The sequence below is a fragment of the Plantibacter sp. Leaf314 genome, from assembly GCF_001423185.1.
Taxonomy (GTDB): domain Bacteria; phylum Actinomycetota; class Actinomycetes; order Actinomycetales; family Microbacteriaceae; genus Plantibacter.
Map to the genome: position 1 here is coordinate 169,985 of NZ_LMOB01000001.1, position 115,343 is coordinate 285,327.

The window sequence follows — 115,343 nt, forward strand, 5'->3', positions numbered from 1 at the left end:
CACCCGGGCGACGGCACCCGTGCGCGTCTGGATCTGCTGCCGGAGTTGGTCGGTCTGCTTCTTGAGCTTGAACCACCGCTCCGCCCAGCGCGCGTGATCCTCCCGATGCGGGCACACGTGGCAGGCGTGGGCGCGCATCCGCTTGCGGAGCTCGGCGAGCTTGCGCTGTCGTCGATCCTTTGCCGCCCGCGAACCGTTCGGTTCGCCCTTGCGTTCGAGATCGGTGAGTTCGCGTCTGATGCCGGCGTATTCGATGAAGTCACCGAGGTGACAGGACATCGACCGCTCGTATCCCGCGAGGGAGGACTCCTGCTCGCGCACCTTCCGGGCGATCCCCACGACGGCGCGGTCTGCCTGGAATTGTGCGAACGACGACTCGAGGATCTGGCGCGTCCGCTGCCGACCGAACTGGTCGATGAGGTTCACGGCCATGTTGTACGTGGGGCGGAAGCTGGAGTTGAGCGGGTAGGTGCGTCGTGAGGCGAGGGAGGCGACCGACTGCGGGTGCAGCCCCTCGGCCCATTGGATCACCGCATGGCCTTCGACGTCGATACCACGACGACCGGCTCGTCCGGTGATCTGCGTGTACTCCCCCGGCGTGATCGGCACTCTGGCCTCGCCGTTGAACTTCTCGAGCTTCTCGAGGACGACCGTCCGGGCCGGCATGTTGATGCCGAGTGCGAGGGTCTCCGTGGCGAAGACGACCTTCACGAGCTTGCGACGGAACAGTTCCTCGACGACCTCCTTGAACGCCGGCAGGAGGCCGGCGTGGTGGGCGGCGACGCCGCGCTCGAGGCCGTCGAGCCACTCCCAGTAGCCCAGGACGGCGAGGTCCTCATCGAGCAGGGTCCGGCATCGTTCGTCGACGATCTGACGGATCTCGTCGCGTTCGTGCGCCTCGGTCAAGCGGATGCCCGAGCGGAGGACCTGCTTCACCGCCTGGTCGCAACCGACACGGCTGAAGACGAAGAAGATGGCCGGGAGCAGATGGTGGTCGTCGAGCATCTGGACGAAGTGCCCGCGGTCGAGCTTCTCGGCACGGTGCGGGGCGCGACGCTGGTTGTACCGACTGATGTCCTTGTACTGGCGGCTGTTGGGTGCCCGTCCACCGAACTGGGCCATGCGCACGAGCTCCGGGTTCACCTGGTGGGTGTCGGCGAGGCTCGGCGCGGCGAACAGGTCGACGAGCTTGTTCCGCATCAGCACGTGCTGGGTCAGCGGCACCGGGCGCTCCTCGGACACGATCACCGCGGTGTCGCCACGGACCGCCTGGAGCCAGTCGCCGAACTCCTCCGCGTTCGAGACGGTGGCGCTCAACGACACCATGCGGACCGACTGCGGGAGGTGGATGATGACCTCTTCCCAGACCGCCCCGCGGAAGCGGTCCGCGAGGTAGTGGACCTCGTCCATGACGACGAAGGCGAGGTCGGTCAGGGCGTCGGAATCCGCGTACAGCATGTTGCGCAGGACCTCGGTGGTCATCACGACGATGCGGGCGTTCCCGTTGACGTTCGTGTCGCCCGTGAGGAGTCCGACGTGCTCCGAGCCGTACTCGGCGGTGAGCTCCTGGAACTTCTGATTGCTGAGTGCCTTCATCGGCGTGGTGTAGAAGACCTTGCCGCGCGCGCCGTGCATGGCGAGGGCGATGGCGAACTCGGCGACGATGGTCTTGCCTGCCCCCGTCGGCGCGGCGACGAGCACACTGCTCCCCTGCTCGATCCGTTCGCAGGCCTCGAGTTGGAACGCATCGAGGTCGAACCGCTGCCGTGCCCGGAACTCCTGGAGCCGTGGGGTCGCGTTCCGGACCGCCGCCGCCCGATACCGTTCGGCGGGGGAAGCGGCGTCAGTCATACGAGGCCCTTGCTGCCGAGTTCGGCGTCGATGCGCAGCTGCCGCTTGGCCGCGCGTCGGTCGTGCAGCCAGGCGACACCGTAGGCGGCGAAGTACAGGACGACCATCGGGATCGCGAGCACGAACATCGAGACGATGTCGGCCGCAGGGGTCGCGATCGCGGTGAAGAGCACGATGACGAGGATCGCCACGCGCCACGCCTTGATGATCGCGGCCGCCGAGAGGACGCCGACGAAGTTGAGGAGCACCAGGAACACCGGGAGGACGAACGCGACACCGACGGCGAGCACGAGCTTCAGGACAAAGTCGTAGTACGTCGTGGCGTCGAGGAAGTTGGCGGCGGCCGCGGGCGTGAACCCGAGCATGAGCTCGACGATGTGCGGGAGCACGAACCAGCCGGCGTAGCAGCCGGCGAGGAAGAGCGGCACGGCCGTGGCGAAGAAGCCGACGGCGTACTTGAGTTCCTTCCTCGTGAGACCGGGTACCAGGAAGGCCCAGATCTGGTACAGCCACACGGGGCTCGAAAGGACGACGCCCGTGGTCAGCGCGATCTTCATCCGGAGGTCGAACGCACTGGTGACGTTCGTGAAGTTCAAGAAGGCCTGACCGCGGTCGTCGGCGATGACGAGGATCGGTGCGCTCATCGCGTCGATGATCCACTCCGAGGCGATGAAGCCGGCGACCATGCCGACGATGATGCCGATGGCGGAGTAGAAGAGGCGCTTCCGCAGCTCGACGAGGTGCTCGCCCAGGGACATGCGCCCCTCGCGGTTCTGCTTCTTCGGGCGCCGTTCGGTCACCGCCATGGCTGGATCGTCCGTCGCTCGACAGCGGATTCGAGGCGCACTCGTCGGGTGCCAGGTACTGGCGTCATCGGGCTCGCTTGGTCCTCAGGGTTACGGCTTGACGGGCGGGTCGGTCGGCTTCTGCGGGGCCGTGGCGGCCGGAGTCGGCTCGACGGGCGTCGTGCCCGCCGGCGGGACCGGCGTCGTGGCGTCGCCCGCAGCGGGCTCGTCGTCGCGCATGCTCTTGACCTCGCTCTTGAAGATGCGCATGGACTGACCGACGCTTCGGGCGAGCCCGGGGAGCTTCGGTGCGCCGAACAGGAGCAGGACGATGAGGAGGATGATGACGAGGTGCCATCCGGTGAATGCGTTGCCGAACATAGTCTTCGTTCCTGATCTTCGAGGTCGAGGTTCCCCCACTCTACCCTGCATCGGCCCGTACACCGCCGGAAGTGTGCGCAGTCACTCCGCGGCGACGGCGGGGTACTGCGCGAGGCCGGCGGCAGCCCAGTCGGCGACGGCGTCCCGGGCGTCCGCCGGGGCCAACACCGTGATGAGTCCGGGATGGGCGGCGACGAGCCGCTTGAGGCCGTGGTGATGCGCGAGACGGAGTGTGGCGGTCACCTCGCCGTCGACCTCGTCGGCCCCCGCCGCGGTGTTCGCCGCGCCGTCGACGGCGACCACGTAGTCGTCGATGAGTGGGAGGACCGAACGTCGCACGAGCACGGTGACGTTGCGGTCGGAGTCGCTCGGCTCGAACAACGCCGTCGGGACGACGACCTCGGCCTCGCGGAACACGACCTCGGCCTCGCTCTGTCGGAGCTCCGTCATCCGATCCAGTCGGAAGCGTCGCGTCGCCTCTCTGAGGTGGCACCACCCGTACAGGTACCAGTCTTGATCCTGGGACTCGAGACGGAGCGGGTCGACGAGCCTCGCCTCGGTCGAACCACTCGCATCGACGTAGTCGAACGCCACGCTTCGCCCGGCCGCGAGTGCGGCGCGGATGATGCCGACGGCTCGTGCGGAGTACGACTCCGTGACGGCGAGCTGGCCGGGTGCCGACGATGCACCGCGCGCCAGCTTCGCCATCACCCCGCCGATGACGTCGCTGTCGACGAACTCCGGGAGCCGCTGCAAGGACTGGAGACCGGCGATGAGCGCCGACGCCTCTCGCGCTGAGAACCGAGGACTGTCGTCCAGGGCGACCCGGTGGGTGAGGACGATCTCGTCGTCCTCCTCGAAGCTGCCCCAGTCGATGTCGAAGAGATCGCCGGCGAGATACTGCCGGGTGTCGCCCGGCACACCCGACACGGTGAGGAGCTCGACCGCCTCGCGGATCTGGCGCGGCGAGAGGCCGAAGTGTCGGGCGGCCTCCTCGACCGTCACCCGCTCACGGTCGATGAGGTAGGGGACGAGCGACAGGAGGAAGATCAGTTTGTCTTGAGCGCGGGGTGCTGCCGGTCGCTTAGCCACGGGTGGGCTCCTTCGGCTCCGGTGCGTCATCGGTGTCGGTGTGTCGGGCGACGACGAGCCGGAGTCTCGCCGCGACGGCGTCCGCGAGAGCGGGCGGGTCGACGACGAGGACCTCGGGACCGAACCCGGCGAGTTCGTCGGCGAGGATGTGGTGGTCGAGGTAGGGGATCGTGAGTTCCGCGTGGTCGGCGTCGGCCACGCCGTATCGGTTGCCCAGACGTGCGGCGGCGTCGGTCCCCGGTCGGACGCGGACCACGGCGCGTTGTGAGGAGGAGACCCGCCGAAGCCCCTCGATGGCGTCGGCCGCGTGGTCGACACCGTCCGCCGGGAACGACTCACCCGTCGGCTTCACCGGTCCGACGATGCGCGACAGGAGGAACGTCCGCGGTTGGTCCACGGTTCGGTCGGTCGCGAACAGGTGCCATCGCCCCTCGTGCTGGACGAGCGCGAGAGGAGCCACGGTGCGCACGCGCGGGCGCTCCTCCCCCGGTTTCAGGTAGGGGAAGGCGACGACGGCGCGCCGTTCCAGCGCGGCGTCGAGCGGTTCGAACGAGGCCTCGCGTGTGCGCAGCCGCGGGGCGTACCCGATGATCGGTTCGTCCGGCTCGATGCCGAGCGACCGCAGTTTCGTCATGGCTCGCTGCGACTGACCGGAGAGCGAACCCTCGCGCCACACCGTCGCCGCGAGCGACAACAACGACAACTCCGCGGGAGTGAACCGGACGTCGGCGGGCAGCTCGTACGCACCCTTCGGGATCCGATAGCGCATCGACTGGTTGTTCCCGGGTTCGCCCGGCTGTTCGATCGTCTCGAGGGGGACGCCGAGCTCGCGGATGTTGTCCTTGTCGCGCTCGAACTGTCGCTCCAGGCTGGCGTTGCCACCGCCGCTCGAGTACTGCTGACGGTACCCCTGCACGGTCGACAGGATCTCGTTCTTCGTCAGGCCGGTCTGGGTGGCGAGGAGGGCGAGCACGAGGCTGAAGAGCCGCTCCTCGACCGGCACCGGCTTCGGGGACTCGCGGGCTGAGGACACCGGTCCAGTCTACCGACGGACGGCCCGCCTCCCCCCTGCGACGCGGGCGGGAGACGGGCCGTCTGGCTGTGAGCGGCGGTTACTGCGTCGGGCGCTGCGTCCCCAGCACGTCGATGACGAACACGAGCGTCGCCCCGCCCGGAATGGTCCCGGATCCCTGGTCGCCGTAGCCGTCCTTCGGTGCGACGACGAGGATGATCTGGGAACCGACCTTCGCGCCCACGACCGCGTCGTTGAACGCCTTGATCATCTGGCCGCCGTCGGCCTGGAAGACGAGGGGCTGCCCCTTCTCCCAGCTGCTGTCGAACACGCTCTTCTGGTCCCACAGGACGCCGGTGTAGTTGACCATGACCTGGTCGCCGGCCTTCACGGTGGCTCCGTCACCGACGCGCGACAGCGTCTGCTTCGTCTCGGTCGGCGCCGGCGCTGCGGGGATCGTGATCCCGGGTTGACCGCTCGGAGCCGTCACGACGGACGGGAAGCCCGAGGGGATCGGCCGCTCCGCGCCGTCCGCCTTGGGGAGCGCGGCACTGTGGATGTCGGCGACGAGGATGATCGTGTCGTCCTTCTTGAGGCCGATGGCCTCGTTGGCGCCGGCCGGGCCGAAGGCGTCCTTCGACGAGATGGCCGCGACCACGCGTGATCCCACCGTCGTGCAGGCGAGTGCTTTCGCGAACCCCGTGGGGTTCCCGGCCAGGGCGATCAGCGAGGCCCCCGGACCGGAGAAGTCGGTCTGCTGCAGTACCTCGCCGGTACGACCGTTGAGGAGCATCAGGTTCACGCCCACCGTGCCGTCGGCCTGGACCAGCGCACCGTCACCGGTGATCACGACGTCGCGCTCGGTGGTCTTCGTGTACAACGGCTTCGGCAGCTCGACCGACGGCGTCGCGCCGAAGTCGCCCGAGACCGTGATGAGCTTGGTGGCGTCGCCGGCGGACGCCCCCGTGTCGCAGGACGCCGAGCCAGGAGCGGTGCACCCGGTGAGGGAGACGAGCAGGAGACCTGCTGCGGCGATGAGAGCTGGTGCAGTACGCACGGATCCTCGTTTCGGTGGTACGGGTGGGACGGCAGGTCGCCGTCGCACAGTTTAGTCGACGCGGACGGCGGTCACCGCTCGTCGCCGTCGACCGGCTCGGCGGACTGCGGTCCGGCCGCGTCGTCCGGACCGCCGGCTCCGACATCGAGGCCTCGGGCACGGGACAGTTCGGCGCTCGCGCCGGCGCTCCTGGCGCGCTTCCGCAGGATCTTGGCACTCGCCGACCGCTCGCCGAGCGCTCCGGGCGTCCACAGCTCGACGTCCTCCGCGCTGAAGTCGCTCTTGGACGCCCGACGCTTGAGCTCGGGCAGGACCGTCCCCGGCGCGAGCTTGCGAGCGGTGATGAGGAATCCGGTGTGGCCGATCATGCGGTGGTCCGGCCGCACCGCCAGACCTTCGACGTGCCAACCGCGCATCATCGTCTCGTTCGACTGCGGGTTGGTGAACCCGCCGGTCCCGCGGATCGCCTCGGCGACACGGGACAGCTGGGTGACGGTCGCGACGTAGCAGAGGATGACGCCGCCGGGCTTGAGTGCCTCCCAAGCGACGTCGAGGCACTCCCAGGGTGCGAGCATGTCGAGCACCACGCGGTCGACGGACTCGGCCGGCATCGTCTCCGGCAGGGTCTCCTGGAGGTCGCCGACCGTGACCGACCAGTTCTGCGGGTCGTAGCCGAAGAAGGTCGCGACGTTGCCCCTGGCGACGTCGGCGAACTCGTCGCGCCGCTCGAACGACGCCAGACGGCCGGACGGTCCGATGGCGCGGAGGAGCCAGAGGGAGAGGGCGCCGGAACCGACGCCGGCCTCGACGACCGTGGCACCCGGGAAAATGTCGGCCTGACCGATGATCTCGGCGGCGTCCTTCGGATAGATGATGGCGGCCCCACGCGGCATGGACATGACGAAGTCCACGAGCAGCGGGCGGAGGGCGAGGTGTTCGATGCCCTCGGTGTTGGCGACGACGCTGCCGTCCGGCAGACCGATGATGTCCGTGTGCGCGATCATCCCGCGGTGGGTGTGGAAGACCTTGCCGGCCTCCAGGGTGATGGTGTTCCGCCGCCCCTTCGGTCCGGTGAGCTGGACACGGTCGCCTTCGCGGAACGGACCGCTGTTCGCCGGCTGGTGGTTGGCGCTCATCGCTGTACTGCCTCTGTCTCGGGGTGGTGGGTTGCGGTCGTCGCGTGCTCGCGGAGCTCGGCGAGGTCGGTGACCCTCCGCCCGGCGAGGGTGTCCCAGGTGGTGTGGTGCGGGCCTGCCGGGATCGGCACGATGTGCGGGACCGACACGGCGATCGTGCCGGCGGCGAGGGCGGAGGCGAGCCCCGTCGCCGAGTCCTCGATCGCGATGCACTCCGCGGGATCGACGCCGAGCGCGCGGGCGGCCCGCAGGTAGGCGTCGGGATGTGGTTTCGGGTGGTCCACCTCGTCGCCGGCCACGATCAGGTCGAACGCCTCGAACGGGATCCCGGCGGCGATGTCCTCGGCCATGGACCGGATCGACATCGTCACGAGCGCGGTCGGCACGCCGGCTTCCCGGAGCTCGCGGAGCAGCTCCTGCGCACCGGGACGGAACGGCACACCGCGTTCCTCGATGAGCCGCCGGACGTGATCGGTGAGGTGCGCGACGATCGTGTCGGCGTCCAGCGCCACGCCGCGACCCTGCAGGATGGCTGCGGAGTCCCACAGGCCGTTGCCCACGAGGAGCAGACCGTCCTCGTGGGTCCAGGTCCCGCCGTGGGCCGCGACCAGCTCGGTCTCGGCCTCCATCCAGTAGGGCTCGGTGTCGACGACGGTGCCGTCCATGTCCCAGAGGACTGCAGCGGGGAGGAGAGTGGTCACGGGGTGCCATGCTACCGGGTGGCGGAGCGCCTATCCTGGATGGATGGTCGCGGGAGGTCCCCGAGCATCGAGGAGTGAGACGTGACGGAACACACCAAGGAGCCACTGGGCGGTCGCCTACTCGTCGTGGCGTTCGAGGGCTGGAACGACGCCGGTGAGGCGGCCAGCGGGGCCGTGCGCGTCCTGCGGGATTCGCTGGCGCTCCGCCCCCTGCTCGAGATCGACCCCGAGCCCTATTACGACTACCAGTTCAATCGCCCGACCGTCGGCGTCGACGAGGACGGCAAGCGGTCGCTGACCTGGCCGGGGACGACGGTCTCCGGGCCGGACCCGGACGCGTCCCGGCCGGCGACCCCGCTGGCCGAGGACGCCGCACTCCGCGTCAGCGAAGGCGGTGGCGAGAACGTCTACGTCCTGCTCGGCGCCGAGCCGTCCCGCGGTTGGAAGGCGTTCGTGGACGAGATCCTGACGGTGATCGCCGAGGAGCGGATCACGACCATGGTCATGCTCGGCGCGATGCTCGCCGACGTCCCGCACACTCGGCCGATCTCGGTCTTCGCCTCGAGCGAGAACGCCGAGCTGCGCCAGGCCCTCCAGCTCGAACGGAGCACGTACGAGGGCCCCGTCGGGATCCTCAGCGTGCTCGCGGACGCCGCGGAGCGCCAGGGCGTCCAGAGCCTGTCGGTCTGGGCGTCGGTTCCCCACTACGTCCACAGTGCGCCGTCACCGAAGGCCGTCCTCGCCCTCATCGACAAGCTCGAGGAACTCATCGACGTCGTCATCCCGCGCGGAGCGCTCATCGAGGAGTCGGGCGAGTGGCAGAACGGGATCGACACGCTGGCCGCCGAGGACGAGGACATGGCCGCGTACATCCAGCAGTTGGAGCAGGCGCGGGACACGGTCGAGTCACCTGAGGCGAGCGGCGAGGCGATCGCGAAGGAGTTCGAACGCTACCTTCGTCGAGACGAAGGCAAGGGCGACGAACCCTGGCGCAAGGACCGCGACTAGCTCGCAGTCCCGGGTGACCGTGGTGTCGAGCGGGTGCCCGACATCAGCTCACGCCGAGCAGCGCGTCGATGGCGGAGCGCACCAGCGCGGCGTCGTCGACGCCGGTGGCCGCGGCGTCGTCGACCAGCGCGATCGCGCCCGGCGTGTCGAGGTCGTCGGCGAGCCGGACGCGGATCGCCTGCAGGAGTCCGTCCGCTGAGGCGCCGTCAACGGCGTCCGCCGCGAAGGACGAGCGCCACGTCGCGAGTCGCCCGTCGGCCCGGGTGAGGTCCTCGTCGTGCCACTCCCAGTCGCTGCGGTAGTGGTGCGCGAGGATCGCCAGCCGGATCGCCGAGGGGTCGGCGCCGTCGGCGGCCAGACGGGACACGAGGACGAGGTTGCCGAGCGACTTCGACATCTTGGTGCCCTCGTAGGCGACCATCCCCGCGTGACTGAACACCTTGGCGAGCGGCCGACCGGACAGTGCGGCCGCGTGGCCGGCGCTCAGGTCGTGGTGCGGGAAGACGAGGTCCGAGCCGCCGCCTTGGACGGTGAAGTCGGAACCGAGGTGTTCGAGGGCGATGACCGAACACTCGATGTGCCACCCCGGACGTCCTCGGCCGACGACGGAGTCCCAGCTCGGCTCGTCGGCGCGTTCCGAGCGCCAGAGCAATGGGTCGAACGCGTCGCGCTTGCCCGGTCGGTCGGGGTCTCCCCCGCGCTCCGCGAAGAAGACCGCCATCGTCGCCTCGTCGAGACCGCTCTCGGCTCCGAGGTGCCAGACGTCGTCTGCCGCGGCACGGACGTCGAAGTAGATGTCGTCACCCGCCTCGCTGTCCGGGGTGTCGACCGTGTAGGCGACGCCGCGCTCGATGAGGAGCGCGACGGCGTCGGCGATCGGTCCGATGACCTCGGTGACCGCGACGTAGTCCTCGGGCGGGAGGATGCGGAGCCGTTCCATGTCGTTCCGGAAGAGCTCCACCTGGCTCGCCGCGAGCTCGCGCCAGTCGACACCGGTCGCGTTCGCACGCTCGAGGAGCGGGTCGTCGACGTCGGTGATGTTCTGGGCGTAGTGCACCTCGTATCCGGCGTCGAGCCAGACCCGCTGCAGCGTGTCGTACGCCAGGTAGCTCGACGCGTGACCGAGGTGGGTGGCGTCGTACGGCGTGATGCCGCAGACGTACAGGCGTGCGGTTCGTTCCGCCGAGGCCTCGATGAGCCCGCCGCTCGGCGTGTCCCAGAGGCACGGTGCCGTGCCGGATCCTGGCAGCTCGGGGATGACGGGAGCGGACCAGGCCCTCATGCGGCGATCACGCCGGTGCCGAGCAGGACCAGCAGGACGACGCCGAGCACGATGCGGTAGATGACGAAGGGAAGGAAGCTGCGCTTCGAGATGTAGCTCATGAAGAAGGCGATGACGGCGAGTCCCACGACGAACGCGATGACCGTCGCGATGAGGGTCTCGACCGGGCCGTAGGGGCTCGGTTCGCCGATGCTCTTGAACACCTGGTAGAAACCGCTGCCGAAGACGGCGGGGATGGCCAGCAGGAACGCGTAGCGCGCGGCGGCGCGTCGTTCGTAGCCCATGAAGAGGCCGGCGGTGATGGTTCCGCCGGAACGGGAGACGCCGGGGATGAGTGCGAGCGCCTGGGCCCCGCCGAAGATCGCCCCGTCGCCGTACGTCAGGCTCTTCAGTCGACGCTTCTTCGCGCCGACCGCGTCGGCGACGCCGAGCAGGACACCGAAGACGATGAGCATGACGGCGACGATCCACAGCGAGCGGAACGTCGTCTCGATCTGGTCCTGGAACAGGAGACCGAGGACGACGATCGGGACGCTGCCGATGATGATGAGCCACCCCATGCGGGCGTCGGCATCGTCGCGTGGGATCTTGCCCACGAGGGCCTTGCACCAGGAGGAGATGATCCGGACGATGTCGCGCCAGAAGAACACCACGACGGCGGCCTCGGTGCCGATCTGGGTGATCGCGGTGAACGCCGCCCCAGGGTCCTTCGCGCCGGGGAGGAACTCACCCAGGATGCGCAGGTGCGCGCTCGAGGAGATCGGGAGGAATTCGGTCAGTCCTTGGACGAGTCCGAGGATGATGGCGTTGATGACGTCCACAGCGCACCTTTCTGAAGCCGTACGGCTCAGTCTGCAGCCGGATGGCTGGTGTTCGGCCGGATCCGGCGTTCGTCGGCGGGGCGGCTCCCGGAGCGCCCCGCAGCGCAGTCGGCGCGGGAGCGGTCCGTGGTTTTCTCAGTAGTCGAGGAGGAGGTCCGTGAGGACCTGCCTGCCAAACCCTAGCGCGTCGAGCGGCACCCGCTCGTCGACGCCGTGGAACATCGCAGGGAAGTCCAGGTGTTCGGGCAGCCGGAGCGGTGCGAAACCGTACCCCGTGATGCCGAGCAACGACAGCGCCTTGTTGTCGGTCCCTCCGGAGAGCATGTACGGCAGGACCGGAGCCCCGGGGTCGTGGCGTCCGAGCGTCTCCACCACCGCATCCACGAGGGGCCCGGAGAACGGCGTCTCGAGCCCGATGTCGCGATGCATCACGACGATCTCGATGTCCTCCCCCACGATCTCCGCGACGCGCGCGAGGACGTCGTCCTCCTCGCCGGGGAGGGTGCGGATGTCGACGAGTGCCTCCGCGCGGTCGGGGATCACGTTGTGCTTGTACCCCGCCTGCAGCAGGGTCGGGTTGCTGGTGGTGCGGAGGGAGGCCTGGATGAATCCGGATGCCGTCCCCGTCGCGAGGGCGAGTTCGTCCGGCCCCAACCGTTCCGGCGTGGTGCCGAGGATGTTCGCGATCTCCCGGAGCAGCTGCTCCGTGGTGTCCGTGAGACGGATGGGCCACTCGGTCCGGCCGATCGCGGCGACGGCCTCGGCGAGACGGGTCACGGCGTTGTCCTGGACGTATCGGGAGCCGTGGGCCGCGCGGCCCCTCGCGACCAGTTTGATCCAGACGAGGGCCTTCTCGGAGGTCTGCAGCAGGTAGGAGCGCCGGCCACCGAAGGTGATCGAATACCCACCGACCTCGCTGATGGCCTCCGTCGCGCCGGCGAAGAGCTCGGGTCGCTCCGTCACGAGGTGATGGGATCCGAACACGCCGCCGTTCTCCTCGTCGGAGAACATCGCCACGACGAGATCGCGTTCCGGTCGACGGCCACTGCCGAGGATCTCCCGGAGGGAGGCGAGGATCATCGCGTCCATGTTCTTCATGTCCACCGCCCCGCGCCCCCACAACAGGCCGTCCTTGATCTCGCCGCCGAACGGGTCGACGGACCAGTTCGCGGGATCGGCGGGTACCACGTCGAGGTGGCCGTGCACGACGAGCGCAGGCTTCGACGGGTTCGTTCCGGCCACTCGGGCGACGACGCTGGTGCGGCCAGGAGCCGCGTCGATCAGCTCGGGCTCGAGGCCGAGGTCCTTGAGGTACGCCTCCACGTACTCGGCGGCCTCCGTCTCACCGTTGGACCGGCCCTCGCCGTAGTTCGTGGTGTCCATGCGGATGAGGTCCCGCGCGATCCGCGTGGTCTCGTCGAGCTGGGGATCGGGTGCGTCTGAGCCGGAGGTCATGCCTCAACGCTACCCGCCGTTCCCGTCGCCTGCACGTGCGGGTCCGGGGTGCGGTGCGGTTCGGACGGCAACGCGACGGATGCCGTGAGCGACGGGGTGGTGAACAGGTGCCGAAATCCGTGCTAGAGTTTCTTCTCGTGCCCAGCGAAAGCCGGACACGATCACAACACGCGCGGGTGGCGGAAATGGCAGACGCGCTAGCTTGAGGTGCTAGTGCCCTTACGGGCGTGGGGGTTCAAGTCCCCCTTCGCGCACACCGTGTTGAGACGGCGAACGGCCGGAGCGAAAGCTCCGGCCGTTCTTGTTTTCCCGCCGGACTCCACGAGACGCCGACACCCGAGATCAACGCTTCGTGGCCGACGGATGCCTGAGGTCGTGTCCTCAGTGACCGTGCCCGAGTCGTCAGTGACCGTGCCCGAGTCGTCGTCGGAGCAGGTCGATCCGCGCCTGCAACTGCGTGACACTCGCCTGAGCCACCGCCGGACCGCCGCAGACGCGTCGGAGCTCGGCGTGCACCAATCCGTGCGGTTCCTTCGTGTGTTTCGCGTAGAGCCCGACCAGCGTGTTGAGCACCTGACGCTGCTCCTTGAGCGTGCGGTACAGGGGCGCCGGGATGTCCGCTTCGGGCTTCGGCGATCCGGCGTTCTTGTCGACGAACGCACCGCGTTTGGCCTGACGGCTCTGCCGTTGCACGAGGAGCTCATGCACCTGCTCCGGTTCGAGGAGGCCGGGGAAGCCGATGAAGTCGAACTCCTCCTCCGTGCCGGGCTGCGCGAGTTCCCCGAACTCGTCCCCGTCGAACACGACGCGGTCGAAGTGCGCGTTCGACGACACCGCCTGCCAGGTGAACTCCTCGAGGAGGGAGTCGGACGCCTTGTCCTCGCGTTCCGCGGCCGCCATCATGGCGTCCTCCGGATTGAAGAGGTCGCCCTCCGCCTCCGGGTCGCTCGGCCGGTCGAGGGCGTGGTCGCGCTCGAGTTCGAGCTTCTCCGCGAGGGCCATGAGGTTCGGGACGTTGGGCAGGAAGATGCTGGCGATCTCGCCACGGCGTCGGGCGCGCACGAACCGCCCGATGGCCTGGGCGAAGAACAGCGGTGTGGCCGAGGAGGTCGCGTACACGCCGACCGCGAGTCTCGGGACGTCGACGCCTTCGGACACCATGCGGACGGCGACCATCCAACGTTTCGTGTTCGAGGAGAAGTCGGCGATCCGGTCGCTGGCCTCCTTCTCGTCGGACAGGACGACCGTGGGCTGCTCCCCCGTCAGCTCATGCAGGATGGCGGCGTAGGCTCGCGCGGTCGTCTGGTCGGTGGCGATGACGAGTCCGCCGGCGTCCGGGACCGCCTGACGGACCTCTGACAGCCGAAGGTCGGCCGACTTCAGCACCGCCGGAATCCAGTCGCCCTGCGGGTCGAGGGCGGTCCGCCAGGCCGCCGAGGTGATGTCCTTCGTGTTCCCCTCGCCGAGCCTCGCCTCCATCTCATCGCCGGCCTTGGTGCGCCAGCGCATGTGCCCGGCGTACACCATGAACAGCACCGGGCGGACGACCCCGTCCTGGAGGGCTCGCCCGTAGCCGTAGTTGTAGTCGGTGACGGAGGTCCTGATGCCCTGATGATCGGGCTGGTACACGACGAACGGGATGGGGGCGGTGTCCGAGCGGAACGGCGTACCCGTGAGGGAGAGCCGCCGCGTCGCCCGCGAGAACGCCTCGTGGATGCCGTCGCCCCAACTGAGTGCGTCTCCCCCGTGATGGACCTCGTCGAGGATGACGAGGGTCCTGGCGGAATCGGTGGCGCGCTGGTGCACGGGCGGGTTGGCGGCGACCTGGGCGTAGGTGACGGCCACGCCGTGATAGTGGCGGCCGAACACCTGGTCGCGATTCGCGAAGTTGGGGTCGAGCCGGATGCCGACCCGACTGGCGGCCTCAGCCCACTGGCGCTTCAGGTGGTCGGTCGGTGCGACGACGGTGATGCGGTCGACGGTACCGCGGTGGAGGAGCTCGGACGCGAGTCGCAGCGCGAAGGTGGTCTTGCCTGCCCCGGGCGTCGCGGCCGCGAGGAAGTCGCGCGGTTCCGTCGTGAAGTACTGCTCGAGGGCCTCGGCCTGCCAGGCTCGAAGCTTGCTCGCCGTGCCCCACGCTGCCCGCTCCGGGAAGGCCGGGGAGAGGTGTTCGGCTGCGGACCCGCCCAGATGCTGGGGAGAAGAGATTTCCGCGTTCACTGGAGACCAATGTACCCGACAGGACCGACCCCGCCGACCATGGAGGGCGCAGCCCGGTGAGGACCGGATCTCCGACTCACGACTGATCCGCCGGCGCGGGGCCAGGCGTACCCTGGAGAGTCCAGAGGGACAGCAGGAGGAAGCACGCATGACCGAACAGCACCATCCCTGGTCGAGGTACGTCGCCATCGGCGATTCGTTCACGGAGGGGATCGGCGATCCCGAGCCGGGGGTGCCGGGCGGTCACCGCGGCTGGGCGGACCGGGTGGCCGAGGTGCTCGCTGCTCAGCACCCGGAGTTCGCCTACGCGAACCTCGCGGTCCGGGGCAAGCTCGCGCGCCAGATCCTCGACGACCAGGTCGAGCCGGCCCTCGAGCTGCATCCCGACCTCATCACGATCTCCGCGGGCGGCAACGACGTGATCCGACCGGGCACCGATCCGGACGACATCGCCAGGCGCCTCGAGCAGGCGATCATCCGGCTGCGGAGCGATGGCGCGACGGTCGTGCTGTTCACGGGTGTCGACGTCGGCTTCTCCCCCGTCTTCCGGAGCATCCGCGGCAAGGTCGCGATCTACAACGAGAACCTGCGGGCCATCGCCGCGCGTCACGGGTGCGTCATCGCCGACCAGTGGGCGCTCCAGACGATCCAGGATCCGCGCATGTGGTCGCCGGATCGCCTGCACCTGAACGCGCTCGGGCACCACGAGGTCGCCCGTCTCGTCCTCCACGCGCTCGACGTTGACAACGACCTCAAGCCCCTGCAGCCGGAGCCGCTCCCAGTGCGACGGTGGCGACAGGCGCGGACGGAGGACCTCGCCTGGGCGCGAGAGTACCTGGTGCCGTGGGTCATGCGGCGGGTGCGCCACCAGTCGTCGGGCGACCACATCAGCGCGAAGCGGCCTCTCGCCGGTCCGTTCGTCTCGGCGGCCGCTCAGGACCAGGAGCTCGACGTCTGACGCGTGTCACCGGGTCATCGGGCGACCGCGCCGGTCACGGGTTGGTCAGGCGCCACCACGGGGTGACGGGGGCGACGTCCGCGTCGAGGGCGATCGGGACCTCGATGGTCGCGGCACCGCCATCGGCGCCGGCTCCGACGGTGTAGCTGAGCGTCCCGACGGTGGATCCCGAGGCACCGGCCTCGATCGCCCGCGCGCGGGTCTCCACCGTGACCGGGGTGTCCTGCCAGACGAGGACCGAGGCGTCGGAGGCGACGACGACCTTGGCGGCTTCGCCCCAGGCCGTGTCGTACGAGCCGACCGCTGCACCCGCGGTCGCGAGCTGTACCTGGTGGAAGCCGGCGGGCACGCTCTGGAGGAGCGACACGACGGCGTCGTTCAGCACGGTGTGGTTGTCGGCACCCAGGATGACGCCGACGACGGTGACCGTCCGACCAGCGACCTGCAGGTCTGCGGAGAAGAGCAGGCATGCTCCTGACGCGTCGTCCGTGCCGGTCTTCAGGCCGGTCACGCCGTACTGTCCGAGGAGCGCGTTGGTGTTCTCGACCTCACCGATTGCCGGCAGGGTCGCCGTGGGTTCGTTGACGATGGAGGCCAGGGCGGGGTCGGCGAGGACGAGCTTGCCGATGGTCACGAGGTCGCTCGGGGTGCTGACGTTCGTCTCGCCGAGGCCGCTCGTGTTGGTGACCGTCGTGCCCGTGAGGCCTCGTGCGTCGAGCCAGGCGCGGGCCGCATCGAGATACGCGTCCACCGAACCGAACGCCCAGACGGCCAGCGAGATGCTGTAGTTGTTCGCGGACGGCAGCAGGAGGGCCTCGAGCATCTGACGCTGCGTGAAGACGGAACCGGCCACGACGGGCGCCGCCGAACCGTTCTCCGCGATGGTGTCGTAGTAGAAGCCGACGTCCGCGTCCGTCAGGGTGATCGACGGGCCCTGATCCCCCGCGGCGAGGGGCTTGGCGTCGAGGACCACGAGGGACGTGATGGTCTTCGTGATGCTGGCGATCGGGAACGGCGTCTGCTCACCGCTCGAGGTCAGGACACCGTCGAATCCGACGGCGCCGAGCGCGCCGCGCCCGAAACCGGGCCACGAGACCGGGGTGGTCGGTTGCACCAGCGTGGACGTGAGGGCTTCGGGAGCCTCCAGGGTCGCCGCAGCAGCGGGGATGGGCCTGAGGAGCGCGCCGCCGCTGTAGCCGAGGACGCCGATGACGATGGCGAGGACGCCGAAGACGGCGAGACGGCGGCGGCGATAGATCTGTCGTCTCGTGAGTGGCACCCGGTCATGGTACCGGGCATGCCTGCGCATCCCCTGCGGCGCCGTGCCGGTCGGGTGGGTGCCGATACGTCCGCGGGGACCCTCAGCGCGTACGCAGCTCCCACAGCGCGACGGCGCTGGCCGACGCGACGTTCAGCGAGTCGACGCCGTGCAGCATCGGGATGGTGACGATCGTGTCGGCGGCCGCGAGGGCGGAGGCGCTCAGCCCGTCCCCCTCGGCGCCGAGCACGATGGCGAGCCGGTCGGGCGCGGTGCGCGCGTAGGTGTCCAGGTCGACGGCGTCATCGGACAGGGCGAGCGCTGCGGTCTCGAAGCCGGCGTCGTGCAGGATGCCCGACGCGACGTCCCACTCCGGCAGACGGGTCCACGGCACCTGCAGGACCGTCCCCATGCTGACCCGGACACTCCGGCGGTACAGCGGGTCCGCGCATCGCGGGGTGATGAGCACCGCGTCGGCCCCGAGGCCGGCGACGGACCGGAAGATCGCGCCGACGTTGGTGTGGTCCACGATGTCCTCGAGGATGACCACGCGCCGGGCATCGGCGAGGAGTTCGGCAGGGTCCGCGAGCGGTGGGCGGTGCATCGCCGCGAGTGCGCCGCGGTGCAGGTGGAAGCCCGTCAGCTGTTCGAGCAGCTCGGGCTCGCCGACGAAGACCGGAACGTCGTGGTCGGCGAGGAGCGGCGCGACGTCCTCGAGCCACTTCTCCTGCAGCAACACCGAACGGGGTCGGTGACCGGCCCGGAGCGCGCGTTCCATGACCTTCGTCGACTCGGCGATGTACAGGCCGCCCGCCGGTTCGGACACGCGCCGGAGGGCGACGTCCGTCAGGCGTGCGTAGTCGTCGAGTCGTCCGTCGTCGAGATCGGTGATGCGGATGACCTGCATGGGAGACGTCCTCTCGACGCGGTGTACGAGCTCCACCTTGCCAGAGTGGGAACACGATCGAAAACGAGGCCGTTTAGACTCAGGAGCAGTGATGGCCCGGAGCGCTCCGGGCGTCGCGGACCGACGGGACGGAACAGGATGAGCACGCTGACCGCAGCAGGGGATCCCGCTGACGAGACGGCCGAAGCCGGACTCGACCGGGTGATCGCGCTGCTCGCGGACCGACGTGTCGCGTTCCTCACCGGGGCTGGCGTGAGCACGGACTCGGGGATCCCCGACTACCGCGGCCAGGGTGCGCCGGTGCGCACGCCGATGACGGTCGATCAGTTCCTCTCCAACGACGATGCCGCGCGCAAACGCTACTGGGCCGGCAGCCACCTCGGGTGGAAGCGGTTCGACGGCGCTCGCCCGAACGCAGGCCACCGGGCGATCGCGCTCCTCGAGGAGGCAGGGATCGCCGACGGCGTCATCACGCAGAACGTCGACGGACTCCACGTCCGGGCCGGCTCCCGCCGCGTCGTCGACCTGCACGGGTCGATGGACCGGGTCAGCTGCCTCTCCTGCGGGCAGAGCTATGCGCGGTCGAGCATCGCCGAACGGATGACCACCCTCAACCCGTGGCTCGACACCGAGACGGACGTCACGATCAATCCGGACGGTGACGCCGAGGTCGGGCGGGTGGACGAGATCGTCGTCCCGGTGTGCACGGTCTGCGGCGGCATGCTGAAACCGGACGTGGTCTTCTTCGGCGAGTTCATTCCGACGGAGAAGTACGCCGAGGCCGCCGCGCTCGTCAGGGGTGCGGACGCCCTGGTGATCGCCGGATCGTCGCTCGTCGTGAACTCGGGCATCCGACTGCTCGAGCTCGCGCGTCGGAAGCGACTCCCGATCGTGGTCGTCAATCGCGGGGTGACGAAGGCCGACGGCCGCGCCGACGTGAAGCTCGACGCCGGCGCGAGCGAGACCCTGACGGCGATCGCGGCACGGCTGTTGCCGGACGGGTTCACGAGTGTCGTCTCGCAGGAGGCGACCGACGCCTGAGCGTCAGCGTCGCTCCGGCTCCCCCGCCAGGAACGCGGTGAGCCGCTCGGCCGCATTGTGGGGCTCCTCGTAGTGGATCAGGTGGCCGACGGCCGGGATCACGTGGAGCTGAGCGTCCGCGAAGCGCTTCGCGAGCGCGAACTGCGCCGCCACGGGGGTGATGTCGTCGCGCTCGGCGGCGATGAGCAGGGTGCGGCTCGGGATCCGGTCGGCGTATTCGCTGACATCGTGGCTCACCGAGGCCGTGAACGACTCGAGGACGACCTCCCGGTCCGCGAAGGCGCTGAAGTACTGGTCGTGCTGGGCGTGGATCCACCGCCGGAGCACCGGGTCCTTGGTCTTCGACATCGCCACGCTCATGATCCGGACGACGCCCTTGTTGCGGAGGAAGGCGAATCCCAGGCGCTTCGGGAGCTTCGCGGACGCCCAGTAGTAGAACACCGCGAGCCTCGTCAGGACGCCTCTGGGGCCTTGGAGTGCCGGCGCGGCGATGGGATTGATGAGGACGAGGTCGTCCGGTCGGAGCCCGCCGGCGACTGCGGCGCTCGAGACGATCGAGCCGAAGGAGTGCCCGAGGAGGACGACGCGTCCGGAGAGGTCCAATTCCTCGAGGAACCGCCCCAGCCAGGCGGCGTAGCCCTCGACGGAGTGCGTGCCGTCCGGGAAGGGCGCCGAGCTGCCGAAGCCCGGGAGGTCGGGCGCGATGATGCGGAACCCGGAGAGTTGGGCGACCACCGGTTCGAGTCCGTGGTGGTCGCCACGGAACCCGTGCACCATCACGATCGTCGTCGAGGCCGCGCTGTCGCCGTAGTCCCAGAACCGGGTCTCGGCGCCGTCCACGATGAGCGAGCGCTCCTGGACGGGGATGCGGTCGAGCTGGTCGGCGTACGGTGATTCGACAGGCATCCCCTCAGTGTACGGAGTCAGGCTCCGCGTTCCCGGATGGAGCGGACCGAGCCGGTTCGGCGTGGCACGGTCCCCTGTCGGACGTGCGTCGTAGGGTGAAGGCGTGAACACGGCCGATGTGCATCCCCACTGGACGGACCGCCTCGCGGTCTTCGATCTCGAGACGACGGGGATCGAGGTGGAGACGAGTCGCATCGTGACCGCCTTCGTCGGCGTCATCGCGGCTGACGGTTCGATCGAACGGTCCTGGTCGTGGATGGCCGATCCGGGTGTCGAGATCCCCGCTCGTGCCGCCGAGATCCACGGCGTCACCACGGAACGCGCGCGGGCTGAGGGCCGGCCGTCGTCGGTCGTCGTCGGCGAGATCGTCGCCACCCTGACCGAGCTCTTCGCCGCTCACCTGCCGGTGGTCGCGTACAACGCCCCGTACGATTTCTCGCTCCTGCACTTCGAGGCGGAACGCCACGGTGTGCCTTCGATCACCGAACCGACCCCGGTCGTCGACCCGTTGATCCTCGACCGTCGCCTCGACACGTTCCGCCGCGGGAAGCGGACGCTCGAGGTCGTCGCCGCGCTCCACGGCGTCCCGCTCGAAGGGGCGCATAACGCCGGTGTGGACGCCGTCGCGGCCGGGCGGGTCGCGCAGGCCATCGGCCGCCGGTACGCCGACGCCCTCCCGACGAACGTGGACGAGCTGCACGAGGCTCAGCGGGCCTGGTCGCTCGAGCAGGCCGAGAGCTTCCAGTCCTACATGCGCCGCGTGCGCGATCCCGAGTTCGTCGCGGACGGAGGGTGGCCGATCCGCACCGGTCGTGTTGTCGCACCATCCGAGGCGCCCATCATCGTGCCGGCGGATCAGCTCCCCCTCGGCATCTGAACCCCACGATCCGGTCTGTCGACGACGAAACGCCCCGATCCGAGGATCGGGGCGTTTCGTGTACAGCGGTGTGGACTACTTGCCGAAGCCCTTGAAGCGCTGGTTGAACTTCTCGACACGGCCGGCCGAGTCCATGATGCGCTGCTTCCCCGTGTAGAACGGGTGCGACTCGGACGAGATCTCCACGTCGATCACCGGGTAGGTGACGCCGTCGAGGTCGATCGTCTTGCCGGACGAGACCGTCGAGCGCGTGAGGAACGTCGCGCCGGAGGCGAGGTCGCGGAAGACGACGGCTTCGTACGTGGGGTGGATGTCAGATTTCATCAGCAGTCCTTGTTGAGTGGATGGTGTGGGTAGTACCCGCGCTCGGAACTCCAGGCACGAGGCAGAAAGCTCTTGGCTCCGCGAGCCAAAGGTCGACTTTACCAGACTCGGCGCGCGTCTGCTCGCCGAGGGCGATCGACGCGCCGAGGTTGGGTCGTCAGACCGGTGCGACGGCGGACCGGCCGGCGCGGGTGGAACGGGCATGGAAGCGCCCGTCCTCCTCGGTCAGCTCGATCGGGAGGTCGAACGTCTCACTGAGGTGCTCTGACGTGAGGATCTCGGCGATGGGTCCAGCCGCGACGATGCCACCGTCCCGGACGAGCAGCACGTGCGTGAAGCCGACCGGGATCTCCTCGACGTGGTGCGTCACCATGATGATCGCCGGCGAGTCGTCCGCGCTCGCATAGCCGCCGAGGAGTTCGACGAGTTCTTCGCGGGTGCCGAGGTCGAGGCTCGCCGCAGGCTCGTCCAGGAGGAGCAGTTCGGGGTCCGTCATGATCGCCCGGGCGATCTGGACACGCTTCTGTTCGCCGTCGCTGAGCGTGCCGAAGCGACGGTCGGCGAGGTGGTCGAGCTTCCATTCGGCGAGCACCCGGGACGCACGCTTCACGTCGATGTCCTCGTACTGCTCGACCCAGCGTCCCGTGACGGAGTAGGCGGCCGTCAGGACCACGTCGAGGACGGTCTCCTCCGGCGGCACCCGCTTCGCGAGCGCCGACGAGGCGAACCCGATGCGGGGACGCAACTCGAAGACGTCGACGCGACCGAGGGTCTCGTCGAGGACCGACACCGTTCCCTTCGAGGGATGGATGAGCGTCGCGGCCAGCTGCAGGAGTGTCGTCTTCCCGGCGCCGTTCGGGCCGAGGACGATCCATCGCTGGTCGCCCGTCACCGTCCAGTCGACACCGTCGAGGATGGGGTTGAGATTGCGGACCACGGACACATCGGAGAACTGCAACACGCTCGGCATGGTCCTAGCCTATCCGGACCAGGTCCCCGCACGTCGCCCTCCGGGGCGTACCCGGGAAGCGGTTCAGACGAGGCTGCGGTACAGCTCCGCCGTCTGGGAGGCGATCCGCGACCAGCTGAAATCGGACTCCGCTCGGCGACGTCCTGCCGCCCCGTACGCCCTCGCCTGCGCCGGATCCTGGACGACCTCCGTGAGGGTGGCGGCGAGGTCGGCGACGAAGCGCTCGGGGTCGAGCGGGGTCCCGGTGCCGTCGGACGCCTGCGCGAGGGGGACGATCCGGCCCGTGACGCCGTCCTGGACGACCTCCGGGATGCCGCCGGTCCCGGTCCCGACGACCGCGGCCCCACAGGCCATGGCCTCGAGGTTCACGATGCCGAGCGGCTCGTAGATCGACGGGCACACGAAGGTGGTCGCGGCGGTGAGCACGGTGCAGAGCTCGTGGCGCGGGAGCAGTCGTTCGATCCAGACGACCCCGGTGCGCTCCTGCTGCAGCTCCTCGACGAGTCCCTTGACCTCGGCGAGGATCTCGGGGGTGTCGGGAGCGCCGGCGCACAGGATGAGCTGGACGTCGGGCGGCAGCAGACGGGCCGCTCGAAGCAGGTACGGCAGCCCCTTCTGCCGGGTGATCCGGCCGACGAAGACGACGGACGGACGCGACGGGTCGATGCCGAGGGACTGCAGCAGGTCATCGTCGACCCGAGGCTGCCAGTCGGTGAGGTCGACGCCGTTGTAGATGACCTGCACCTTGGCCGGGTCGAGGCTCGGGTAGGACCGCAGGATGTCCCGTCGCATGCCGTCACTGACCGCGACGACGGCCGCGGCCCCTTCGTAGGCGGACTGCTCGATCCAGCTCGACACGCGGTACCCGCCACCGAGCTGTTCGGCCTTCCAAGGCCGCAGCGGTTCCAGGCTGTGCGCGGTGACGACGTGCGGGATGCCGTGCAGGAGGGAGGCGAGATGCCCGGCACCGTTCGCGTACCAGGTGTGCGAGTGCACGAGGTCGGCCCCCGCGACGTCCTGGGCGATGAGGAGGTCCGTCCCAAGGGTGGTGAGCGATCCGTTGGCGCCCTGGAGTTCGGCCGGCACGCCGTAGGCGACCGTGTCGGCCTCGTCGCGCGGGGCGCCGAAGCAGCGGACGGTCACGTCGATGTCGCTGCGGAGGGATTTCACCAACTCCGCGACGTGGACACCTGCTCCGCCGTAGATCTCCGGCGGGTACTCCTTTGTCACAAGATCAACTCGCATGTCTAGACGCTAGTACAGGTCACCTCCGGCATCTATTCTGAAGCCATGGCCGCCTCAAAGAAGATTTTCGGAATCGTCCTCGCTGGTGGGGAAGGGAAGCGGTTGATGCCGCTGACCGCGGACCGCGCGAAACCGGCCGTACCGTTCGGCGGGCAGTACCGTCTGATCGACTTCGCGCTGTCCAACCTCATCAACTCGGGACTCACCCAGATCGTCGTCCTCACCCAGTACAAGTCCCACAGCCTTGACCGCCACGTCTCGCAGACGTGGCGTCTCTCGGGGTTGCTCGACTCCTATGTCGCATCCGTGCCGGCGCAGCAGCGCCTCGGGAAGCGTTGGTTCAGCGGCTCCGCCGACGCCATCCTGCAGAGCCTCAACCTCATCCGCGACGAGAAGCCCGACATCGTCGTGGTCGTCGGTGCGGACCACGTGTACCGCATGGACTTCGCGCAGATGATCGAGGCGCACATCCAGTCCGGGAAGAAGGCCACCGTCGCGGCGATCCGTCAGCCGATCTCCCTCTCGGACCAGTTCGGCGTCATCGACGTGGACGCTGACGACCCCACGACGATCGCGCGCTTCCTCGAGAAGCCCCTCGACGCACCCGGCCTGCCGGACTCCCCCGGTGAGGTGCTCGCCTCCATGGGCAACTACGTGTTCGACGCGGACGCGTTGATGCAGGCGGTCATCGACGACGGTGAGGTGACGAGTTCGAACCACGACATGGGTGGCGACATCGTCCCGTACTTCGTCGATCGCGGTGAAGCCGGCGTGTACGACCTCCAGCGGAACGACGTACCGGGCTCCACCGACCGCGACCGCTACTACTGGCGCGACGTGGGGACGATCGAGTCCTTCTACGAGGCGCACCAGGACCTCATCTCGACGCTCCCCATCTTCAACCTCTACAACCGGGACTGGCCGATCTTCAGCTCGCAGTTGAACTCGCCGCCGGCCAAGTTCGTGCGGGATGCGAAGGGCAACCTCGGCCAGACCATCGACTCGATCGTCTCGCTCGGGTCGCTGCTGTCCGGAGCGCACATCGAGCGCAGTGTCCTCGGGCCCTGGGCGCTCGTGGAGTCGGGCGCTCACGTCTCGGACTCCGTGGTGTTCGACAAGGTCCACATCGAACCGGACGCCGTCGTCAAGCGGGCTATCCTGGACAAGGATGTGGTGGTCACCTCCGGCGCGAGCGTCGGTGTCGACCACGACCGGGACCGCGCTCGCGGATTCACCGTCACCGAGTCCGGTCTCACCGTGGTTGGCAAGGGAGTACGCGTCGTTCCATGAGTACCGATCGTTCGGCAGTGGCGGATCCCGAGGCAGCACTCCCCCCACAGGCCGGACGAGGCGTCCGGTTCCTCGCGGTCCTGGACGCCGACTCGACGCTCATCGAGAACGAGGTGATCGAACTCCTCGCCGAGGAGGTCGGCAGTCTTCCCGAGGTCGCTGCGATCACGGAGCGGGCGATGCGAGGCGAGCTCGACTTCGCCGACAGCCTCCGGGCGCGGGTGGCGACGCTCGCCGGCCTGCGGGTGGACCGCATCCCCGTGATCGCCCGGCGGATCCGCACCACCCGCGGGCTCGAGCGGCTCATCGACGGGCTGCACGCGCACGGATCGACGATCGGTGTGGTCTCCGGCGGATTCCATGAACTCCTCGATCCGCTCGCAGCGACCCTCGGCCTCGACCATGTGCGGGCGAACCGGCTCGAGACGGCCGACGGTCGACTGACCGGCGGGCTCAGCGGGCCGATCATCGACGCAGCGGCCAAGGCGGATGCGTTGCAGGAGTGGGCCGCCCTCGACGACGTGCCGCTGGTTCGGACCATCGCGGTCGGCGACGGCGCAAACGATCTCGCCATGATGGAGGTCGCGGGCCTCTCGGTCGCCTTCAACGCGAAGCCGATCGTGCGTCGGCACGCGGACGTCGTCGCAGGCAGGGTCGACCTCGGCGACGTCCTGCCGCTCCTCGGCCTCGAGAGCGGGCCTCAGCGCCGCTGAGTCGACCCCGGGTGTTCGACCTCGGGTTAGTGCCCCATGCCGAGGCCACCGTCGACCGGGATGACCGCCCCGGAGATGTACCCGGCGTCATCGCCGGCGATCCAGGTGACGACCTTGGCGACCTCGTTCGCGCTCGCGAACCGGGCGGCGGGGATGCTCTTCTTGTACTCGGCCTGCGTCTCGGCCGGCAGCTCGGCGGTCATGTCCGTCTCGATGAAGCCGGGCGCGATGACGTTCGCCGTGATCCCGCGTGCACCGAGTTCACGGGTGATGGAGCGCGCCATGCCGACGAGGCCGCTCTTCGAGGCGGCGTAATTGACCTGGCCGGCGGAACCGTAGAGGCCGACGACACTCGAGATGAGCACGATGCGCCCGAACCGCGCCTTGAGCATGCCTTTCGACGCTCGCTTGACGACCCGGAAGGAACCACCCAGGTTCGTGTCGACCACCCGGTCGAAGTCCTCCTCGGTCATCCGCATGAGCAGGGTGTCCTTCGTGATGCCCGCATTGGCCACGAGCACCTCGACGGGACCGAGCTGGGCTTCGATCTCGGTGAAGGCCGCGTCCACCGAGGCGGCGTCCGTGACGTCCGCGCGGACCGTCAGCGTGCCGGCCGGTCCCTCGCCCGACCGCGCGGTCACGGCCACCCGGTGACCCTGCGCGACGAACTCCTCGGCGATGGCGAAGCCGATCCCCCGGTTGCCTCCGGTGACGAGGACGGTGCGTGGTGCGGTCATGGTCGATTCCTCTCCTGCGGCGGGACGGACCGATTCGAGCGGCGGCCGTCGAGGTCCGTGACGCTCCGGCCGCGGACCCGTACCAGCATATGGTGGTCTCCGGTTCCTCCCGGTCACTTCAGGGCATCGAGCGCCCGTCGAGAGCGTAGGCTGAGACTGGCATGAAGCAGCAGAGCATCACCTCACTCCCACCGGCGCCCGATCAGGAACGCCGGCAGCGGCTCATCAAGTACTCGATCACCATGGGTGTCCGGTTGCTTTGCCTCGCCGCGCTCCCATTCGTGCAGGGCGGTTGGATGTTCGTGGTCGCGGCCGGCGCCATCTTCCTCCCGTACATCGCCGTGATCATCGCGAACGCCGGTTCGCTGCCGTCGCAGGGCGAGATCGAACGCCCCAGTGGTGTCGTGGTGTCCCAGCGGCCGAACATCGTCGACGACTCCGTCCCTCCCCGCCCGGCCGACCAGGCATGATCGGGTTCGGAGCCGAGCCCGACGGGGTGATCTGTTCTCGCGCCGGGTGCCGTGCAGTGGCGGACTGGCGGATCGACTGGCGGAATCCGAAGATCCACACCGGAGACCGCGTGAAGACCTGGACCGCCTGCGAGGAGCACGTCGACTTCCTGGAAGCCTTCCTCGAGGCCCGCTCCTTCCCGCTCGAGCGGGTGCGCCTCGCCCCGGTGGTGGGATCATGAGCGCCGGATGGCGCTTCGCCTTCAGCCGGCGCTGGCTCGGATACCTGGGCGTCGCCATCGTCTTCGCCGTCGTCTGCGTGCTCCTCTCCAACTGGCAGCTCGCACGCGCGAGCGAGAAGGAGGAAGAGGTCCAGCGCATCGCCACCAACTGGGACGCGACCCCGATCCCGCTCGACGAGGCACTCCCATCGCTCGACTCCTTCAGCGTCGCCGACGAATGGCACCCGGTGTCGATGAGCGGAACCTACCTGACGGACGAGCAGTTGCTCGTCCGCAACCGTCCCCGGAACAACCAGGCGGGCTTCGACGTCCTCACGCCGCTCCGACTGGCCAACGGCGACGTCTTCATCGTCGATCGCGGCTGGGTCCCGGCGGGCGACACGCTCGACGCACCGGAGTCGATTCCCGCTCCCCCGTCCGGAGAGGTCTCGGTCGTCGTCCGGATCCGGCCGGGCGAGCCGACCCTCCCGGGCCGCGGTGCCGCCGACGGCCAGGTGGCGACGATCAACCTCCCCCAGATCGCCGAACTCCGCGGTGAGACGGTCTACACGGGCGCGTACGGGATGCTGCTCTCGGAGCGCCCGGCGCCCGCGGAGGCGGCGCCCCTCGGCCCGATCAAACCCGAGCCGAACGAGGGCATGCACCTGTCCTACGCGCTGCAGTGGGTCGTGTTCGCGCTGATGGGCTTCATCTTCCTCGCCTACGCGATCCGCCAGGAGTACCGCATCCTGAACTCGGACGACCCGAAGGAGCAGCGGCGGGCGGCCGCGCGCGCCGAACGCCTCGCCAACAAGGCGAGGTCCGACGCCGACATCGAGGACGAGATCCTCGAGTCGCGTCGCTGACCCACGCCGCCCACCGGATTCACCGGGCGGCCGAGCCGGGCCCGTGATGCACACGGGCCCAGCGCGTCAGGCCAGACTGACGAGGTCCTGGTAGTCCTTGTTCCAGTGGTCCTCGACGCCGTCGGGCAGGATGAGGACCCGTTCCGGGTTCAATGCCTCGACCGCTCCCTCGTCGTGGCTGACGAGTACGACCGCGCCCTCGTAGTGGGCGAGCGCGTCGAGGATCTCCAGCCGGCTGGCCGGGTCGAGGTTGTTGGTCGGTTCGTCGAGCAGGAGCATGTTCGCTCCCGAGACGACGATCATCGCGAGGGCGAGTCGCGTCTTCTCACCACCGGAGAGCACCCCCGCGAGCTTGTTGGAGTCGTCGCCGGTGAACAGGAACGAACCGAGCACCTTGCGCGCTTCCATCTCGGTGATGTTCGGCGACGAGGAGACCATGTTCTCCAGGACGCTGCGCTTGACGTCGATCGTCTCGTGTTCCTGGGCGTAGTAGCCGATCCGCAGCCCGTGACCGGGCTCGAGCTGACCGGTGTCGGGCTGGTCCACACCGGCCAGGATCCGCAGCAGCGTGGTCTTGCCCGCACCGTTGAACCCGAGGATTACGACCTTCGATCCGCGGTCGATCGCGAGGTCGACCGCCGTGAAGATCTCGAGTGATCCGTAGCTCTTCGACAGGTTGCTCGCCATGAGCGGCGTGCGGCCGCAGGGGGCCGGGGTCGGGAACCGCAGCTTCGCGACGCGATCCTGGGCGCGGACCTCCTCGAGGCCGGAGAGCATCCGCTCAGCGCGTGCGACCATCTGGTGCGCCGCGGCCGCCTTGCTGGCCTTCGCACCGAACTTGGCCGCCTGGAGCTGGAGCGCGGTCGCCTTCTTCTCGACGTTGGTGCGCTCCTTCTTCCGGCGCTCCTCGTCGGCCTCGCGCTGCCGCTGGTAGTTCTTCCAATTCATGTTGTAGATGTCGATGACGGTGCGGTTCGCATCGAGGTAGAAGACCCGGTTGACCGTCTCCCCCACGAGCTCGATGTCGTGCGAGATCACGATGAACCCGCCCTTGTACTGCTTGAGGAACTCCCGCAGCCACACGACCGAGTCGGCGTCCAGGTGGTTGGTCGGCTCGTCGAGGATGAGCGTCTCGGCGTCGGAGAAGAGGATGCGCGCGAGTTCGATGCGGCGGCGCTGTCCTCCGGAGAGCGTCTTCAGCTGCTGGTCGAGGATGCGGTCGGGCAGATTCAGGTTCGACGCGATCGACGCGGCTTCGGCCTCGGCGGCGTATCCCCCGAGGGCGTTGAACCGGTCCGTGAGGTTGCCGTACTTCTTCATGGCGGCTTCGGCGACCTTTGGGTCGTCGCTCGCCATGGCCATGCTCGACTCGTGCATGCCGAGCGCGAGCTGGCCGAGGCCGCGGGCGTCGAGGATGCGGGTGCGGGCGAGGTCCTCGGGGTTGCCGGAACGCGGATCCTGCGGGAGGTAGCCGATCTCCCCGCCACGATCGATCTTGCCGTTGGTCGGCAGGGTCTCGCCGGCCAGGGTCTTGGTCAGGGTGGTCTTCCCGGCGCCGTTGCGGCCGACGAGGCCGATCTTGTCGCCGGCGGACACGCGGAAGTTCACGTGCTCCATGAGCACGCGTGCCCCCACGCGGATCTCGAGGTCGTGCACACTCAGCACAGGCATGGTCCATTTCTTCAGGTGCGTTTCGACAACGCGGGGGGTGGGGGTCAACTTCCCAGTATAAATCGTGAAATCGATGCTCGGCACCGCGGCCGTCTCGCGTGCGTCCGAGGGCGCCCGTTCGGACTCAGCGCAGCGCCGAGATCCGTCGGATGGCCTCGGTCAGCAGCTCCGGCGAACAGGCGAGGTTCAACCGTGCATGGCCGGCGCCGGACGGACCGAACGGCGCTCCCTCCTGCAGAGCGACCTTCGCCACCCGCAGGATGTGACGGGCGGGCGGTTCCGACCAACCGAGAGTGGAGCAGTCGAGCCAGGCCAGATAGCCGGCGGCGGGCATGCGGTAACCGATCTCCGGGAGCTCGGCGCTCAGGAGGTCACCCAGCAGGCGTCGATTCCCATCGATGAGACCCAGAAGGCCGTCGAGCCACGGTTCCCCGGATTCGAACGCCGCGATCGAGGCCAGCACGCCGAACTGACCGGTGCGCCAGAAGACCTCGACCGGCATACCGGCGATCACGCTCCGCGGACCGGCACCAGCCGTCACCATGACCGCGCACTTCAGGCCTGCCAGATTCCAGGCCTTGCTCGCTGACAGGACGGCGTATCCGTTCGCCGCAGCCTCCTCCGAGACACTCAGGTAAGGGACGAACCGCTCGCCGGGCTGCGTGAGCGGCGCGTGGATCTCATCGCTCACCACCACGACCCCGTAGCGGGCGGCGAGCGAGGCGACGGAGCGGAGTTCCTCGACCGTGTGCGGGCGCCCGATCGGGTTGTGCGGGTTGCAGAGCAGGAAGGCCTTCGCGCCGTCACGGAACGCGGTCTCCAGGGCATCGAGATCGAGGCGGAGCCCACCGGCCGGGTCCTCCCGACGACTCGAACCGCGCAGCGGCACGTCGGCGACGACCCCACCGGCCTCGGCGACGAGGTCGAAGAATGGCGGGTACACCGGGGACGTGACGACGACCCGTTCCCCCGGGGTGATGACACGACGGAGGATCTCCACGATGCCCATGCTGACGTCGGCGGTGGTGAAGACGGATCCGGGGTCCACCTCCCACCCCCAGCGTCGTGACGCGAAGTCGGCGAACGCCTCGGGAAGTCGCGTGCGGCTCGCCACGTATCCGGCGTCCCCGCGATCGATCGCAGCGTGGAGTGCGGCGCGGATCACGGGCGCGAGCGGGACGTCCATCTCCGCGACGAACATCGGCAGGACGTCGTCCGGGTACTCGGACCACTTCTCGCTCGTCCGGGTGCGGAGCAGGTCGAGGGGGTCGGCGGAAACGGTCTCGGTCATGGCTCGACCCTATCCGCGGTCGGCGCGTCGGGCACAACCGCCGCGAACGACGACGACGGACGGCTGGAACACAGCCGTCCGTCGTCGTGGAGGATCGATCAGATCGAGAAGCCGAGGGCTCGCATCATGTCGCGGCCGTCGTCCGTGATCCGCTCGGGACCCCACGGCGGCATCCAGACCCAGTTGATGCGGAACGCGTCGACGATCCCGTCGAGCGCCTGACCGGTCTGTTCCTCCAGCACGTCCGTGAGCGGACAGCCGGCGGAGGTCAGGGTCATGTGGATGATGAGCGCGTCGTTCTCGTCATCCCAACCGAGATCGTAGATGAGACCGAGGTCGACCACGTTCACCCCGAGCTCGGGGTCCATGACGTCCTTGAGTGCTTCTTCGACCTCGTCGAATCGTTGCGGACTGAGCGTTGTTACCATGTCGTTATCTTAGACCGCCTTCGCGGACTCAGGCGCCTTCCGGAGCCACGACGGCGTCGACGAGGAAGCGGTCGTACCCTTCGTTCTCGAGTCGGTCGGCGAGCTCGGGACCGCCCTGTTCGGCGATCTTGCCGGCGACGAAGACGTGCACGAAGTCCGGCTTGATGTAGCGGAGGATGCGCGTGTAGTGCGTGATGAGCAAGACGCCGAGACCGGTGTTCTCCTTGGCGCGGTTGACGCCCTCGGAGACGATCTTGAGCGCGTCGACGTCGAGACCGGAGTCGGTCTCGTCGAGGACGGCGAACTGCGGCTTGAGCAGCTCGAGCTGCAGGATCTCGTGGCGCTTCTTCTCGCCGCCCGAGAAGCCCTCGTTCACGTTCCGCTCGGCGAAGGCCGGCTCCATGCGCAGGTTGCTCATCGACTCGCGGACGTCCTTGATCCAGCCACGGATGGCCGGTGCCTCGCCGTCGACCGCGGTCTTCGCGGTGCGGAGGAAGTTGGTGACCGTGACACCGGGGATCTCGACCGGGTACTGCATGGCCAGGAAGAGTCCGGCGCGCGCACGCTCGTCGACGCTCATCGCGAGGACGTCCTCACCGTCGAGGGTGATCGAGCCGCTGTCGACGGTGTACTTCGGGTGACCGGCGATCGTGTACGCGAGCGTCGACTTGCCCGAGCCGTTGGGACCCATGATGGCGTGCGTCTCGCCCTTGCGGATGGTGAGGTCGACGCCACGCAGGATCGGCTTCGTGCCCTGTTCGGTTTCGACACTGACGTGCAGGTCGCGGATTTCGAGGACTGACATGGTGCTAGATCTCTTTCGTTGCGGTCGGGTCGATGTAGATGTCGCCGTCGATGAGCTCGACGGTGTAGACGGGGACCGGCTCATAGGCCGGCAGGGTCAACGGCTTGCCCGTGGTGAGCGAGAACTGCGAACCGTGAGCCCAGCATTCGAGGTTGCCGTCTTCGACGAAGCCTTCGGACAGCGAGATGTCGCCGTGGGTGCAGACGTCCCCGATGGCGAACACGTCGTCAGACGCGTCCCGGACGAGGGCGATCGGCACGCCGTCCACCACGACCCGCTTGGCCTGGTTCACGGCGAGCTCGTCGAACGAGCACACCTTCGTCGCCATCAGTGCTGCGCTCCGCCGTCGTCCTGTCCGTCGGCGCCCAACAGCTCTGCTTCGATGGCCGCCGAGAGGCGCTCCTGCAGCTCGGCGTCGCCGATCTGCTGGATGATCTCGACGAGGAATCCACGGACGACGAGTCGCCGTGCTTCGTCCTCGGGGATGCCTCGCGCCTGCAGGTAGAAGAGCTGCTCGTCGTCGAAGCGTCCGGTCGCGCTCGCGTGGCCGGCTCCGGCGATGTCGCCGGTCTCGATCTCGAGGTTCGGAACGGAGTCGGCACGAGTGCCGTCCGAGAGGACCAGGTTGCGGTTCTGCTCGTAGCTGTCCGTGGCGACGGCACGGTTGCTGATGAGGACGTCGCCGATCCAGACGGACCGGGCGCCCTCACCCTGCAAGGCGCCCTTGTAGGTCACGCGGCCCCGGGTGTTCGGAGCGTCGTGGTGCATGTACACCTGCTGCTCGAGGTGCTGGCCCGCATCGGAGAAGTAGACGCCCAGTGAGTCGAGATCGGAGCCCTGACCGGAGAGGTGCAGCGTGGGGTTCACTCGGACGACCTTGCCACCGAGGGACACGACGACGTGCTTGAGGTGCGCGTCGCGGCCGATGGAGGCGAAGTGGCTCGCGAGGTGCACGGCTTCGTCGTCCCACCACTGCACCGACACGACGGTCACGTCCGCCTGCTCGCCGACGACGATCTCGACGTTCTCCGTGAGGCGCGCGTCGCCGGAGTTCTCGATGATGATCAGGCCGCGGCTGAACGGTGCGGCCGTGATGACCGTGTGCGCGGCGCGAGGGCCACCGCCGAGCGCGCTGCGCTCGATGCGGAGGGTCTTGGTCTCCTCACCGGTGACCGAGATCGCGAGCGCATGCTCGAAACTCGACCACGCGTTCGCCGATGCGCGCTCCTCCGGAACACCAGCCGATCCGACGCGCGCGTCGTCACGACCGATCCACTCGATGCCGAAGCCGTCGACGTCGTCGTGCTGGACCGGGGTGGGCGAGCCGTCGAGCTCCCCCGCGGTGAGGTCGGTGAACTTCGCGACCGGGCTGAGCTTCCAGACCGCCTCGCGTCCCGTCACCGCTGGGAAGTCGGCCACATCATAGGAGCTGAAGCGCTCCGATCGGGTCTGCACCGGGATGACGCGTCCTGCGCCGTCGCTGTGTGCCGTGATGCCGTGCTGTCCTTCGGTCTGAGTCGGTGCTGCAGTCGTCATTAACCGACGGATCCTTCCATGCCCATCTCGATGAGCTTGTTGAGTTCGAGTGCGTACTCCATGGGCAGCTCGCGGGCGATCGGCTCGATGAAGCCGCGGACGATCATGGCCATGGCCTCGTCCTCCGGCATGCCGCGGCTCATCAGGTAGAAGAGCTGCTCTTCGCTGACCTTCGACACCGTCGCCTCGTGTCCGAGCTGGACGTCGTCCACGCGGATGTCGATCGCCGGGTAGGTGTCGCTCCGGGAGATGGTGTCGACGAGGAGCGCGTCGCACCGCACGGTGTTGGCCGAGTGGTGGGCGTTGGCGTCGACCCGGACCTCACCGCGGTAGCCGGCACGGCCGCCACCACGGGCGATCGACTTCGACACGATCGACGACTGCGTGTACGGAGCCATGTGGATCATCTTGGCGCCGGCGTCCTGGTGCTGGCCGGGGCCGGCGAACGCGACGGACAGGGTCTCGCCCTTGGCGTGCTCGCCCATGAGGTAGATGGACGGGTACTTCATCGTGACCTTGGATCCGATGTTGCCGTCGATCCACTCCATGGTCGCGCCCTCAGCGGCCGTGGCACGCTTCGTGACCAGGTTGTAGACGTTGTTCGACCAGTTCTGGATGGTCGTGTACCGCACACGCGCGTTCTTCTTGACGATGATCTCGACGACCGCGGAGTGCAGCGAGTCCGACTTGTAGATCGGCGCGGTGCAGCCCTCGATGTAGTGCACGTAGCTGCCCTCGTCGGCGATGATCAGCGTCCGCTCGAACTGGCCCATGTTCTCGGTGTTGATCCGGAAGTAGGCCTGCAGCGGGATCTCCACGTGCACGCCGGGCGGCACGTAGACGAAGGAGCCACCGGACCACACGGCCGTGTTCAGCGCCGCGAACTTGTTGTCGCCGGACGGGATGACCGTGCCGAAGTACTCCTCGAAGAACTCGGGGTGCTCGCGCAACGCGGTGTCGGTGTCCATGAAGATGACACCCTGCGCCTCGAGTTCCTCGTTGATCTGGTGGTAGACCACCTCGGACTCGTACTGCGCGGCGACGCCGGAGACGAGGCGCTGGCGCTCGGCCTCGGGGATGCCGAGCTTCTCGTAGGTGTTCTTGATGTCGTCCGGCAGGTCTTCCCAGGTCTGGGCCTGCTTCTCGGTCGAGCGGACGAAGTACTTGATGTTCTCGAAGTCGATCTCGGAGAGGTCGGCGCCCCATGTCGGCATGGGCTTGCGCTCGAACAGCTGCAGGGCCTTGAGGCGCCGCTGCAGCATCCAGTCCGGTTCGCTCTTCAGCGCGGAGATGTCGGCCACGACCTCGGTGGAGATACCGCGGCGCGCTGAGGCGCCGGCGACGTCGCCGTCGTGCCATCCGAACTCGTATTGGCCGAGTCCGGCGAGCTCTGGGCGATCGATCAGGATGTCTGACATGTGTCCCTCTTTCCTCCCTGGAGACAACCACCGGATGGAGGTCGTCATTCCCTCCCGTGGGACGCGCCTGATCGGAGCGGGTTGGGGAGGGGATGTGCGGGCGGCTTCTTCGCGAACCTACAATGTTCTTGAACCATGGCGCTTCTCGCGCGCACCGTGAACCTCATAATCCTACAGCTTCCTGTGGGTTGTGGGTGAGGACGGTGCATACCGTCGCCGTGGCCACCGCGAACCGAAGGACCGACCCGTGTCAGACCACTCCAAGACCGCCAGTCGCGCGACGCCGCCGCGCAGCCTCCCCGAGCGGGTGCGCGCCACGCGGTTCTGGCAGTGGTTGCCGACGACGATCGACAAGCGGGTGCGGGTCGTCGCCTGGTTCTCGTTCGCGTTCCAGCTCGTCCTCATCGGCACCGGTGGAGCCGTCCGCTTGACCGCTTCCGGTCTCGGTTGCCCCACCTGGCCTCGCTGCACGGACGACTCGTTCGTGAACACGCCGGAGATGGGGATCCACGGGATCATCGAGTTCGGCAACCGTCTGCTGACGTTCGTCCTGGCGATCATCGTGATCGCCGCGTTCCTCGCGGTCATCCGCATGCGTCGGCAGCGGCCGGACCTCTTCCGACTGACCCTGCTCCAGGGGCTGTCCATCCCGGCACAGGCCGTCCTCGGCGGGATCACCGTGCTCACCGGCCTGAACCCGTACGTGGTGGGGCTGCACTTCGTCATCTCGATCGTCCTGGTCGCCCTCGCGACGATGCTCGTCCACCGGGTCTACCGCGGGCCCCGTGGCGCGGTGAAGGTCATGCCCGGTTGGTACCTCGGCGTCGTCCACCTCACGAGCCTGTTCGTGGCTGTGACGGTCGTCTTCGGCATCCTCACCACGGGCTCGGGACCCCACGCCGGCGACAACTCCAAGAAGGTGCCCGCTCCGCGGAACGGCTTCGACCCGGAGTTCCTGCAGCACCTCCACAGCTGGCCCGCCTACGCGACGCTCGCGGGCACCGTCGTCCTCCTCATCGGGGCGATCGTGCTCGGCGCACGCCGAGGGTCGCGCGGCGTCCGCACCGCGGTCACCACACTCCTCGCGGTCGAAGTCGCGCAGATCGTCGTAGGACTCACCCAGGCGCGCCTCGGACTCCCCGAGGTGCTGGTCGGTCTCCACATGGTGCTCGCCGGACTCCTCGTCGCCGCGATGACCTGGGTCGTCCTGCAGCAGCGGATCCCGGTGCGGACGGCGTCGAACGACGAGCGTCCGGTCTCCCTCAGCGCCGCGCGCTGACTCCGACGCGTCGTCGACGACGGGTCGACGCGCGCCGCTGGAGGTGCTGCCCTCGGACGACGGCTCAGAGCATCCCGACGGCGGTCACGCGGACCACGGCCGTGCCGGTCTCGTCGGAGGCGTCGAGGTCGATGACGGCAGCGATCCCCCAGTCGTGGTCACCGGCCGGGTCGGCGAACACCTGGCGCACGCGCCAGACTCCCCCGGCATCGCCGACGGGGCGTTCGTCCTCGTCGTCGATCACGAGGAGGGCAGGGCTCCGCGCCGCGGCTCCCGTCGGCAACTCGCCGTGCTCCTCGAAGTAGGGGTCCATGGCATCGGCCCAGGCGTCGGCGTCGAATCCCGCAGAGGCGTCGAGCTCGCCGAGTGCGTCGTAGTGCTCCAGGGAGGCGAGCTGGACCCGGCGGAAGAGTTCGTTCCGGACCAGGACCGTGAACGCACGCCGGTTCGCGAGCACGCTGCGCGGTGTCGGCGGGAGTGCGTGGACGGCCTCGGCATGCCGTTCCGGATCCGGGTGGGAGAGTTCCTCCCACTCGTCGAGCAAGCTCGAGTCGACCTGGCGGACGAGTTCGCCGAGCCACTCGATGAGGTCCTGGAGTTCCTCGTCCTTGAATTCGTCCGGGACACTCTGGCGGATCGCCCGGAAGGCGTCCGACAGGTAGCGCAGGACGAGCCCCTCAGACCTCGACAGGCTGTAGAACGACACGAATTCGCTGAAGTTCAGCGCCCGCTCGATGAAGTCGCGGACGACCGCCTTCGGGCGCAATTCGAGGTCGAGCGCCCAGGGCTGCGCCACCGTGTAGCTCGTGAACGCCGCCTCGAGGAGCTCTGCGAGTGGCTTCGGGTGGGTGACCTGTTCGAGGAGCTCCATGCGCTGGTCGTACTCGATCCCCTCGGCCTTCATCGCCTGCACGGCCTCGCCCCTGGCGAGGTGCTGCTGGGCCATCACGATCTGACGGGGGTCGTCGAGGGTCGACTCCACCACCGAGATGACGTCGAGTGCGAAGCCGGGTTCCGCCGGGTCGAGGAGCTCGAACGCCGCGAGGGCGAAGGGTGAGAGTGGGGCGTTGAGGGCGAAGTTGGGCTGCAACTCGACCGTGAGACCGATGACGACCTCACCCGTGTCGGGATCGGTGGTCTGGGTGATCACGCCGGCGGTGCGCAGCGTGCGATAGATCTCGAGCGCGCGTCTGGCGAGGGCGAAGCGTCTGGCGCGCGGTTCGTGGTTGTCGAACACGAGCGAACGGATGGTGCCGAAGCTGTCACCGCCACGCGCGATGACACTGAGCATCATCGCGTGGGTGAGCTGCATGTGGCTCGTCAGCGTCTCCGGTTCGGCCGAGACCAGCCGTTGGAAACTGGGCTCTCCCCATGACACGAAGCCTTCGGGTGCCTTCTTGCGGATGATCTTGCGGCGCTTCTTCGGGTCGTCGCCCGCCTTCTCGATCAGTTTGAGGTTCTCGGTCTCGTGCTCGGGTGCCTGCACCACCACGGTGCCTGCGGTGTCGTACCCCGCTCGACCCGCTCGCCCGGCGATCTGGTGGAACTCCCTCGCGTTCACCTGCCGCATCTTCGTGCCGTCGTACTTCGTGAGCGCGGTGAACAGGACGGTACGGATCGGGACGTTGATCCCGACCCCGAGGGTGTCGGTCCCGCAGATGACCCGGAGGAGGCCCCGTTGCGCCAGTTGCTCGACGAGGCGTCGGTACTTCGGCAGCATGCCGGCGTGGTGCACGCCGATACCGCTGCGGACGAGTCGGGACAGGGTCGTGCCGAACGCGGTGCTGAACCGGAAGTCACCGATGGCCGCGGCGATCTCGTCGCGCTGCTCCCGCGTGACGACCTTGAGGCTCGTCAACGCCTGCGCCCGCTCGAGCGCGGCCGCCTGGGCGAAGTGCACGATGTAGACGGGCGCCTGGCCGGTGTGGAGGAGATCCTCCACCGTTTCGTGGATCGGCGTCGTCGCGTAGGAGAAGTGCAACGGCACGGGGCGTTCGACGCCCGTCACGACGGCGGTCTCGCGGCCGGTGCGGCGCTCGAGGTCGGCCGCGAGTTCGCCGACGTCTCCGAGCGTCGCGGACATCAGGATGAACTGGGTGTCCGGCAACGTGAGCAGCGGGACCTGCCAGGCCCAACCCCGATCCGGGTCGGCGTAGAAGTGGAACTCGTCCATCACGACCTGGTCGATGCCCGCATCGGTGCCGTGTCGCAACGCCAGGTTGGCCACGATCTCCGCGGTGCAGCAGACGATCGGCGCGTCGGCGTTCACCGAGGAGTCGCCGGTGACCATCCCGACGTTCTCCGCGCCGAACATCTCGACGAGGGCGAAGAACTTCTCGCTGACGAGTGCCTTGATGGGGGCCGTGTAGTAACTGCGTCGGCCGGAACTCAACGCGGCGAAGTGCGCGCCTGCGGCGACGAGGCTCTTCCCGGTGCCCGTGGGCGTGGACAGGATGACGTTGGCGCCGTCGACGATGCCGATGAGCGCCTCCTCCTGGGCCGGGTAGAGGCTGAGACCGCCGGCCTCGGCCCAGGAGACGAACCGGTCGAAGACGATGTCGGGGCTCTCCCCCGTCGCAGCGATCAGCCGGCCACGTTCCGCTGCGTCAGCCACCGGGTCAGAACGGGAGGAGCGGGTCGATGCCGACGGCGAGGAACAGCAGGGTCAGGTAGGTGATCGAACCGTGGAACACGCGCATGGGCGAGACGTGCTCGTGGCGGATCGCCAGGTTGTAGAGGCGGTGGGTCTCGTAGACGAACCAGCCGCCGGACAGGAGGGCGACCGCACTGTAGAGCAGGCCCATGTCCGCCACGGGGATGAGCAGGAGGGAGCAGGCGACCGTGGCCCAGGCGTAGAGGATGACCTGCAGGCCGACCTGTGCCCGCCCGCGGACGACGGCGAGCATCGGTACGCCGACGGCCTGGTAGTCGCTCCGGTACTTCATGGACAGCGGCCAGTAGTGCGGCGGCGTCCACAGGAACACGACGGCGAACAGGATGATCGGTGCCCAGGTGAGCGAACCGGTGACGGCGGCCCAACCGATGACGACGGGGAAGCAACCGGCGATCCCGCCCCAGATGATGTTCTGCTGGGTGCGTCGCTTCAGCCACAGGGTGTAGACGAACACGTAGAAGAGGATCGCGCCGACCGACAGCGAAGCGGCCAGCCAGTTGGTGGTGGCGAGGAGCCACACCGTCGACACGACGCCGAGCGTCCAGGCGAACACGAGGGCCTCGCGCGGCGTGACCTCGCCGGTCACGAGGGGGCGCTTCTTCGTGCGGTCCATCACCGCGTCGATGTCGCGGTCGATGTAGCAGTTGAACGCTGCGGCGGAGCCGGCGCTGAGCGCGCCGCCGATCACCGTCGCGATGACGAGCCACCAGTCCGGCAGGCCGCCCTTCGCGAGGATCATGACCGGGATCGTCGTCACCAGCAGCAGTTCCATGACCCGGGGCTTGGTGAGGGCGATGTACGCCTTCGCCTTGCGTCGGAAACCGAGCCTGGGGCTCGACACACGTTCTGCTACAGCGACGTCCATTGCTCCTCTAACGTTCGGTTCACCACGCACTGCTCGCCCGGTACGCGGTCCGCAGACGATTCTACGACACCGGCGAGGCGCACCGTACTCCGCGAGGGCGCTGCGCGCGGCTCACCGCCGGCAGGCTCGTCGGCAAGCTCTGTGACGTCGAAAGTCCACCCGTGTTCGCGCTGGTCGAACATCGACCGACAGCTGCGGTCTGTCGCTATGCTGGGAAGTGCTCGCCAGCCACTGTGCACGCGTGCGCCCCCTTCACCCAGTTCGAAGAGCGGTGTCGTGTGCTCGGACGCCGAAGACGACGTGGGCCGCGAACGTACAGAAGAAGGCTCGACCGCTCGTCGGCCTCCTGTTCCGATGAGAAGGGTCAGTATTCAGTGGCAGATCTGCAGTGGGAAAGCATTGACAGCAAAGCGGTCGACACGGCGCGCATCCTCGCCGCCGACGCGGTCGAGAAGGTCGGCAACGGCCACCCGGGGACGGCGATGAGTCTCGCCCCCGCCGCATACCTCCTGTTCCAGAAGGTCATGCGCCGCGACCCGAAGGACCAGGACTGGCTCGGGCGCGACCGCTTCGTGCTGTCGGTCGGGCACAGCTCGCTGACGCAGTACGTCCAGCTCTACCTCGGTGGCTACGGCCTCGAACTCTCCGACCTCGAGGCGCTCCGCACCTGGGGTTCGCTGACGCCCGGCCACCCGGAGTACGGGCACACCAAGGGTGTCGAGATCACCACCGGTCCGCTCGGCCAGGGCCTCGCATCCGCCGTCGGCTTCGCCTACGCGTCCCGTTTCGAGCGCGGCCTGTTCGACCCCGAAGCAGACGCCGGCACGAGCCCCTTCGACCACTTCGTCTACGTCATCGCGGGTGACGGCGACCTGCAGGAGGGTGTGACGAGCGAGGCCTCCTCGCTCGCCGGCCACCAGCAGCTCGGCAACCTCATCGCGATCTACGACTCCAACCAGATCTCGATCGAGGACGACACCAACATCGCCTTCACCGAGGACGTCAAGGCTCGCTACGAGGCGTACCACTGGCACGTCCAGGTCGTCGACTGGAAGCAGACCGGCGAGTACGTCGAAGACGTCCACGCGCTGAACGACGCGATCGAGGCAGCCAAGGCCGAGACCGAGAAGCCGTCGCTGATCATCCTCAAGACGATCATCGGCTGGCCGGCTCCCAAGAAGCAGAACACGGGCAAGATCCACGGCTCCGCACTGGGTGCCGAGGAACTCGCCGCCGTCAAGGAGGTCCTCGGGTTCGACCCCGAGCAGAGCTTCGTCGTCGCCGACGAGGTCATCGAGCACACCCGCAAGGCGATCGACCGTGGTGCCGAGGCCCGTGCCGAGTGGCAGCAGGCGTTCGACGCCTGGGCCGCGGCCAACCCCGAGCGTGCTGCGCTGCTCTCGCGTCTCGAGACCGGCGAGCTCCCCGAGGGCGTCGAGTCCGCACTGCCCGTCTTCGAGGCAGGCAAGGACGTCTCCACGCGCGCCGCTTCCGGCAAGGTGCTCAACGCCCTCGGCCCGGTCATCCCCGAACTCTGGGGCGGCTCGGCCGACCTCGCCGAGTCGAACAACACCACGATCGAGGGCGGTGCGTCCTTCATCCCGAGCGAGCACTCCACCCACGAGTGGACCGGCAACCCGTACGGACGCGTCCTGCACTTCGGTATCCGTGAGCACGCGATGGCCGCCATCCTCAACGGCATCGTCCTCCACGGACCCACCCGCGCGTTCGGTGGCACCTTCCTCATCTTCAGCGACTACATGCGTCCGGCCGTCCGTCTGGCCGCGCTCATGAACGTGCCGTCCATCTTCGTGTGGACCCACGACTCCGTCGCCCTGGGTGAGGACGGCCCGACGCACCAGCCGATCGAGCAGCTCGCCTCGCTCCGTGCCATCCCGAACCTCGCCGTCGTGCGACCGGGTGACGCGAACGAAGTCGCCTACGCCTGGCTGGAGATCCTCAAGCGCCGCGGCGGCCCCACCGGCATCGCGCTGACCCGTCAGAACATCCCGGTGTTCGAGCGAGGCACGGGCGACGCGTCCGGCGAGACCTTCGCCGCCGCGTCCAACGTCTCCAAGGGCGCCTACGTGCTCGCCGAGGCGCCGAACGGCACGCCCGACGTCATCCTCATCGCGACGGGTTCCGAGCTCCAGCTCGCCGTCGAGGCCCGCGAGGTCCTCCGCGGCGAGGGCGTCAACGCCCGCGTCGTCTCGGTCCCCGCGCTCGAGTGGTTCGAGGAGCAGTCCGCCGAGTACCGCGAGTCCGTCCTGCCGAAGGCCGTCACCGCGCGCGTCTCCGTCGAGGCGGGTCTCGGCCTGACCTGGAAGAGCATCGTCGGCGACGCCGGCCGCACCGTGTCGATCGAGCACTTCGGTGCCTCCGCCGACTACAAGACGCTGTTCCGTGAGTTCGGCATCACCACGGAGGCAGTCGTCTCCGCAGCACACGAGACGCTCGGCAAGTAGCCCGGGCGAAGGAGACAGAAGAACATGACTGAAACCCCAACCGCCCAGCTGTCCGCCGCCGGCGTCAGCATCTGGCTCGACGACCTCTCCCGCGGACGCATCCAGTCCGGTGGCCTCGAGCAGCTCATCGCCGACCGCAACGTCGTCGGCGTCACCACGAACCCGACCATCTTCGCCTCGGCGCTCAGCAACGGCGACGTCTACGCCGAGCAGGTCGCCCAGCTGGCCGCAGCAGGCAAGGACGTCACGGAGGCGGTCTTCGAGATCACCACCGACGACGTCGCGTCCGCCTCGAAGATCTTCCGTGGCGTCTACGACGCCTCCGGCGGGTACGACGGCCGGGTCTCGATCGAGGTCGAGCCGGGCTTCGCCCACGACGCCGCTGCCACGATCGAGCAGGCCAAGGCCCTCTGGACCAAGGTCAACCAGCCCAACGCGATGATCAAGATCCCCGCGACCGTCGAAGGCCTCGAGGCCATCACCGCGGTCATCGGCGCCGGCATCAGCGTCAACGTCACCCTGATCTTCAGCCTCACGCGCTACCGCGAGGTGATCAACGCCTTCCTGACCGGTCTCGAGCAGGCCAAGGCGGCTGGGCACGACCTCTCGACGATCCACTCGGTCGCCTCCTTCTTCGTGTCGCGCGTCGACACGGAGATCGACAAGCGTCTCGAAGCCGTCGGCACCCCCGAAGCGATCGCGCTGAAGAGCAAGGCCGGCGTCGCCAACGCCCAGCTGGCCTACCAGGTCTTCGAGCAGGAGTTCGCGAGCGAGCGGGCCACCGCCCTCCTCGAGGCCGGCGCCAACAAGCAGCGTCCGCTCTGGGCCTCGACGGGCGTCAAGTCCGCCGACCTCCCCGACACGCTCTACGTGACCGAGCTCGTCGCCGACGGTGTCGTCAACACCATGCCGGAGAAGACGCTCGAGGCGACCTTCGACCACGGCGTCATCACCGGTGACACCGTCACCGGCTCCTACGCAGCGGCCAACGAGGTCCTCGACGCGATCGCCGCGCAGGGTGTGTCCTACGACGAGGTGACCGAGCTCCTCGAACGCGAGGGCGTCGAGAAGTTCATCGTCTCCTGGAACGAGTTGCTCGAGACGGTGAAGACGGCGCTGGAGGCCTCCAAGTGAGCTTCAAGATCCACGTGAGCGGTGCGGCCGAGGCCGCCGTCGCGTCGGTCGTCCCGACGCTCGTCAGCGACCTCGTCGCATCGCGGATCACCGACCAGGACCCCACCCTGTGGGGTCCTGCAGCCGAGGCCGAGGCGTCCAAGCGCCTCGGCTGGGTGCAGGCGGTCTCCGTCTCCCGCCCGCTCGTCGAGCCGATCCTCGCTCTGCGCGAGCAGTTCAACGACCAGGGTGTCGACCACATCGTCCTCGCGGGCATGGGCGGATCCTCCCTCGCACCCGAGGTCATCACGGGCACCCTCGGGGGCCACCTGACGGTGCTCGACTCGACCGCACCCGGTCAGGTGCTCTCGGCTCTCGCGGACCGCCTCGAGACCTCCGTGCTCGTCGTCTCCTCGAAGTCCGGCTCCACGGTGGAGACCGACAGCCAGCGACGTGCCTACGAGGCTGCGTTCACGGCGGCCGGCATCGACCCCGCCGGTCGGATCGTCATCGTCACCGACCCGGGCTCGCCGCTCGAGGCGGCGGCGAACGAGGCGGGTTACCGCGTCTTCAACGCCGACCCGAACGTGGGCGGCCGCTACAGCGCGCTCACCGCGTTCGGTCTCGTCCCCTCCGGTCTCGCCGGGGTCGACATCGGTGCGCTGCTCGACGAAGCCGACGCCGTGCTCGGTGAGCTGGCCATCGACGACGCGTCGAACCCGGGGCTCATCCTCGGTGCGGCGCTCGGCGGTACCGTCCCGCTGCGCGACAAGGTCGGACTCATCACCGACGGCACGCACATCGTCGGTTTCCCCGACTGGGCCGAGCAGCTCATCGCAGAATCCACCGGCAAGTCCGGTCGCGGACTCCTGCCGGTCGTGCTCAACCCGCTCGCACCCGAGTTGGAGTCGAAGCCGTCCGATCTGCAGATCGTGCGGATCGTCGACGACGCCCACGAGTTCCACCTGCTCCCCCGCGACCGTCACGAGGGCGAGATCCTCGTGAGCGGCAGCCTGGGCGCGATGATGCTCGTGTGGGAGTACGCCACCGTGATCGCTGGCCGCCTCATCGGCATCGACCCGTTCGATCAGCCCGACGTCGAGTCGGCGAAGGTCGCCACGCGCGGGCTGCTCGACAACCGCCCGGAGCCTGAGGCACCCGCCTTCGTCGCCGACGGTATCGAGGTCCGCGGGACGACCGACCTCCTGGATGGTGTGACCACCCTGTCCGGTGCCGTCGAGGCACTGCTCGCAAGGCTCCCGGAGGACGGCTACGTCGCGATCCAGGGCTACGTCGACCGCCTCGCCTCGCCCCAGCTCGAGAGCATCCGCGACCTCGTCGCGGCGCAGGCCGGTCGCCCCACCACCTTCGGTTGGGGTCCGCGCTTCCTGCACTCGACGGGTCAGTACCACAAGGGCGGCCCGGCGAACGGCGTGTTCCTGCAGATCACCGAGACGGCGCCCGTCGACCTGGAGATCCCGGAACGACCGTTCACCTTCGGCCAGCTCATCGAGGCCCAGGCGGGTGGCGACGCCCGCGTCCTCGCCGAGCACGGTCGTCCGGTCCTCACGTTGACCCTCACGTCGCCGGACCAGAACATCGTCACCCTCTTCGACGCCGTCAACGACTAACGCGTCACTGCACAAGGAGCTTCATGTCCCCGGTGGAAATCACCCCGGAGTCCAACCCGCTGCGGGTTGACTCCGATCGGCGCCTCAATCGGATCGCCGGTCCGAGCGGCCTCATCATCTTCGGTGTGACAGGCGACCTGTCCCGCAAGAAGTTGATGCCGGCCGTGTACGACCTCGCGAACCGGGGGCTGCTGCCCCCAGGGTTCTCGCTCGTCGGGTTCGCCCGACGGGACTGGGAGGACCAGGACTTCATGGAGGTCGTCCACGACTCGGTGAAGCAGTACGCCCGAACGGAGTTCCGTGAGGACGTCTGGAATCAGCTCGCGCAGGGCATCCGCTTCGTCCCCGGCGAGTTCGGGGACGACGCGGCCTTCGAGAAGCTGAAGGCCACCATCGAGGAGCTGGACGCGGATCGCGGAACGATGGGCAACCACGCGTTCTACCTGTCGATCCCCCCGAAGGCCTTCCCCCAGGTGACCGAGCAGTTGCGTCGATCCGGCCTCGCGGAGCCCGCGGACGGGCAGTGGCGTCGTGTCGTCATCGAGAAGCCCTTCGGGAGTGACCTGAAGACGGCTCGCGAGCTGAACGACATCGTGCAGTCCGTGTTCCCGTCGGATTCGATCTTCCGGATCGACCACTACCTCGGCAAGGAGACCGTCCAGAACATCCTGGCGCTCCGGTTCGCCAACCAGTTGTACGAGCCCATCTGGAACGCCAACTACGTCGACCACGTCCAGATCACCATGGCCGAGGACATCGGCGTCGGGGGTCGTGCCGGGTACTACGACGGCATCGGCGCTGCGCGCGACGTCATCCAGAACCACCTGCTGCAGCTCCTCGCGCTCACGGCCATGGAGGAGCCCATCTCCTTCAACGCCTCGGATCTCCGTGCGGAGAAGGAGAAGGTCCTCGCGGCCGTCCGCCTGCCGGACGACCTCGGCGCGGCGACCGCCCGTGGGCAGTACGCCGGTGGCTGGCAGGGCGGTGAGCATGTGCTCGGCTTCCTCGACGAGGACGGGATGAACCCCGCCTCGACGACGGAGACCTACGCGGCCATGCGTCTCGACATCAACACGCGACGATGGGCCGGCGTGCCGTTCTACCTCCGTGCAGGCAAGCGCCTCGGGCGTCGTGTCACGGAGATCGCCGTCGTGTTCAAGCGCGCTCCGCAGTACCTGTTCGCCGAGAGCCAGACCTCGGCGCTCGGGCAGAACGCGCTCGTCATCCGGGTCCAGCCCGACGAGGGTGTCACGATCCGTTTCGGCTCGAAGGTTCCAGGGGCCGGAACCCAGGTCCGCGACGTGACCATGGACTTCGGGTACGGACACGCCTTCACCGAGGCGAGCCCCGAAGCATACGAACGACTCATCCTCGACGTCCTCCTGGGCGACCCCCCGCTCTTCCCCCGTCACGAGGAGGTCGAGCTCTCCTGGAAGATCCTCGACCCCATCGAGGAGTACTGGGCGGCACAGGACCAGCCGCTCGAGCAGTACGCTCCCGGCACCTGGGGGCCGTCCTCCGCCGACGACCTCATGACCCGCGACGGACGCACCTGGAGACGACCATGATCGTAGACCTGCCAGACACCACCACCAGCAAGCTGTCGAAGGCGCTCGTCACCATCCGCGAGGATGGCGGCGCGGTCGCCCTCGGTCGCGTGCTCACCCTGGTCATCTCCACGCGCCTCGGCGCGGAGGAGGAGGCCATCGAGGCCGCGAACGAGGCCTCGCGCGAGCACCCGATGCGCGTCATCGTCCTCTCCACGGAGCACGACGACAACGACTCCTCGATCGGAGACCGGCTCGACGCCCAGATCCGCGTCGGCGGCGACGCAGGCGCGAGCGAGGTCGTCATCCTCCGCGCCTACGGTGCGGTGGCCGAGAACGAGGAGAGCCTCGTCACCGGTCTGCTGCTGCCCGACGCCCCCGTCGTGGCCTGGTGGCCGGGTGAGGCGCCGGAGCGCGTCTCGACCTCCCCGATCGGCCGCATCGCCCAGCGTCGCATCACCGACGCGTCCGCGGCGGCGGACACCCACGCCGCCCTGCGCGGCCGTGCGGCCAACTATGCCCCGGGCGACACCGACTTCGCCTGGACCCGACTCACCCTGTGGCGCGCGCAGCTCGCTGCCGTGTTGGACCAGCCTCCGTACGAGCCGGTCACGGCAATCGAGGTGTCCGGTGCCTCCGACTCGCCGTCGACCGAACTCCTGGCAGCGTGGCTGCAGCTCCAGCTGCAGGTCGACGTCACCCACGAGCTCAGCATGGCCCACGGCTCCAGTGGCATCCACGGGGTCCGACTGACGCGCGCCTCCGGCAACGTCGTCCTCGAGCGCCCCGTGCCGGACATCGCGACGCTCATCCAGCCCGGTCAGCCGACGCACGACCTGTCCCTCCCCCGTCGTAGTCTGCGCGACTGCCTCGCGGAGGAGCTGCGGACGCTCGACCCGGACGTGCTGTACGGCCAGGTCATCACCGTCGGCCTCCCCGGACTCGGCGAGCCCGTCACGCTGCGCGCTCGGACGAGCTGATGCCGACCGAGCGACGCGTCCTCGTCTATCAGGACCGCGACCAGCTGACGACCTCGGTCGCCAAACGGTTCCTGTCCCGTACCCGCGAACTCCTCGAGTCCCAGGACACCGTGCACGTGGTCCTCACCGGCGGAACGGTCGGGACCGGCACGCTCGCGGCGGTCGCCGTGTCGAAGGATCGCGACCGGGTCGACTGGTCCCGGGTACACCTCTGGTGGGGAGACGAACGGTGGGTCGCGCGCGACGATGCCGATCGGAACGAGCTGCAGGCTCGGGAGGCGCTCCTCGACAGCCTGCTGGCCCTCCCCGAGCGCGCTCTCGTCGCGGAGCACGTGCACGGCTACCCGGCGCCGGAGGACGGGATCGACCTCGATACGGCTGCGGTCCGGTACGCGGACGAGCTCCGTCGGTTCGCGAAGCCCGGAGAATCCCATCCCCGGTTCGACATCACCTTCCTCGGGGTCGGCCCCGACGGCCACATCGCATCGCTCTTCCCGGAACGTGCGGAGGTCTCGGTGACGGACACCTCGGTCGTCCCGGTCCGGAACTCCCCCAAGCCGCCGGCCGAGCGGTTGAGCCTCACGCGTCCGGCGATCAACTCGTCTGTCAGGGTCTGGCTCGTCCTCGCCGGGACCGACAAGGCCTCCGCCTTGGGGCTCGCCCTCGCCGGCGCGAGCTACAACGAGGTTCCTGCCGCCGGGGCAAAGGGTCGGAAACGGACGGTCTTCTTCGTCGACCAGGAGGCCGCCGCCGAGGTCCCCGACTCGTTGATCCTGCCGGAGTACTAGACAGCACAGCGGGCGCGTCGACAGGACCACGAAGAAAGGCCGTTCCCCTCGGGGAACGGCCTTTCTTCGTGGTCCTGGTGGTCGACGCTACTTCGACACGGTGCCGCGGCGTGCGCGAAGCTGCTGCAGCGCTTCTTCGAGCAACTCCTCGGCCTCGGCCTCGGTGCGACGCTCCTTCACGTACGCGAGGTGGGTCTTGTAGGGCTCCAGCTTCGCGACCTCGGGCGGGTTCGCCTTGTCTCGTCCGGCAGGGAGGCCGGAGGTCGGGCAGTCGATCGTCTCCGGGATCTCCTCGTCGGGGACGTTCGCCGCGAAGTGACGGATCGTCTCGTTGCCGAGGGCGTCCCAGTAGGAGATGGCGATGCGGTCCGCGTGGTAGCCGTGGTCCTGTTCGCCCATGGGACCAGCGCCGACGCGTGATCCCCTGATTGCGCTTCCGCCTGATGCCATGGTGTGTTCTCTTTCTCGTGCTGTCGAGAGCGGTCGGATGTGTGGTGGAGTGCGGCCCGCTGGCGGGCGTCGCGGCCGACTACGCGGCGGCGAACTTCGTCAGCAGCCCGATCACGACGATGCAGGCGCCCCAGGTGAGGCCGAGGATGACGGTGAAGCGGTTCAGGTTGCGTTCAGCGACGCCGGAGGAGCCGAGGTTGCTGGAGGACCCGCCGCCGAACATGTCGGAGAGTCCGCCGCCGCGGCCCTTGTGCAGCAGGATCAGGAAGGTGAGCAGGAGGCTGGTGATGCCGAGCAGCACCTGCAGGATGACCTGGAGAATCTCCACGTGAGACCTTTCGCATTCGCGTTCAGAGGGGCTGAACCGCCGTCCAGTATACCTCGACGATGAAACGGACACGGCTCGGCCCGCGGCTGGTGCCGCGGACCGAGCCGTCCTGGCGTGTCAGGTGTCGGAGCCCGTCACAGACCGACGTGCTGCGAGAACCGGGCGATACCGGCGAACTCCTCCGCGAGCAGACTCGCGCCGCCGACGAGCGCGCCGTCGACGTCGGGCTCGCGCATGAAACCGGCGATGTTCGACGCCTTCACGGAGCCGCCGTACAGGATGCGCGTGCGCTGTGCGGCCTCGTCTCCGAGGACCTCGGCGAGCGTGCTGCGCAGTGCTGCCGCGACCTGCTGCGCCTGGTCGGGCGTCGCCGCCTGTCCGGACCCGATGGCCCAGACCGGCTCGTACGCCACGACGATGTCGGCATCGCGACCGAGTCCGTCGATCGCCGCGCGGAGCTGCGCGACGGGGACCGCGGAGGGGCCGTGCTGTTCGAGGTCTTCGGCCGTCTCACCGATGCAGATGACGGGGACGAGACCGTGTCGCACGGCGGCAGCCGTCTTGGCCTGGACGACCTCGTCGGTCTCATTGTGGAGCGTCCGACGTTCGGAGTGGCCGACGAGGACGTACGCGCAATCGAGCTTTGCGAGGAACGCGCCGGAGATCTCGCCGGTGTAGGCGCCCGAGTCGTGCTGGGAGAGGTCCTGAGCACCGTAGGCGAGCTTGAGCTTGTCGGCTGCGACGATCGTCTGGACGGAGCGGAGATCGGTGAACGGGGGGAAGATCGCGACCTCGGCGTCGGCGTAGTCGTGCTTGCCGTCCTTCAGCGTCCAGTCGAGCTTCTGGACGAGGGCGATGGCCTGGAGGTGATCCAGGTTGAGCTTCCAGTTGCCGGCGATGAGGGGCACACGCGTGCGCCCGTGGGTTACTGCTGCCATCCGAGGACCTCCAGTCCAGGCAGACGCTTGCCCTCGAGGAACTCGAGGCTTGCGCCGCCACCAGTTGAGATGTGACCGAACTGGTCATCATCGAAGCCGAGCGCGCGGACCGCTGCGGCCGAGTCACCGCCACCGACGACGCTGAGGCCGTCCGTGCGGGTGAGTGCTTCCGCGACCGCGCGAGTGCCGGCGGCGAAGGGGGCCAGCTCGAACACGCCCATCGGACCGTTCCAGAACACCGTCTTCGATCCGGCCACGATCTCGGCGAACGCCTTGGCGGTGTCGGGTCCGATGTCGAGTCCCAGACCCTTCGCGCCGAACGGGGTGTCCTCGATGCGGTCAGCCGGGCGGACGACGTGTTCGGCGTCGGCGCTGAACCCGGCCGCGACGACCACGTCCGTCGGCAGCACGATGGTGACGCCGAGTTCCTCCGCCTTCGCGAGGTAGCCGCGGACCGTGTCGATCTGGTCGGCCTCGAGCAGGCTCGAACCGACCGAGTGGCCCTGTGCCGCCAGGAAGGTGAAGAGCATGCCCCCGCCGATGAGCAAGGAGTCGACGCGAGGGAGCAGGTGGCCGATGACGCCCAGCTTGTCGGACACCTTCGAGCCGCCGAGCACGACCGTGTACGGCCGCTCGGGGGTTTCGGTCAGGCGATCGAGGACTTCGAGTTCGGTGGAGATGAGCAGACCCGCTGCGCTCGGGAGGAGCTTCGCGAGTTCGTACACGCTCGCCTGCTTGCGGTGCACGACGCCGAAGCCGTCTGAGACGACCACATCGCCGAATGCGGCGAGCTTCGCGGCGAACGCCTCGCGCTCACCGGCGTCCTTACTGGTCTCGGCCGAGTTGAACCGCAGGTTCTCGAGCAGCACGACGTCGCCGTCGGTCTGGGCGGCGACGGCATCGCTCGCGGCGCTTCCGACGGTGTCGGCAGCGAAGGTCACCGGCTTGCCGAGGAGCTCCGACAGGCGCTGAGCGACGGGGGCGAGGCTGTACTTCGCGTCCGGCGATCCGTCGGGGCGTCCGAGGTGCGAGACGATGACGACGCGAGCGCCCTGGTTGATGAGCGCGTTCAGGGTGGGGAGCGCCGCGCGGATGCGTCCGTCGTCGGTGATGACGCCGTCCTTGAGCGGGACGTTCAGGTCGAGGCGGACGACAGCACGACGGCCGCCGAGGGCTCCGAGCGAGTCGAGGGTGCGAAGGGTCATGGAGAAGGTCTTTCTTGCACTGAGCCGACGGCCGCCGAGGAAGCCGAACGGGCGCCCTGAAGCTGGTTCAGGACGCCCGTTCGGACCATGCGGTGTCTGGCTGCTCTGGTGAGGAGGTGGTCAGACAGCCGTTGGTTAGAGGCGGTCCGCGACGTACTCGGTGAGGTCGACGAGGCGGTTGGAGTAACCCCACTCGTTGTCGTACCAGGAGGCGACCTTGACCTGCGTGCCGATGACCTTGGTGAGGCCGGCGTCGAAGATCGAGGAGTGCGGGTCGGTCACGATGTCGCTCGAGACGATCGGGTCCTCGGTGTACTTGAGGATGCCCTTGAGCGGACCCTCTGCGGCGGTCTTGTAGGCCGCGTTGATCTCCTCGACCGTGGCCGGGTTGGTCAGCTCGACCGTGAGGTCCGTGATGGAACCGGTCGGGACCGGAACGCGCAGAGCGTAGCCGTCGAGCTTGCCGACGAGCTCCGGGATGACGAGGCCGAGTGCCTTGGCTGCACCGGTCGACGTCGGGATGATGTTGACGGCCGCAGCGCGTGCACGACGGAGGTCGCTGTGCGGGCCGTCCTGCAGGTTCTGGTCGGCGGTGTAGGCGTGGACCGTGGTCATGAGGCCACGCTCGATGCCGAAGTTGTCGAGCAGCACCTTGGCGAGCGGCGCGAGGCAGTTCGTGGTGCAGGACGCGTTGGAGATGATGTCGTGCGTCGCGGCGTCGTAGGTGCCCTCGTTCACGCCGAGGACGATGGTCGCGACGTCGCTACCGGTGGCGGGAGCGGAGACGAGGACCTTCTTGGCGCCGGCGGTGATGTGCTTGCGCGCGTCGTCGGACTTCGTGAAGCGGCCGGTCGACTCGATGACGATGTCGACACCCAGCTCGCCCCAGGGGAGGTCGGCGGGGTCGCGCTCGGCGAGGACGATGATGGGCTTGCCGTTGACGATGATCTTGTCGCCGTCGAGCTCGACCGTGGCGTCCAGACGACCCGTGATGGAGTCGTACTTCAGGAGGTGGGCGAGCGCCTTGTTGTCGGTGAGGTCGTTGACTGCGACGATCTCGAGGTCGCTGCCCTTGGCGAGGGCGGCGCGGAAGAAGTTGCGGCCGATGCGGCCGAAGCCGTTGATGCCGATCTTGACGGACACAGATGACTCCTGATACTGAGGCGCCAGACGGCGCGATTGTACGGTCTGCTCGGAGTGAGCGCCTCCTCGACTGAGGAGGAAGTGGTCCGTCCCGGCCCCAGGGACCGGGACGGACCGGTCTACTACGACAGTACCAGCAGGCCGTTGGTCTGCTTGCGCGCGACCTCGAAGCGTGCCTGGACGTCTGCCCAGTTGACGATGTTCCAGAACGCCTTCACGTAGTCGGCGCGGACGTTCTTGTAGTCCAGGTAGTACGCGTGCTCCCACACGTCGAGCAGCAGCAGCGGGACGGTGCCGGCCGGGAAGTTGCCCTGCTGGTCGAAGAACTGCTGGATGTTGATGCGCTGACCGAGGGTGTCCCAGGTGAGCGCAGCCCAACCGGAGCCCTGGACGCCGAGCGCGGCCGCGGTGAAGTGGGCCTGGAACTTGTCGAAGCTGCCGAAGTACTCGTCGACCGCCGACTCGAGCTCACCCGTCGGCTTGTCGCCGCCGTCCGGGGAGAGGTTGTTCCACCAGATGGTGTGGTTGACGTGGCCGCCGAGGTTGAACGCGAGGTCCTTCTCCAGCTTGTTGACGTTCGTGAAGTCGTTGGCGTCGCGCGCCTCTTCGAGCTTCTCGAGGGCCGTGTTCGCACCGGCCACGTAGGTGGCGTGGTGCTTGTCGTGGTGGAGCTCCGTGATGGTCGCACTGATGTGCGGCTCGAGCGCGGTGTAGTCGTACGGCAATTCGGGCAGTGAGTAAACAGCCATGTTCTGTGTGATCTCCTCGTGTTGTCCCGTGCGCTGTCTGCACACGGCTCTGAGCGTCACGGCCCAGTCTAGCGAGCGGCAACCACGGCGAGACGGGGCTTGTTCCCAGGATGACGAACCGCGACGATACGTCGTCGGCGTCGAGCGACAGGCGGGATCAGTCCTCGTAGTCCGCCGGGAGGTTGGCGTCGGTGCCGGGGATGCCGAGATCGCTCGCGTGCTTGTCGGCCATGGCGAGCAGCCGACGGATGCGGCCCGCGATGGCGTCCTTGGTCATGGGCGGATCCGCGAAGTGCCCCAGCTCGTCCAGGCTGGCCTCGCGGTGGTCGAGGCGGAGCGCACCGGCGTACTGCAGGTGCTCGGGGACCTCGTCACCGAGGATCTCGAGCGCTCGCTCGACCCGCGCGCACGCGGCGACGGCGGCCTGTGCGGAACGACGGAGGTTGGCATCGTCGAAGTTGACCAGGCGGTTCGCGGTCGCGCGGACCTCCTTGCGTTGACGCATCTCCTCCCAGGACGTGACGGTGCCGGTGGCGCCCATGAGCGAGAGCATGCCGCTGATCGCGTCGCCCTCACGGATCACGACCCGGTGGATGCCACGGACCTCCCTGGCCTTCGCCGGGACGCCGATCCGACCCGCCGCGCCGACGAGGGCCATGGCCGACTCGTTCCCCGGGCACACGACGTCGAGCGAGGCGGAGCGGCCCGGATCCGTGAGCGAACCCGTCGCGAGGAACGCACCGCGCCAGACGGCGGAGAGCTCATCGCGCGAGCCGGTGGTCAGTCGGTTGGGGAGCCCACGCACCGCGCGACGGCGGGCGTCCAGGAGTCCTGTCTGGCGCGCCAGGGTCTCGCCCCCCTCGATGACCCGCACCACAAAGAGGGTCGGCTTACCGGAGCTGCCGGGGTTCTGCACGAGGATCTCGCTGCGGATCCCGTACAGTTCGCCGATGTCACGCCGCACGCGTTGCGCGAGGGTCGGGCTGTCGAGTTCCGCCTCGATGGCCACCCGTCCGGAGATCGTGTGCAGTCCGCCGGAGAAGCGGAGGAGCGAGGCGAGTTCGGCCGCACGGACCGAGTTGCGGGTCTCGCGGACGAGCGCCAGTTCGTTCTTGACGTCGGCGGTGAGGGCCACGGTGGTTCCTATCTGTCGTGATCGCGCCGTCGGAGTGCGGCGGCGATCCTGCATGTTCTCGATCCGGGGGCGTGGTGCACCCGGATCGCATGGGCTCGGACGCGGATGCGCCCGGCCCGATGGGCGTCATTCGCGCCCGAGGTCCCGATGCCGGACGTGCACGGCGACGCCGGACTGGCTGCGCAGCCGGTCGGCGAGTTCGAGCGCGACGGCGACCGAACGGTGCTTACCGCCGGTGCATCCGACGGCGATGGTGACGTGCCGCTTGTTCTCGCGTTGGTAGCCGGCCAGCACCGGCTCAAGGGCGTGCGCATAGCTCTCGAGGAACTCCGACGCACCCGGCTGGGAGAGGACGTACTCGCTGACCTCGGCGTCCTGGCCGCTCAACGCACGGAGCTCGGGAACCCAGAACGGGTTCGGGAGGAACCGCATGTCGGCGACGAGATCCGCGTCGGGCGGGAGCCCGTACTTGAAGCCGAAGCTCAACACGGTCACCTGCACGCCGGGCGTCTCCGCGCCGGCGAAGAGCTCGCGGGTGGTGGTGGCGAGTTGATGGATGTTGAGGTCGCTCGTGTCGATGATGACGTCGCTCGACTCCCGGATCTCGCTCAGGCGGTGCCGCTCGGCGACGATGCCGTCCAGGATCGTCCCCTCGCCCTGCAGCGGGTGCGGGCGGCGGACGGCTTCGAACCGGCGCACGAGTGCCGCATCGGTCGCCTCGAGGAAGATCATGCGGAGATGCGTGCCGCCTCGGAGCGCCGGGACGATCTCCTGCAGCTCGCTGAAGAAGTCGCGCCCGCGGACGTCCACGACCGCCGCGATCCGCGGCAGGCGAGAACCCGCGCGCTCGGCGAGGTCCACCAGAGGCCGGAGCATCTGTGGCGGCAGGTTGTCGACGACGTACCAGCCGAGATCTTCGAGAGCGTTCGCGACCGTGGAGCGGCCGGCGCCGGACATCCCGGTGACGATGAGCACTTCCTGCTGATGCTGCGGCTGGCCCGGGGTCATCGACACGCTTTCCTCGAAGGTTTGAAGTCCCAGCCTACCCATTCCTGGGGCCGGCCGAGGGCCCCGTGGAACCCGAGGCCAGGGCCTCGTACACGGTCGCCGCCAGTTTGCCGCCGATGCCCTTCACCTCCTCGATCTCCGCCGGTGTCGCGGTCTTCAGCCGTGCGACGGAGCCGAAGTGGCGCAGGAGCTCACGCACCTTCGCAGGGCCGAGCCCCGGGATCTCACCGAGGACGGTGGAGATGTCGCGCTTGCGCTTCTGGCGCTGGAAGCTGATGGCGAACCGGTGCGCCTCGTCGCGCACCCGCTGGAGGAGGAACAGCGACTCGCTCCCCCGCGGCAGGATCACCGGGTACGGGTCGTCCGGGAGCCAGATCTCCTCCAGTCGCTTCGCCAGCCCGCACAGGGTGATCCCGGTCAGACCCGACTCCTCGAGCGCGCGAGCGGCGGCCGCGACCTGCGGTTGCCCGCCGTCGACGATGAGCAACTGCGGCGGATAGGTGAACTTGCGCCGCTTGCGCTCCCCGGTCGTCTCGTCGACCGTCTCGACCGGTTCGCTCGACGTGAGGTGGGCGAGGCGACGCGACACGACCTGGTAGATCGAGTCGGTGTCGTCGGTGGACTCGGCGACACCGAAGCGACGGTATTCGTCCTTCCGGGAGAGTCCGTCCTCGAACACCACCATGGACGCGACGATGTTGGTACCGCTCAGGTGCGAGACGTCGAAGCACTCGATCCGCAGCGGCGCCTCGGTCATGCCGAGGGCGTCCCGGATGTCCTCGAGTGCCTGGGTCCTGGCCACGAAGTCGGAGCTGCGACGGGTCTTGTAGAGCATCAGGGCCTGTTTGGCGTTGACGACGGCGGTCTCCATGAGCGTCGCCTTCTCGCCACGCTGGGCGACCCGCACGGCGACCTTGGAACCGCGGCGCTCGGCGAGCCAATCCTCGAGGCTGGCAGCGTCGTCGGGCAACTCGGGAACGAGGACCTCGCGCGGGACATCGGGCCCGTTCGCGGCGGCGTACACCCGCTGGACGACGCTGTCGACGAGTTCCGCCGTCGACATGTCGAGTTCCTTGTCGACGGTCCAGGAACGGACACCGCGGATGCGTCCGCCGCGCACGATGAACTGCTGGACGGACGCCGCGAGCTCGTCGTGGTCGATGCCGAAGAGGTCGGCGTCGACGGCGTCGCGGAGCACCACGGCGCTCTTCGCGAGTACCTGGTCGAGCGCCTGGAGCTGATCCCGGTACACCGCTGCGGACTCGTAGTCCTGGCGCGCCGCCGCGGCCTTCATGTCGGCCGTGATCCGCGTCGTGAACCGGCGGTCGTTCCCCACCATGAACGAGACGAAGTCGTCGACGATGGCGCGGTGTTCCTGGATGGACACCTTCCCGGAGCATGGCCCGCCGCAGCGTCCGATCTGACCGGGGAAGCACGGCTTCCCCGACGCCATGGCGCGCTTGTAGGCCGAGTCCGAGCAGGTGCGGATCGGGAAGACCTTGATCATGAGGTCGACGGTGTCGTGGACGGCCCAGATCTTGGGGTACGGACCGAAGTACTTGGCTCCGGGGATCCGGGTGTTGCGGGTCACCATGACGCGCGGTGCCTCGTCGCCGAGGGTCACCGCGAGGTACGGGTACGACTTGTCGTCGCGGAATTTGACGTTGAAGGGCGGATCGTACTCCTTGATCCAGGTGTACTCCAACTGCAACGCCTCGACGTCGCTTCCGACCGTCGTCCAGGTCACGCCCGTCGCGGTCGTGACCATCCGCCGGGTGCGCTCGTGCAGCGTGTGCAGCGGTGCGAAGTAGTTGCTCAACCTCGCGCGGAGGTTCATCGCCTTGCCGACGTAGAGCACCCTCCCCGAGTCGTCACTGAAGCGGTAGACGCCGGGCAGAGTGGGGATCTCCCCTGCCTTCGGCCGGTACGCCAGGCCGCTCCCCCCGCGGGCAGCCGCCACGTCAGCCCGCCTTGCGGCTGCCGCCGGCCTCTGCCTCGAACAGTTCGTTCAGGAAGAAGCCCGTGTGGCTGCCGGGGACCGTCGCCAGGTGCTCAGGGGTGCCGGTGGCGAGGACCGTCCCGCCGCCGGCCCCGCCCTCGGGACCCATGTCGATGAGCCAGTCCGACGACTTGATGACGTCGAGGTTGTGCTCGATCACGATGACCGTGTTGCCCTTGTCGACCAGGCCGTTGAGCACGAGGAGCAGCTTCCGGACGTCCTCGAAGTGGAGGCCGGTCGTCGGCTCGTCCAGCACGTAGACGCTCCGGCCGTTGCTCCGGCGCTGCAACTCCGTCGCCAGCTTGACCCGCTGGGCCTCGCCACCCGACAGCGTCGTGGCGCTCTGACCGAGGCGGACGTAACCCAGTCCGACCTCGACGAGCGTCTTGAGGAAGCGGTGGATGGAGGAGATGGGCTCGAAGAACTCCGCCGCCTCGGCGATCGGCATGTCGAGCACCTCGGCGATGTTCTTGCCCTTGTAGTGGATGGTCAGGGTGTCGCGGTTGTACCGCGCTCCCCCGCACACTTCACAGGCGACGTAGACGTCGGGCAGGAAGTTCATCTCGATCTTGATCGTGCCGTCGCCCGAGCACGCCTCGCACCGGCCGCCCTTGACGTTGAAGCTGAACCGCCCGGCCAGGTACCCACGGACCTTCGCCTCCTGGGTCTCGGCGAAGAGGTTCCTGATCTTGTCGAACACGCCCGTGTAGGTGGCCGGGTTCGACCGCGGCGTGCGACCGATGGGGGCCTGGTCGACGTGGATGACCTTGTCGAGGTGCTCGAGACCCGTGACGCGGGTGTGCTTGCCGGGCAACTTACGTGCACCGTTCAACTTGTTCGCGAGGACGCGGTACAGGACGTCGTTGACGAGGGAGGACTTACCGGATCCGCTCACGCCGGTGACGGCCGTCAGGACACCGAGTGGGAAGTCGGCGCTGACCTTCTTCAGGTTGTTCGCCTGCGCTCCGATCACCTGGATCTGGCGCTTCGTGTCGATCGGCCGGCGCTTGGCCGGGATCTCGATGGCCTTCCGACCGGACAGGTAGTCGCCGGTCAGCGACTCGGTGTTCGCTTCGAGCGCCTCGTAGGAACCCGAGTGCACGACCTTGCCGCCGTTGACCCCGGCGCCCGGGCCGATGTCGACGATCCAGTCCGCGGTGCGGATGGTGTCCTCGTCGTGCTCGACGACGATCAGCGTGTTGCCGAGGTCCCGCAGGGCCACGAGGGTCTCGATGAGGCGGCGGTTGTCGCGCTGGTGCAGACCGATGCTCGGTTCGTCGAGGACGTAGAGGACACCGGTCAGGCCGGAACCGATCTGCGTCGCGAGGCGGATGCGCTGTGCCTCACCACCGGACAGCGAGCCCGCGGTGCGGGCGAGGTCGAGGTAGTTGAGACCGACCTGGATGAGGAAGTCGAGCCGCACCTTGATCTCGCGGAGGACCTGCGCGGCGATGTGGGCCTCGCGGTCGCTCAGTTCGAGACGGTCCATGAAGGCCCGGGCGTCAGACAGGCTCAGCTCGGCGACCTCGGCGATGCTGTGCTCGTGGATGAGGACCGACAGGACCTCGGGCTTCAGGCGGCGTCCGCCGCACACCTGGCACGGGACCTCTCGGAGGTACTCGGACCAGCGCACACGCTGGCTGTCGGTGTCGGCCTGCAGGTACTGGCGCTCGATGTACGGGATGACACCCTCGAAGCCCGACGAGTAGCTCATCTCGCGTCCGAAGCGGTTCTTCCACTTCACCTTGACCTTGAAGTTGTCGCCGCGGAGCACCGCCTCCTGGACGGATGCCGGCAGGTCGCGCCACGGGGTGTCGAGCGAGAAGTCGAGGTCGCGGGCGAGACCGTCGAGCAGCTTCTCGTAGTACTGGTACAGCCCCTTGCCCTGCGTGGTCCACGGGACGATGACGCCCTCGTTGATGCTGAGCTCCTCGTCGCCGAGGAGGAGTTCGGCGTCGACGGACATGCGCGTGCCGAGGCCGGAGCACTCGGGGCACGCACCGAACGGTGCGTTGAAGGAGAACGTCCGTGGCTCGATCTCGGTCAGCTGCAGCGGGTGGTTGTTCGGGCAGGACAGCTTCTCGGAGAACGTCCGCCATGCGTCGTCGCCCTCTTCGTCGACGAAGTTGATGGTGACGAGGCCGTCGGTGAGCTGGAGGGCGGTCTCGAGCGAGTCGGTGAGGCGACCGAGGATCTCGGGGCCGGCCACGAGGCGGTCGACGACGACGGCGATGTCGTGCTTGACCTGCTTCTTCAAGGTCGGGGGCTCGGCGAGCTGGATCGCTTCACCGTCGACGATCGCGCGGGCGAAGCCCTTCGCCGAGAGCTCCTTGAAGAGGTCGACGAACTCCCCCTTCTTCTGGCTGACCACCGGGGCGACGATCTGGTACCGGCGACGCTCTTCGAGCTCCATCAGCTGGTCGGCGATCTGCTGCACCGTCTGGCGCTGGATGACCTCGCCACAGACGGGGCAGTGCGGGACACCGATGCGCGCCCACAGCAGACGCATGTAGTCGTAGACCTCGGTGATCGTTCCGACGGTCGATCGCGGGTTGCGGTTGGTCGACTTCTGGTCGATGGAGACCGCGGGGCTCAGACCCTCGATGAAGTCGACGTCCGGGCGGTCGACCTGACCGAGGAACTGCCGTGCGTACGCCGACAGCGACTCGACGTACCGTCGCTGCCCTTCGGCGAAGATCGTGTCGAAGGCGAGGGAGGACTTCCCGGAGCCCGACAGGCCGGTGAAGACGACCAGCGAGTCGCGCGGGATCTCGAGGTCCACGTTCTGGAGGTTGTGCACGCGGGCACCGCGGACACTGAGCGTTGAGTGGTGATCTACCTTGGCAATTGACACCCTTCGAGTCTACGCAGCACCACCGACACCGGACTCCCGAGCGGTGTCTGTGGTACTGCGCTCTCAGCGAAGCCTCCGGCTAGATGTGTCCGGCCTTCGCCATCTGCCGCAATTCCTGCTTCAGTTCGGAGACCTCGTCGCGGAGCCGGCCGGCCAGCTCGAACTTGAGTTCCGCCGCGGCGGCGAGCATCTGCGCGTTGAGGTCGGCGATGATCGACTCGAGATCGTTCGCGCCCTCGGCGGCGATGCCCTCGCGTCTGAGGTTCGGCGTCGGGCTCTTCTTCTTGCCGTTGTCGCGTCCCGCCAGGAGTGCCGCGGTGTCGGCACCCTCGCGCGCGAGTGCCTCCGTGATGTCGGCGATCCGCTTGCGCAGTGGCTGCGGATCGATGCCGCGTTCCTCGTTGTACGCCACCTGCTTCTCACGGCGGCGATCGGTCTCCTCGATCGCGCGCTTCATCGAGTCGGTCAGGACGTCGGCGTACATGTGGACCTCGCCGGACACGTTGCGCGCGGCGCGACCGATGGTCTGGATGAGCGAGGTCGACGACCGCAGGAAGCCCTCCTTGTCGGCGTCGAGGATGGCCACGAGCGAGACCTCGGGGAGGTCGAGTCCCTCGCGCAGGAGGTTGATGCCGATGAGGACGTCGTAGACGCCCTGACGGAGTTCGCTCAGCAGCTCGACGCGCCGCAGCGTGTCGACGTCGGAGTGCAGATACCTGACGCGAACGCCCGCCTCGGTGAGGAAGTCGGTGAGCTCTTCGGCCATCTTCTTCGTGAGCGTGGTGACGAGGACGCGTTCGTCGCGCTCGGCGCGGACGCGGATCTCCTCGAGCAGATCGTCGATCTGGCCGTTGGACGGCTTGACGATGATGGCCGGGTCGACGAGACCGGTCGGGCGGATGATCTGCTCGACGATGCCGTCGGCGATGCCCATCTCGTACTTGCCGGGCGTGGCCGAGAGGTAGACCGTCTGGCCGACCCGGTTCTTGAACTCGTCCCAGCGGAGAGGCCGGTTGTCCATCGCGCTCGGGAGCCGGAACCCGTGCTCGACGAGCGTCCGCTTTCGCGAGGCGTCGCCCTCGAACATCGCGCCGATCTGTGGCACCGTGACGTGCGACTCGTCGATGACCGTGAGGAAGTCGTCGGGGAAGTAGTCGAGGAGGCAGTTCGGGGCCTCGCCGGCCGAGCGGCCGTCGATGTGGCGGGAGTAGTTCTCGATCCCCGAGCAGAACCCGATCTGCTGCATCATCTCGAGGTCGAAGGTCGTCCGCATCCGGAGCCGCTGGGCCTCCAGGAGCTTGCCCTCACGCTCCAGGGACTGCAACCGCTCGGCGAGCTCATCCTGGATGGTGCCGATCGCGCGCTGGATCGTCTGCGGGCTGGCCGCGTAGTGCGAGGCCGGGAAGACGGACACCGCGTCGAGCTTCTTGACGACATCGCCGGTCAGTGGATGCAGGGCGTAGAGCGCCTCGATCTCGTCGCCGAAGAACTCGATGCGGATAGCCAGCTCCTCGTAGACCGGGATGATCTCGATGGTGTCGCCGCGTACACGGAAGTTGCCGCGCGAGAAGTCGACGTCGTTGCGGTTGTACTGCATGCCGACGAACTTGCGGATGAGCCGGTCGCGCCCGATGTTCTGGCCGACCTGCAGGGCCGCCATCGCCTCCAGGTACTCCTCCGCTGCCCCGAGACCGTAGATGCACGAGACGGTCGAGACCACGATGACGTCTCGACGGCTGAGCAGCGAGTTCGTCGTCGAGTGGCGCAACCGCTCGACCTCGGCGTTGATCGACGAGTCCTTCTCGATGAAGGTGTCGGTCTGCGGGACGTAGGCCTCCGGCTGGTAGTAGTCGTAGTAGGAGACGAAGTACTCGACCGCGTTGTTCGGCATGAGTTCTCGGAACTCGTTCGCGAGCTGCGCTGCGAGTGTCTTGTTGTGCGCGAGGACGAGGGTAGGGCGTTGGACCGCCTCGATGAGCCACGCGGTGGTCGCCGACTTGCCGGTACCGGTCGCGCCGAGGAGCACGACGTCGGTCTCGCCGGCGTTGATACGCCCGGACAGCTGCTCGATGGCGGCGGGCTGGTCGCCGCTCGGCTCGTACTCGCTGATCACCTCGAAGGGGCGGACGGCGCGTGTTGGTTCCATACTCCGAGTCTACGGAGGACCACCGACAGCACTCCCCCGCTTCGCCCACAGCGGAGCGAGCGACCGGCTCAGACGTCGGCGTCGCGAGGAGCTTCGTCCGGCGCACCGTTCGACAGTGCACGGCGCCACACCGCGTCGACCTGGTCGACGGTGTGCGCGAGGGTGCCCGCCGTGTCGATCACGACGTCGGCGACGGCCGTGCGTTGCGCCTCTGTCGCCTGCGAGGCGATCCGACGTTCAGCCTCACCCCGGTCGAGCCCGCGCAGTTCGACCAGTCGATCGGCACGCACCGATTCAGGTGCCGAAGCGACGACCACCAGGTCGAACTCGTCGGCACGGCCGGTCTCCACGAGCAGGGGGACGTCGTAGACGACGATCGCCGCCGGATCGCTCGACGCCTCGGCGATCCTGGCCTGTGACCGACGCTTGACCTCGGGGTGGACGATCGCGTTGAGATCGGCTCTGGCCTGCTCGTCGGAGAAGACGATCGCGCCGAGAGCCGGACGGTCGAGCGTGCCGTCGGGACCGATCACGTCTGCACCGAACCGCGCCGCGATGGCCGCCAGCCCAGGAGTGCCTGGCTCGACGACCTCACGGGAGAGCACATCCGCGTCGATGACGACGGCTCCGTGCTCGGCGAGCCGGGTCGCGATGGTCGATTTGCCCGAGGCGATGCCGCCGGTGAGGCCGATGAGGTACATGCCTGCCAGCGTACCCGTGGTGCCATCGGGGTTCCGGGCGTGACGCCGCACACAACGCAGCAGGGGGCCGCCCGAAGGCGACCCCCTGCCGGACACCGACCGAAGTCGGTGCTGAGGTGACTAGTTGCTCGAGAGCTTCTCGCGGAGTGCCGCGAGGGACTCGTCGTCGGCGAGCGTTCCGCCACCGGCGGAGTCGCTCGAGAACGAGGAACCGGCCGACGAGGAAGCGGTCGACGAGGAGGCCTGGTTGGCCTCTTCGACGGCTGCAGCCGCAACCTGCTTCTTGTGCGCTTCCCAGCGAGCCTGGGCGGCAGCGTAGTCCTGCTCCCACTTCTCGCGCTCGGCGTCGAAGCCTTCCTTCCACTCCTGCGTCTCGGCGTCGAAGCCCTCGGGGTACTTGTAGTTCCCGAGCTCGTCGTACTCCGTGAGCATGCCGTAGAGGGCCGGGTCGAACTCGGTGCCCTCGGGGTCGACACCCTCGTTGGCCTGCTTGAGGCTCAGCGAGATGCGGCGACGCTCGAGGTCGATGTCGATGACCTTGACGAAGACCTCTTCGCCGACCGACACGACCTGCTCGGCGAGCTCGACGTGCTTGCCGGACAGCTCCGAGATGTGCACGAGGCCCTCGATGCCGTCTGCGACGCGGACGAACGCACCGAACGGAACCAGCTTGGTGACCTTACCCGGAGCAACCTGGCCGATGGCGTGGGTGCGGGCGAAGACCTGCCACGGGTCCTCCTGGGTCGCCTTGAGCGACAGCGAGACGCGCTCGCGGTCCAGGTCGACCTCGAGGATCTCGACGGTGACTTCCTGACCGACCTCGACGACCTCGCTGGCGTGCTCGATGTGCTTCCAGCTGAGCTCGGAGACGTGGACGAGACCGTCGACGCCGCCGAGGTCGACGAACGCGCCGAAGTTGACGATCGAGGAGACGACGCCCTTGCGGACCTGTCCCTTCTGGAGGTTGTTGAGGAAGGTGGTGCGGCTCTCGGACTGCGTCTGCTCGAGGAGCGCACGGCGCGACAGGACCACGTTGTTGCGGTTCTTGTCGAGCTCGAGGATCTTCGCCTCGATCTCCTGGCCGAGGTACGGCGTGAGATCGCGGACGCGGCGCAGCTCGATGAGCGAAGCCGGGAGGAAGCCACGGAGGCCGATGTCGACGATGAGGCCACCCTTGACGACCTCGATGACCGAACCGGTGACGACGCCGTCGGATTCCTTGATCTTCTCCACGTCGCCCCAAGCACGTTCGTACTGCGCGCGCTTCTTCGACAGGATCAGACGGCCTTCCTTGTCCTCCTTCTGGAGAACGAGAGCCTCGATCGTGTCGCCGACGTTGACGACCTCGGAGGGGTCGACGTCGTGCTTGATGGAGAGTTCACGCGAGGGGATGACGCCCTCGGTCTTGTAGCCGACGTCGAGGAGGACCTCGTCGCGGTCGATCTTCACCACGGTGCCCTCGATGAGGTCGCCGTCGTTGAAGAACTTCAGAGTCTTTTCGACCGCTGCGAGGAAGTCCTCAGCAGATCCGATGTCGTTGATTGCGACCTGCTTGGGGGCGGTCGTTGCGCTTGTCATGTAGTAATTGCTCCAGGTGGACAATGATTCAGGCCGCGGCTCGCGCACTGCTCCGGACCCGTGGATGACCACGGACGTTGATCGGGGCGATGCTGTTGTGTGAACCGATCCGAGGATCGGGATCGCTCTGCGAGACGGGCAGGCGGATAGGACGTCACAATTGTGACAGTCCAGTTTAGCGGGATCGAGGACCTGTGGGCAAGCCGCGTGCCGAGACGATCTCCCGGAGCGCCGGATCCAGGGTCGGGTGCTCGAAGCGGTAGCCCGCTTGCAGCAACCGTTCCGGGAGCGCCCAGCGACTCTTCAGGACGAGCTCGCTCTCCGTGCGGAGGAGGAACATCCCGATCTCCAGGAGCCAGCGGGGTGCGGGAAGGCCGATCGGCATCCCGAGCACGTGCCGCAGGGTCCGCATGAAGCCGCGGTTGTCCGTGGGGCTCGGCGAGGTCACGTTGACGGCGCCTGAGAGCTCCGGGTGGTCGCGGAGGAACCGGACGATGCCGATGACGTCGTCCAGGTGGATCCAACTGAACCGTTGCCGACCATGGGGCGTCGTGAACCGATGACCCGTTCCGGCGGCCCGACGCGATCGCGAACGGGGCCAGCGACCGTCGAGCTGCGGTCCCCCGAGGCCGAGGCGCGCCAACCACAGCAACGGTGTGAGCGCCCCTCCGTCGCCGAGGACGATGGCGATCCGGAGAGCGACCCGTCGTGTGGCCGGCAGATCGTCGGCGAACAGTGCCCGCTCCCATGCCGTGGCGACGTCTACGGAAAAGCCCGATCCGATCTCGCCGTCGACTTCCGTCATGGCGCGATCGTCCGCGTCACGGTAGATGGTCGCCGTCGACGCGTTGATCCACAGCGGAGGAGGCGAGGCCGCTTCGCGGACCGCTCGCGACAGCTCCGTCGTCGTGTCGACGCGTGACCGGAGGATCGCGGCACGGTTCGAAGCGGTGTACCGGCAGTTCACGCTCTTCCCCGCCAGGTTGACCAGGAGGTCCGCGCCGTCGACCAGTCGGGCGATGCCCGCTCGATCATCCCAACGGGCGTCGGCCGCACCGCGACCGATGACGGAGACCGTTGCGCCGTCGGCCCGGAAGGACTCGACCAGCCGACGCCCGATGAACCCGGACGCTCCGGCGACCACGATCCGCTCGGACGTCATTCGAGCATCGCCGACCGCAGGGTGTCGAGCCCGACGCCCCCGAGGTCGAGCGCCCGACGGTGGAAGTCCTTGATGTCGAAGGCGTCACCGGCTCGGCGGGCCGCGTCATCGCGGAGCTGCTCCCAGATGCGCTGCCCGATCTTGTAGGACGGCGCCTGCCCGGGCCAGCCGAGGTAGCGGTTCACCTCGAAGCGGACGAACTCCGGAGACATGTTCACGTTCCGGCCCATGAAGTCGAACGCGTACTCGGCGGTCCAGGTGCCGCTCCCGTCGGGGAGCCGCTTGCCGAGGTGCACGCCGATGTCGAGGACGACCCGAGCCGCACGCATCCGCTGACCGTCGAGCATGCCCAGGCGATCGGCCGGGTCGTCGAGGTACCCGAGCTGCTCCATCAACCGCTCCGCGTACAGCGCCCAACCCTCGGCGTGTCCGGAGGTGCCGGCGAGCTGCCGGCGCCAGAGGTTGAGGGTCTTGCGGTTGACCACCGCCTGCCCGATCTGCAGGTGGTGCCCGGGAACGCCCTCGTGGTAGACCGTCGTCAGCTCGCGCCAGGTGTCGAACTCGGTGACGCCGACGGGGACCGACCACCACATGCGGCCGGGACGGGAGAAGTCGTCGGTCGGGCCCGTGTAGTAGATCCCGCCCTCCTGTGTGGGAGCGATCATGCACTCGAGCGCGCGGATCTCCTGGGGGATGTCGAACTGGCTGCGGCCGAGCTCGTCGACCGCGCGATCGCTCGTCTCCTGCATCCAGCGCTGCAGCGCCTCCGTGCCGTGCAGTTTGCGCGCGGGATCCTGCTCGAGGAAGGCGACCGCCTCCTCCACCGAGGCTCCGGGGAGGATCTCGTTCGCGATCGACTCCTGCTCGGAGACCATGCGGGCCAGCTCCTCGATCCCCCACTCGTAGCTCTCGTCGAGATCGACCGTCGCTCCGAGGAACCGTCGGGACTGCAGGGCGTACAGCTCGCGGCCGATCGCGTCCTCCTCGGTCGCGGCGGGCATCAGTTCATGGGCGAGGAAGTCGGCGAGGCGGTTGTAGGCGACGGCGGCTGCACCGGCTCCGGTCGACAGCTCTCCGGCGAGCGACGCTGGGAGCTGGCCGTCCTCCGGACCGGCTTCCGCCGCGAAGCCGATGAAGAAGCCGTCGTCGGCGCCGGTGCGGAGCACCTGCTCGTAGACCTCCTTCACCTGGCGTCGTGCGGGGGTGATGCCCTTCGCGATCCCCTCGCGAAGCGTCTCGATGTATCCGTCGACCGCTTCGGGCAACGCACCCAGACGGGTGCTGATCGTGCTCCAGTCGTCCACGGTGGCCGTCGGCATGAGGTCGAAGACGTCGCGGAGCTCCTGCGACGGCGACGCGATCACGTTCAGATCCCGGTACTGCAGGCCGGCTTCGGAGGAGGCGAGGTCGAGTTCGAGCTCCGCGGTGAGGTCGGTCTGGGTGACGCGGTCGACGGCGTCGACGGGAGTGGCCGAGCGGAGGGCGCTCAGCGTGCGGGCCGCGGCCTCGACATAGGCCTCGTGCCCGGCCGGCGAGGTGTCGCTGTAGCGCCCGCCGACGTCGGTTCGGCCGATGTAGGTGCCGACCTCGGGCCGCAGCTGGACGAGCGTCTCCACCCAGCTTTCGGCGATGGCGTCGATCGGTGTGCTCTGGCGAGGTTCTTCGTGAGACATGCCGACGAGCCTAGTCCGCGCCCCGGGTGCGCGGCTCGTGGATCCGCCGGAGCGTCAGTGTGCGGCCGAGTCCCAATCGTGGCCGTGTCCGATCTGGACGTCGAGCGGCACCGACAGTTCGGCGGCACCCGCCATCTGCGTCCGGACGATCGCCTCGAGGGCGTCCCACTCCCCCTCGGCGACCTCGAAGATCAATTCGTCGTGCACCTGCAGCATCATCTGGGAGCGGAGCGACTGCGACCGGAGGTCCGACTCGATGCCGATCATGGCGCGCTTCATGATGTCCGCTGCGGAACCCTGGATCGGAGCGTTCAGCGCCTGCCGTTCGGCGTTCTCGCGCACGAGCCGGTTCGGGCTCGCGAGCTCGGGGAACAGCCGACGACGACCGAAGATGGTCTCGGTGTACCCGTCGAGCTTCGCCTGCTCGACGACGTTCCGCAGATAGTCGCGCACCGCGCCGAACCGCTCGAAGTAGTCGACCATCAGCTGCTTCGCCTCGGCGCTGGAGATCCGGAGCTGCTTCGAGAGGCCGAAGGCGCTGAGCCCGTAGGCGAGGCCGTACGACATGGCCTTCACCTTGTTGCGCATGGCGGGCGTGACGTCTTCCGCGGCCACGCTGAAGATGCGTGCACCCACGAAGCGGTGGAGGTCCTCGCCGGACTTGAACGCCTCGATGAGGCCGGCATCGCCGGAGAGGTGGGCCATGATCCGCATCTCGATCTGCGAGTAGTCGGCCGTGAGCAGGGTCTCGTACCCGGTCCCGGCCTGGAAGGCCGCGCGGATCCGTCGTCCCTCCTCGGTGCGCACCGGGATGTTCTGCAGGTTCGGGTCGGTCGAGGAGATCCGGCCCGTGCTCGTCCCGATCTGGACGTAGGTGGTGTGGATGCGACCGTCGTCGGTGATCGCTTTGTCGAGCGTCTCCACGATCTGACGGAGCTTCGTCGCGTCGCGGTGTTCGAGGAGCAGGCCGAGGAACGGATGCGGGCTCTTCTCCTGGAGGTCGGCGAGTGCACCGGCGTCGGTGGAGAACCCGGTCTTGTTGGCGCGGGTCTTGGGCATGGCCAGTTGGTCGAACAGCACCTCCTGGAGCTGCTTGGGTGAACCGAGGTTGACCTCGCGACCGATCTCGGCGTAGGCGTTGCTCGCCAGTTCCGCTGACCGGTTCCCGAGCTGCTCGGACAGACCGCTCAGGATGCCGTGGTCGACGGTCACCCCGGTGAGTTCCATGTGCGCCAGCACCTGCAGGACCGGCAGCTCCATGTCGAGCAGGACGCCGAGCGACCCCGGGTCGAGGGCGGCGCGGGTGGCCTCTGCGACGCGGAACGCGTACCAGGCCGTCCCCCCGACACCGACCGGGTCGGTCTCCGGGACCAGTTGGTTCGGGTCCGCCACAGGCATCGTCTCGTCGAGGTACCGTGCGGTGAGGTCGCCGAGGTTCTTGTCGCCGCCGCTCGGGCGGAGGAGCCAGCCGGCGACCGCCGTGTCGTACGCCAGCCCGTCGAGCTTGAGGCCGGCGCGTGTGACGGCCTTCACCTGCGGTTTCGCATCGTGCATGATCTTCGGGGCGTCGCTCGCGAGCCAGGCTTCGAGCGGCGCGTAATCGGCCTCACCGGGACGCCAGGCGAGAGACACGATCTCCGTGGGGGTGGCCAGACCAGCGGCGACCGGCAGGTCGCCGTCCAGGTCGAGGTGGAGTCCGATGCCGCCCGGGTGGGCTGCCACGGCGCGGGCGAGCCACGCCTCGAGTTCTTCGTCGAGCAGTTCCTTCCGTGGCGGCATCACCACGCCGGCCGCGTGCGATGCCGACACGTCGGTGTTCGCCTCGAGACCGTCGAGCTTCAGCACCCGGTCGAGGAGCGTGCGGAACTCCAGTCGACCGAACACGGCGGCCACGGCGTCGGCGTCGATCGGACGTCGCTCGAGGTCCTTCGGGCCGACCGGCAGTTCGACGTCGGTGAGGAGCCGGTTCAAGCGCCGGTTGCGGACGGCGTTCTCCTTGTGTTCGCGGAGGCTCTCCCCCACCTTGCCGGTGATCTCGTCCGCGCGTTCCAGGATCTGCTCCAGCGAGCCGAACTGGTTGAGCCATTTGACGGCCGTCTTCTCGCCCACCTTCGGGATGCCGGGGAGGTTGTCGCTCGTCTCGCCCACCAGCGCGGCGATCTCCGGGTACTGCTCGGGACGGATGCCGTAGCGCTCGAACACCTTGGCGCCGTCGTAGCGCGTCAGCGCCGAGACGCCCTGGCTGGACGGGTAGAGCAGCGTCACGTCGTCGGTCACCAACTGGATGGTGTCGCGGTCGCCCGAGACGACGAGGACGCGGAAGCCCTCCTCGCCACCCTGCTTGGCGAGGGTGGCGAGGATGTCGTCGGCCTCGTAGTCCTCTTTGCTGATCGTGGTGATGTTCATCGCCTTGAGCGCCTCCTCCAACAGCGGCACCTGACCCTTGAACTCGGGCGGGGTCTCGCCGCGCGTCCCCTTGTACTCGGGGTACTCACGGGTCCGGAACGAGCGGCGGGAGATGTCGAAGGCCACGGCGATATGGCTCGGGTTCTCGTTCTTCAGCAGGCTGATCAGCATGGAGATGAAGCCGTGAATGGCGTTCGTGTGCTGGCCGTCGCGGGTTTGGAAGCTGTCGACCGGCAGCGCGTAGAACGCCCGGAAGGCGAGCGAGTGGCCGTCGACGACGAGGAGGGTAGGCTTTTCTGATTCCGACACGCGCCCAGCCTACAAGCCGGTGCCGACACGGCTCAGGACCGATCCGAAGGTGGACATGACGAACGAGACCGACAAAGCCCTCGAGTTCCTGAGGACGAGAGGCAGCGGCGCACTCGCCGCCAAGATGGGGATCGAGTTCACGGAGTTCACGGTCCAACGGTCCGTCGCGACCATGCCGGTCGAGGGCAACACGCAACCCGCGATGCTGCTGCACGGAGGCGCCTACGTCGTCCTCGGTGAATCCCTCGGGTCGATGGCCGCCAACCTCTTCGCCGGCCCAGGCAAGCTCGCCGTCGGCATCGACATCAACGCCACGCACACCCGTTCGGCCACCGAGGGGATCGTGACCGGTGTCTGCACCCCCATCCACCTCGGGCGGTCGCTCACCGTCCACGAGATCGCGGTCAGCGACGAGCAGGGTCGACGCTGTTCGACGATCCGCATCACGAACCTCATCAAGGACGCACCGGGCACCTGACGCGCCACCCCGGACAACGCAGAGCGGCCCGCCCCCGACGGGACGGGCCGCTCTTGCGACGAGGTGGGAGAGGGCTACTTCTTGGCGCTCAGCTGCTCGATGATCGCCTGCGCCACATCGTGCATGGTGAGACGGCGGTCCATGGAGGCCTTCTGGATCCAGCGGAACGCCTCGGGCTCCGTAAGGCCCATCTTCTCATTGAGCAGGCCCTTCGCCCGGTCGACGAGCTTCCGGGTCTCGAAGCGCTCGACCATGTCGGCGACCTCGGCCTCGAGGGTGATGATCTGCTGGTACCGCGAGAGGGCGATCTCGATCGCGGGCAGGAGGTCGTTCGGGGTGAACGGCTTCACGACGTACGCCAGGGCACCGGCCTCGCTCGCCCGCTCGACCAGTTCCTTCTGGCTGAACGCGGTGAGGAGCACCACCGGTGCGATGTGCGCCTTGCCGATGCGCTCGGCGGCGGAGATGCCGTCGAGCTGGGGCATCTTCACATCCATGATCACGAGGTCCGGACGGAGCTCCGTCGCGAGCGCGACGGCGGTCTCGCCGTCGCCGGCCTCGCCGACGACCTCGAAACCGTTGTCGCGAAGGATCTCGACGATGTCGAGGCGGATGAGGGATTCGTCCTCAGCGACGACGACGCGCCGCGGGGCTACGGGAGGGGTCTCTTGCTCGGTCACCCTCAAATCCTACGGTACTCTGATGCAGGTTGCTGTTCGCCGTGCGGCGGACGCGCCGGTGTGGCGGAATGGCAGACGCGGAGCACTCAAAATGCTTTGTCGAAAGACGTGTGGGTTCGAGTCCCACCACCGGTACCAGGGAGCTCGCCTGACCGACCAGTGACGAGGCGGTCAAGCCCTTCGGGCGGGGTCGGCGGACGCCGTAGCGTAACGTCGAAGGCACGACGTGCAGGACGTCGTCCGACACGATGGGACCCGACACCATGACCGCAGAGCACACCGACCCGCGCCAGGACGTCCACGACGCCAGCACCGAAGACCGGCTCCAGGGCATCCTCGTGCAGGTCTCAGCAGACCGGTCCCTCACCCCCGACCTCGACGTCCGGGCAGCGCTGGCGGACCGGCTCAGCGACCAGGGCATCGACGTCGACGCCACCGAGCTCGACCGACTCGTCGGCTCACTCCCGGGTCAGCCCGGCGAAGCGCCCGGACCGTTCCTCACGGACGGCGCGACCCCGGCCGACGACGCGAACTGATCAGAAGCCGCGCTCGACGGCGGCGGCCGGACCGTCGGCGTCCGTCGTCAGCTCCGGCCCACCGACGGCATCGCCCGTCCACGTGTCGACCCGCCACCCGGTCGTCGTGTCTCCGTCGACGATGATGACGCCCGTGTTCGTGATGGGGTGTGTGCCGATGAAGTGTCCGTCGACGTTCGTCGAGCGGAGCCCGAGCCAGGACCGGAGCATCGCTCCGTGGCTCACGACCACGACACTCTCCAGTCCGGAGCCCTCGAGCTCCTCGATCACCGCGTCGAAGCGCGCGAACACCTCGTGGCCGTTCTCGCCGCCCGGCATCCGGGTGTCGAGGTCGCCCATCGCCCACGCCACGATGGTGTCGATGTAGACCTGCACGGCCTCGGGCGACCCGTGCATCTCGTTGTCGCCGGCGCTGATCTCCCGGAGTCCGTCGCGGACGATCACCGGAAGCCCGCTGACCTCGGCGACGGGTGCGGCGGTCTGTTGCGCCCGCACCGCGGTGGAGGCGTAGACCGCGTCGATCCGCTCGCCCACGAGCGCTTTGGGGAGGGCGGCCGCCTGCGTCTCGCCGAGTTCGGTGAGGACGGCCCCGGGGATCGCGGTGTCGAGCAGGCCGGCGACGTTGGACGAGGTCTGACCGTGTCTGATGAGGATGAGGCGCATACCTCCAGGGTAGGCGAGCGACCGGACGGTGGTCATCCCCCGGCGCGGAGTGTGCCGGGATCAGCTGCGAGCAATCCACTGCGGTGCGGTGCTCCTCAGGACCGCCGCCGGGAACGCGTGGTCGTCGAAGGCACTGAGCGCGGGGCGGGCCGTCGTCACCGCACCATGGGTGACCAGGCACCGCGCTCCGGGGAGGGCGGACGGGTGACGATCCTCGGCACGTGGGAGCCGTTGGAGCGCTGCACCGACGCGCGCGAGCGACACCGATGACCGGCCGGCCTCGCCGCCGTCGACGACCCTCACCACGTCGTCGACGATGGCCGCTGCCAGCAGGTATCCCGCGCTGTGGTCGAGTGCCTGAGCCGGCAGGGCGCCCGGAGCGCCATCCTCCCCTTCGACCACCGCGATGCCCGTGGCGGCCTGGACCAGGCTGTCGAAACCGCGTCGATCACCCCAAGGCCCCGTCGCGCCCCAAGCGTCGACGGAGCCGGTGACCAGACTGTCGCGACGTCGTAGCCCGAGGCCGTCGAGGGCGTGTGGTCGATACCCCGTCACCAGGATGTCGGCCTCGTCGCTCAGGCTCTGCAGCGTCGCGAGGCCGCGCGGTGTCGACGCGTCGAGGGCCGCCGTCCGCTTCCCCTGACCGCTGTCGGTGTACTGCCACGGGATCTCAGGGATCTGCGGCGGATCCACACGCAGGACGTCCGCGCCGAGGAGCGCGAGGGTCCTCGTGGACACGGGACCGGCGATCACCCGCGTCAGGTCGAGGACGCGGAGGCCGCGCAAGGGGTGCCGCCTCGTGGGCCGCAGCGACGAGGCGATCCTCGATCCGGCGGAGCCACCGTGGCGTCTGACGAGCGGTCCATCATCGACCGAGGCCTGCGGTGTGGACGACCATTCGACGGCGGTCCGGACGGCGACGAGGAGCGCGCCGACGCCGGCGGCCTCCGATTCCAGGTCGAGCGCCGAGTGGGAGGCGATCGCCGAGGCGAGCTCTGGGCGGGTGGCCTGGTCGTCGATCCCGAGCATGGCGGTCAAGCGGCGACGATGGTGGGGGTAGTTCGCGTGCGTGCGGACCCAGCCGTCTGCGGCGGCGAAGAAGCCGGACAGCGGCGCGAACGCGTCGACGGCTGCTCCGTCGATCCGCAACAGGCGGTCGCTCTGGTAGGCCGCGGCGATCCGCTCGAGGTCGAGCGACGCGTGCAGCGGCTCGAATCCGAGGGCGATACGGAGCCGGTCGGCGGCGTCCTCCACCGCGCCGACGGCGACCGCGGCGAGCTCCAGGACGGCGAATCGGGAGGCCAGGAGTCCCGCCGACCCGGTCGCCTCACGGTCGACCCCTCCCGGGTCCAGTCCCACGGCGCTGCGGAGAGCATCGTCGACGAGGACGGAACGGTTCATGGGCATCAGGCTAGACCCATGGCGCCCGGAATCGCGGCGTCATCGCACCCGGACGACGAAGGCCGTGGTCCCCGTACGGGAGGACCACGGCCTTCGGCAACCACATCCGACTAGAGGACGTCGCCCACCTTGTGGACGCGGATGTCGTTCGTCGTTCCGGGGATCCCGGGAGGGGAACCGGAGATGATGATGACGGGCTCGCCGACCGCGGCCTTGCCGGTGGCGACGAGGACCTCGTCGACCTGGGCGACCATCTGGTCGGTGTGCGTCACGCGCTCGACCACGAAGGACTCGACGCCCCAGTTCAGCGCCATGCGACGACGGATCGCCGGGTCGGGCGTGAACGCGAGGATCGGGATCCGGTTGCGCAGGCGAGCCATCCGGCGCACCGACTCCCCCGACTCCGTGAAGACGCAGAGGAACTTCGCCTCGACGAAGTCGGCGACCTCGACCGCCGCGAGGGTGATAGCACCGGCCTGCGTGCGCGGCTTCGTGCCGAGCGGCGGGACGCGGTCGAGACCGTGGATCTCGGTCGACTCGACGATGCGGGCCATGGTCTGGACCGTGATCACCGGATAGGCGCCGACGCTGGTCTCACCACTCAGCATGACCGCGTCCGCGCCGTCGAGCACCGCGTTGGCGACGTCGGAGGTCTCCGCGCGTGTCGGGATCGGGCTGGAGATCATCGACTCGAGCATCTGCGTCGCGACGATGACCGGCTTCGCCATGCGGCGGGCGAGTTCGACGGCGCGCTTCTGCACGATCGGGACGGCCTCGAGCGGAAGCTCGACACCCAGGTCGCCTCGGGCGACCATGATGGCGTCGAACGCCTCGACGATGCTCTCGAGGTTCTCGACGGCCTGCGGCTTCTCGATCTTCGCGATCACGGGGACCTTCCGGCCCTCCTCCGCCATGATCTCGTGGACGCGGTCGATGTCGGCTGCGTCACGCACGAAGGACAGGGCGATGAGGTCGGCGCCGAGACGCAGGCCCCAACGGAGGTCCGCTTCGTCCTTCTCGCTGAGCGCGGGGACGTTGACGGCGACACCCGGGAGGTTGATGCCCTTGTTGTTCGACACCGGACCGGCGACGATCACGCGCGTGGTCACGACGGTGTCGTCTGCTTCAACGACCTCGACCTTGACCTTGCCGTCGTCGATCAGCAGGAAGTCGCCCGGCTTGACGTCCTGGGGCAGGCCCTTGAAGGTCGTCGAGGAGATCTCCTTGGTGCCGAGGATGTCCTCGGTGGTGATCTTGAAGATGTCGCCGACGGCGAGGTCGTACGGGCCGCCCTCGAACTTGCCGAGGCGGATCTTCGGGCCCTGGAGGTCGACGAGGACGGCGACCGCACGGCCGGAGTCCTCTGTCGCCTTGCGGACGTTGGCGTAGATGGCCTCGTGCACGTCATAGCTGCCGTGGCTCAGGTTCATCCGGGTGACATCGACCCCCGCATCGATGATGGCCCGGATGTTCTCATAGCTGGAGACCGCAGGGCCCAGCGTTGCGACGATCTTGGCTCGTCTCATATGTGTGTGTTCTCCATGGTTTCTGCGCACGAGGCGCTTCGGTACTCACTGCTCGGCATGATGCGTCCGACGCTTGTCGTCCGCCTGAAAGCCTAGAGGGAGATGGGCTGGTCCGTGGGACGGACCGGGGAGGGAAGCTGGGTGGCACCCTCGAGGTACTCGTCGACCGCCGCTGCGGCCGCACGGCCCTCGGCGATCGCCCACACGATGAGCGACTGACCGCGACCGGCGTCGCCGGCCACGAACACACCGGGCTGGTTCGTCTGGTAGTCCTGCTCCCTGGCCACGTTGCCGCGGCCCGTGAACGGGAGCTGGAACTGCGACTCGAGCGCAGCCTCCTCCGGGCCGGTGAAGCCGAGGGCGAGCAGCACGAGGTCCGCGGGGATCTCCCGTTCGGTCCCGCTCTTCGGGACACGGCGGCCGTCGATGAACTCCGTCTCCGCGACACGGATGGCTCGCACCTCTCCGGCGTCGTTGGCGAGGAACTCGACGGTGGACACCAGGAACTCGCGGTCACCACCCTCCTCGTGCGCGCTCGCGACCTCGAACAGGGTGGGCATCATGGGCCACGGCTGGTGCTCGGGTCGCTCCCCCGCCGGCTGGGTGCCGATCGCCAGGTTCGTGACGGACGCGGCGCCCTGACGGTGAGCGGTGCCGATGCAGTCGGCGCCGGTGTCGCCGCCGCCGAGGACGACGACGTGCTTGTCCTCCGCCGTGATCTGGTCCGACACCGTGTCGCCGGCACCGACCCGGTTCGCCTGGACGAGGTACTCCATCGCGAAGTGCACGCCCGACAGGTCGCGACCCGGGATCGGGAGGTCGCGCGGCACCATCGCGCCGGTGGCGATGACGACGGCGTCGTACCGGGCGCGGAGCTCGTCCCAGGTGATGTCGACACCGATGTTCACGCCGGCCCGGAAGCGCGTCCCCTCGTCCTGCATCTGCTTCAGCCGGATGTCGAGGTGCTTCTTCTCCATCTTGAAGTCCGGGATGCCGTACCGGAGCAGACCGCCGATGCGGTCGTCGCGCTCGTAGACGGCCACGGTGTGGCCGGCACGCGTGAGCTGCTGGGCTGCTGCGAGACCGGCAGGTCCCGACCCGACGACGGCGACCGTCTTCCCGGTCAACCGCTCCGGCGGGTGCGATTCGACCCAACCGTTCGCGAACGCCTGGTCGATGATGGACACCTCGACCTGCTTGATGGTGACCGCGGGCTGGTTGATCCCCAGAACGCACGAACTCTCACACGGAGCCGGGCACAGACGACCCGTGAACTCGGGGAAGTTGTTGGTGGCGTGTAGGCGCTCGATGGCCGAACGCCCCTCGCCACGCCACATCAGATCGTTCCACTCGGGGATGAGGTTGCCGAGCGGGCAGCCCTGGTGACAGAACGGGATGCCGCAGTCCATGCAGCGCCCGGCCTGCTTCCGCACGGTCGCCGGATCGCTCTGCTCGTACACCTCTTTCCAGTCCATGATGCGGACCGGCACAGGCCGACGTTTCGGGAGCTCCCGCTCCGGTACCTTCAGGAATCCCTTGGGATCAGCCACCGGTCACCTCCAAGATTCGGTTCCAAACGATGTCGCCGTCGGGGTCGAGCCCCTCGTCGAGCGCGGTCTGTCGTGTCGCCAGGACCGCCGCGTAGTCGCGCGGCAGGACCTTGACGAATCTGGTGACCGTGTCCTCGAAGTCCGCGAGCAGGCGGCCGGCGAGCGGCGACCCCGTCTCGAGGACGTGCCGTTCGAGGAGGTCGTGGACGATCTCGACGTCAGCGCTGTCGAGCTCCGACAGGGTCAGCTCACCGGAGGCGAGCGAGTCGCGGTTCACCTGGTCGCGCTGCAGGTCGAACACGTAGGCGGTCCCGCCCGACATGCCGGCGCCGAGGTTCCTGCCGGTCTGCCCGAGGATGAGCGCCAGCCCACCGGTCATGTACTCCAGGGCGTGGTCGCCGACGCCCTCGACGACCGCCGTGGCACCGGAGTTGCGCACCAGGAAGCGTTCGCCGACGATCCCGCCGAGGAACATCGTGCCCTGGGTCGCGCCGTAGCCGATGACGTTGCCGGCGATGACGTTGTCCTCGGGGAGGAACGCGGCGCTCTCGGGCGGTCTGACGACGATCTGCCCGCCGGACAGGCCCTTGCCGACGTAGTCGTTCGAATCGCCGACCAGGCGCAGCGCGATGCCGCCCGGGAGGAACGCGCCGAACGACTGCCCGGCCGAGCCGCGCAGGGTGACGTCGATGCTGCCGGCCGGAAGGCCGTTCTCGCCGTGACGGCGGGTGACCTCGTGGCCCAGCATGGTGCCGACGGCGCGCTCGGTGTTGCGGATGGGCAGGTCCACGGAGAAGTGACCACCGTGCTCCAACACCTCCGCGGCCGCAGTGATGAGCTGCTGGTCGAAGTGCTTGTCGAGTTCGTGCTCCTGAGCCCGACGGTTGATCCGCGGTTCGTCGTCGGCGAAGACCGGGCCGACGAGGACGGGCGACAGGTCGAGACCGGACGCCTTCCAATGATCGATCGCGCGGTCGGCGTCGATCAGCTCGTTGTGGCCGATGGCCTCCTCGAGCGTGCGGAATCCGAGCTCGGCGAGATACTCGCGCACTTCTTGAGCGATGAACTCGAAGAAGTTGACGACGAACTCCGGCTTGCCGGTGAACCGCTGACGGAGCACGGGGTTCTGGGTCGCGACGCCGACGGGGCAGGTGTCGAGGTGGCAGACGCGCATCATGACACAACCGGAGACGACGAGCGGTGCGGTCGCGAACCCGAACTCCTCCGCGCCGAGCAGCGCACCGATGACGACGTCACGGCCGGTCTTCATCTGACCGTCCACCTGCACGACGACGCGGTCGCGCATGTTGTTGAGCATCAGGGTCTGCTGGGTCTCGGCGAGGCCCAGCTCCCACGGCGTACCGGCGTGCTTCAACGAGTTCAACGGGCTCGCGCCGGTGCCGCCGTCGTGGCCCGAGACGAGGATCACGTCGGAGAGCGCCTTCGCGACGCCCGCCGCGACCGCACCGATGCCGGACTGGCTGACCAGCTTCGTGTGGATCCGGGCCTTCGGGTTCGCACGTTTCAGATCGAAGATCAGCTGTTTGAGGTCCTCGATGGAGTAGATGTCATGGTGCGGTGGCGGCGAGATCAAGCCGACACCGGCCGTCGCGTGCCGGGTCCGGGCCACCCACGGGTAGACCTTCGTCGGGGGCAGCTGCCCACCCTCGCCGGGCTTCGCGCCCTGGGCGAGTTTGATCTGGATGTCGTCGGCGTGGGTCAGGTACATGCTCGTCACGCCGAACCGGCCGGACGCGACCTGCTTGATCGCACTGCGTCGCGTCGGGTCCAGCAGACGATCGACGTCCTCGCCGCCCTCGCCCGTGTTGGACTTCGCGCCGATGCTGTTCATCGCGATCGCCAGGGTCTCGTGGGCCTCTCGCGAGATCGAGCCGTAGCTCATCGCCCCGGTCGAGAACCGCTTGACGATCGAGGAGACCGACTCCACCTCGTCCAGCGGGACCGGCGGACGGGCGCCCGCGCGGAGCGTGAACATCCCTCGCAGCGTCATGAGCTGTGCCGCCTGTGAGTCGACCATGTGCGTGTACTCACGGAAGATGTCGTACCGGCGGGTCTTCGTGGCGTGCTGGAGCTTGAAGACGGTCTCGGGGTTGAAGAGGTGTGGTGAGCCGTCGCGCCGCCACTGGTACTCGCCACCGGACTGCAGGCGTTCGTGCGCGGTCGACGCGGCGTCCTCCGGGTAGGCGTAGCGGTGACGCTTCGCGTTCTCCTCGGCGATGACCTCGATGCCGACGCCGCCGAGCTTCGTCTCGGTGCCGGTGAAGTAGGTCTCGACGAGCTGCTCACTCAGGCCGACCGCTTCGAACGCCTGCGCACCCGCGTAGGAGGAGACGGTCGAGATGCCCATCTTGGACATGATCTTCAGGACGCCCTTGCCGAGCGCCTTGATGACGTTCTTCACGGCCTGTTCGCGCGTGACGCCCTGGATGAGACCGCTGCGGACGAGATCCTCGCAGCTCTCCATCGCCAGGTACGGGTTGATCGCCGACGCGCCGTACCCGATCAGCAGGGCGACATGGTGGACCTCGCGGACGTCGCCGGCTTCGACGACGAGCCCGACCTTCATCCGGTTCTCGGCGCGGATGAGATGGTGGTGGACGGCGGCCAGCGACAGCAGCGACGGGATCGGGGCGAGATCCGAGTTCGAGTCACGATCGCTGAGGACGATGAACTCCGAGCCTGCGAGGATCGCCTCGTCGACCTCGGCACACATCTCGCGGAGCCTGGACTCGAGGCCCGCGGCTCCGTCCTCGACCCGGTACAGCGCCCGCACCGTGGCCGTCAGCGGGCTCCCCGGGGTCGGGTCGATGTGTTGGATCTTCGCCAGCTCGTCGTTGTCGATGACCGGGAAGTCGAGCACGACCTGCTTCGCATGCTCCGGACCCCAGGACAGCAGGTTCCGCTCCGGTCCGAGGCCGAGCTTCAGGGAGGTGACGACCTCCTCGCGGATGGAGTCGAGCGGCGGGTTCGTCACCTGTGCGAACTGCTGCACGAAGTAGTCGAACAGGAGCCGTGGCCGATCCGAGAGCACGGCGATCGGCGTGTCGGAGCCCATCGCCCCGAGCGGCTCCGCGCCGTTCTGGCCCATCGGCTGGAGGAGGATGCGCACCTCCTCCTCCGTGTACCCGAAGGTCCGCTGGCGGCGGGTCACCGAAGCGGGCGTGTGCACGATGTGCTCGCGCTCGGGGAGGTCGCTGAGGTTGATCCGGCCCTGCTCGAGCCACTCGCCCCAGGGGGCGGAGGCCGACAGCTCGTCCTTGATCTCGTCGTCCTCGATGATGCGTCCTGCCACGGTGTCGACGAGGAACATCTTGCCCGGACGCAGACGGCCCTTGCGCTTCACCCGGCTCGGCTCGATGTCGAGCACGCCGATCTCGCTGCCGAGGACGACGAGCCCGTCGGTGGTCTCCAGCCAGCGTCCCGGGCGCAGCCCGTTGCGGTCGAGGGTGGCGCCCACGAGCGAGCCGTCGGTGAAGGTGAGGGCGGCCGGACCGTCCCACGGTTCCATCTGCATGGAGTTGAACTCGTAGAAGTCTCGACGCTGCTGCGAGAGACCGGTCTGCTTCTCCCAGGCCTCGGGCACCATCATCATCATCGCGTGCGGCAGCGACCGGCCCGTCAGCGTTAGCAGCTCGAGCACCTCGTCGAAGGACGCGGAGTCACTCGCACCGGGCGTGATGATGGGGAGCAGCGGCCGGACGTCGCCGATGAGTTCGGACTCGAGCTGGGACTGACGGGCGCGCATCCAGTTGCGGTTGCCCTCCACCGTGTTGATCTCGCCGTTGTGCGCCATCATCCGCAGGGGCTGGGCGAGCGGCCACGACGGGAACGTGTTGGTCGAGTACCGGGAGTGCACGATGGCGAGCTTGGTCGCGAACCGTTCGTCGGAGAGATCCGGGTAGAAGGGTTCGAGCTGCAGGGTGGTGACCATGCCCTTGTAGACGAGGGTCCGGCTCGACAGGGAGATGAAGTACGCGCCGAGTTCGCGCTCCGCGCGCTTCCGCAGACGGAAGGCGAGGCGGTCGAGGGCGATGCCGGACGGCTTCGAGGGGTCCGACCCGGTGACGAACAGCTGCTCGAAGGCGGGCATGGCGGCGCGCGCGAGCTTGCCCAGCTCGTCGGGGTCGACGGGGACCTCGCGCCAACCGAGCACGGTGAGCTGCTCATCGGCGGCGATCGCCGCGATCTGGGACTGGAGGAGCGCTCGTGCCGAGTCGTCCGTGGGGAGGAAGGCGATCCCGACCGCGTACTCGCCGAGCGGCGGGAGTTCGAACCCGGCGACGCCGCGCAGGAATTCATCGGGCATCTGGGTGAGGATGCCCGCGCCGTCGCCGGTGCCGGCGTCGGAACCGATCGCACCTCGGTGCTCCAGGTTCCGGAGCGAGCCGAGTGCGGCGTCGATGATGCTGTGCGAGGCGTCGCCCGTCAGGGTCGCCACCATCGCCAGACCGCAGGCGTCCTTCTCGTTCGCCGGGTCGTACATGCCCTGCTTGGGCGGGACTGCGCTGAACGAAGCGTACGGTGCATGCGCCATGGGATTACCGTCCTCACGAATGGGGGATCAGAAGCGGGACGTCACTGGCCCTGGAACGAAACGGTTGGCGGACCCCGTGCGTCGTCGGGATCCACCCGGCCTGAGAGAGGGTATGCCTGGCCTAGGAGGGTGAGCCGGTCTTGCTTGTGGCGACCGTGTCCTTGGACGTCGGAGCGGACGATGCAGTGCTCCGTGGACGACCGGCATCATCGCCGGTCGCGGCACTGCGCAGCCCCAGGTTCTCCGCGTCGGTGTCGTAGTAGTCTACCGCAGCCTTCGGATCGTTCCAGGCGCGACCGGCGACATAGGCCGACGGCTCCGTGCCGGTGTGACGGCGCGACTGGATGACGATGATCGCGATACCCACGACGATCGCGAGGATGGCGGCCCACACGTTGGCGCGGATGCCGAACAGGTACTCGCTCGGGTCGATCCGGATGGTCTCCCAGACGGTGCGGCCGGCGCCGTACCAGATGAGGTACACGCCGAAGAGCCGACCCCACTGCGGGTTGAAGCGGTGACCGATCCACAGGATGACGGCGACACCGAGGAGGTTCCAGATGATCTCGTACAGGAACGTCGGGTGGAACAGGGTGCCGGCCGGCAGACCGATCGGGAACGCCGGGTTGCTGGCTTCGATCTCCAGGCCCCACGGCAGGTCGGTCGGCAGACCGTACAGCTCGTGGTTGAAGTAGTTGCCGAGGCGCCCGAAGGCCTGTGCGAGCAGCAGCCCTGGCGCCAGCGCGTCGGCGAAGGTCCAGAAGCGGATGCCCGTCATCCGGCAGCCGATGTAGGCGCCGACGGCTCCTCCGAGGAGCGAACCGAAGATCGCGATGCCGCCCTCCCAGATGTAGAGCGTCCGCAGGAGGTCGGCGCCCGGGTAGAAGTAGTCCCCGGGGTGCGTCAGGACGTGGAAGATCCGCGCTCCGATGATGCCGAGCGGAATGGCCCACAGGATGATGTCGAGCACGATACCCGGCTCGGCTCCGCGCTTGGTCAGGCGACGGGAGGTCAGGATGGTCGCGACGACGATCCCGGCGATGATGCACAGCGCGTACATGTGCACCGTGAACGGACCGACGCTGAACGACGCGATGTCCGGGTTCGGGCTCGGGATGCTGAGGGGTGCAATCACTGCAGTGGTCGCCTTTCGTTACGAACTCTGATCGAGTGTACGGCCTTCGGCATCGCGGACGTGCTGAGGCTACCCTCAGCGCGCCCGTCGACGGAACGCCGCGACGGGTCCGGGCGTGCGGCTCAGCGGCTGGTGCCGGCCGCGAGCGACCGGACGACCTCGGTGACGGCGGGGACGCCGCCGTCGGCGAGGGCCTTGACGAACACGGACCCGACGATCGCGCCGTCGGCGTACTCGAGGACGGATCGCACCTGCTCGGCCGTCGAGATGCCGATACCCACGCAGGCGTGCTCGGCGCCGGCTGCGCGGAGGCGTCCGACGAGCGTCTTGGCGGCGGCGTCGAGATCCTGCCGCGCTCCCGTGATACCCATCGTCGAGACGGTGTAGACGAAGCCCTTCGAGTGCTCGGTCACGAGCGAGAGGCGCTCGTCACTCGACGTCGGGGCCGCGAGGAAGACGCGGTCGAGCCCGAGGCGGTCGCTGACGTCCAGCCACTCCGCGGCGGCGTCCGGGGTGATGTCCGGCGTGATCAGGCCGGCTCCCCCCGCCGCAGCGAGGTCTGAGGCGAAACGCTCGACGCCGTACTGCGTCACCGGGTTCCAGTAGGTCATGACGAGGACCGGGACGTCGACCGCGGCGCGGATCGCACTGACCGCCGTGAAGACGTCGCGCAGTCTGAAGCCTCCGGCCAGCGCCGTCATGGTGGCGGCTTGGATGACGGCACCGTCCATGACCGGATCGGAGTAGGGCACACCCAGCTCGAGGACGTCGACGCCGTTCTGCGCCAGCGCGATGGCGGCATCGATGCTCGTCTGGAGATCGGGGAACCCGACCGGCAGGTACCCGATGAGTGCGCCGGCGCGTTCGGTCGCTGCGGCGTCGATGGCCGTCGAGACGGCCGACGTCACGGCGGGGTCCGCCTGCTGAGCGGTCATGCGTTGCGCCCGGCTTCGTCGAGGAGCCCGAAGTAGGCACCGGCGGTCTCGACGTCCTTGTCGCCACGTCCTGACAGGTTGACCAGGATGGTCGCGTCGGGACCCAGCTCCTTGCCGAGCACGATGGCACCCGCGAGGGCGTGCGCCGACTCGATGGCCGGGATGATCCCCTCGGTCCGGCTCAGGAGCCGGAACGCCTCCATCGCCTCCGCGTCGGTGGCGGGGACGTACGTCGCGCGTCCGGTGTCGGCGAGCCAGGCGTGCTCCGGGCCGACGCCCGGGTAGTCGAGCCCGGCGGAGATGGAGTGCGACTCGACCGTCTGGCCGTCGTCGTCCTGGAGGACGAACGTCCGGGCACCGTGGAGGACGCCGGGACGTCCGCGTCCGATGGACGCGGCGTGTCGAGGGGTGTCGACGCCGTCGCCGGCCGCCTCGACGCCGTAGAGGGCGACGTCCGCGTCGTCGAGGAAGGCGTGGAAGATGCCGATGGCGTTCGAGCCGCCGCCGACACAGGCGACGACCGCGTCGGGGAGGGACCCGTTCAGTTCGAGGAGCTGGGCGCGAGCCTCCTCGCCGATGATCTTCTGGAAGTCGCGCACCATGACGGGGAAGGGGTGTGGTCCCGCAGCGGTGCCGAAGAGGTAGTTGGTCGTCTCGACCGAGGCGACCCAGTCGCGGTACGCCTCGTTGATCGCGTCCTTGAGCGTGCGCGAGCCGGAGGTGACCGGGATGACGGTGGCGCCGAGGAGGCGCATGCGTGCGACGTTGAGCGCCTGCCGTTCGGTGTCGACCTCGCCCATGTAGATCGTGCAGTCGAGACCGAACAGGGCGGCGGCGGTCGCCGTGGCGACCCCGTGCTGACCTGCCCCGGTCTCGGCGATCACGCGCGTCTTGCCGATGCGCTTCGTCAGCAGCGCCTGGCCGAGCACGTTGTTGATCTTGTGGGACCCGGTGTGATTGAGGTCCTCGCGCTTGAGGAAGATGCGCGCTCCGCCGGCGGAGGCTGCGAACCGCGGGACCTCGGTGATGATCGACGGTCGGCCGGCGTAGTCGCGCAGCAGCGTGGTGAGCTCGGCCTGGAAGGTCTCATCGACCTTCGCGGCCTCGTAGGCGGCCGCCAGCTCGTCGACCGCGGCGATGAGCGCCTCCGGCATGTAGCGTCCGCCGAAGTCGCCGAAGAACGGGCCGGCTTCGTCTCGCAGGTGGGTGGGCTCGGTGTTCGCGGGCGTGGGGGGTGACAGGGTCATTCGGATGCTCCCAGGAACTGTTCGAGGGTGGCGACGGGGTCGCCGGTGACGAGTGCTTCGCCGACCAGGACGACGTCCGCGCCGTCACGTCGGTAGGCTGCGACGTCCGACGCGCCGAGCACGGCGGACTCGGCGATCTTGATCGCGTCGGCGGGGAACCGGTCCGTCAGCGAGCCGAAGAGGTTGCGATCGAGTTCGAAGGTGCTGAGGTTCCGCGCGTTGACGCCGATGAGCCGGGCGCCGATGTCGCTCGCCCGAGCGAGCTCGTCAGCCGAGTGGGTCTCGACCAATGGCGTCATGCCGAGCTGGACGACGAGCTCGTGCAGCGACAGCAGGGTGGGCTGGTCGAGCCCGGCGACGATGAGCAGGACGAGGTCTGCGCCCGCGGCCCGGGCCTCGAAGACCTGATAGGGCAGCGAGATGAAGTCCTTGCGCAACACCGGGATCCGGATCGACGCACGGACGGCTTCGAGGTCGCCCAGCGAACCGCCGAACTTCCGCCCCTCCGTGAGGACACTGACCGCACTGGCGCCGCCCTGCTCGTAGAGCGAGGCGAGGAGCGCCGGATCGGGGATGTCGGCCAAGGCGCCTCGAGAGGGGCTCGACCGCTTGACCTCGGCGATGATCTTCACGCTCTCGGCAGGAGCGAGCGCGGCCAACGCATCGATCGCCGGAGGGGCGTCGACCGCCAGAGCCTCGACGGCTGCAGCCGGACGGCCCGCGAGGCGCCCGAGGGCGTCCTCCTTCGCGCCGGCCATCAGGTCGGCGAGCATGTTCAGTGCTCTTTCGCCAGGGTCTTGGAGCCGCCGACGCCGTACCCGGCCTTGGCGAGGACGCCACCGGTGATCCAACCGAGGAGCAGCACACCGGCCGAGATCCAGACGAGCAGCGGCATGTCGAGCCAGAAGAAGACCGTACCGGCGGCGAACGCGACCAACATGATGATCACGGCGGTCCAGGCGGCGGGCGAGTGTCCGTGGCCGGGGTCCGAGGGGTCGGTGCTCATGGTTCTCCTTCTGTGCGGGTGCGGTTTCCAGTGTACCGGCAAGTCATGGACGGTTCCGTGCGTGGGCCACGAGTTCCCAGGTGGCCTGAGCCCCGGCCTCGACTCACCGGGTGGGGTCGTCGCCGCGGCTGAGGTCGTCCCAGGCGCCGACCGGATCGGCGCTCGGGGCCGACTCGACCTGCGTGAAGCGCACGGCCTGGTACTTGCGCGACGGGCCGGGCCACATCCGGTGCGTGACCGCGGTGGCTAGGCCGGCGAGACCGAGGACGATTCCGAGGACCAGCGCGACGGCCGGCCACGCGGTGAGCGACGTCGCGGCGACGAGGTCGACGGTCGACTGGTTGCCGGCGACGCCCGTCGCCTCCGTCACGGCCGCTGCGCCGGCGGTCGCGGGAGCGGTGAGGACGGTGATCGCCGAGATCGCGACGCACACGCCGATCACTGCCTCGAGCACACCGAGGATGATGCGGAAGACCGGCCCGGCGATCGCCAGGGCGGCGACGAGCGCCAGACCGGCCAGCGCGAGGGCCGAGAGGGCTGGGGCCGCGACGGACCCCACCACGTCGAGGGCACCGGAGTGCGGTCCGACGCCGACGAGGCTGATCGAGAGCCAGGACTGCGTCCACGCGGCGAGGATGAGGGCGTTCGCCAGGACCGCGGTGACGAGGAGCAGCGTCTTCACACGGCGCTGTCGGCTGCGGAGGGCCCGCGCCTCGAGGTCGTCGGCCGGGGACGCTTCAGGCGCGGACGATGCTGTCTCATTGGTCTCGGTCATGCTCGAACTCGATTCATGGTGTCGACGATGGCGCGGCGACGACGTCGAGGCTCCGGGCGTCGAAGCAGCTGCGGGTGCCCGTGTGGCACGCGGCTCCGAGCTGGTCGACCTCCACCAACAGGGTATCGCCGTCGCAGTCGTAGGAGACCCCTCGCACGAACTGTGCGTGCCCGGAGGTGTCGCCCTTCCGCCAGTACTCTTGGCGGGATCGCGACCAGTAGGTGACGCGTCCCTCGGTCATCGTGCGACGAACGGCTTCGGCGTCCATCCAGCCGAGCATGAGGACCTCCCGGGAGTCCCACTGCTGGACCACGGCAGGGATCAGCCCCTGCGCGTCGAAGGTGAGTTGCCGGATCGCGGTCTCCGGGTCGGCTCCGGCGGGGACGGTGATGTCGGCGCTCATGCTCGGACCGTCCAACCCGCATCGGCGAGCTCCTGCTTGACCTGTCCGATCGTCAGCTCCCCGTTGTGGAAGACGCTGGCTGCGAGGACGGCGTCAGCGCCGGCTGCGATCGCCGGCGGGAAGTCGGCGAGCTTGCCCGCCCCACCGGACGCGATCACCGGTACGCGGCTCACCTCGCGCATGGCGCGGATGAGCTCGGTGTCGAAGCCGGCCTTGGTGCCGTCGGCGTCGATCGAGTTCACCAGCAACTCCCCCGCGCCGCGTTCGATGGCCTCGGTCGCCCAGGCGAGCGCGTCGAGTCCGGTCTCGCGACGACCGCCGTGCGTCGTGACGATCCATCCCGACGCGCTGTCGGCGTGCCGCTTGACGTCCAGCGAGAGCACCAGCACCTGTGCACCGAACCGGTCGGCGATCTCTCCGAGGAGCTCGGGCCGCGCGATCGCCGCGCTGTTCACCCCGACCTTGTCGGCTCCGCTCGCGAGGAGCCGTGACACGTCGTGCGTGGTCCGGACGCCACCGCCCACGGTCAGCGGGATGAAGACCTGCTCCGCAGTGCGGCTGACGAGGTCGTAGGTGGTCTCGCGTTCGGCGACGGTCGCGGTGACGTCGAGGAAGGTGAGTTCGTCGGCACCCTGCTCGGCGTACCGCTTGGCGAGCTCGACGGGATCGCCGGCATCGCGCAGATCGAGGAAGTTGACCCCCTTCACGACGCGGCCGTCGGCGACGTCGAGGCAGGGGATGACTCGGGTGGCGAGTGACACGATGGCCTCCGCGGGGCGACTGGAGCGGTCTGGGATGGGTTCGGTGCTCAGAGTCGAGCCGCGTGGATCGCCGTGACGAGGATCGCGCGCGCGCCGAGCTCGTAGAGGCGGTCCATGACGTCGTTCGCCTCGCCGCGCGGGATCATGACCCGGACGGCCACCCACTCGGGGTCGCGCAGCGGCGAGATCGTCGGCGACTCGATGCCACCGGCGACCGCGGTGGCCTGCTCCAGGAGTCGGACCGGGAGGTCGTAGTCGACGAGCACGTACTGCCGCGCGACGAGGACTCCCTGCAGACGACGGATGAGGGTGGCCGTGCTGGGCTTCGTCTCGGGAGAGGCGATGAGGACGGCTGTGGAGTCGAGGATGACGGGGCCGAAGATGCCGAGGCCGGCCTTCCTGAGGGTCGTACCGGTGGAGACCACGTCGGCGACCGCGTCGGCGACCCCGAGCTGAACGGCGGATTCGACCGCGCCGTCGAGGTGGACGAGCGTCGCGTCGACACCGGCCTCGCGCAGGAAGTTCCCGACCAGGCCGGGGTAGCTCGTGGCGACGGTCTTCCCGGCGAGGTCGGAGAGTTCCGCGAACTCCCCTGCCGGACCAGCGAAGCGGAAGGTGGAACCCCCGAAGCCGAGTTCGGCGAGTTCGGTCGCAGCGGAGTGCGAGTCGAGCAGGAGGTCGCGGCCCGTGATGCCGATATCGAGCGCACCCGAACCGACGTACGTCGCGATGTCCCGCGGACGCAGGTAGAAGAACTCGACGTCGTTCCGCGCGTCGACGACGTGCAGCTCCTTGGTGTCGCGGCGGGTGGCGTACCCGGCCTCCTGGAGCATCTCGACGGCGGTCTCGGACAGCGAGCCCTTGTTGGGCACGGCGACTCTCAGCATGGGGATCTCATCTCGTGGCGTGGTGGCGTGCGGGGTGCGCGGACCCATGGCGTCGGGGTCCGTCCTCGACGGTTCCCGGAGACGGTTGTGCTCCGGCGGACTCGTCCGGCCTACAGATGTCGGTAGACGTCGGCGGGGGTGAGGCCCTTCGCCACCATCATCACCTGCACGTGGTAGATCAGCTGGGAGATCTCCTCGGCCGTCTCGGTGTCGCTCTGGTACTCGGCCGCCATCCAGACCTCGGCCGCCTCTTCGACGATCTTCTTCCCGATGCCGTGCACGCCGGTGTCGAGTTCGCGGACCGTGCCGGACCCCTCAGGCCGGGACTCGGCCTTCTGGCGCAGCTCGTCGAACAGCTCGTCGAAGGTTTTCACGTGCTCCAGGGTACCGGTTCCGGGCGGGGGTGCGCGCCGCCGGGGTGGACGGAGCGGGTCGCGGGCTCAGTGGCTGTGCGTCGACGCCTCGGCGGCGGCCCGCAGCAGCGCGATGTTCGCTGCCGGGTCGGACCCGCCGTAGACCGCAGACCCCGCGACGAAGGTGTCCGCACCGGCTTCCGCGGCGATCCCGATCGTGTCCGCGGAGATCCCACCGTCGACCTGCAGCCAGACGTCGAGACCGGTCCGCGCGACCTCGGCGGAGAGCGCGCGCAGTTTGGGCATGGTCTCCGGCATGAACGACTGCCCGCCGAAGCCCGGTTCGACCGTCATGACGAGCACCTGGTCGAACTCCGGCAGCAGCTCGAGGTACGGCTCGATGGACGTGCCCGGCTTCACGGCGATCCCGGCGCGCGCTCCGATGGAGCGCAGGCGCCTGGCCAGGGCGATGGGGTCGGTGGCCGCCTCGGCGTGGAACGTCACCGAGTAGGCGCCGAGCTCGGCGTAGCCGGGAGCCCAGCGGTCGGCGTCCGAGATCATGAGGTGGACGTCGAGCGGGATCGGCGAGACGTCCTGGATCCGTCCGACCATCTGCGTGCCGAAGGTGAGGTTCGGGACGAAGTGGTTGTCCATGACGTCGACATGGACGAGGTCGGCGGTGGCGATCCGCTCCAGATCGGTCTGGAGGTTCACGAAGTCGGCGGACAGGATGCTCGGGTTGATACGCACGGACATGTGATCGAGCCTAGCGATCGACAGTGGGTTCGGCCGCCGCCGCGGGCTTCCGCAGCAGCGCGATGAACATGGCGTCGGTCCCCTGCCGGTGCGGCCAGAGCTGCACGGCGCCACCGGGGGCGGCTGCGTCGAGCGGTTCCACCGTGACCCGGTTGAGGATCTCGGCCGTGTCGAGCCGTTCCATCGTGGGGTGGGCGCGGAGGGCGCTCTCCACGATGAGGGCGGTCTCGGCGACGTGCGGCGAGCACGTCACGTACGCGACGATGCCACCGGGGGCGAGCGCCAGGATCGCGGCGTCGAGGAGCGACGATTGGAGACGGGTCAGGTCGGCGACGTCCTTCGGGGTCTTCCGCCAGCGCGCCTCCGGTCGTCGACGCAACGCACCGAGGCCCGTGCAGGGGGCGTCGAGGAGGATGCGGTCGTACCCCTCCGGACGTGAGGCCGCGAGCGTCGCACCGTCGGCGGTCGACACCTCCACCTCGAGCGGGACACCGGCGAGTGCGCGCTCGACGAGGCGTGCCCGAGCGGGGACGAGTTCGTTCGCGTCGAGGTGTGCTCCCCCGGCCAGGGCCTCGGCGGCCAAGAGCGCCGCTTTCCCGCCGGGTCCTGCGCAGAGGTCGAGCCAGCGTTCGCCGGCCGTGACCGGCTCAGCCCGGGTGAGGGCGAGTGCTGCGAGCTGCGAGCCTTCGTCCTGCACCCGGAGACGACCGCCGCCGGTGCCGACGAGCTGGACCGGGTCTCCGCCGGAGCTCCGGAACCCGTAGGGCGAGAACCGGTTGGGCTCGGCGTCCGCCGGCCGTTCGGCGATGCCCGGCAGCGCGACGAGGTTGACCTGCGGCGCGAGGTTGTCGGCGTCGAGGGCGGCTTCGAGTTCGTCGCCGTGGCCCTGGAGGTCCAGGGACTGGCGGATCGCCCGGACGACCCACGAGGGGTGGGCGGTCGCGATGGCGAGGCGATCGGTGTCGTTCGTGGCCTCGTCGAGGAGGAGACGTTCCCACTCGGCGGGTTCGGTCCGCGAGATGGTGCGGAGCACACCGTTGGTGAACCCGGCGGCCGAGCGCGACCCGGCCGAGCGTGCGAGTTCGACCGACTCGTTCACCGCGGCGTGGCCGGCGACACGCATGGAGAGGAGCTGATGCGCGCCGAGCCGGAGGACGTCGAGGATCGCGTCGTCGATCTCCGTGACCGGTCGCTTCGCGACGAGCGCGATCACCCGGTCGTAGTAGCCACGACGACGGAGCGTCCCGTAGGTCAGCTCGGTGGCGAGTCCGGCGTCGGCCGGATTCAGCTTCGCCTCCGCGAGACGGTGCGGGAGCAGGAGGTTCGCGTACGCGTCGGAGGTGCTGACCGCGTGGATGACGTCGAAGGCGACCCGGCGGGCGGGCTGCACGGTCGACGAGTCGCGCGGCCGGGTCGGACGCTGCCGACCCCGTCGTGGCTCCTCGCTCTGCGGACGTCGGTCGCGGCGTGGTCTGCCGTCGGGTTGCTGAGCGCTCATGCGGTCACCAGCCGATCCGTGCCGTTGGCGGCACCCCTCCACCAGTCGGCGGCCGGCATGGCGGTCCGTCCGGCCGGCTGTACCTGGAGCAGCTGGAGTGGGGTGTCGAGGGTCCCCACGAGGATCAGACCGTCGAACTCGACGATCGTGCCGGGAGCCGGCGGGTCGATCGGGAGGTCGGGGGCCGGGGCGGCGGCGTGCACCTTCAACCGTGCGTCGTCGACGAGGGTGTACGCACCGGGCTCCGGCGTGACCCCTCGGATGTGCGACCACACCTCGGAACCGGGGCGGTCCCACTGGATGCGGCCGGCGAGGCCGTCGAGCTTCGGCGCGAGCGTGGGCTGTCCTTCCTGTGGGACGGCGACGGCGGTGCCAGAGGCGATCGCGGCGACGACGTCCACCGTCAGCGGTGCCCCGAGGTCCGCGAGGCGGTCGAGGAGGCGCCCTGCGGTCTCCCCCGAGCCGATGGGCGTCTCGATCGTCGCGAAGACGTCGCCGGCATCGAGCGCCGGCACGAGCCGGAAGACCGATGCCCCGGTGACCTGGTCCCCGGCCATCACGGATCGTTGGACGGGCGCCGCTCCGCGCCAGGCCGGCAGGAGGGAGAAGTGCAGATTGATCCACCCGTGCTCGGGCGCCGACAGGAGCGGTTCACGCACGAGCCCGCCGTACGCGACGATGACACCGAGGTCAGGACGCAGGGCCGAGATCTGCGCGGTCGCCTCGTCGTCGAGCTTGGCGGCGCGGACGACGTCGAGACCGAGGCGCTCGGCGGCCGCGGCGACGGGTGACGGTGTGAGGACGCGTTTGCGACCGATCGGCGCGTCGGGACGGGTCACCACGGCGGCGATCTCGTGCCCGGCTTCGACGAGTGCCTCGAGGGTCGGAACGGCGACGGCCGGGGTGCCGGCGAAGACGAGCCTCACGCGGTTCGGCATTCGTGGTCGGGGTGGATCATGACAGCATCTCCGGATCGTCGAATCGTACTCTGAGTGTAGGCGGGGCCTTCGGCGCCCGCCTGCCGGGAGTCGGTCGTCGGCGCTTCGCCGCTTGGGCGACGACGGTCGCGCGCAACTGCTCGGCGACCGCACGGGCGTGCCCGTAGTCGACGCGGAGGATCGCGACGGTCTCCCCCGCGTCGTCGACGGTGGGGCCGAGGACGCGGCTCCGGTACTCCGGCGGCAGGCCGGCGAGGGCGGCCTCGACCGCCTCGCGGGTGCCGGTGAGGGTCGCACTCCTGACCGCCGGTGGGAAGCCGAGCTCGCGGCGTTCGGCGAGTTCTTCGCTCGCGAACCGTGGCTGCTGCCAGAGGGCGAGGGCGTTCGCGACCGGCGCTTCGACGCCGATGAGCAGCACCGGAGCGCGCGGCGCCGCCAGCGCGGCGGCGTTCGACCACCATCGGAGGCAGTCCTCGGCCACGCGGAGCGACTCGCGTGCGAGCATGCGGTCGGCGTCGACCAGGAGCACGGCGGCGTACCCGCCGTCCGCGATCGGCTCGGCACCCCGCGTCGCGATCACCAGGGCCGGTTCCGACCCCACCTCGAGCTTCGGTGCATCGCCGTCGGACACCACGACCCGGTATCGGGGGAAGGCGCGACCGAGTTCCTCGGCGGTCCGACCCGTCCCTGCCGCCGTGACGCGGAACGCGGTGTCGTGGCACGTCTCGCACGACCACCCGGTTGCGAGGTGACCACACCAACGGCAGGAAGGCTGTGACCGCGCCGTCGCCAGGTGGAGTGGACCGTGACACACCGAGCAGTGCGCCCTCGTCCCGCAACGGCGGCAGGCGAGATGCGGCGCGTACCCGGGACGTGCCACCTGAACGAGCACCGGACCGTGGTGCAATGCCTCGTCGACGGCCCGCCACGCGCTCGACGGGATGCGTGCCTGGCTCGTCATGGCGTCGTCGCCACTCGCTCGGGACACGACCACCCGCGGACGGACGGGGGGTGTCGGCGACACCTCGCGCAACCACCCGAGCTCGACCAGACGCTGCGTCTCGGTACTCCGCGAATGGGCGGCGAAGACGAGCGCGGCGCCGCTCATCTCCTGCCTCGTCAGGGCGACGTCGCGGGCGTGGACGTACGGGGCGAGCTGCTCCTGATGGAGTGGATCCCCGTCGTCCCACAGGGCGATGAGTCCGAGGTCGTGCGCGGGCGCGTACACGGCCGAACGGTTGCCCACCACGATCCGGGGCACGGGGTGCAGGCCGTCCAGGTAGGAGCGGTACCGCGCCGCGGGGGTCTGCTTCGCATCGGCCCGCGCGACCGCGGACCCGGCCCCGAGGTCCTCCAGGGCGGCCAGGAGGTGCTCGACGTCGCGATAGTCGGGCACGGCGAGGATCGTGCTGCGCCCTGCGGCGAGTTGGTTCACCGCGAGGGCTGCGAAGGTGAAGGACCAGTCGGGCAGCGATGTGCCCGTGGACGTGGCCGTCAACGCCGGGATCGCCGTGACCGCGTACCGCTCGCCAGGCTCGACCCGGTCGAGTGTGCCGGGAGCGAAACCTGGGACGGTGCGTCGCTCCACGACGGCGGGTTCCGGCGGCGTGGTCGCGGCCCAGGTCTTCTCCACCCGGACCTGCCTCGGTGGGATCGCGAGGCGCAGGACGTCCATCGCGCTGCCGGCGCTGCGATCGGCGACGCGACGCGCCAGCGTCCACAAGGCCGGGGTCAGCACCGGCACCGACGACACGACCGACTGCACCGGACTGAGCGTCCCACTGAACTCGCTCGAGTCCGTGAGGTCGACGATGAACCCGTTCGCCGATCTCCCTGCCGACCGGAACGGAACCGTCACCCGGGCACCGAGCACCGCGTCGTCGGCGAGCTCGGCGGGCACGGCGTAGTCGAACAGGTGGTCGAGCTGCGGCAACGGCGAGTCGAGCACCACCCTGGCGACCCTCGCGCCTGCCACGACTAGAGCCCGGCTGCTGACCGCAACGCCTCCACCCGGTCGAGACGCTCCCAGGTGAAGTCGGGGAGCTCGCGGCCGAAGTGCCCGTAGGCGGCGGTGGCGGCGTAGATGGGCCGGATGAGGTCGAGGTCGGCGATGATCGCGGCGGGCCGGAGGTCGAAGACGTCCCGGATGGCACGCGTGATGTCGGCTTCGGGCATATGCGCCGTCCCGAACGTCTCGACGTAGAGTCCGACCGGCGCCGCCTTGCCGATGGCGTAGGCGACCTGCACCTCGAGTCGCTCGGCGAATCCGGCGGCCACGGCGTTCTTCGCGACCCATCGCATGGCGTACGCGGCCGAACGGTCGACCTTCGACGGGTCCTTGCCGCTGAACGCTCCCCCGCCATGACGCGCGGCACCACCATAGGTGTCGATGATGATCTTGCGTCCGGTGAGGCCGGCGTCGCCCATGGGGCCGCCGACGACGAAGATACCGGTCGGGTTGATCAGGTGAGTGACGTTCGAGCTGTCGAGTTCGACCGTCGCGAGGACCGGCTCGATGACGTGGCGCTGGACGTCGCGGCGCAGCTGTTCGGTCGAGACGCCGGGGTTGTGCTGCGTGGAGACCACCACCGTCTCGACGGTCTTCGGCAGGAAGCCGTCGTACCCGATGGTGACCTGGGTCTTGCCGTCCGGACGCAGGTAGTCGAGCTGGCCCGACTTGCGGACCTCGGCGAGTCGCTCCGCGAGCCGGTGCGCGATCCAGCTGGGCAGCGGCATGTACTGCGGCGTCTCGGTCGTCGCGAACCCGAACATGATGCCCTGGTCGCCGGCGCCCTGGAGGTCGTAGGCGTCCACGCTGGACTGCTCGCGGGACTCGAAGGCGTGATCGACTCCTGCGGCGATGTCGGCGGACTGGGAGCCGATCGACACGCTGACCCCGCAGGAGTCCCCGTCGAAGCCGATGTCCGACGAGGTGTATCCGATGGAGCGGATGCGCTCGCGGACGATCGTCGGGATGTCGACGTAGCCGCTCGTGGAGACCTCGCCGGCGACGTGGACGAGGCCGGTGGTGACGAGTGTCTCGACGGCGACTCGGCTGCGCGGATCCACCTCGAGGAGTGCGTCGAGGATGCTGTCCGAGATCTGGTCGCAGATTTTGTCGGGGTGGCCCTCGGTCACGGATTCGGAGGTGAACAGGCGCAGCTCGGTCATGCGGTCTCCCGTCGGAAGTGGTGGAGCGGAGGTGGAGGGGCGGCCGTCGCAGAGGTCGAGGCCAGAGCCTTCATCACTCTAGCCCAGGCCTCCGACGTGGCATCCGTCCGTGACGCGAGACGTCGTCGGCGGTACGCCTGCCCGGACACGACGAATCCGCCGGTCGTCTGGCGCCCGGCGGATTCGTCGTGGTGAGGGTGCTACTCGGCGATCGGCTTGATCTGGAGCTTGTCCTCGTTGATCTCGTGCATCGCGATGGAGAGCGGCTTGTCCTCGACGGACGAGTCGACCAGCGGCCCGACGTTGTCGAACAGGCTGCCCTCGTGGAGGTCGGCGTAGTAGTCGTTGATCTGGCGCGCGCGCTTGGACGCGAAGATCACGAGCGCGTACTTGGACTCGACCTTGGTGAGCAGGGAGTCGATGGGCGGATCGATGATGCCCTTGAGCTTGTCAGCCATGCAGGTTCACACTCCTCGTGTGGTTGTGTTCGGGGAAGATCTGATCGATGCGGGGTGCGCGTCGGACGTCAATCCCCGTGAATCTTCATCAAGTCTACGACCTCTTGGGCCGCACGGGCCACGTCGTCGTTCACGACACGGTGGTCGAACTCGTCCGCAGCGGCCAGTTCGACCTTCGCGGTGCGCAGTCTACGCTCCCGTTCCTCCTCGTCCTCGGTGCCTCGCCCGACGAGCCGACGGACGAGTTCGTCCCAGCTCGGAGGCAGGAGGAAGACGAGGGTCGCCTCCGGCATCGCCGCTCTGACCTGCCTGGCACCCTGGATGTCGATCTCCAGGAGCGCGCTGTCTCCGGCGGCGAGGGCACGCTCGATCGGCTCGCGCGGCGTGCCGTACCGGTAGGCGTTGTGCACCGTCGCGTACTCGAGGAGCCGGTCGCCGGCGATGAGCCCGTCGAACTCGTCGTCGTCCACGAAGTAGTAGTTGACCTCGTGTTGTTCGCCCGGGCGCGGCTTCCGCGTCGTGGCGGAGACGGAGAGGTGCACCTCCGGGTAGTGGTCGCGGATGTAGGCCGCGACGGTCCCCTTACCGACGGCCGTCGGGCCGGCGAGCACCACGAGTCGGCTGCGGGCCGTGCCCGGGTACCGTTCCGCGATGAACGCGCGGAGGCGTTCCCGCTGCAGTCGGCCGAGTCCGCCGAGACGTTTGACGGAGGAGATGCCGAGCGATTCGAGGATGCGCCCGAGCTTCGTGACTCCGACGCTCGGGATGCTGAGGAGGTACTCGGTGACGCGGACGCCTCCTTCGATGCCGTCGGGATCCGCCGTCGCGGCGTCGAGGACCTCGAGCGGCGTGCGCGCGCCCGAGGCGATGGAGGCCTTGACGGTGGCACGGGCACGTCGCTTGCGGACGGCCTCCCGGGAGGCCGCTGCCCGGTCGACCTCCGGCATGCTCCTCGCGCGCTGGTCCGGTTCCTGGTCAACCACGGGCGCTCCTCACGGCGTCGGCGGAGCGCTCGACGGCGTCCGCGATCCCCGACGGCCCGGCGGCGAGGATGCTGCGGGACTCGGAGACGATGACGCCTGGAGCGAGGTCACCGTAGATGGATTCGAGGTCGGCGACCGCTGCACCCTGATGGCCGAAGCCGGGAGCGAGGATCGGGACGACCGATCGGGTCGGCACCGCCGTCATGCCGAACTCCTCCAGACGGAGCGTGGCACCGATGACGGCACCGATCGAACCCGTCGACCCTGGGTGATGTCTCGCGTTCCAGTGGTCGATCTCGCCGAGCATCGACGCTGCGACCGTGAGGCCTGCGCGGTCCTCGGCGAGCTGGACGTCGCGTCCCTCGGGATTCGAGGTCGCCGTCAGCACGAACAATCCCTTGCCCTCGTGTTCGGCGAGCTCGAGCGCCGGCTGGAGCGAGCCGAAACCCAGGTACGGGTTCACGGTGAGCGCGTCGACTTCGAGCGGGGAACCCGGGGTCAGCCAGGCCTCGGCGTACCCCTCCATGCTCGTCCCGATCTCGCCACGCTTGGCATCGCCGATCACGAGGAGTCCGGCGTCGCGTGCTGCGGCGAGGACACCTTCCAGCGCGACGTAGCCCGCCGATCCGAACCGTTCGAAGAACGCCACCTGCGGCTTCACGATGCCGGCCCGGCCCGCCGTCGCCTCGACGACGGCGAGCCCGAAGGCCCCGGCGCCGGCGGCGGTGTCGGGCAGCCCCCATGCCTCGAGCAGGAAGCGGTGCGGATCGATGCCGACGCAGAGCCGGCCCGACCGGACGAAGACCTCGTCCAGTCGGGTTCCGAACGAAGCCGTCACGAGCGTGCAGCCCGATCGAGTGCGTACTCCTGCAGGGACCGGACCTCGAAGCCCCCGCCGAGTGCCTCGAAGGAGCCGACAGCGGCCGTCAGCTGCGCGATCGTCGTGAAGAGCGGCTTGTCCGCTGCGACGGCTGCCGCGCGGATCTCGTAGCCGTCCGCGCGGGCGGATCGGCCACTCGGCGTGTTGATGACCATGTCGACCTCGTCTCGGTTGATCAGGTCGACGATCGAGTCGTCCTCCCCCGCTGCGGTGGTCTCGCTGTACTTGCGGACCGTCCGCGCGCTGATGCCGTTCCGGTTCAGGACCTCCGCCGTGCCGTCGGTGGCGAGGATGTCGAAGCCGAGCTGCTGCAGGCGGAGCACCGGCAGGATGATCGAGCGCTTGTCGCGGTCGGAGACCGAGACGAACACCGTGCCGCTCGAGGGCAGACCGCCGTAGGCCGCCTCCTGGCTCTTCGCGAAGGCGCGCGGGAAGTCCTTGTCGATGCCCATGACCTCACCGGTGGAGCGCATCTCCGGCCCGAGCACGCTGTCGACGATCTGGCCGTCCTTCGTTCGGAACCGCTTGAAGGGCAGCACGGCCTCTTTCACCGACACCGGGGAGTCGATCGGCACGCGCGACCCGTCGACCGGGGGCAGGAGCCCCGAGTCCTTGAGCTCGGCGACCGTGGCGCCCGTCATGATGAGGGACGCGGCCTTCGCCAGCGGGATGCCGAGCGCCTTCGAGACGAACGGCACGGTGCGGGACGCCCGTGGGTTGGCCTCGATGACGTAGAGGATGCCGGCGCCGATGGCGAACTGCACGTTGAGCAGGCCACGGACCCCGATCCCCTGGGCGATCGCGAGCGTTGCGGTACGGACCCGGTCGATCTCGGCACGGCCGAGGGAGACCGGCGGCAGGGTGCAGCTGGAGTCGCCCGAGTGGATCCCGGCCTCCTCGATGTGCTCCATGACACCGCCGATGTAGAGTTCCTCACCGTCGAACAGGGCGTCCACGTCGATCTCGATCGCGTCGTCGAGGAAGTGGTCGACGAGCAGCGGCTGCGCCGGGCCCACGATGCCCTGGTCCTCGATGCGCACGAAATAGTCCGTCAGCGAAGCGCTGTCGTAGATGATCTCCATGCCGCGACCGCCGAGGACGAAGCTCGGACGCACGAGGACCGGGTAGCCGATCTCCTCGGCGACCCGGAGGGCGCCCTCGATCTCGACGGCGGTGCCGTTCTTCGGTGCGACGAGCCCGGCGGCGTCGAGGATCTGCTGGAACTGTCCGCGCTCCTCGGCGAGGTCGATGGCGGTCGGCGTGGTGCCGAGGATCGGGACTCCGGCGGCTTCAAGCCCCTTCGCGAGGCCGAGTGCCGTCTGGCCGCCCAGCTGGACGACGACCCCGACGAGCTCGCCGGACTCGCTCTCCGCGTGGATGACCTCGAGCACGTCTTCGAGCGTGAGCGGCTCGAAGTACAGGCGGTCGCTCGTGTCGTAGTCCGTGGAGACCGTCTCGGGGTTGCAGTTGATCATGATGGTCTCGAAGCCGGCGGCCTGCAGCGCGAACGAGGCGTGCACACAGGAGTAGTCGAACTCGATCCCCTGACCGATCCGGTTCGGCCCGGAGCCGAGGATGACGACCTTGCGGCGGTCGCTCGCGACCACCTCGGTCTCCGTGTCGTAGCTGGAGTAATGGTACGGCGTGAGGGCGGGGAACTCCCCGGCGCAGGTGTCGACCGTCTTGTAGACCGGACGCACGCCGAGGATGTGGCGGACCTCGCGCACCTCCTGCTCGCCGAAACCGCGGAGCTGACCGATCTGCGCGTCGGAGAAGCCGTGGTTCTTGGCGGTCCGGAGCACCTCGGTGTCCAGGCGTTCGGCCGCGGCGATCCAGTCGGCGACGTCGTTGATGAGGACGATCTGATCGATGAACCACGGGTCGATCTTGGTCGCCTCGAAGACCTGCTCGGCGGTCGCACCCTTCCGGAGCGCCTGCTGGACCACGACGATACGGCCGTCGGTGGGCGTCTTCGAGATCTCGAGCAGCTCGTCGGCGCTGCGTGACTCCTCGCCCCAGTGGAAGCTGGAGCCGCGCTTCTCGAGCGAGCGGAGCGCCTTCTGGAGGGCCGTGGCGTAGTTGCGGCCGATGGCCATCGCCTCGCCCACCGACTTCATGGTGGTGGTCAGCGTCGGGTCCGCGGCCGGGAACTTCTCGAACGCGAACCGCGGGACCTTGACGACGACGTAGTCGAGCGTGGGCTCGAAGCTCGCCGGGGTGACCTTGGTGATGTCGTTCGGGATCTCGTCGAGACGGTAACCGATGGCCAGCTTCGCCGCGATCTTCGCGATCGGGAAGCCGGTCGCCTTCGAGGCGAGGGCGCTCGAGCGCGAGACGCGCGGGTTCATCTCGATGACGATGATGCGGCCGTCGGCCGGGTCGACGGCGAACTGGATGTTGCAACCACCGGTGTCGACACCGACCGCGCGGATGATGTCGATGCCGATGTCGCGGAGCTTCTGGTACTCGCGGTCGGTCAGCGTCAGCGCGGGAGCCACCGTGATCGAGTCTCCGGTGTGGACACCGACGGGGTCGACGTTCTCGATCGAGCAGACGACGACGGTGTTGTCCGCCGTGTCGCGCATGAGTTCGAGCTCGTACTCCTTCCAACCGAGGATCGACTCCTCGAGGAGCACCTCGGTGGTCGGGCTCTGGTGGAGGCCGTCGCCGACGATGCGACGGAGCTCAGCCTCGGTGTACGCGAAGCCCGAGCCGAGACCGCCCATGGTGAACGAGGGACGGACGACGAGCGGGTAGCCGAGGTCCTCGGCGTAGCCGACGGCCTCCTCGACCGTGTGGGCGATGTAGGAGCGGGCCACGTCGGCGCCGGCGTCGAGGACGAGCTGCTTGAAGATCTGGCGGTCCTCGCCCTTGTTGATCGCCTCGAAGTTCGCTCCGATGAGCTCGACGTCGTACTTCTCGAGGATCCCGTGCTCGTGGAGCTGGATCGCCGCGTTCAGGGCCGTCTGGCCGCCGAGCGTCGGGAGGATGGCGTCGGGCTTCTCCTTCGCGATGATCGTCTCGATGACCTGCCACGTGATCGGCTCGACGTAGGTCGCGTCGGCGAAGTCGGGGTCGGTCATGATCGTCGCCGGGTTCGAGTTGACGAGGATGACGCGGACGCCCTCCTCTCGCAGGACTCGGCAGGCCTGGGTGCCCGAGTAGTCGAACTCCGCGGCCTGCCCGATGACGATCGGCCCGGAGCCGATGACGAGGACGCTGTTGATGTCGTCGCGCTTGGGCACTAGTTGTTCTCCTTGGTGCTGGAAGTGGTGGCGTGGCCGGTCACGAGATCGCGGAACCGGTCGAACAGGTAGACCGCGTCGTGCGGACCGGAGGCGGACTCCGGGTGGTACTGGACCGAGAAGGCGGGGATGTCGATGCAGTTGATGCCCTCGACGACCTCATCGTTCAGGCTGTAGTGGCTGACCTCGGCGAGGCCGAACCCGGCAGGCGTCTCATGACGGCCCTCGATGGGCAGGTCGACCGCGAACCCGTGGTTCTGCGAGGTGATCTCCACCCGGCCCGTCGCCTTGTCGAGGACCGGCTGGTTGATCCCACGGTGGCCGAAGGGCAGCTTGTAGGTGTCGAAGCCGAGCGCCCGGCCCAACAGCTGGTTGCCGAAGCAGATCCCGAAGTACGGCACGCCTGCCCGGAGCACGTCCTGCAGGAGCGCGACGTGCGCGTCGCTGGCGGCTGGGTCGCCGGGGCCGTTCGAGAAGAACAGGGCGGAGGGCTCGAGCGCGAGGACCTCGGCCGAGGTCACCGACTGCGGCAGCACCACGACGTCGAAGCCGCGGGCGGCGAGGTGGTTGAGCGTGGAGGTCTTGACGCCGAGGTCGAGGACCGCGACGGAACCGACACGCTCGCCCACCGCCTCGACGGTGTACTGCTCGGTGGTGGAGACCTGACCGGACAGGTTGAGACCGGCCATCTGCGCACCGGCGCGGACGAGACTGAGCTGCTCGGCGCCGGAGAGCTCGAAGTCCTCCCCGGAGAACACGCCGCCGCGCATGGAGCCGGCGGAACGGATGTGTCGGGTCACCGCACGGGTGTCGATGCCGCTGATGCCCACGACACCGTCCTGGACGAGTTCGTCGTCGAGCGAGCGGTCCGCGCGGAAGTTGGAGACGACGCGGGAGGCGTCGCGCACCACGTACCCGGCGACCCAGACGCGGGCGGACTCCATGTCCTCGCGGTTGACGCCGGTGTTGCCGATGTGCGGCGCCGTCATGAGGACGATCTGGCCGGCGTAGGACGGGTCGGTCAGGGTCTCCTGGTAGCCGGTCATGCCGGTGGCGAAGACGACCTCGCCGAGCGTGCGGCCGGTGGCACCGTAGGCGTGCCCGACGTAGCGGTTGCCGTCCTCGAGGACGAGTACCGCTGGACTGGGTGGGGTGAAGGAGGTCATGGTCGAGCCCTCTCGTGAGGCGGTGGGGTGCGGTCGTCGGTCGAGGAGGCCTCGCCGACGGTGTCTGGGGTGCCGGTCGGCCGGAGTCCGGCGTCCGCGGCGGGGATGATGCTCGTGACGGCGTCGATGATGCGGGCGCGGTCGGCCTGCTCGAGGACGCGGAAGGTGCTGTCGGCGATCACCGACGGGACGGGGCGCCAGCTCAGACGGAGGAGCCCGCCCGGCTCGACGACCCGGTCGATCGTGAGGTTGGTCTGGTCGATCCCGACGATGCTCGTCGCCGGGATGAACGTCGGCCGCTCCCCGGGGACGTCGACGACGACACCGGCTGCTCCGAGCTCGAGCGTCACCCGCGAGCGATAGCGCAGACCTTCGAGGGCCAGGCGCTCCAGCGGCTGGTCGTGCTTCGACGTCGCGACGTAGAGGACCTCGACCGTCAGGGACGGGACGGGACGGGGGTCGGGGAGCTCGGGGAGCGGTCCGATCCGGGCGTCGCGCGAGACCCGACGCCGCCAGGCGAGCGCCATGAGGGCGAGGACGCCGAGGAGGAAGACGGCGACGAGGAGCGCGGCGAGGATGCGCCCGTCCATCAGTGCTCGACCTCCGCGGAGCGCGCGGCGCGTCGTGCGGCGGCCGCGACCTGCTCCGCCGGCAGCACGGCGCCATCCAGGACGGTCGCGTAGCCCCGGTGGAAGGTCGCGATGACCCGGCCGGGCAGCTCCAGGCCGAGGTAGGGCGAGTTCACGCCCTTGCCGGCGAGGTCGACCGTGCCGAACGGCCGGCTGGCCGCGGTGTCGTACAGTACGAGTTCCGCGGGCGCGCCCACCTCGAGCGGGGACCCCTGACCGGTGATCCGCCCGATCCTCGCGGGCGTCGCCGACAGCACCCGGGCGACGTCGTTCCAGTCGAGCAGCCCGGTCGCCACCATCGACGCGTGCACGACGGAGAGGGCGGACTCCAGCCCCACCATGCCGTTCGCCGCGGCGTCCCACTCGCAGTCCTTCGCTTCGACCGGGTGGGGTGCGTGGTCCGTCGCGACGATGTCGATCGTGCCGTCCGCGAGGGCCTCGCGCAGCGCTTGGACGTCCTCAGCCCGACGCAGCGGCGGGTTCACCTTGTACCGGGCGTCGTAGCTCGCCACGGACTCCTCGGTGAGCAGCAGGTGGTGCGGAGTGACTTCGGCGGTGACCGGGATGCCGCGGGCCTTGGCCCATCGGATGACGTCGACGGAGCCGGCCGTCGAGACGTGACAGATGTGCAGGCGGGAACCGACGTGCTCGGCGAGGAGCACATCCCGCGCGATGATCGACTCCTCGGCGACCGCCGGCCAGCCCGTGAGACCGAGTTCACCCGAGAGGGCGCCCTCGTTCATCTGTGCGCCGACGGTGAGCCGCGGTTCCTGCGCATGCTGCGCGATGACGCCGTCGAAGGCCTTCACGTACTCCAGCGCACGACGCATGAGCAGCGGGTCGGAGACACACAGGCCGTCGTCCGAGAAGACGCGGACCTTGGCACGCGAGGAGGCCATCGCGCCGAGTTCGGCGAGCCGCTCCCCCGCGAGTCCGACCGTCACAGCGCCGATCGGCTGCACGGTGGCGTAGCCGGCGCGTTCACCGAGCGACTGCTCCTGCTCGACGACCCCGGCCGTGTCGGCGACCGGCGAGGTGTTGGCCATCGCGAACACCGCGGTGAAGCCACCGGCCGCCGCGGCACGCGTCCCGGTGAGAACCGTCTCGCTCTGCTCGAAGCCGGGCTCGCGGAGATGCGTGTGGAGGTCGACGAGTCCCGGCAGGGCCAGCAGGCCGTCCGCGTCGACGACGGTGGCTCCCGAGGCGCTCAGGCCGGAGCCGAGTTCCGCGATCCGTCCCTCCCGGAGGAGGAGGTCGGTGCGTGATCCGTCGGCGAGGGTCGCTCCGGTGATCAGCGTGACGTCGGGGTTCGATACGGGCTCAGACACGGGTGGATTCCTCTCGATCGCCGGACAGCAGCAGGTACAGCGCGGCCATCCGGACCGACACCCCGTTGGCGACCTGTTCGAGGACGGTCGACTGGGGCGAGTCGGCTGCCCCGGACGAGATCTCCAGTCCGCGGTTCATCGGTCCGGGGTGCATGACAATGCTAGCCGGGTCGAGCCGCGCGAGCCGTTCGTCGTCGAGCCCCCAGCGTCTGGAATACTCCCGGCTGTTCGGGAAAAAGGCGGCCTGCATGCGTTCGGACTGGATCCGGAGCATCATCAGGACGTCGGGACGCTGGGCGATGGCGTCGTCCAGGTCGTAGCGGACGGTCGCCGGCCACGGGCCGAGGTCCACCGGGAGCAGTGTCGGCGGGGCGACGAGGGTGACCTCGGCGCCGAGGGTGTCCAGCAACCAGACGTTCGAGCGGGCGACCCGCGAGTGGAGGATGTCGCCGACGATCGTCACCGCGACGCCGTCGAGCGCACGGCCGCGTGACCCGCCACCGTGGATGCGCTTGCGCATCGTGAACGCGTCCAGCAGGGCCTGCGTCGGGTGCTCGTGCGTCCCGTCTCCCGCGTTGAGGATGCCGGCGTCGATCCACCCGCTGTCCGCGAGGGTCTGCGGAGCCCCTGAGGCGGAGTGCCGGATCACGACGGCGTCGGCGTGCATGGCGGCGAGGGTCTGCGCGGTGTCCTTGAGACTCTCGCCCTTCGAGACGCTCGATCCCTTGGCGCTGAAGGTGATCACATCGGCCGACAACCGCTTCGCAGCCGCCTCGAAGGAGATCCTCGTGCGGGTCGAATCCTCGAAGAACAGGTTGACGACCGTCTTGCCGCGGAGGGTCGGCAGCTTCTTGACCTCGCGCGACTGCGTGTCGGCCATGTCCTCGGCGACGTCGAGGATCTCGATCGCCTCGTCGCGCGTCAGCGTCTTCGTCGACAGCAGGTGCCTCACTCGCCACTCCCCTCGATCGTGACCGCGTCGACCCCGTCGAATTCGGTGAGCCTGACGTAGATGCGCTCCGCCTGCGACGACGGCAGGTTCTTGCCGACGAAGTCGGGTCGGATCGGGAGCTCGCGGTGGCCGCGGTCGACGAGGGCGGCGAGCCGCACGACGCGTGGGCGGCCGAGATCCGTCAGGGCGTCCAGAGCGGCGCGGATCGTGCGCCCCGAGTACAAGACGTCGTCGACGAGGACGACCGTGCGGCCGTCGATGCCCTCCGGTGGGAGCGTCGTCGGCTGTGGTGCACGGGTCGGGTGCTTCGCCAGGTCGTCGCGGTACATCGTGACGTCGAGGGCACCAGACCGGATGGTCGCGCCGGAGATGGCGGAGATCGAGGCGGCGATCCGTGTCGCGAGGATGACCCCGCGGGTGGGGATGCCGAGGATGACGAGGTCGTCAGCTCCGCGGTTGGACTCGAGGATCTCGTGGGAGATCCGAGTCAACGCCCGCGTGATGTCAGCTTCGTGCAGCACGGTACGTGCGCTCATCGCCGACTCCCTTCTCCGCCTCTCTGGACGGTCTTAAAGGTTGTCTTGGTCAACACCCGAGCCTAGCAGCCGGATCAGGCCTCGTAGAGCTCCAACGGGAGACCGTCGGGATCGAAGAAGAACAGCATCTTCCGGGAGGTGTGCGGGTCGATCCGGACGTCTTCGACCCGGACGCCCAGCTCGACCAGACGGGCGTGGCCGGCGTCGACGTCGTCGACCGCGAACGCCAGGTGCCGGAGACCGAGCGCTTCGGGCCCTGATGCACGCGCCGGCGGGTCCGGGAAGGAGAACAGCTCGATGAGGTACTCGCCGTTCAGGGCGAGGTCGCCCATCCAGGAGTCGCGCTCCGCACGGTACACCTCGGTGATCAGCTCGCAGCCGAGCACCGAGGTGTAGAAGCGCTTCGACCGCTCGTAGTCGCTGGCGATGATCGCGATGTGGTGCACGCGCTTCAGCGGCAGGGCCGGGCCGGTCTCGTCGCCCATGGTCATCGCGGGTTGATCTGCGAGATCTTGCCGAGGAGCCCGTTGATGAACCCCGCCGAGTCGTCGGTCGACAGCGTCTTGGCCGCCTCGACCGCCTCGTCGATGGCGACGCCGTGCGGCACCTCGTCGTTGAACAGGATCTCCCAGATGGCGATCCGGAGGATGGCGCGGTCGACCGTCGGCATCCGCGCGAGGGTCCAGCCCTGGGCGTACGTCTCGATCTGCTCGTCGATCTCCTCGGCGTGGTCGCCGACGCCGTCGACGATCTCACGGGCGTACAGCCAGGAGGCCTGGCGGTCGGGTTCGCTGACCGCACGTGCTGCCTCAGCCGAGAGGACCTCGGCGAGGGTCTGCTGACGGACGTCGGCCTGGTACAGCAGATCGAGGGCGCGTTTCCGCGCCTTGGTCCGAGCGCTCACTCGTTGACGCGACCGAGGTAGTCACCGGTGCGGGTGTCGACCTTGACCTTGGTGCCGGTCTCGAGGAAGAGCGGGACCTGGATCTCGTAGCCGGTCTCGACGGTCGCCGGCTTCGTGCCACCGGTCGAGCGGTCGCCCTGGAGGCCGGGTTCCGTGTAGGTGACCTCGAGGATGACCGAGGCGGGGAGCTCGACGTAGAGCGGGTTGCCGTTGTTGAGGGCGACCGTGACGTCCTGGTTCTCCAGGAGGAAGTTCTTGGTGTCGCCCACGACGACGGCCGGGATCGTGATCTGGTCGTAGTCGCTCTTGTCCATGAACACGAAGGAGTCGCCGTCCGCGTACAGGTAGGTGAAGTCGCGACGGTCCACGTTCTCGACGTCGATCTTCGTGCCCGCGTTGTACGTCTTGTCGACGACCTTGCCGGTCATGATGTTCTTCATCTTGGTGCGGACGAACGCGCCACCCTTGCCCGGCTTGACGTGCTGGAACTCGATCACCGTCCAGAGCTGCCCGTCGATGTTCAGGACGATGCCGTTCTTGATGTCAGCGGTAGAAGCCATGCGCGAGAATGTCCGTTCGTGGAAAGTGTGCGGCCGGATACGACCCAACGAACGAGTGTAACCGCTGGGAGGACCGCTGACCAACGCGGCCGTGGCGTTCCGGGTCGTGTCGGTCGTCAGGCGGTGGTCCGCCGCACGACGAGGTCGAGTGCGAGACGGTAGGAGTCGAAACCGAATCCGGCGATGACCCCGGTCGCGACCGCCGAGATGACGCTCGTGTGTCGGAACGTCTCCCGGGTGTGCGGATTCGACAGGTGCACCTCGACGAGGATGAGACCCGCTTTGGTGACCATGGCCGCGGCATCCCGGAGGCCGTAGCTGTAATGCGTGAACGCTGCGGGATTCAGGATCACCGGTGTCCGTGCATCCACAGCCTCGTGGAGCCAGCCGATGAGTTCGCCCTCGTCGTCCGTCTGGCGGAGGTCGATCCGTGTCCCGGTACCCGCCTCTCCCTCGAGCAGCGTGCGCAGTGCATCGAGGTCGGCCGAGCCGTAGACGTCGGGTTCGCGGCTGCCGAGGCGTCCGAGGTTCGGTCCGTTGAGGACGAGCACGGTGGTCATGTGTCGAGGGTATCCGTTCCGGACGAGCGCTCGCGGCGCGCGTTGGCGTCGATCAGGAGCCGATCTCCTGGTAGGCGGCGAACAGCAGCGAGGTCTCGGGGCCCTGCAGGACGGTCGGCTTGGCCAGGTCGTCGAGCACGATGAACCGCAACATCGACCCACGGGTCTTCTTGTCGCGCTGCATGGTGGCGAGGAGGGTGTTCCAGCGACCGACGGGATATGCGGTCGGCAGGCTGAGCGACTCCAGGACACGGCGGTGGCGGTCGACGACCTCGTCAGACAACCGACCCGCGAGACGGGACAGCTCCGCGACGTACATCATGCCGATGGCGACGGCGGCGCCGTGCCGCCACTGGTAGCGCTCGGCGTGCTCGATCGCGTGACCCAGGGTGTGGCCGTAGTTGAGGATCTCGCGGAGCCCCTGTTCGGTGAAGTCCTCGCTGACGACGTCGGCCTTCATCCGGATGGCGAGCTCGATGCATCGGCGGAAGGCCGGGGTCGTCGGATCGGTGGCCGCGTCGACGTCCGCCTCGATGAGGTCGAGGATCTCGGGGTAGCGGATGAACCCGGCCTTCGCGACCTCCGCGAAGCCCGCGAGGATCTCGTTCTTCGGCAGTGTGTCGAGGGTGTCGAGGTCCGCGATCACGGCAGCGGGTGCGTAGAAGGCGCCGACGAGGTTCTTGCCCTCGGCGGTGTTGATGCCCGTCTTCCCGCCGACCGCCGCATCGACCATGCCGAGGACCGTCGTCGGGAGCTGCACGAGTCGGACGCCGCGCAGCCAGGTGGCCGCCACGAAGCCGGCGAGGTCGGTGACCGCGCCACCGCCGAAACCGATGACCGCGTCGGATCGCGTGAAATCGGCCTGCCCAAGCACGCCCCAACAGAACGCGGCGACCTCGACGCGCTTGCCGGCTTCGGCGTCGGGCACCTCGGCAAGGAGCACCTGGTAGCGGTCGCTGAGGGACTCGCGCAGCTTCGAGGCCTTCTCCCCCAGTGTCGACGGGTGCACGATGAGGACCCGCTGCACGCCCGTGCCCAGTGCGTCGACGATCGTGTCCTCGAGCCCGCGACCGATCGTGATCGAGTACGGTGCGGAGCCCGTGACCTCGATGACGGTGCGCTCGGGCGAGGTGGTCGGTTCGGTGCTCATGCAGGCTCCTTCACCCAGGCGACGAGCTCGTCGACGATGCCTGAGATGGGTCGGTGCGAGGTGTCGAAGGTGACATCCGCGAGTCGTTCGTAGAGGGGGCGGCGTGCTGCGGCGATGCGTGACCAGGCACCGGGATCGTCGCGGAGGAGCGGCCGTTTGTCGAGGTTGGCCCGTGCCAGCACGGCCTGCTCGGTCACGGTGAGCAGCACGACCCGAGCATCGGAGAGCTCACGCTGTGTGTCCTCGTCGAGGACTGCTCCTCCGCCGAGTGACACGATCGCCGGCTGTGCGAGCGCCGCCGCGACCGCCTCGCGCTCGAGGGCACGGAAGTGCGCTTCACCGTGCTGCTCGAACATCCGTGCAATGGGGCCGTGCTCGCCGGAGACGACGTTGTCGGTGTCGACGAACGGGAGCCCGAGGCGTTTCGCGAGCTGCTTGCCGACGCGGCTCTTCCCCGAGCCCATCGGTCCGATCAGGACGACCGGGAGCCGGAGCCCGTCGGCCTGATCAGGCATCGGCGCCGGAGGCGTGATCGCCTCGCGTGCGCAGGTTCGACGGGATCGCCGCGAGGTATCCGTCGAGGTTGCGCTTCGTCTCGGTGACCGAGTCGCCGCCGAACTTCTCCAGCACCGCCTCGGCGAGGACGAGGGCGACCATGGCCTCGGCCACGACGCCCGAGGCTGGCACCGCACAGACGTCGGACCGCTGGTGGTGGGCGGTCGCGGCCTCGCTCGTCGCGACGTCGACCGTCCGGAGCGAACGCGGGACCGTCGCGATGGGCTTCATGCCGGCACGGACACGGAGGACCGTGCCCGTCGTCATGCCGCCCTCGGTGCCACCGGCGCGATCGCTCTGACGCGCGATGCCGTCGGCCTCCTGGACGAGTTCGTCGTGTGCCGCCGAGCCACGGCGTGTCGTGGTGAGGAAGCCGTCGCCGACCTCGACGCCCTTGATGGCCTGGATGCCCATGAGCGCGGCCGCGAGCCGGGCGTCGAGCCGACGATCCCAGTGCACGTACGAGCCGAGGCCCGGCGGGAGACCGTAGGCCAGGACCTCGACGATGCCACCGAGGGTGTCGCCGTCCTTCTTGGCCGCGTCGACCTCGGCGACCATCCGCTCGGACGTGGCGGCGTCGAAGCAGCGCAGCGGATCGGCGTCGAGTGCGTCGACGTCGGACGGGAGCGGGAGCCGGGCGTTCTCCGGCACGCGGACGGGGCCGATCGACAGGGTGTGGCTGACGAGCGTGATCCCGAGTTCTGCGAGGAAGGACCGCGCGACGGCGCCGAGGGCGACGCGAGCGGCTGTCTCCCGAGCGCTCGCGCGCTCGAGGACGGGGCGGGCCTCGTCGAAGCCGTACTTCTGCATGCCGGTGAGATCGGCGTGACCGGGGCGAGGACGGGTGAGGGCTGCGCTGCGACCGCGGGACTTCTCGGAGACCTCGGTCGGCTCGGGGCTCATCACCTCTTCCCACTTCGGCCACTCGGTGTTGCCGACGCGGATCGCGACCGGGCTACCCATCGAGAAGCCGTGACGGACGCCACCCGAGAGATGCAGCTCGTCCGCCTCGAACTTCATGCGGGAGCCGCGGCCGTAGCCGAGCTTGCGGCGGGCGAGGTCGGCACGAATGCCGTCCATGGAGATGGGGACGCCGGACGGGAGTCCCTCGAGGACGGCGATGAGTTCCGGGCCGTGAGACTCTCCGGCAGTGAGCCAACGAAGCATGGACCTATCCTTCCACAGAGCCGGGACCCGCCGGTGCGCGGCGGACCGGACGCCGGCCGATCGTGGCCCGTTCGGTCATCGCGGACGGTGAGATCCGTCGACCGGTGTCCCCGTCGCGTCCAGGTCGACGGCTGCGAGCATGGCGCCGAGGACCGCCGGCTCCTCGTCGAGCGGGACCGAGGGATCGCCGTGCACGAAGATCCGCACCTGCAGCAGTGCCTGATGGACGAGCATCGACAAGCCGCTGAGGACGGACCCTCCGGCCGCCGACCAGGCCGTCGCGAGCGCACTGGGCCAGGGATCGTACGCGACGTCGAGCAGCAGTCCGCCGGGCGCCAGGGTCAGCACAGGACCCGGTTCGGTGAGCGCGCCGCCAGGGAGCGTGCTGATGGCGAGCGGCGCATCGGGCACTCGACCGTCGATCGGTCCTGAACCGAATCGCAGCCCCAGGTGCTCGGCCAGCGTCTGGAGCGGCTGCGCCTGCGACGGCGTGCGGAGTGCCACGTGCACCTCCTGCGCGCCGAGCTCGGCCACCGCCATGATCGTGGAGGCTGCCGTCGCTCCCCCGCCGAGCACGACGGCGCCCGTGACCACGTCGACACCCGCCGCGCCGATCGCCCGCACGATCCCGCCGACGTCGGTGTTGAACCCCTCCACCCGTCGAGCGCCGTCCGCGGTGTACCCGATGCGAACGGTGTTGACGGCTCCCGTCTCGTGGGCCGCACGGTCGGCGTGGTCGACGAGTTCGAGCGCGCGATGCTTCAACGGCATGGTCAGGGAGAGGCCGCGCCACGCCGGACCGAGGTCGTCCAAGAAGGCGTCGAGCCGGGCGGCGTCGAGCTCGTGCCGACCGTAGCTCCAGTCCAGGCCGAGCACCCGGTAGGCGGCTGTGTGCAGGGCCGGTGACTTGGAGTGCTCGATCGGCGACCCGAGCACGGCCAGGCGTGTTCGGACTGCAGGTCCGTCAGCCGGTTCCGTTCCCCGCATGGTGTCCTGCACGGCTACTGGTACTCGGGGTGTTCGTCCATCCAGGACAACCACTTGTCGACCGCTGCCTCGTGCTCCTCCTGGGTGGTGGAGAAGATGGTCTCGCCGGAGTCGAGGTTCCAGGTGACGAAGTAGAGCCAGGGACCCTCCGCCGGGTGCAACGCCGCGTCGATCGCCAGGTCGCCCGGGTTGGAGATCGGTCGGACGACCATCCCCGGGCGGACGTAGGTGTTGTAGGGGTTCGAGGCGTCCTCGCGCTCGGCGTCCGTGGTCGAGACGCGGTGCGTGTTCCCCGTGCCGTAGGCCACGGTCGCGTCGGACTGCAACAGGCCGCTCTCCCACTGGGACGGGTCGAGACGGTTGAGGAAGACGCGCGAGACCTTGTAGTAGTCGTCGCGGAGGCCGGCCTCCTTCTGGATGAGCGAGGCGAGGACGATCGTCTTCCAGCGGTCCTCCGGCTTCACGCCGGCGTCGTCGAGGGCCTGGAACGACCGGTTCACGAGGGTCTGCAGGACCGCGTGCGCATCGCCGCCGTCCGGGAGGCTGTACGTGGCCGGGAACAGGAAGCCCTCGAGGGAGGTCGCCTCGGCGGGCAGGCCGAACGACGCGACGTCGGCGGCCGCGGCCTGCAGCTCCTCCAGTGGGATGCCGGTCCCCTCGGCGATGGACGGCAGGGCGTCCTGCTCGGCGGTCCCCTCGGGGATCACGAAGGTGTCCTCCATACGGTTCGCTTCATCGGTCAGCGCCGCGAGGGCGGTTTCGGCGCTCATCTTGAGCTTCAGCTTGTACGCCCCGGGGAAGAACTCCGGCTGGGTCGGCTGCGCGAGGAGGAGGTCGTAGAAGGCGTCGAACGACTTCGTGACACCAGCGTCGTGCAGGTTCGTCGCGATGTCCTCTCCGATGTCGCCCTCATTGATCATCACGACGACCTCGCCGCTCCCGGCGCCTTCGAAGTCGTTGGGCTCCTCCCAACCGAGCACCTTCCGGATCTGCGGCTCGTAGCTCGTCCAGACGACCGCGGCGCAGGCCGCGAGACCGCCGACGACGACGATCGACACGATGAGGGCGATGAGTCCGCGACGGCCGCGGCGCCGCTTGGGCGGCTCGCCGCCGGCGAGCGAGCGGCGTCGCCCTCGGTGGATGGGCTGCGCTCCGGCCTCGTCGGCGGAGTCGTCCTCGGCGAGCAGGTCCTCGAACGCGGGGATGGTGGTCGTCCTGGCCGGCTTCGGCGACGGCTCTTCGATGAGCGAACGGGGCTCGGATGATTCGGCGTCGACCGATTCCGGGCCGGCGGGGGTCGAGGTGGGCGACGACGCGGCGGCCGGCGAGGCGTCGGACGATTCGGACGGCACTCGATCGAGCGGCGTGGTGGCCGCCGTCGCGGAGGGGGCCGTGGGGCCTGGGTTCGCAGCGGAGGCGCTCTGGTTCGCTCCGCCCGGTGCCTCTGCGGCCTCGCGGTCCGCAGCCTCGGTGAGGTCACCCTGGTCGGCCGGCGCCGATGAGGCGGCAGCCGCTTCGCGTCGCTGGCGGGCCTCTCGACGGGACAACGGTGCCGGCTGCTCGGGGCCCGCGGCGTTCCGCTCGGACGTGAAAAGGTCCGCCAGCGGGTCGTCTTCTGGGCTGTTCTGAGGTGTCAGATTCGACACAGGCACGTCCTGTTCACGGGTCGACGGGGGTTCCGGGGGGACGCCCCGAACCGCGTTCGGCGTCGAGGGCGTACTGCAAGAGTATGACGGCCGCCACTTGATCGACAATCGAACGCGTCTGCTTCTGCCGTTTCCCAGCCGAGCGCAAGGCGCTGTGCGCGGTCACCGTCGTCAACCGCTCGTCGACCAATCGGCCTGGGACTCCCGTCAGGGCCACCAGTCTCGCCGCGAACTCCCGGGCGTCCTGCGTGGACGCGGTGTCCTTGCCCGACAGTGCGATGGGAAGCCCGACGACCAGCTCGACCGCGCCGAGCTCCGTCGCGATCGCAGCGATCGCCCTGAGGTCGGCGTCGCCTCCGAGGTCGCGCTGAACCGTCTCCACGGGGGTGGCGAGCAGACCGTCGGGGTCGCTCCGCGCGACCCCGACCCGCGCCTTCCCGACGTCGACGCCGAGGCGGACGCCCCGGCGGAACGCCTCCACGTCAGCCGATCTCGCGGGCGACGGCCGCGAGCGCATCGCCCAGCGCGGCGGCGTCGACGCCGCCACCCTGCGCCATGTCGTCCTTGCCGCCACCGTTGCCGCCGAGCACGCCGGCGGCGACCCGCACGAGCGCCCCCGCCTTGAGCCCTGCGTCGCGAGCACCCTGGTTGGTCGCCACCACGATCGCCGGCTTCCCGGCGACGACGGCGCCGAGCGCGACGACGGCAGGAGCCGTTCCGAGGCGCTCCCGGAGCTGCGTGACCAGCGTGCGGACGTCGTTCGGCGAACCGAGCTCGCCGAGGTGCTCGGCCACGAGCGACACCGCTCCGACCTGGTGCGCGGTCTGCACGAGCGCCGGGAGGCGTTCGCTCAGGCCGCGGGCTTCGAAGGCCGCGATCTTCTTCTCAGCGGCCTTGAGATTCGCGACGAGCTCGGAGATCCGCTCCGGCAGCTGCTCCTTCGGGGTCTTCAAGCTGCCGGAGAGCTGCGACACGAGTGCCCGCTCAGCGGTGAGGTCACGGAAGGCCTCCAACCCGACGAGGGACTCGACACGACGGTTCGTCGAACCGACCGAGGACTCGCTGATCAAGCTGATGAGCCCGATCTCGGCACTGGAGTCGACGTGCGTCCCCGCGCAGAGTTCGCGAGACCAGGGGCCGCCGATGTCGACGACCCGGACCGTTTCGCCGTACTTCTCGCCGAAGAGCGCCATGGCTCCGAGCGCCTTCGCGTCGTCCAACGCCATCTCGCGGGTGGACACCTGCAGGTTGTCGCGGATCGCGTTGTTCGAGATCTCCTCGATCTCCGTCTTCGTCGCCGGTGAGAGCGGCTGGTTCCACGTGAAGTCGAGCCGCAGGTAGCCGGCCTTGTTCGACGAGCCGGACTGGTGTGCGCTGGAACCGAGGACCTGCCGCAGGGCGGCGTGGATGATGTGCGTACCCGAGTGCGCCTGCTGCGCCCCGCGCCGGTAGCTCGCGTCGACGACCGTGGTCGCCGGGGCGTCGAGACCGACCTCGCCCTGGCTCACCTGCACCTTGTGCGCGATGAGGCCCTTCACGGGCTTCTGGACGTCGAGGACCTCGAGCTCGAACCCGGGACCGACGATCACACCCTGGTCGGCTTCCTGACCGCCGGACTCGGCGTAGAGGGAGGTCTCCGCGAGGATCACCTCGGCGATGTCTCCGGCGACCGCACGCTGGACGGGGTGTCCGTCGACGATGATCCCGAGGATGCGACTCTCGGTCTCGAGCTCGGTGTACCCGGTGAACACCGTCTCACCCTTGGCGCGGATGTCGCTGTACACGGAGAGGTCGGCGAGGACGCTCTTCTTCGCCTTCGCGTCGGCCTTCGCGCGCTGGCGCTGTGCCGTCATGAGGGAGTCGAACGCGCCGCGGTCGACGGAGAGACCCGCCTCCTCCGCGATCTCGAGCGTCAGGTCGATCGGGAACCCGTAGGTGTCGTGGAGGAGGAAGGCCGAATCCCCGGCGAGTGCCGGCTGACCGGACTCTTTCGTCTTCTCGAGGGCGAGGTCGAGGATGGTCGTGCCGCTGGCCAGTGTGCGGAGGAAGGTCTCCTCCTCGGCGTAGGCGCTCTGCGAGATGCGGCCGAAGTCGGCCTCCACCTCGGGGTAGGCCGCCTTCATGGCGTCGCGAGAGGCGGAGAAGAGCTCGGGGAAGGTGGCCGTGTCGACACCGAGGAGGCGCATGGCACGGACGGTCCGACGCATGAGGCGCCGGAGGATGTACCCGCGGCCTTCGTTCGACGGGGTGATCCCGTCGCTCATGAGCATGAGCGAGGAGCGCACGTGGTCGGCGATGACCCGCATGCGGACGTCGTCGTCGTGATCCGCGCCGTATCGACGGCCGCTCAACTCCGCCGCGCGGTCGAGCACGGGCCGGACCTGGTCGATCTCGTACATGTTCTCGACGCCCTGCTTGAGGAAGGCGACGCGCTCGAGACCCATCCCGGTGTCGATGTTCTTCTTCGGGAGCTCACCGACGATGTCGAAGTCGACCTTGCCGCGCACGTTCTCGATCAGGTACTGCATGAAGACGAGGTTCCAGA

At 68.8% G+C, this 115,343-nt stretch carries 101 protein-coding genes, 2 tRNA genes and 1 pseudogene (2 of these 104 running past the window's edge); 19 read left to right on the top strand and 85 right to left on the bottom strand.

Annotation, left to right across the window (positions count from 1 at the left end):
• The 8 genes from ASF68_RS00820 to ASF68_RS00855 all read right to left on the bottom strand — a co-directional run.
• A protein-coding gene (locus tag ASF68_RS00820; RefSeq protein WP_056005538.1) for an RNA helicase crosses the window boundary here: on the bottom strand, positions 1-1,851 show its 5' portion. Its footprint begins 570 nt before the window's first position; only the first 1,851 of its 2,421 coding nucleotides appear in the window; it begins with the start codon at positions 1,849-1,851; its stop codon lies beyond the left edge, outside the window.
• The gene (gene tatC / locus ASF68_RS00825; RefSeq protein WP_056011150.1) at positions 1,848-2,609 is read right to left on the bottom strand and encodes a twin-arginine translocase subunit TatC; all 762 of its coding nucleotides are present in this window, start codon (positions 2,607-2,609) and stop codon (positions 1,848-1,850) included. Before tatC ends, ASF68_RS00820 begins: the two co-directional genes overlap by 4 nt.
• 138 nt (positions 2,610-2,747) lie before the next feature.
• A complete protein-coding gene (gene tatA / locus ASF68_RS00830; RefSeq protein WP_056005540.1) occupies positions 2,748-3,017 on the bottom strand; it encodes a Sec-independent protein translocase subunit TatA in 270 nt (89 codons plus the stop codon).
• A gap of 81 nt (positions 3,018-3,098) precedes the next feature.
• Positions 3,099-4,109, bottom strand: coding sequence for a YafY family protein (locus ASF68_RS00835; protein WP_056005543.1), 1,011 nt, complete (start codon positions 4,107-4,109; stop codon positions 3,099-3,101).
• On the bottom strand, positions 4,102-5,142 hold the full coding sequence (locus tag ASF68_RS00840; RefSeq protein ID WP_056005548.1) for a YafY family protein: 1,041 nt from the start codon (positions 5,140-5,142) through the stop codon (positions 4,102-4,104). The genes ASF68_RS00835 and ASF68_RS00840 overlap by 8 nt, the downstream gene beginning before the upstream one ends.
• Before the next feature lie 79 nt (positions 5,143-5,221).
• Positions 5,222-6,178 carry an FKBP-type peptidyl-prolyl cis-trans isomerase gene (locus ASF68_RS00845; protein ID WP_056005551.1) on the bottom strand — a complete coding sequence of 319 codons (957 nt, stop codon included), beginning with the start codon at positions 6,176-6,178 and terminating at the stop codon, positions 5,222-5,224.
• 71 nt (positions 6,179-6,249) lie between these two features.
• Positions 6,250-7,314: a tRNA (adenine-N1)-methyltransferase gene (locus tag ASF68_RS00850; protein WP_056005554.1), complete on the bottom strand. Its 1,065-nt coding sequence runs from the start codon at positions 7,312-7,314 to the stop codon at positions 6,250-6,252.
• The gene (locus ASF68_RS00855) at positions 7,311-8,015 is read right to left on the bottom strand and encodes an HAD family phosphatase (protein ID WP_056005557.1); all 705 of its coding nucleotides are present in this window, start codon (positions 8,013-8,015) and stop codon (positions 7,311-7,313) included. Before ASF68_RS00855 ends, ASF68_RS00850 begins: the two co-directional genes overlap by 4 nt.
• A gap of 81 nt (positions 8,016-8,096) precedes the next feature.
• Between ASF68_RS00855 and ASF68_RS00860 the strand changes: the two genes are divergently transcribed.
• Positions 8,097-9,023, top strand: coding sequence for a PAC2 family protein (locus ASF68_RS00860; RefSeq protein ID WP_056005560.1), 927 nt, complete (start codon positions 8,097-8,099; stop codon positions 9,021-9,023).
• A gap of 43 nt (positions 9,024-9,066) precedes the next feature.
• On the opposite strand, the gene mshC is transcribed toward ASF68_RS00860, so the two are convergent.
• The 3 genes from mshC to ASF68_RS00875 all read right to left on the bottom strand — a co-directional run bounded on the left by mshC (position 9,067) and on the right by ASF68_RS00875 (position 12,581).
• Positions 9,067-10,305 carry a cysteine--1-D-myo-inosityl 2-amino-2-deoxy-alpha-D-glucopyranoside ligase gene (gene mshC / locus ASF68_RS00865; RefSeq protein WP_056005563.1) on the bottom strand — a complete coding sequence of 413 codons (1,239 nt, stop codon included), beginning with the start codon at positions 10,303-10,305 and terminating at the stop codon, positions 9,067-9,069.
• Entirely contained in the window at positions 10,302-11,126 is an 825-nt protein-coding gene (locus ASF68_RS00870; protein ID WP_056005566.1) for an undecaprenyl-diphosphate phosphatase, read from the bottom strand. Before ASF68_RS00870 ends, mshC begins: the two co-directional genes overlap by 4 nt.
• A 135-nt stretch (positions 11,127-11,261) precedes the next feature.
• The gene (locus tag ASF68_RS00875) at positions 11,262-12,581 is read right to left on the bottom strand and encodes a M20/M25/M40 family metallo-hydrolase (protein ID WP_056005569.1); all 1,320 of its coding nucleotides are present in this window, start codon (positions 12,579-12,581) and stop codon (positions 11,262-11,264) included.
• A 170-nt stretch (positions 12,582-12,751) separates the two neighbouring features.
• Here ASF68_RS00875 and ASF68_RS00880 point away from each other — a divergent pair.
• A tRNA-Leu gene (locus ASF68_RS00880) sits at positions 12,752-12,835 on the top strand.
• Positions 12,836-12,983: 148 nt separating this feature from the next.
• Here the strand turns inward: ASF68_RS00880 and ASF68_RS00885 are convergent.
• Positions 12,984-14,801: a DEAD/DEAH box helicase gene (locus ASF68_RS00885; RefSeq protein WP_056005571.1), complete on the bottom strand. Its 1,818-nt coding sequence runs from the start codon at positions 14,799-14,801 to the stop codon at positions 12,984-12,986.
• 148 nt (positions 14,802-14,949) lie between these two features.
• Here ASF68_RS00885 and ASF68_RS00890 point away from each other — a divergent pair, with 148 nt between their 5' ends.
• Complete coding sequence (locus ASF68_RS00890) at positions 14,950-15,759, top strand: SGNH/GDSL hydrolase family protein (RefSeq protein WP_056005573.1); 810 nt, start codon at positions 14,950-14,952, stop codon at positions 15,757-15,759.
• A gap of 34 nt (positions 15,760-15,793) precedes the next feature.
• Here the strand turns inward: ASF68_RS00890 and ASF68_RS00895 are convergent, their stop codons facing one another.
• Together ASF68_RS00895 and ASF68_RS00900 are read right to left on the bottom strand one after the other, a co-directional pair.
• Entirely contained in the window at positions 15,794-17,038 is a 1,245-nt protein-coding gene (locus tag ASF68_RS00895) for a D-alanyl-D-alanine carboxypeptidase family protein (RefSeq protein ID WP_056005576.1), read from the bottom strand.
• A gap of 82 nt (positions 17,039-17,120) precedes the next feature.
• Positions 17,121-17,924 carry an RNA methyltransferase gene (locus ASF68_RS00900; protein ID WP_056005579.1) on the bottom strand — a complete coding sequence of 268 codons (804 nt, stop codon included), beginning with the start codon at positions 17,922-17,924 and terminating at the stop codon, positions 17,121-17,123.
• Positions 17,925-18,062: 138 nt separating this feature from the next.
• Here ASF68_RS00900 and ASF68_RS00905 point away from each other — a divergent pair, with 138 nt between their 5' ends.
• Positions 18,063-18,965 carry a Sir2 family NAD-dependent protein deacetylase gene (locus ASF68_RS00905; RefSeq protein WP_056005582.1) on the top strand — a complete coding sequence of 301 codons (903 nt, stop codon included), beginning with the start codon at positions 18,063-18,065 and terminating at the stop codon, positions 18,963-18,965.
• 3 nt (positions 18,966-18,968) lie between these two features.
• Here ASF68_RS00905 and ASF68_RS00910 read toward each other — a convergent pair whose 3' ends face one another.
• Entirely contained in the window at positions 18,969-19,871 is a 903-nt protein-coding gene (locus ASF68_RS00910) for an alpha/beta fold hydrolase (protein WP_056005585.1), read from the bottom strand.
• A 103-nt stretch (positions 19,872-19,974) separates the two neighbouring features.
• On the opposite strand from ASF68_RS00910, the gene ASF68_RS00915 reads away from it, so the two are divergent.
• Complete coding sequence (locus ASF68_RS00915; protein WP_235526731.1) at positions 19,975-20,748, top strand: exonuclease domain-containing protein; 774 nt, start codon at positions 19,975-19,977, stop codon at positions 20,746-20,748.
• A gap of 75 nt (positions 20,749-20,823) precedes the next feature.
• Here the strand turns inward: ASF68_RS00915 and ASF68_RS00920 are convergent, their stop codons facing one another.
• The 3 genes from ASF68_RS00920 to glgA all read right to left on the bottom strand — a co-directional run bounded on the left by ASF68_RS00920 (position 20,824) and on the right by glgA (position 23,287).
• Positions 20,824-21,072, bottom strand: coding sequence for a type B 50S ribosomal protein L31 (locus ASF68_RS00920; RefSeq protein WP_056005588.1), 249 nt, complete (start codon positions 21,070-21,072; stop codon positions 20,824-20,826).
• A 157-nt stretch (positions 21,073-21,229) separates the two neighbouring features.
• Positions 21,230-22,042, bottom strand: a complete 813-nt coding sequence (locus ASF68_RS00925; RefSeq protein WP_056005591.1) for an ABC transporter ATP-binding protein — start codon at positions 22,040-22,042, stop codon at positions 21,230-21,232.
• Between the two features lie 63 nt (positions 22,043-22,105).
• The gene (glgA, locus tag ASF68_RS00930; RefSeq protein WP_056005594.1) at positions 22,106-23,287 is read right to left on the bottom strand and encodes a glycogen synthase; all 1,182 of its coding nucleotides are present in this window, start codon (positions 23,285-23,287) and stop codon (positions 22,106-22,108) included.
• A gap of 45 nt (positions 23,288-23,332) precedes the next feature.
• On the opposite strand from glgA, the gene ASF68_RS00935 reads away from it, so the two are divergent.
• Positions 23,333-24,577 carry a glucose-1-phosphate adenylyltransferase gene (locus tag ASF68_RS00935; RefSeq protein ID WP_056005597.1) on the top strand — a complete coding sequence of 415 codons (1,245 nt, stop codon included), beginning with the start codon at positions 23,333-23,335 and terminating at the stop codon, positions 24,575-24,577.
• Positions 24,574-25,290 carry a phosphoserine phosphatase SerB gene (serB, locus tag ASF68_RS00940; protein ID WP_082498426.1) on the top strand — a complete coding sequence of 239 codons (717 nt, stop codon included), beginning with the start codon at positions 24,574-24,576 and terminating at the stop codon, positions 25,288-25,290. Before ASF68_RS00935 ends, serB begins: the two co-directional genes overlap by 4 nt.
• Before the next feature lie 26 nt (positions 25,291-25,316).
• Here the strand turns inward: serB and fabG are convergent, their stop codons facing one another.
• Positions 25,317-26,027, bottom strand: a complete 711-nt coding sequence (gene fabG, locus ASF68_RS00945; protein WP_056005603.1) for a 3-oxoacyl-ACP reductase FabG — start codon at positions 26,025-26,027, stop codon at positions 25,317-25,319.
• 161 nt (positions 26,028-26,188) lie between these two features.
• Between fabG and ASF68_RS00950 the strand changes: the two genes are divergently transcribed.
• Both ASF68_RS00950 and ASF68_RS00960 read left to right on the top strand, forming a co-directional pair.
• Positions 26,189-26,497 (top strand): DUF3099 domain-containing protein, encoded by a 309-nt coding sequence (locus tag ASF68_RS00950; protein WP_056005606.1) that lies wholly within the window; start codon positions 26,189-26,191, stop codon positions 26,495-26,497.
• 217 nt (positions 26,498-26,714) lie between these two features.
• Positions 26,715-27,563, top strand: a complete 849-nt coding sequence (locus ASF68_RS00960; protein ID WP_056005612.1) for an SURF1 family protein — start codon at positions 26,715-26,717, stop codon at positions 27,561-27,563.
• Between the two features lie 66 nt (positions 27,564-27,629).
• Here the strand turns inward: ASF68_RS00960 and abc-f are convergent, their stop codons facing one another.
• From abc-f to sufB, 7 genes are all read right to left on the bottom strand, one after another.
• A complete protein-coding gene (abc-f, locus tag ASF68_RS00965; RefSeq protein WP_056005615.1) occupies positions 27,630-29,228 on the bottom strand; it encodes a ribosomal protection-like ABC-F family protein in 1,599 nt (532 codons plus the stop codon).
• Positions 29,229-29,358: 130 nt separating this feature from the next.
• On the bottom strand, positions 29,359-30,525 hold the full coding sequence (locus ASF68_RS00970) for a MalY/PatB family protein (protein WP_056005619.1): 1,167 nt from the start codon (positions 30,523-30,525) through the stop codon (positions 29,359-29,361).
• 98 nt (positions 30,526-30,623) lie between these two features.
• The gene (locus ASF68_RS00975; RefSeq protein WP_056005622.1) at positions 30,624-30,953 is read right to left on the bottom strand and encodes a metal-sulfur cluster assembly factor; all 330 of its coding nucleotides are present in this window, start codon (positions 30,951-30,953) and stop codon (positions 30,624-30,626) included.
• Positions 30,954-30,981: 28 nt separating this feature from the next.
• On the bottom strand, positions 30,982-31,758 hold the full coding sequence (gene sufC, locus ASF68_RS00980) for a Fe-S cluster assembly ATPase SufC (RefSeq protein WP_056005625.1): 777 nt from the start codon (positions 31,756-31,758) through the stop codon (positions 30,982-30,984).
• Between the two features lie 4 nt (positions 31,759-31,762).
• Positions 31,763-32,086 carry a non-heme iron oxygenase ferredoxin subunit gene (locus ASF68_RS00985; RefSeq protein ID WP_056005628.1) on the bottom strand — a complete coding sequence of 108 codons (324 nt, stop codon included), beginning with the start codon at positions 32,084-32,086 and terminating at the stop codon, positions 31,763-31,765.
• On the bottom strand, positions 32,086-33,294 hold the full coding sequence (sufD, locus tag ASF68_RS00990; RefSeq protein ID WP_056005631.1) for a Fe-S cluster assembly protein SufD: 1,209 nt from the start codon (positions 33,292-33,294) through the stop codon (positions 32,086-32,088). The genes ASF68_RS00985 and sufD overlap by 1 nt, the downstream gene beginning before the upstream one ends.
• Positions 33,294-34,712: a Fe-S cluster assembly protein SufB gene (sufB, locus tag ASF68_RS00995; RefSeq protein ID WP_056005633.1), complete on the bottom strand. Its 1,419-nt coding sequence runs from the start codon at positions 34,710-34,712 to the stop codon at positions 33,294-33,296. Before sufB ends, sufD begins: the two co-directional genes overlap by 1 nt.
• 247 nt (positions 34,713-34,959) lie before the next feature.
• On the opposite strand from sufB, the gene ASF68_RS01000 reads away from it, so the two are divergent.
• The gene (locus ASF68_RS01000; protein WP_369796400.1) at positions 34,960-35,991 is read left to right on the top strand and encodes a heme A synthase; all 1,032 of its coding nucleotides are present in this window, start codon (positions 34,960-34,962) and stop codon (positions 35,989-35,991) included.
• A gap of 64 nt (positions 35,992-36,055) precedes the next feature.
• Here the strand turns inward: ASF68_RS01000 and ASF68_RS01005 are convergent, their stop codons facing one another.
• Both ASF68_RS01005 and ASF68_RS01010 read right to left on the bottom strand, forming a co-directional pair.
• Entirely contained in the window at positions 36,056-38,605 is a 2,550-nt protein-coding gene (locus ASF68_RS01005) for an RNA helicase (RefSeq protein ID WP_056005636.1), read from the bottom strand.
• 4 nt (positions 38,606-38,609) lie between these two features.
• On the bottom strand, positions 38,610-39,530 hold the full coding sequence (locus tag ASF68_RS01010; protein ID WP_056005639.1) for a heme o synthase: 921 nt from the start codon (positions 39,528-39,530) through the stop codon (positions 38,610-38,612).
• Between the two features lie 374 nt (positions 39,531-39,904).
• Between ASF68_RS01010 and tkt the strand changes: the two genes are divergently transcribed.
• The 6 genes from tkt to pgl are packed head-to-tail and all read left to right on the top strand — an operon-like array spanning position 39,905 to position 48,054.
• Complete coding sequence (gene tkt, locus ASF68_RS01015) at positions 39,905-41,995, top strand: transketolase (RefSeq protein WP_056005642.1); 2,091 nt, start codon at positions 39,905-39,907, stop codon at positions 41,993-41,995.
• Positions 41,996-42,019: 24 nt separating this feature from the next.
• On the top strand, positions 42,020-43,129 hold the full coding sequence (gene tal / locus ASF68_RS01020) for a transaldolase (protein WP_056005645.1): 1,110 nt from the start codon (positions 42,020-42,022) through the stop codon (positions 43,127-43,129).
• Positions 43,126-44,739 carry a glucose-6-phosphate isomerase gene (locus ASF68_RS01025; RefSeq protein WP_056005648.1) on the top strand — a complete coding sequence of 538 codons (1,614 nt, stop codon included), beginning with the start codon at positions 43,126-43,128 and terminating at the stop codon, positions 44,737-44,739. The genes tal and ASF68_RS01025 overlap by 4 nt, the downstream gene beginning before the upstream one ends.
• Before the next feature lie 23 nt (positions 44,740-44,762).
• A complete protein-coding gene (zwf, locus tag ASF68_RS01030) occupies positions 44,763-46,307 on the top strand; it encodes a glucose-6-phosphate dehydrogenase (protein ID WP_056005651.1) in 1,545 nt (514 codons plus the stop codon).
• Complete coding sequence (locus ASF68_RS01035; protein ID WP_056005654.1) at positions 46,304-47,266, top strand: glucose-6-phosphate dehydrogenase assembly protein OpcA; 963 nt, start codon at positions 46,304-46,306, stop codon at positions 47,264-47,266. Before zwf ends, ASF68_RS01035 begins: the two co-directional genes overlap by 4 nt.
• Positions 47,266-48,054 carry a 6-phosphogluconolactonase gene (pgl, locus tag ASF68_RS01040; protein WP_056005657.1) on the top strand — a complete coding sequence of 263 codons (789 nt, stop codon included), beginning with the start codon at positions 47,266-47,268 and terminating at the stop codon, positions 48,052-48,054. Before ASF68_RS01035 ends, pgl begins: the two co-directional genes overlap by 1 nt.
• A gap of 87 nt (positions 48,055-48,141) precedes the next feature.
• On the opposite strand, the gene ASF68_RS01045 is transcribed toward pgl, so the two are convergent.
• The 16 genes from ASF68_RS01045 to polA form a co-directional block, all read right to left on the bottom strand.
• The gene (locus ASF68_RS01045) at positions 48,142-48,504 is read right to left on the bottom strand and encodes an RNA polymerase-binding protein RbpA (protein WP_056005659.1); all 363 of its coding nucleotides are present in this window, start codon (positions 48,502-48,504) and stop codon (positions 48,142-48,144) included.
• A 79-nt stretch (positions 48,505-48,583) separates the two neighbouring features.
• The gene (secG, locus tag ASF68_RS01050; protein ID WP_056005661.1) at positions 48,584-48,832 is read right to left on the bottom strand and encodes a preprotein translocase subunit SecG; all 249 of its coding nucleotides are present in this window, start codon (positions 48,830-48,832) and stop codon (positions 48,584-48,586) included.
• 134 nt (positions 48,833-48,966) lie between these two features.
• The gene (gene tpiA, locus ASF68_RS01055; RefSeq protein WP_056005663.1) at positions 48,967-49,770 is read right to left on the bottom strand and encodes a triose-phosphate isomerase; all 804 of its coding nucleotides are present in this window, start codon (positions 49,768-49,770) and stop codon (positions 48,967-48,969) included.
• Positions 49,758-50,975, bottom strand: coding sequence for a phosphoglycerate kinase (gene pgk / locus ASF68_RS01060; protein ID WP_056005666.1), 1,218 nt, complete (start codon positions 50,973-50,975; stop codon positions 49,758-49,760). Before pgk ends, tpiA begins: the two co-directional genes overlap by 13 nt.
• A gap of 135 nt (positions 50,976-51,110) precedes the next feature.
• Entirely contained in the window at positions 51,111-52,118 is a 1,008-nt protein-coding gene (gene gap / locus ASF68_RS01065) for a type I glyceraldehyde-3-phosphate dehydrogenase (protein WP_056005669.1), read from the bottom strand.
• Positions 52,119-52,240: 122 nt separating this feature from the next.
• A complete protein-coding gene (locus ASF68_RS01070) occupies positions 52,241-52,867 on the bottom strand; it encodes a superoxide dismutase (protein ID WP_056005672.1) in 627 nt (208 codons plus the stop codon).
• Between the two features lie 157 nt (positions 52,868-53,024).
• The gene (gene whiA / locus ASF68_RS01075; protein WP_056005675.1) at positions 53,025-54,002 is read right to left on the bottom strand and encodes a DNA-binding protein WhiA; all 978 of its coding nucleotides are present in this window, start codon (positions 54,000-54,002) and stop codon (positions 53,025-53,027) included.
• 126 nt (positions 54,003-54,128) lie between these two features.
• A complete protein-coding gene (rapZ, locus tag ASF68_RS01080; RefSeq protein ID WP_056005678.1) occupies positions 54,129-55,010 on the bottom strand; it encodes an RNase adapter RapZ in 882 nt (293 codons plus the stop codon).
• A gap of 34 nt (positions 55,011-55,044) precedes the next feature.
• On the bottom strand, positions 55,045-56,970 hold the full coding sequence (gene uvrC, locus ASF68_RS01085) for an excinuclease ABC subunit UvrC (protein WP_056005680.1): 1,926 nt from the start codon (positions 56,968-56,970) through the stop codon (positions 55,045-55,047).
• Position 56,971: 1 nt separating this feature from the next.
• Entirely contained in the window at positions 56,972-59,863 is a 2,892-nt protein-coding gene (gene uvrA, locus ASF68_RS01090; protein ID WP_056005682.1) for an excinuclease ABC subunit UvrA, read from the bottom strand.
• A gap of 79 nt (positions 59,864-59,942) precedes the next feature.
• Positions 59,943-62,009, bottom strand: coding sequence for an excinuclease ABC subunit UvrB (gene uvrB / locus ASF68_RS01095; RefSeq protein WP_056005685.1), 2,067 nt, complete (start codon positions 62,007-62,009; stop codon positions 59,943-59,945).
• Positions 62,010-62,077: 68 nt separating this feature from the next.
• Entirely contained in the window at positions 62,078-62,710 is a 633-nt protein-coding gene (gene coaE, locus ASF68_RS01100; RefSeq protein ID WP_056005688.1) for a dephospho-CoA kinase, read from the bottom strand.
• Positions 62,711-62,830: 120 nt separating this feature from the next.
• Entirely contained in the window at positions 62,831-64,288 is a 1,458-nt protein-coding gene (rpsA, locus tag ASF68_RS01105; protein WP_056005690.1) for a 30S ribosomal protein S1, read from the bottom strand.
• 175 nt (positions 64,289-64,463) lie between these two features.
• Positions 64,464-65,450: an epimerase gene (locus ASF68_RS01110; protein ID WP_056005693.1), complete on the bottom strand. Its 987-nt coding sequence runs from the start codon at positions 65,448-65,450 to the stop codon at positions 64,464-64,466.
• The gene (locus ASF68_RS01115; protein WP_056005696.1) at positions 65,447-67,123 is read right to left on the bottom strand and encodes a DUF885 domain-containing protein; all 1,677 of its coding nucleotides are present in this window, start codon (positions 67,121-67,123) and stop codon (positions 65,447-65,449) included. The genes ASF68_RS01110 and ASF68_RS01115 overlap by 4 nt, the downstream gene beginning before the upstream one ends.
• A 54-nt stretch (positions 67,124-67,177) precedes the next feature.
• On the bottom strand, positions 67,178-69,838 hold the full coding sequence (gene polA / locus ASF68_RS01120; protein ID WP_056005699.1) for a DNA polymerase I: 2,661 nt from the start codon (positions 69,836-69,838) through the stop codon (positions 67,178-67,180).
• Between the two features lie 55 nt (positions 69,839-69,893).
• On the opposite strand from polA, the gene ASF68_RS01125 reads away from it, so the two are divergent.
• Complete coding sequence (locus ASF68_RS01125; protein ID WP_056005702.1) at positions 69,894-70,316, top strand: hotdog fold thioesterase; 423 nt, start codon at positions 69,894-69,896, stop codon at positions 70,314-70,316.
• Between the two features lie 74 nt (positions 70,317-70,390).
• Here the strand turns inward: ASF68_RS01125 and ASF68_RS01130 are convergent, their stop codons facing one another.
• Entirely contained in the window at positions 70,391-70,996 is a 606-nt protein-coding gene (locus tag ASF68_RS01130) for an ANTAR domain-containing response regulator (RefSeq protein ID WP_056005705.1), read from the bottom strand.
• A 54-nt stretch (positions 70,997-71,050) separates the two neighbouring features.
• On the opposite strand from ASF68_RS01130, the gene ASF68_RS01135 reads away from it, so the two are divergent.
• Together ASF68_RS01135 and ASF68_RS01140 are read left to right on the top strand one after the other, a co-directional pair.
• Positions 71,051-71,134: transfer RNA gene (locus ASF68_RS01135), tRNA-Leu, on the top strand.
• A 125-nt stretch (positions 71,135-71,259) separates the two neighbouring features.
• Positions 71,260-71,532 (top strand): hypothetical protein, encoded by a 273-nt coding sequence (locus ASF68_RS01140; RefSeq protein WP_157580132.1) that lies wholly within the window; start codon positions 71,260-71,262, stop codon positions 71,530-71,532.
• On the opposite strand, the gene ASF68_RS01145 is transcribed toward ASF68_RS01140, so the two are convergent.
• The 40 genes and pseudogenes from ASF68_RS01145 to alaS form a co-directional block, all read right to left on the bottom strand.
• Positions 71,533-72,195, bottom strand: coding sequence for a histidine phosphatase family protein (locus ASF68_RS01145; RefSeq protein ID WP_056005712.1), 663 nt, complete (start codon positions 72,193-72,195; stop codon positions 71,533-71,535).
• A 60-nt stretch (positions 72,196-72,255) separates the two neighbouring features.
• On the bottom strand, positions 72,256-73,596 hold the full coding sequence (locus ASF68_RS01150) for a CoA transferase (RefSeq protein WP_082498624.1): 1,341 nt from the start codon (positions 73,594-73,596) through the stop codon (positions 72,256-72,258).
• Between the two features lie 110 nt (positions 73,597-73,706).
• Positions 73,707-75,122, bottom strand: a complete 1,416-nt coding sequence (gene pyk, locus ASF68_RS01155; RefSeq protein WP_056005715.1) for a pyruvate kinase — start codon at positions 75,120-75,122, stop codon at positions 73,707-73,709.
• 92 nt (positions 75,123-75,214) lie between these two features.
• On the bottom strand, positions 75,215-76,672 hold the full coding sequence (locus ASF68_RS01160) for a glutamate synthase subunit beta (RefSeq protein ID WP_056005718.1): 1,458 nt from the start codon (positions 76,670-76,672) through the stop codon (positions 75,215-75,217).
• Positions 76,665-81,227: a glutamate synthase large subunit gene (gltB, locus tag ASF68_RS01165; RefSeq protein ID WP_056005721.1), complete on the bottom strand. Its 4,563-nt coding sequence runs from the start codon at positions 81,225-81,227 to the stop codon at positions 76,665-76,667. Before gltB ends, ASF68_RS01160 begins: the two co-directional genes overlap by 8 nt.
• 121 nt (positions 81,228-81,348) lie before the next feature.
• On the bottom strand, positions 81,349-82,362 hold the full coding sequence (gene lgt, locus ASF68_RS01170) for a prolipoprotein diacylglyceryl transferase (protein WP_056005724.1): 1,014 nt from the start codon (positions 82,360-82,362) through the stop codon (positions 81,349-81,351).
• A 122-nt stretch (positions 82,363-82,484) separates the two neighbouring features.
• Complete coding sequence (trpA, locus tag ASF68_RS01175) at positions 82,485-83,297, bottom strand: tryptophan synthase subunit alpha (protein WP_157580134.1); 813 nt, start codon at positions 83,295-83,297, stop codon at positions 82,485-82,487.
• On the bottom strand, positions 83,294-84,544 hold the full coding sequence (trpB, locus tag ASF68_RS01180) for a tryptophan synthase subunit beta (RefSeq protein ID WP_056005726.1): 1,251 nt from the start codon (positions 84,542-84,544) through the stop codon (positions 83,294-83,296). Before trpB ends, trpA begins: the two co-directional genes overlap by 4 nt.
• Positions 84,541-85,317 carry an indole-3-glycerol phosphate synthase TrpC gene (gene trpC, locus ASF68_RS01185; protein WP_056005729.1) on the bottom strand — a complete coding sequence of 259 codons (777 nt, stop codon included), beginning with the start codon at positions 85,315-85,317 and terminating at the stop codon, positions 84,541-84,543. Before trpC ends, trpB begins: the two co-directional genes overlap by 4 nt.
• A gap of 2 nt (positions 85,318-85,319) precedes the next feature.
• Positions 85,320-85,550 (bottom strand): DUF6704 family protein, encoded by a 231-nt coding sequence (locus ASF68_RS01190; protein WP_056005731.1) that lies wholly within the window; start codon positions 85,548-85,550, stop codon positions 85,320-85,322.
• Between the two features lie 103 nt (positions 85,551-85,653).
• Entirely contained in the window at positions 85,654-86,325 is a 672-nt protein-coding gene (locus ASF68_RS01195; protein WP_056005734.1) for a Trp biosynthesis-associated membrane protein, read from the bottom strand.
• Positions 86,326-86,338: 13 nt separating this feature from the next.
• Entirely contained in the window at positions 86,339-86,728 is a 390-nt protein-coding gene (gene hisI, locus ASF68_RS01200; RefSeq protein ID WP_056005736.1) for a phosphoribosyl-AMP cyclohydrolase, read from the bottom strand.
• The gene (gene hisF / locus ASF68_RS01205) at positions 86,725-87,489 is read right to left on the bottom strand and encodes an imidazole glycerol phosphate synthase subunit HisF (RefSeq protein ID WP_056005739.1); all 765 of its coding nucleotides are present in this window, start codon (positions 87,487-87,489) and stop codon (positions 86,725-86,727) included. Before hisF ends, hisI begins: the two co-directional genes overlap by 4 nt.
• A 47-nt stretch (positions 87,490-87,536) precedes the next feature.
• The gene (hisG, locus tag ASF68_RS01210; RefSeq protein ID WP_056005741.1) at positions 87,537-88,376 is read right to left on the bottom strand and encodes an ATP phosphoribosyltransferase; all 840 of its coding nucleotides are present in this window, start codon (positions 88,374-88,376) and stop codon (positions 87,537-87,539) included.
• Positions 88,377-88,486: 110 nt separating this feature from the next.
• Positions 88,487-88,750, bottom strand: a complete 264-nt coding sequence (locus ASF68_RS01215; RefSeq protein WP_056005744.1) for a phosphoribosyl-ATP diphosphatase — start codon at positions 88,748-88,750, stop codon at positions 88,487-88,489.
• A 66-nt stretch (positions 88,751-88,816) separates the two neighbouring features.
• The gene (gene rpe / locus ASF68_RS01220; RefSeq protein WP_056005747.1) at positions 88,817-89,485 is read right to left on the bottom strand and encodes a ribulose-phosphate 3-epimerase; all 669 of its coding nucleotides are present in this window, start codon (positions 89,483-89,485) and stop codon (positions 88,817-88,819) included.
• 10 nt (positions 89,486-89,495) lie between these two features.
• Complete coding sequence (locus tag ASF68_RS01225; RefSeq protein WP_082498427.1) at positions 89,496-90,983, bottom strand: RsmB/NOP family class I SAM-dependent RNA methyltransferase; 1,488 nt, start codon at positions 90,981-90,983, stop codon at positions 89,496-89,498.
• Positions 90,980-91,909: a methionyl-tRNA formyltransferase gene (gene fmt / locus ASF68_RS01230; RefSeq protein ID WP_056011164.1), complete on the bottom strand. Its 930-nt coding sequence runs from the start codon at positions 91,907-91,909 to the stop codon at positions 90,980-90,982. The genes ASF68_RS01225 and fmt overlap by 4 nt, the downstream gene beginning before the upstream one ends.
• A gap of 28 nt (positions 91,910-91,937) precedes the next feature.
• Positions 91,938-93,896, bottom strand: coding sequence for a hypothetical protein (locus ASF68_RS01235; protein WP_056005750.1), 1,959 nt, complete (start codon positions 93,894-93,896; stop codon positions 91,938-91,940).
• A gap of 2 nt (positions 93,897-93,898) precedes the next feature.
• Positions 93,899-95,092, bottom strand: coding sequence for a methionine adenosyltransferase (gene metK, locus ASF68_RS01240; RefSeq protein ID WP_056005753.1), 1,194 nt, complete (start codon positions 95,090-95,092; stop codon positions 93,899-93,901).
• 200 nt (positions 95,093-95,292) lie between these two features.
• Entirely contained in the window at positions 95,293-95,550 is a 258-nt protein-coding gene (gene rpoZ, locus ASF68_RS01245; RefSeq protein WP_056005756.1) for a DNA-directed RNA polymerase subunit omega, read from the bottom strand.
• Positions 95,551-95,618: 68 nt separating this feature from the next.
• A complete protein-coding gene (gene gmk, locus ASF68_RS01250; RefSeq protein ID WP_056005759.1) occupies positions 95,619-96,497 on the bottom strand; it encodes a guanylate kinase in 879 nt (292 codons plus the stop codon).
• A gap of 28 nt (positions 96,498-96,525) precedes the next feature.
• Complete coding sequence (gene pyrF / locus ASF68_RS01255; protein ID WP_082498428.1) at positions 96,526-97,371, bottom strand: orotidine-5'-phosphate decarboxylase; 846 nt, start codon at positions 97,369-97,371, stop codon at positions 96,526-96,528.
• Complete coding sequence (gene carB, locus ASF68_RS01260; RefSeq protein WP_056005762.1) at positions 97,368-100,658, bottom strand: carbamoyl-phosphate synthase large subunit; 3,291 nt, start codon at positions 100,656-100,658, stop codon at positions 97,368-97,370. Before carB ends, pyrF begins: the two co-directional genes overlap by 4 nt.
• Complete coding sequence (gene carA, locus ASF68_RS01265) at positions 100,658-101,824, bottom strand: glutamine-hydrolyzing carbamoyl-phosphate synthase small subunit (protein WP_056005767.1); 1,167 nt, start codon at positions 101,822-101,824, stop codon at positions 100,658-100,660. The genes carB and carA overlap by 1 nt, the downstream gene beginning before the upstream one ends.
• On the bottom strand, positions 101,821-102,414 hold the full coding sequence (locus ASF68_RS01270; protein WP_056005770.1) for a hypothetical protein: 594 nt from the start codon (positions 102,412-102,414) through the stop codon (positions 101,821-101,823). Before ASF68_RS01270 ends, carA begins: the two co-directional genes overlap by 4 nt.
• A complete protein-coding gene (locus ASF68_RS01275; RefSeq protein WP_200936380.1) occupies positions 102,414-103,781 on the bottom strand; it encodes a dihydroorotase in 1,368 nt (455 codons plus the stop codon). Before ASF68_RS01275 ends, ASF68_RS01270 begins: the two co-directional genes overlap by 1 nt.
• Complete coding sequence (locus tag ASF68_RS01280; protein WP_056005773.1) at positions 103,774-104,733, bottom strand: aspartate carbamoyltransferase catalytic subunit; 960 nt, start codon at positions 104,731-104,733, stop codon at positions 103,774-103,776. The genes ASF68_RS01275 and ASF68_RS01280 overlap by 8 nt, the downstream gene beginning before the upstream one ends.
• A pseudogene (gene pyrR, locus ASF68_RS01285) lies at positions 104,730-105,275 on the bottom strand (bifunctional pyr operon transcriptional regulator/uracil phosphoribosyltransferase PyrR); the annotation flags it as partial. The pseudogene pyrR and the gene ASF68_RS01280, both read right to left, overlap by 4 nt.
• A 68-nt stretch (positions 105,276-105,343) precedes the next feature.
• Entirely contained in the window at positions 105,344-105,760 is a 417-nt protein-coding gene (locus ASF68_RS01290; protein WP_235522536.1) for a VOC family protein, read from the bottom strand.
• The gene (nusB, locus tag ASF68_RS01295) at positions 105,757-106,173 is read right to left on the bottom strand and encodes a transcription antitermination factor NusB (RefSeq protein ID WP_056005782.1); all 417 of its coding nucleotides are present in this window, start codon (positions 106,171-106,173) and stop codon (positions 105,757-105,759) included. Before nusB ends, ASF68_RS01290 begins: the two co-directional genes overlap by 4 nt.
• A complete protein-coding gene (efp, locus tag ASF68_RS01300; protein ID WP_056005785.1) occupies positions 106,170-106,733 on the bottom strand; it encodes an elongation factor P in 564 nt (187 codons plus the stop codon). The genes nusB and efp overlap by 4 nt, the downstream gene beginning before the upstream one ends.
• Before the next feature lie 116 nt (positions 106,734-106,849).
• Positions 106,850-107,293, bottom strand: coding sequence for a type II 3-dehydroquinate dehydratase (locus tag ASF68_RS01305; protein WP_056005787.1), 444 nt, complete (start codon positions 107,291-107,293; stop codon positions 106,850-106,852).
• A gap of 52 nt (positions 107,294-107,345) precedes the next feature.
• On the bottom strand, positions 107,346-108,443 hold the full coding sequence (gene aroB / locus ASF68_RS01310; RefSeq protein WP_056005790.1) for a 3-dehydroquinate synthase: 1,098 nt from the start codon (positions 108,441-108,443) through the stop codon (positions 107,346-107,348).
• Positions 108,440-108,958 (bottom strand): shikimate kinase, encoded by a 519-nt coding sequence (locus ASF68_RS01315; RefSeq protein ID WP_056005793.1) that lies wholly within the window; start codon positions 108,956-108,958, stop codon positions 108,440-108,442. The genes aroB and ASF68_RS01315 overlap by 4 nt, the downstream gene beginning before the upstream one ends.
• Positions 108,951-110,165, bottom strand: a complete 1,215-nt coding sequence (gene aroC / locus ASF68_RS01320) for a chorismate synthase (protein WP_056005796.1) — start codon at positions 110,163-110,165, stop codon at positions 108,951-108,953. Before aroC ends, ASF68_RS01315 begins: the two co-directional genes overlap by 8 nt.
• Positions 110,166-110,240: 75 nt before the next feature.
• The gene (locus ASF68_RS01325) at positions 110,241-111,101 is read right to left on the bottom strand and encodes a shikimate dehydrogenase (protein ID WP_235526732.1); all 861 of its coding nucleotides are present in this window, start codon (positions 111,099-111,101) and stop codon (positions 110,241-110,243) included.
• Between the two features lie 65 nt (positions 111,102-111,166).
• A complete protein-coding gene (gene mltG, locus ASF68_RS01330; protein WP_056005799.1) occupies positions 111,167-112,798 on the bottom strand; it encodes an endolytic transglycosylase MltG in 1,632 nt (543 codons plus the stop codon).
• Positions 112,799-112,811: 13 nt separating this feature from the next.
• Positions 112,812-113,279 (bottom strand): Holliday junction resolvase RuvX, encoded by a 468-nt coding sequence (ruvX, locus tag ASF68_RS01335; protein ID WP_157580136.1) that lies wholly within the window; start codon positions 113,277-113,279, stop codon positions 112,812-112,814.
• A 1-nt stretch (position 113,280) separates the two neighbouring features.
• On the bottom strand, positions 113,281-115,343 hold the 3' portion of the coding sequence (gene alaS, locus ASF68_RS01340) for an alanine--tRNA ligase (RefSeq protein WP_056005802.1). The gene runs 592 nt beyond the window's last position; 2,063 of the gene's 2,655 nt are visible here — the last part of the coding sequence; its start codon lies beyond the right edge, outside the window — the gene reads right to left on this strand; its stop codon occupies positions 113,281-113,283.

What these genes read in the sequence shown, in the direction of transcription:
- tatC (WP_056011150.1), bottom strand. Translation starts at nt 2,609, where the DNA reads ATGTCCCTGGGCGAGCACCTCGTCGAGCTGCGGAAGCGCCTCTTCTAC.
- tatA (WP_056005540.1), bottom strand. Translation starts at nt 3,017, where the DNA reads ATGTTCGGCAACGCATTCACCGGATGGCACCTCGTCATCATCCTCCTC.
- ASF68_RS00850 (WP_056005554.1), bottom strand. Translation starts at nt 7,314, where the DNA reads ATGAGCGCCAACCACCAGCCGGCGAACAGCGGTCCGTTCCGCGAAGGC.
- mshC (WP_056005563.1), bottom strand. Translation starts at nt 10,305, where the DNA reads ATGAGGGCCTGGTCCGCTCCCGTCATCCCCGAGCTGCCAGGATCCGGC.
- ASF68_RS00875 (WP_056005569.1), bottom strand. Translation starts at nt 12,581, where the DNA reads ATGACCTCCGGCTCAGACGCACCCGATCCCCAGCTCGACGAGACCACG.
- ASF68_RS00890 (WP_056005573.1), top strand. Translation starts at nt 14,950, where the DNA reads ATGACCGAACAGCACCATCCCTGGTCGAGGTACGTCGCCATCGGCGAT.
- ASF68_RS00900 (WP_056005579.1), bottom strand. Translation starts at nt 17,924, where the DNA reads ATGCAGGTCATCCGCATCACCGATCTCGACGACGGACGACTCGACGAC.
- ASF68_RS00905 (WP_056005582.1), top strand. Translation starts at nt 18,063, where the DNA reads ATGAGCACGCTGACCGCAGCAGGGGATCCCGCTGACGAGACGGCCGAA.
- ASF68_RS00910 (WP_056005585.1), bottom strand. Translation starts at nt 19,871, where the DNA reads ATGCCTGTCGAATCACCGTACGCCGACCAGCTCGACCGCATCCCCGTC.
- ASF68_RS00920 (WP_056005588.1), bottom strand. Translation starts at nt 21,072, where the DNA reads ATGAAATCTGACATCCACCCCACGTACGAAGCCGTCGTCTTCCGCGAC.
- ASF68_RS00925 (WP_056005591.1), bottom strand. Translation starts at nt 22,042, where the DNA reads ATGCCGAGCGTGTTGCAGTTCTCCGATGTGTCCGTGGTCCGCAATCTC.
- glgA (WP_056005594.1), bottom strand. Translation starts at nt 23,287, where the DNA reads ATGCGAGTTGATCTTGTGACAAAGGAGTACCCGCCGGAGATCTACGGC.
- ASF68_RS00935 (WP_056005597.1), top strand. Translation starts at nt 23,333, where the DNA reads ATGGCCGCCTCAAAGAAGATTTTCGGAATCGTCCTCGCTGGTGGGGAA.
- serB (WP_082498426.1), top strand. Translation starts at nt 24,574, where the DNA reads ATGAGTACCGATCGTTCGGCAGTGGCGGATCCCGAGGCAGCACTCCCC.
- fabG (WP_056005603.1), bottom strand. Translation starts at nt 26,027, where the DNA reads ATGACCGCACCACGCACCGTCCTCGTCACCGGAGGCAACCGGGGGATC.
- ASF68_RS00950 (WP_056005606.1), top strand. Translation starts at nt 26,189, where the DNA reads ATGAAGCAGCAGAGCATCACCTCACTCCCACCGGCGCCCGATCAGGAA.
- ASF68_RS00960 (WP_056005612.1), top strand. Translation starts at nt 26,715, where the DNA reads ATGAGCGCCGGATGGCGCTTCGCCTTCAGCCGGCGCTGGCTCGGATAC.
- ASF68_RS00970 (WP_056005619.1), bottom strand. Translation starts at nt 30,525, where the DNA reads ATGACCGAGACCGTTTCCGCCGACCCCCTCGACCTGCTCCGCACCCGG.
- ASF68_RS00975 (WP_056005622.1), bottom strand. Translation starts at nt 30,953, where the DNA reads ATGGTAACAACGCTCAGTCCGCAACGATTCGACGAGGTCGAAGAAGCA.
- sufC (WP_056005625.1), bottom strand. Translation starts at nt 31,758, where the DNA reads ATGTCAGTCCTCGAAATCCGCGACCTGCACGTCAGTGTCGAAACCGAA.
- ASF68_RS00985 (WP_056005628.1), bottom strand. Translation starts at nt 32,086, where the DNA reads ATGGCGACGAAGGTGTGCTCGTTCGACGAGCTCGCCGTGAACCAGGCC.
- sufD (WP_056005631.1), bottom strand. Translation starts at nt 33,294, where the DNA reads ATGACGACTGCAGCACCGACTCAGACCGAAGGACAGCACGGCATCACG.
- sufB (WP_056005633.1), bottom strand. Translation starts at nt 34,712, where the DNA reads ATGTCAGACATCCTGATCGATCGCCCAGAGCTCGCCGGACTCGGCCAA.
- ASF68_RS01010 (WP_056005639.1), bottom strand. Translation starts at nt 39,530, where the DNA reads ATGGACGTCGCTGTAGCAGAACGTGTGTCGAGCCCCAGGCTCGGTTTC.
- tal (WP_056005645.1), top strand. Translation starts at nt 42,020, where the DNA reads ATGACTGAAACCCCAACCGCCCAGCTGTCCGCCGCCGGCGTCAGCATC.
- zwf (WP_056005651.1), top strand. Translation starts at nt 44,763, where the DNA reads ATGTCCCCGGTGGAAATCACCCCGGAGTCCAACCCGCTGCGGGTTGAC.
- ASF68_RS01035 (WP_056005654.1), top strand. Translation starts at nt 46,304, where the DNA reads ATGATCGTAGACCTGCCAGACACCACCACCAGCAAGCTGTCGAAGGCG.
- pgl (WP_056005657.1), top strand. Translation starts at nt 47,266, where the DNA reads ATGCCGACCGAGCGACGCGTCCTCGTCTATCAGGACCGCGACCAGCTG.
- ASF68_RS01045 (WP_056005659.1), bottom strand. Translation starts at nt 48,504, where the DNA reads ATGGCATCAGGCGGAAGCGCAATCAGGGGATCACGCGTCGGCGCTGGT.
- tpiA (WP_056005663.1), bottom strand. Translation starts at nt 49,770, where the DNA reads ATGGCAGCAGTAACCCACGGGCGCACGCGTGTGCCCCTCATCGCCGGC.
- pgk (WP_056005666.1), bottom strand. Translation starts at nt 50,975, where the DNA reads ATGACCCTTCGCACCCTCGACTCGCTCGGAGCCCTCGGCGGCCGTCGT.
- ASF68_RS01070 (WP_056005672.1), bottom strand. Translation starts at nt 52,867, where the DNA reads ATGGCTGTTTACTCACTGCCCGAATTGCCGTACGACTACACCGCGCTC.
- rapZ (WP_056005678.1), bottom strand. Translation starts at nt 55,010, where the DNA reads ATGACCCCGGGCCAGCCGCAGCATCAGCAGGAAGTGCTCATCGTCACC.
- uvrB (WP_056005685.1), bottom strand. Translation starts at nt 62,009, where the DNA reads ATGGAACCAACACGCGCCGTCCGCCCCTTCGAGGTGATCAGCGAGTAC.
- coaE (WP_056005688.1), bottom strand. Translation starts at nt 62,710, where the DNA reads ATGTACCTCATCGGCCTCACCGGCGGCATCGCCTCGGGCAAATCGACC.
- rpsA (WP_056005690.1), bottom strand. Translation starts at nt 64,288, where the DNA reads ATGACAAGCGCAACGACCGCCCCCAAGCAGGTCGCAATCAACGACATC.
- ASF68_RS01110 (WP_056005693.1), bottom strand. Translation starts at nt 65,450, where the DNA reads ATGACGTCCGAGCGGATCGTGGTCGCCGGAGCGTCCGGGTTCATCGGG.
- ASF68_RS01115 (WP_056005696.1), bottom strand. Translation starts at nt 67,123, where the DNA reads ATGTCTCACGAAGAACCTCGCCAGAGCACACCGATCGACGCCATCGCC.
- ASF68_RS01125 (WP_056005702.1), top strand. Translation starts at nt 69,894, where the DNA reads ATGACGAACGAGACCGACAAAGCCCTCGAGTTCCTGAGGACGAGAGGC.
- ASF68_RS01140 (WP_157580132.1), top strand. Translation starts at nt 71,260, where the DNA reads ATGACCGCAGAGCACACCGACCCGCGCCAGGACGTCCACGACGCCAGC.
- ASF68_RS01145 (WP_056005712.1), bottom strand. Translation starts at nt 72,195, where the DNA reads ATGCGCCTCATCCTCATCAGACACGGTCAGACCTCGTCCAACGTCGCC.
- ASF68_RS01150 (WP_082498624.1), bottom strand. Translation starts at nt 73,596, where the DNA reads ATGAACCGTTCCGTCCTCGTCGACGATGCTCTCCGCAGCGCCGTGGGA.
- pyk (WP_056005715.1), bottom strand. Translation starts at nt 75,122, where the DNA reads ATGAGACGAGCCAAGATCGTCGCAACGCTGGGCCCTGCGGTCTCCAGC.
- gltB (WP_056005721.1), bottom strand. Translation starts at nt 81,227, where the DNA reads ATGGCGCATGCACCGTACGCTTCGTTCAGCGCAGTCCCGCCCAAGCAG.
- trpA (WP_157580134.1), bottom strand. Translation starts at nt 83,297, where the DNA reads ATGACCGCTCAGCAGGCGGACCCCGCCGTGACGTCGGCCGTCTCGACG.
- trpB (WP_056005726.1), bottom strand. Translation starts at nt 84,544, where the DNA reads ATGACCCTGTCACCCCCCACGCCCGCGAACACCGAGCCCACCCACCTG.
- trpC (WP_056005729.1), bottom strand. Translation starts at nt 85,317, where the DNA reads ATGCTCGCCGACCTGATGGCCGGCGCGAAGGAGGACGCCCTCGGGCGC.
- ASF68_RS01190 (WP_056005731.1), bottom strand. Translation starts at nt 85,550, where the DNA reads ATGAGCACCGACCCCTCGGACCCCGGCCACGGACACTCGCCCGCCGCC.
- ASF68_RS01195 (WP_056005734.1), bottom strand. Translation starts at nt 86,325, where the DNA reads ATGACCGAGACCAATGAGACAGCATCGTCCGCGCCTGAAGCGTCCCCG.
- hisI (WP_056005736.1), bottom strand. Translation starts at nt 86,728, where the DNA reads ATGAGCGCCGACATCACCGTCCCCGCCGGAGCCGACCCGGAGACCGCG.
- hisG (WP_056005741.1), bottom strand. Translation starts at nt 88,376, where the DNA reads ATGCTGAGAGTCGCCGTGCCCAACAAGGGCTCGCTGTCCGAGACCGCC.
- rpe (WP_056005747.1), bottom strand. Translation starts at nt 89,485, where the DNA reads ATGTCCGTGCGTATCAACCCGAGCATCCTGTCCGCCGACTTCGTGAAC.
- ASF68_RS01225 (WP_082498427.1), bottom strand. Translation starts at nt 90,983, where the DNA reads ATGAGCGCTCAGCAACCCGACGGCAGACCACGCCGCGACCGACGTCCG.
- metK (WP_056005753.1), bottom strand. Translation starts at nt 95,092, where the DNA reads ATGACCGAGCTGCGCCTGTTCACCTCCGAATCCGTGACCGAGGGCCAC.
- rpoZ (WP_056005756.1), bottom strand. Translation starts at nt 95,550, where the DNA reads ATGGCTGACAAGCTCAAGGGCATCATCGATCCGCCCATCGACTCCCTG.
- gmk (WP_056005759.1), bottom strand. Translation starts at nt 96,497, where the DNA reads ATGCCGGAGGTCGACCGGGCAGCGGCCTCCCGGGAGGCCGTCCGCAAG.
- carA (WP_056005767.1), bottom strand. Translation starts at nt 101,824, where the DNA reads ATGACCTCCTTCACCCCACCCAGTCCAGCGGTACTCGTCCTCGAGGAC.
- ASF68_RS01270 (WP_056005770.1), bottom strand. Translation starts at nt 102,414, where the DNA reads ATGGACGGGCGCATCCTCGCCGCGCTCCTCGTCGCCGTCTTCCTCCTC.
- ASF68_RS01290 (WP_235522536.1), bottom strand. Translation starts at nt 105,760, where the DNA reads ATGACCATGGGCGACGAGACCGGCCCGGCCCTGCCGCTGAAGCGCGTG.
- efp (WP_056005785.1), bottom strand. Translation starts at nt 106,733, where the DNA reads ATGGCTTCTACCGCTGACATCAAGAACGGCATCGTCCTGAACATCGAC.
- ASF68_RS01305 (WP_056005787.1), bottom strand. Translation starts at nt 107,293, where the DNA reads ATGACCACCGTGCTCGTCCTCAACGGACCGAACCTCGGACGCCTCGGC.
- aroB (WP_056005790.1), bottom strand. Translation starts at nt 108,443, where the DNA reads ATGAGCACCGAACCGACCACCTCGCCCGAGCGCACCGTCATCGAGGTC.
- ASF68_RS01315 (WP_056005793.1), bottom strand. Translation starts at nt 108,958, where the DNA reads ATGCCTGATCAGGCCGACGGGCTCCGGCTCCCGGTCGTCCTGATCGGA.
- aroC (WP_056005796.1), bottom strand. Translation starts at nt 110,165, where the DNA reads ATGCTTCGTTGGCTCACTGCCGGAGAGTCTCACGGCCCGGAACTCATC.